Origin of the sequence: Paenibacillus radicibacter, from assembly GCF_024721995.1 — a bacterium.
GTDB classification, from domain to species: Bacteria; Bacillota; Bacilli; order Paenibacillales; family NBRC-103111; genus Paenibacillus_AM; species Paenibacillus_AM radicibacter.
In genome coordinates, this window is record NZ_JANQBC010000009.1 from 115,343 (window position 1) to 230,685 (window position 115,343).

136 protein-coding genes and 2 pseudogenes (2 of these 138 running past the window's edge) are annotated in these 115,343 nt (G+C 42.5%); 27 read left to right on the forward strand and 111 right to left on the reverse strand.

Annotated features, from left to right (window positions below; translation table 11 throughout):
* Window positions 1-1,012 carry the 5' portion of an elongation factor G gene (locus NV379_RS16885; protein ID WP_258208505.1) on the reverse strand. The gene continues 950 nt to the left of window position 1, outside the view, so only the first 1,012 of its 1,962 coding nucleotides appear in the window; its start codon is at window positions 1,010-1,012; its stop codon lies off the left edge, out of view.
* 196 nt (window positions 1,013-1,208) lie between these two features.
* Between NV379_RS16885 and NV379_RS16890 the strand changes: the two genes are divergently transcribed.
* A complete protein-coding gene (locus NV379_RS16890) occupies window positions 1,209-1,583 on the forward strand; it encodes a winged helix-turn-helix transcriptional regulator (protein ID WP_258208506.1) in 375 nt (124 codons plus the stop codon).
* An 11-nt stretch (window positions 1,584-1,594) separates the two neighbouring features.
* Here NV379_RS16890 and NV379_RS16895 read toward each other — a convergent pair whose 3' ends face one another.
* Window positions 1,595-2,515: an alpha/beta hydrolase gene (locus NV379_RS16895; protein ID WP_258208507.1), complete on the reverse strand. Its 921-nt coding sequence runs from the start codon at window positions 2,513-2,515 to the stop codon at window positions 1,595-1,597.
* A 256-nt stretch (window positions 2,516-2,771) separates the two neighbouring features.
* Here NV379_RS16895 and NV379_RS16900 point away from each other — a divergent pair, with 256 nt between their 5' ends.
* The 3 genes from NV379_RS16900 (at window position 2,772) to NV379_RS16910 (ending at window position 4,538) form a co-directional block, all read left to right on the forward strand.
* Window positions 2,772-3,254, forward strand: a complete 483-nt coding sequence (locus NV379_RS16900) for an SRPBCC family protein (RefSeq protein ID WP_258208508.1) — start codon at window positions 2,772-2,774, stop codon at window positions 3,252-3,254.
* A gap of 198 nt (window positions 3,255-3,452) precedes the next feature.
* A complete protein-coding gene (locus NV379_RS16905) occupies window positions 3,453-4,043 on the forward strand; it encodes a TetR/AcrR family transcriptional regulator (RefSeq protein ID WP_258208509.1) in 591 nt (196 codons plus the stop codon).
* Window positions 4,044-4,103: 60 nt separating this feature from the next.
* Window positions 4,104-4,538 (forward strand): DoxX family protein, encoded by a 435-nt coding sequence (locus NV379_RS16910; protein ID WP_258208510.1) that lies wholly within the window; start codon window positions 4,104-4,106, stop codon window positions 4,536-4,538.
* 93 nt (window positions 4,539-4,631) lie between these two features.
* On the opposite strand, the gene NV379_RS16915 is transcribed toward NV379_RS16910, so the two are convergent.
* The 8 genes and pseudogenes from NV379_RS16915 to NV379_RS16950 form a co-directional block, all read right to left on the reverse strand.
* Window positions 4,632-5,153: a GNAT family N-acetyltransferase gene (locus NV379_RS16915; protein ID WP_258208511.1), complete on the reverse strand. Its 522-nt coding sequence runs from the start codon at window positions 5,151-5,153 to the stop codon at window positions 4,632-4,634.
* Window positions 5,150-5,665, reverse strand: coding sequence for a GNAT family N-acetyltransferase (locus NV379_RS16920; protein WP_258208512.1), 516 nt, complete (start codon window positions 5,663-5,665; stop codon window positions 5,150-5,152). Before NV379_RS16920 ends, NV379_RS16915 begins: the two co-directional genes overlap by 4 nt.
* 63 nt (window positions 5,666-5,728) lie before the next feature.
* On the reverse strand, window positions 5,729-6,922 hold the full coding sequence (locus tag NV379_RS16925) for a YbfB/YjiJ family MFS transporter (protein WP_258208513.1): 1,194 nt from the start codon (window positions 6,920-6,922) through the stop codon (window positions 5,729-5,731).
* Between the two features lie 43 nt (window positions 6,923-6,965).
* A complete protein-coding gene (locus NV379_RS16930; protein WP_258208514.1) occupies window positions 6,966-7,946 on the reverse strand; it encodes a phosphotransferase enzyme family protein in 981 nt (326 codons plus the stop codon).
* Window positions 7,947-8,303: 357 nt separating this feature from the next.
* Window positions 8,304-9,134, reverse strand: coding sequence for a phosphoenolpyruvate hydrolase family protein (locus NV379_RS16935; protein ID WP_258208515.1), 831 nt, complete (start codon window positions 9,132-9,134; stop codon window positions 8,304-8,306).
* Between the two features lie 43 nt (window positions 9,135-9,177).
* Window positions 9,178-10,386 carry a Tm-1-like ATP-binding domain-containing protein gene (locus NV379_RS16940; RefSeq protein WP_258208516.1) on the reverse strand — a complete coding sequence of 403 codons (1,209 nt, stop codon included), beginning with the start codon at window positions 10,384-10,386 and terminating at the stop codon, window positions 9,178-9,180.
* Window positions 10,387-10,454: 68 nt separating this feature from the next.
* A complete protein-coding gene (locus NV379_RS16945) occupies window positions 10,455-10,835 on the reverse strand; it encodes a helix-turn-helix domain-containing protein (protein WP_308860304.1) in 381 nt (126 codons plus the stop codon).
* Window positions 10,836-10,877: 42 nt separating this feature from the next.
* Window positions 10,878-11,678 (reverse strand): annotated as a pseudogene (locus NV379_RS16950) (phosphoenolpyruvate hydrolase family protein); the annotation flags it as partial.
* A 185-nt stretch (window positions 11,679-11,863) separates the two neighbouring features.
* Here NV379_RS16950 and NV379_RS16955 point away from each other — a divergent pair.
* Entirely contained in the window at window positions 11,864-12,760 is an 897-nt protein-coding gene (locus NV379_RS16955) for a cupredoxin domain-containing protein (protein WP_258208517.1), read from the forward strand.
* A gap of 5 nt (window positions 12,761-12,765) precedes the next feature.
* Here NV379_RS16955 and murI read toward each other — a convergent pair whose 3' ends face one another.
* Entirely contained in the window at window positions 12,766-13,554 is a 789-nt protein-coding gene (gene murI, locus NV379_RS16960; RefSeq protein ID WP_258208518.1) for a glutamate racemase, read from the reverse strand.
* A gap of 205 nt (window positions 13,555-13,759) precedes the next feature.
* Here murI and NV379_RS16965 point away from each other — a divergent pair, with 205 nt between their 5' ends.
* The 3 genes from NV379_RS16965 to NV379_RS16975 all read left to right on the forward strand — a co-directional run bounded on the left by NV379_RS16965 (window position 13,760) and on the right by NV379_RS16975 (window position 15,286).
* A complete protein-coding gene (locus NV379_RS16965; RefSeq protein WP_258208519.1) occupies window positions 13,760-14,188 on the forward strand; it encodes a hypothetical protein in 429 nt (142 codons plus the stop codon).
* Window positions 14,189-14,224: 36 nt separating this feature from the next.
* Complete coding sequence (locus tag NV379_RS16970) at window positions 14,225-14,515, forward strand: hypothetical protein (protein ID WP_258208520.1); 291 nt, start codon at window positions 14,225-14,227, stop codon at window positions 14,513-14,515.
* Between the two features lie 132 nt (window positions 14,516-14,647).
* On the forward strand, window positions 14,648-15,286 hold the full coding sequence (locus tag NV379_RS16975; protein ID WP_258208521.1) for a stalk domain-containing protein: 639 nt from the start codon (window positions 14,648-14,650) through the stop codon (window positions 15,284-15,286).
* 13 nt (window positions 15,287-15,299) lie between these two features.
* On the opposite strand, the gene NV379_RS16980 is transcribed toward NV379_RS16975, so the two are convergent.
* The 5 genes from NV379_RS16980 to NV379_RS17000 all read right to left on the reverse strand — a co-directional run bounded on the left by NV379_RS16980 (window position 15,300) and on the right by NV379_RS17000 (window position 21,739).
* A complete protein-coding gene (locus NV379_RS16980; RefSeq protein ID WP_258208522.1) occupies window positions 15,300-15,695 on the reverse strand; it encodes a VOC family protein in 396 nt (131 codons plus the stop codon).
* Window positions 15,696-15,748: 53 nt separating this feature from the next.
* On the reverse strand, window positions 15,749-17,149 hold the full coding sequence (locus tag NV379_RS16985; protein ID WP_258208523.1) for a sensor histidine kinase: 1,401 nt from the start codon (window positions 17,147-17,149) through the stop codon (window positions 15,749-15,751).
* Window positions 17,146-17,856 (reverse strand): response regulator transcription factor, encoded by a 711-nt coding sequence (locus NV379_RS16990; RefSeq protein ID WP_258208524.1) that lies wholly within the window; start codon window positions 17,854-17,856, stop codon window positions 17,146-17,148. Before NV379_RS16990 ends, NV379_RS16985 begins: the two co-directional genes overlap by 4 nt.
* A 105-nt stretch (window positions 17,857-17,961) precedes the next feature.
* Window positions 17,962-19,656 carry a multicopper oxidase family protein gene (locus NV379_RS16995; protein WP_258208525.1) on the reverse strand — a complete coding sequence of 565 codons (1,695 nt, stop codon included), beginning with the start codon at window positions 19,654-19,656 and terminating at the stop codon, window positions 17,962-17,964.
* A 373-nt stretch (window positions 19,657-20,029) separates the two neighbouring features.
* Window positions 20,030-21,739, reverse strand: a complete 1,710-nt coding sequence (locus tag NV379_RS17000) for a proline--tRNA ligase (RefSeq protein ID WP_258208526.1) — start codon at window positions 21,737-21,739, stop codon at window positions 20,030-20,032.
* Window positions 21,740-22,357: 618 nt separating this feature from the next.
* Between NV379_RS17000 and NV379_RS17005 the strand changes: the two genes are divergently transcribed.
* From NV379_RS17005 to NV379_RS17015, 3 genes are all read left to right on the forward strand, one after another.
* A complete protein-coding gene (locus tag NV379_RS17005; protein ID WP_258208527.1) occupies window positions 22,358-23,131 on the forward strand; it encodes a helix-turn-helix domain-containing protein in 774 nt (257 codons plus the stop codon).
* Window positions 23,132-23,219: 88 nt separating this feature from the next.
* Window positions 23,220-23,513 carry a hypothetical protein gene (locus NV379_RS17010; RefSeq protein WP_258208528.1) on the forward strand — a complete coding sequence of 98 codons (294 nt, stop codon included), beginning with the start codon at window positions 23,220-23,222 and terminating at the stop codon, window positions 23,511-23,513.
* 148 nt (window positions 23,514-23,661) lie between these two features.
* A complete protein-coding gene (locus NV379_RS17015; protein ID WP_258208529.1) occupies window positions 23,662-24,012 on the forward strand; it encodes a VOC family protein in 351 nt (116 codons plus the stop codon).
* A gap of 68 nt (window positions 24,013-24,080) precedes the next feature.
* Here NV379_RS17015 and NV379_RS17020 read toward each other — a convergent pair whose 3' ends face one another.
* The 11 genes from NV379_RS17020 to NV379_RS17070 all read right to left on the reverse strand — a co-directional run bounded on the left by NV379_RS17020 (window position 24,081) and on the right by NV379_RS17070 (window position 31,597).
* On the reverse strand, window positions 24,081-24,923 hold the full coding sequence (locus tag NV379_RS17020; RefSeq protein WP_258208530.1) for an ABC transporter ATP-binding protein: 843 nt from the start codon (window positions 24,921-24,923) through the stop codon (window positions 24,081-24,083).
* A 21-nt stretch (window positions 24,924-24,944) separates the two neighbouring features.
* The gene (locus NV379_RS17025) at window positions 24,945-25,982 is read right to left on the reverse strand and encodes a FecCD family ABC transporter permease (RefSeq protein ID WP_258208531.1); all 1,038 of its coding nucleotides are present in this window, start codon (window positions 25,980-25,982) and stop codon (window positions 24,945-24,947) included.
* The gene (locus tag NV379_RS17030; protein ID WP_258208532.1) at window positions 25,982-27,034 is read right to left on the reverse strand and encodes a FecCD family ABC transporter permease; all 1,053 of its coding nucleotides are present in this window, start codon (window positions 27,032-27,034) and stop codon (window positions 25,982-25,984) included. The genes NV379_RS17025 and NV379_RS17030 overlap by 1 nt, the downstream gene beginning before the upstream one ends.
* 209 nt (window positions 27,035-27,243) lie before the next feature.
* Window positions 27,244-27,735, reverse strand: coding sequence for a DinB family protein (locus tag NV379_RS17035; protein ID WP_258208533.1), 492 nt, complete (start codon window positions 27,733-27,735; stop codon window positions 27,244-27,246).
* 20 nt (window positions 27,736-27,755) lie between these two features.
* Window positions 27,756-28,550 carry a hypothetical protein gene (locus NV379_RS17040; protein ID WP_258208534.1) on the reverse strand — a complete coding sequence of 265 codons (795 nt, stop codon included), beginning with the start codon at window positions 28,548-28,550 and terminating at the stop codon, window positions 27,756-27,758.
* Between the two features lie 31 nt (window positions 28,551-28,581).
* Window positions 28,582-29,169, reverse strand: coding sequence for a histidine phosphatase family protein (locus NV379_RS17045; protein WP_258208535.1), 588 nt, complete (start codon window positions 29,167-29,169; stop codon window positions 28,582-28,584).
* A 35-nt stretch (window positions 29,170-29,204) separates the two neighbouring features.
* Window positions 29,205-29,609: a DUF2500 domain-containing protein gene (locus tag NV379_RS17050; protein WP_258208536.1), complete on the reverse strand. Its 405-nt coding sequence runs from the start codon at window positions 29,607-29,609 to the stop codon at window positions 29,205-29,207.
* A gap of 38 nt (window positions 29,610-29,647) precedes the next feature.
* Entirely contained in the window at window positions 29,648-30,139 is a 492-nt protein-coding gene (locus NV379_RS17055) for a GNAT family N-acetyltransferase (protein WP_258208537.1), read from the reverse strand.
* A 20-nt stretch (window positions 30,140-30,159) separates the two neighbouring features.
* Window positions 30,160-30,696, reverse strand: coding sequence for a GNAT family N-acetyltransferase (locus NV379_RS17060; protein WP_258208538.1), 537 nt, complete (start codon window positions 30,694-30,696; stop codon window positions 30,160-30,162).
* A gap of 52 nt (window positions 30,697-30,748) precedes the next feature.
* The gene (locus NV379_RS17065) at window positions 30,749-30,955 is read right to left on the reverse strand and encodes a hypothetical protein (RefSeq protein ID WP_258208539.1); all 207 of its coding nucleotides are present in this window, start codon (window positions 30,953-30,955) and stop codon (window positions 30,749-30,751) included.
* Between the two features lie 93 nt (window positions 30,956-31,048).
* Entirely contained in the window at window positions 31,049-31,597 is a 549-nt protein-coding gene (locus NV379_RS17070; protein WP_258208540.1) for a nucleotidyltransferase family protein, read from the reverse strand.
* Window positions 31,598-31,732: 135 nt separating this feature from the next.
* Between NV379_RS17070 and NV379_RS17075 the strand changes: the two genes are divergently transcribed.
* The 9 genes from NV379_RS17075 to NV379_RS17115 all read left to right on the forward strand — a co-directional run bounded on the left by NV379_RS17075 (window position 31,733) and on the right by NV379_RS17115 (window position 42,063).
* Entirely contained in the window at window positions 31,733-32,407 is a 675-nt protein-coding gene (locus tag NV379_RS17075; RefSeq protein WP_258208541.1) for a response regulator transcription factor, read from the forward strand.
* A complete protein-coding gene (locus NV379_RS17080; RefSeq protein ID WP_258208542.1) occupies window positions 32,355-33,854 on the forward strand; it encodes a HAMP domain-containing sensor histidine kinase in 1,500 nt (499 codons plus the stop codon). Before NV379_RS17075 ends, NV379_RS17080 begins: the two co-directional genes overlap by 53 nt.
* A gap of 43 nt (window positions 33,855-33,897) precedes the next feature.
* Entirely contained in the window at window positions 33,898-34,716 is an 819-nt protein-coding gene (locus tag NV379_RS17085; RefSeq protein WP_258208543.1) for a DUF3919 family protein, read from the forward strand.
* Complete coding sequence (locus NV379_RS17090) at window positions 34,709-35,743, forward strand: ABC transporter substrate-binding protein (protein WP_258208544.1); 1,035 nt, start codon at window positions 34,709-34,711, stop codon at window positions 35,741-35,743. The genes NV379_RS17085 and NV379_RS17090 overlap by 8 nt, the downstream gene beginning before the upstream one ends.
* Before the next feature lie 84 nt (window positions 35,744-35,827).
* Entirely contained in the window at window positions 35,828-37,480 is a 1,653-nt protein-coding gene (locus NV379_RS17095; protein WP_258208545.1) for an ABC transporter permease, read from the forward strand.
* A gap of 21 nt (window positions 37,481-37,501) precedes the next feature.
* Complete coding sequence (locus NV379_RS17100) at window positions 37,502-38,587, forward strand: ABC transporter ATP-binding protein (protein WP_258208546.1); 1,086 nt, start codon at window positions 37,502-37,504, stop codon at window positions 38,585-38,587.
* Window positions 38,588-38,665: 78 nt separating this feature from the next.
* Complete coding sequence (locus tag NV379_RS17105; RefSeq protein ID WP_258208547.1) at window positions 38,666-39,682, forward strand: extracellular solute-binding protein; 1,017 nt, start codon at window positions 38,666-38,668, stop codon at window positions 39,680-39,682.
* Between the two features lie 114 nt (window positions 39,683-39,796).
* A complete protein-coding gene (locus tag NV379_RS17110) occupies window positions 39,797-41,299 on the forward strand; it encodes an alpha/beta hydrolase family protein (protein WP_258208706.1) in 1,503 nt (500 codons plus the stop codon).
* 164 nt (window positions 41,300-41,463) lie between these two features.
* On the forward strand, window positions 41,464-42,063 hold the full coding sequence (locus NV379_RS17115) for a DUF7010 family protein (RefSeq protein WP_258208548.1): 600 nt from the start codon (window positions 41,464-41,466) through the stop codon (window positions 42,061-42,063).
* A gap of 69 nt (window positions 42,064-42,132) precedes the next feature.
* On the opposite strand, the gene NV379_RS17120 is transcribed toward NV379_RS17115, so the two are convergent.
* The 4 genes from NV379_RS17120 to NV379_RS17135 all read right to left on the reverse strand — a co-directional run bounded on the left by NV379_RS17120 (window position 42,133) and on the right by NV379_RS17135 (window position 48,522).
* Window positions 42,133-42,645 carry a DUF6886 family protein gene (locus tag NV379_RS17120; RefSeq protein ID WP_258208549.1) on the reverse strand — a complete coding sequence of 171 codons (513 nt, stop codon included), beginning with the start codon at window positions 42,643-42,645 and terminating at the stop codon, window positions 42,133-42,135.
* Window positions 42,646-42,656: 11 nt separating this feature from the next.
* Entirely contained in the window at window positions 42,657-45,944 is a 3,288-nt protein-coding gene (locus tag NV379_RS17125; protein ID WP_258208550.1) for a glycosyl hydrolase family 95 catalytic domain-containing protein, read from the reverse strand.
* 429 nt (window positions 45,945-46,373) lie between these two features.
* On the reverse strand, window positions 46,374-47,216 hold the full coding sequence (locus NV379_RS17130; RefSeq protein WP_258208551.1) for an aldo/keto reductase: 843 nt from the start codon (window positions 47,214-47,216) through the stop codon (window positions 46,374-46,376).
* A gap of 76 nt (window positions 47,217-47,292) precedes the next feature.
* A complete protein-coding gene (locus tag NV379_RS17135) occupies window positions 47,293-48,522 on the reverse strand; it encodes an MFS transporter (RefSeq protein ID WP_258208552.1) in 1,230 nt (409 codons plus the stop codon).
* A 133-nt stretch (window positions 48,523-48,655) separates the two neighbouring features.
* Between NV379_RS17135 and NV379_RS17140 the strand changes: the two genes are divergently transcribed.
* Together NV379_RS17140 and NV379_RS17145 are read left to right on the forward strand one after the other, a co-directional pair.
* The gene (locus NV379_RS17140; RefSeq protein WP_258208553.1) at window positions 48,656-49,027 is read left to right on the forward strand and encodes a winged helix-turn-helix transcriptional regulator; all 372 of its coding nucleotides are present in this window, start codon (window positions 48,656-48,658) and stop codon (window positions 49,025-49,027) included.
* Between the two features lie 373 nt (window positions 49,028-49,400).
* On the forward strand, window positions 49,401-50,096 hold the full coding sequence (locus NV379_RS17145; protein WP_258208554.1) for a hypothetical protein: 696 nt from the start codon (window positions 49,401-49,403) through the stop codon (window positions 50,094-50,096).
* Here NV379_RS17145 and NV379_RS17150 read toward each other — a convergent pair.
* Window positions 50,065-50,955: a LysR substrate-binding domain-containing protein gene (locus tag NV379_RS17150; RefSeq protein ID WP_258208555.1), complete on the reverse strand. Its 891-nt coding sequence runs from the start codon at window positions 50,953-50,955 to the stop codon at window positions 50,065-50,067. The two genes, NV379_RS17145 and NV379_RS17150, sit on opposite strands and share 32 nt — an antisense overlap.
* A gap of 116 nt (window positions 50,956-51,071) precedes the next feature.
* Here NV379_RS17150 and NV379_RS17155 point away from each other — a divergent pair, with 116 nt between their 5' ends.
* Entirely contained in the window at window positions 51,072-52,562 is a 1,491-nt protein-coding gene (locus NV379_RS17155) for an SLC13 family permease (protein WP_258208556.1), read from the forward strand.
* 20 nt (window positions 52,563-52,582) lie between these two features.
* Window positions 52,583-53,824: a 2,3-bisphosphoglycerate-independent phosphoglycerate mutase gene (apgM, locus tag NV379_RS17160; RefSeq protein WP_258208557.1), complete on the forward strand. Its 1,242-nt coding sequence runs from the start codon at window positions 52,583-52,585 to the stop codon at window positions 53,822-53,824.
* 144 nt (window positions 53,825-53,968) lie between these two features.
* Here the strand turns inward: apgM and htpG are convergent, their stop codons facing one another.
* From htpG to NV379_RS17175, 3 genes are all read right to left on the reverse strand, one after another.
* Window positions 53,969-55,849: a molecular chaperone HtpG gene (gene htpG, locus NV379_RS17165; protein ID WP_258208558.1), complete on the reverse strand. Its 1,881-nt coding sequence runs from the start codon at window positions 55,847-55,849 to the stop codon at window positions 53,969-53,971.
* A gap of 435 nt (window positions 55,850-56,284) precedes the next feature.
* On the reverse strand, window positions 56,285-56,950 hold the full coding sequence (locus NV379_RS17170) for a hypothetical protein (RefSeq protein ID WP_258208559.1): 666 nt from the start codon (window positions 56,948-56,950) through the stop codon (window positions 56,285-56,287).
* Window positions 56,951-56,987: 37 nt separating this feature from the next.
* On the reverse strand, window positions 56,988-57,527 hold the full coding sequence (locus NV379_RS17175; RefSeq protein WP_258208560.1) for a ribonuclease FAU-1 family protein: 540 nt from the start codon (window positions 57,525-57,527) through the stop codon (window positions 56,988-56,990).
* 266 nt (window positions 57,528-57,793) lie between these two features.
* Here NV379_RS17175 and ppsA point away from each other — a divergent pair, with 266 nt between their 5' ends.
* Window positions 57,794-60,412: a phosphoenolpyruvate synthase gene (gene ppsA / locus NV379_RS17180; protein WP_258208707.1), complete on the forward strand. Its 2,619-nt coding sequence runs from the start codon at window positions 57,794-57,796 to the stop codon at window positions 60,410-60,412.
* Window positions 60,413-60,669: 257 nt separating this feature from the next.
* Here ppsA and NV379_RS17185 read toward each other — a convergent pair whose 3' ends face one another.
* From NV379_RS17185 to NV379_RS17280, 19 genes and pseudogenes are all read right to left on the reverse strand, one after another.
* Window positions 60,670-61,137: a DinB family protein gene (locus tag NV379_RS17185; RefSeq protein WP_258208561.1), complete on the reverse strand. Its 468-nt coding sequence runs from the start codon at window positions 61,135-61,137 to the stop codon at window positions 60,670-60,672.
* Between the two features lie 121 nt (window positions 61,138-61,258).
* Window positions 61,259-61,798 carry an HAD-IIIA family hydrolase gene (locus tag NV379_RS17190; protein ID WP_258208562.1) on the reverse strand — a complete coding sequence of 180 codons (540 nt, stop codon included), beginning with the start codon at window positions 61,796-61,798 and terminating at the stop codon, window positions 61,259-61,261.
* Between the two features lie 37 nt (window positions 61,799-61,835).
* Complete coding sequence (locus tag NV379_RS17195; RefSeq protein ID WP_258208708.1) at window positions 61,836-62,252, reverse strand: NUDIX domain-containing protein; 417 nt, start codon at window positions 62,250-62,252, stop codon at window positions 61,836-61,838.
* A gap of 10 nt (window positions 62,253-62,262) precedes the next feature.
* Window positions 62,263-62,796 (reverse strand): DinB family protein, encoded by a 534-nt coding sequence (locus tag NV379_RS17200; protein ID WP_258208563.1) that lies wholly within the window; start codon window positions 62,794-62,796, stop codon window positions 62,263-62,265.
* A 27-nt stretch (window positions 62,797-62,823) separates the two neighbouring features.
* Window positions 62,824-63,297, reverse strand: a complete 474-nt coding sequence (locus NV379_RS17205) for an NUDIX domain-containing protein (protein WP_258208564.1) — start codon at window positions 63,295-63,297, stop codon at window positions 62,824-62,826.
* Window positions 63,298-63,319: 22 nt separating this feature from the next.
* Window positions 63,320-63,805, reverse strand: a complete 486-nt coding sequence (locus NV379_RS17210; RefSeq protein WP_258208565.1) for a GNAT family N-acetyltransferase — start codon at window positions 63,803-63,805, stop codon at window positions 63,320-63,322.
* 31 nt (window positions 63,806-63,836) lie between these two features.
* The gene (locus NV379_RS17215; protein WP_258208566.1) at window positions 63,837-64,478 is read right to left on the reverse strand and encodes a LysE family translocator; all 642 of its coding nucleotides are present in this window, start codon (window positions 64,476-64,478) and stop codon (window positions 63,837-63,839) included.
* 121 nt (window positions 64,479-64,599) lie between these two features.
* The gene (locus tag NV379_RS17220) at window positions 64,600-66,264 is read right to left on the reverse strand and encodes an FAD-dependent oxidoreductase (RefSeq protein WP_258208567.1); all 1,665 of its coding nucleotides are present in this window, start codon (window positions 66,262-66,264) and stop codon (window positions 64,600-64,602) included.
* Between the two features lie 151 nt (window positions 66,265-66,415).
* Window positions 66,416-66,850, reverse strand: coding sequence for a MarR family winged helix-turn-helix transcriptional regulator (locus tag NV379_RS17225; protein ID WP_258208568.1), 435 nt, complete (start codon window positions 66,848-66,850; stop codon window positions 66,416-66,418).
* A gap of 248 nt (window positions 66,851-67,098) precedes the next feature.
* Entirely contained in the window at window positions 67,099-67,608 is a 510-nt protein-coding gene (locus tag NV379_RS17230) for a DUF2569 domain-containing protein (protein WP_258208569.1), read from the reverse strand.
* Between the two features lie 105 nt (window positions 67,609-67,713).
* A complete protein-coding gene (locus NV379_RS17235; RefSeq protein WP_258208570.1) occupies window positions 67,714-67,884 on the reverse strand; it encodes a hypothetical protein in 171 nt (56 codons plus the stop codon).
* Window positions 67,885-67,936: 52 nt separating this feature from the next.
* Window positions 67,937-69,628 (reverse strand): annotated as a pseudogene (cydC, locus tag NV379_RS17245) (thiol reductant ABC exporter subunit CydC).
* Window positions 69,588-70,286, reverse strand: a complete 699-nt coding sequence (locus NV379_RS17250; protein WP_258208573.1) for an ATP-binding cassette domain-containing protein — start codon at window positions 70,284-70,286, stop codon at window positions 69,588-69,590. The pseudogene cydC and the gene NV379_RS17250 overlap by 41 nt, the downstream one beginning before the upstream one ends.
* Before the next feature lie 2 nt (window positions 70,287-70,288).
* Window positions 70,289-70,858, reverse strand: coding sequence for an ABC transporter transmembrane domain-containing protein (locus tag NV379_RS17255; RefSeq protein ID WP_258208709.1), 570 nt, complete (start codon window positions 70,856-70,858; stop codon window positions 70,289-70,291).
* A complete protein-coding gene (locus NV379_RS17260; protein ID WP_258208574.1) occupies window positions 70,858-71,244 on the reverse strand; it encodes a YbaN family protein in 387 nt (128 codons plus the stop codon). Before NV379_RS17260 ends, NV379_RS17255 begins: the two co-directional genes overlap by 1 nt.
* Window positions 71,245-71,420: 176 nt before the next feature.
* Window positions 71,421-71,954 carry a GNAT family N-acetyltransferase gene (locus NV379_RS17265; protein ID WP_373426123.1) on the reverse strand — a complete coding sequence of 178 codons (534 nt, stop codon included), beginning with the start codon at window positions 71,952-71,954 and terminating at the stop codon, window positions 71,421-71,423.
* Window positions 71,955-71,959: 5 nt separating this feature from the next.
* On the reverse strand, window positions 71,960-72,313 hold the full coding sequence (locus NV379_RS17270) for a hypothetical protein (RefSeq protein WP_258208576.1): 354 nt from the start codon (window positions 72,311-72,313) through the stop codon (window positions 71,960-71,962).
* On the reverse strand, window positions 72,306-73,385 hold the full coding sequence (locus NV379_RS17275) for a Gfo/Idh/MocA family protein (RefSeq protein WP_258208577.1): 1,080 nt from the start codon (window positions 73,383-73,385) through the stop codon (window positions 72,306-72,308). Before NV379_RS17275 ends, NV379_RS17270 begins: the two co-directional genes overlap by 8 nt.
* A gap of 10 nt (window positions 73,386-73,395) precedes the next feature.
* On the reverse strand, window positions 73,396-73,797 hold the full coding sequence (locus NV379_RS17280) for a helix-turn-helix domain-containing protein (RefSeq protein WP_258208578.1): 402 nt from the start codon (window positions 73,795-73,797) through the stop codon (window positions 73,396-73,398).
* Between the two features lie 122 nt (window positions 73,798-73,919).
* Here NV379_RS17280 and def point away from each other — a divergent pair, with 122 nt between their 5' ends.
* The gene (def, locus tag NV379_RS17285; protein WP_258208579.1) at window positions 73,920-74,450 is read left to right on the forward strand and encodes a peptide deformylase; all 531 of its coding nucleotides are present in this window, start codon (window positions 73,920-73,922) and stop codon (window positions 74,448-74,450) included.
* On the opposite strand, the gene NV379_RS17290 is transcribed toward def, so the two are convergent.
* Window positions 74,440-75,246, reverse strand: coding sequence for a nucleotidyltransferase domain-containing protein (locus NV379_RS17290; RefSeq protein ID WP_258208580.1), 807 nt, complete (start codon window positions 75,244-75,246; stop codon window positions 74,440-74,442). The genes def and NV379_RS17290 overlap by 11 nt on opposite strands.
* 151 nt (window positions 75,247-75,397) lie before the next feature.
* A complete protein-coding gene (gene thyX / locus NV379_RS17295) occupies window positions 75,398-76,099 on the reverse strand; it encodes an FAD-dependent thymidylate synthase (RefSeq protein ID WP_258208581.1) in 702 nt (233 codons plus the stop codon).
* A 79-nt stretch (window positions 76,100-76,178) separates the two neighbouring features.
* Between thyX and NV379_RS17300 the strand changes: the two genes are divergently transcribed.
* On the forward strand, window positions 76,179-76,478 hold the full coding sequence (locus tag NV379_RS17300; RefSeq protein WP_258208582.1) for a DUF3889 domain-containing protein: 300 nt from the start codon (window positions 76,179-76,181) through the stop codon (window positions 76,476-76,478).
* Between the two features lie 62 nt (window positions 76,479-76,540).
* Here NV379_RS17300 and NV379_RS17305 read toward each other — a convergent pair whose 3' ends face one another.
* From NV379_RS17305 to NV379_RS17575, 55 genes are all read right to left on the reverse strand, one after another.
* Complete coding sequence (locus NV379_RS17305; RefSeq protein ID WP_258208583.1) at window positions 76,541-76,894, reverse strand: VOC family protein; 354 nt, start codon at window positions 76,892-76,894, stop codon at window positions 76,541-76,543.
* 58 nt (window positions 76,895-76,952) lie between these two features.
* On the reverse strand, window positions 76,953-77,492 hold the full coding sequence (locus tag NV379_RS17310; protein ID WP_258208584.1) for a GNAT family N-acetyltransferase: 540 nt from the start codon (window positions 77,490-77,492) through the stop codon (window positions 76,953-76,955).
* On the reverse strand, window positions 77,493-78,110 hold the full coding sequence (locus tag NV379_RS17315; RefSeq protein ID WP_258208585.1) for an FMN-binding negative transcriptional regulator: 618 nt from the start codon (window positions 78,108-78,110) through the stop codon (window positions 77,493-77,495). It lies immediately after the preceding gene.
* A gap of 12 nt (window positions 78,111-78,122) precedes the next feature.
* Window positions 78,123-78,632 carry a GNAT family N-acetyltransferase gene (locus NV379_RS17320; protein ID WP_258208586.1) on the reverse strand — a complete coding sequence of 170 codons (510 nt, stop codon included), beginning with the start codon at window positions 78,630-78,632 and terminating at the stop codon, window positions 78,123-78,125.
* Between the two features lie 14 nt (window positions 78,633-78,646).
* Window positions 78,647-79,207 carry a GNAT family N-acetyltransferase gene (locus NV379_RS17325; RefSeq protein WP_258208587.1) on the reverse strand — a complete coding sequence of 187 codons (561 nt, stop codon included), beginning with the start codon at window positions 79,205-79,207 and terminating at the stop codon, window positions 78,647-78,649.
* A 22-nt stretch (window positions 79,208-79,229) separates the two neighbouring features.
* The gene (locus NV379_RS17330) at window positions 79,230-79,730 is read right to left on the reverse strand and encodes a GrpB family protein (RefSeq protein WP_258208588.1); all 501 of its coding nucleotides are present in this window, start codon (window positions 79,728-79,730) and stop codon (window positions 79,230-79,232) included.
* A gap of 23 nt (window positions 79,731-79,753) precedes the next feature.
* Window positions 79,754-80,167, reverse strand: coding sequence for an HIT family protein (locus tag NV379_RS17335; protein WP_258208589.1), 414 nt, complete (start codon window positions 80,165-80,167; stop codon window positions 79,754-79,756).
* Between the two features lie 14 nt (window positions 80,168-80,181).
* Window positions 80,182-80,640 (reverse strand): GNAT family N-acetyltransferase, encoded by a 459-nt coding sequence (locus NV379_RS17340; RefSeq protein WP_258208590.1) that lies wholly within the window; start codon window positions 80,638-80,640, stop codon window positions 80,182-80,184.
* A complete protein-coding gene (locus NV379_RS17345) occupies window positions 80,637-81,218 on the reverse strand; it encodes an O-methyltransferase (protein WP_258208591.1) in 582 nt (193 codons plus the stop codon). The genes NV379_RS17340 and NV379_RS17345 overlap by 4 nt, the downstream gene beginning before the upstream one ends.
* Window positions 81,219-81,255: 37 nt before the next feature.
* The gene (locus NV379_RS17350) at window positions 81,256-81,831 is read right to left on the reverse strand and encodes a histidine phosphatase family protein (RefSeq protein ID WP_258208592.1); all 576 of its coding nucleotides are present in this window, start codon (window positions 81,829-81,831) and stop codon (window positions 81,256-81,258) included.
* A gap of 22 nt (window positions 81,832-81,853) precedes the next feature.
* Window positions 81,854-82,273 (reverse strand): RDD family protein, encoded by a 420-nt coding sequence (locus NV379_RS17355; RefSeq protein ID WP_258208593.1) that lies wholly within the window; start codon window positions 82,271-82,273, stop codon window positions 81,854-81,856.
* A gap of 72 nt (window positions 82,274-82,345) precedes the next feature.
* Complete coding sequence (locus tag NV379_RS17360) at window positions 82,346-82,852, reverse strand: GNAT family N-acetyltransferase (RefSeq protein ID WP_258208594.1); 507 nt, start codon at window positions 82,850-82,852, stop codon at window positions 82,346-82,348.
* 106 nt (window positions 82,853-82,958) lie between these two features.
* Window positions 82,959-83,450, reverse strand: coding sequence for a GNAT family N-acetyltransferase (locus NV379_RS17365; RefSeq protein WP_258208595.1), 492 nt, complete (start codon window positions 83,448-83,450; stop codon window positions 82,959-82,961).
* Between the two features lie 32 nt (window positions 83,451-83,482).
* Window positions 83,483-83,785, reverse strand: a complete 303-nt coding sequence (locus NV379_RS17370) for a DUF5316 domain-containing protein (protein ID WP_258208596.1) — start codon at window positions 83,783-83,785, stop codon at window positions 83,483-83,485.
* The gene (locus NV379_RS17375; RefSeq protein ID WP_258208597.1) at window positions 83,782-84,462 is read right to left on the reverse strand and encodes a class I SAM-dependent methyltransferase; all 681 of its coding nucleotides are present in this window, start codon (window positions 84,460-84,462) and stop codon (window positions 83,782-83,784) included. The genes NV379_RS17370 and NV379_RS17375 overlap by 4 nt, the downstream gene beginning before the upstream one ends.
* Before the next feature lie 31 nt (window positions 84,463-84,493).
* A complete protein-coding gene (locus NV379_RS17380) occupies window positions 84,494-85,339 on the reverse strand; it encodes an HAD-IIB family hydrolase (protein ID WP_258208598.1) in 846 nt (281 codons plus the stop codon).
* Between the two features lie 25 nt (window positions 85,340-85,364).
* Window positions 85,365-86,312 (reverse strand): MBL fold metallo-hydrolase, encoded by a 948-nt coding sequence (locus tag NV379_RS17385; protein WP_258208599.1) that lies wholly within the window; start codon window positions 86,310-86,312, stop codon window positions 85,365-85,367.
* 149 nt (window positions 86,313-86,461) lie between these two features.
* Entirely contained in the window at window positions 86,462-87,595 is a 1,134-nt protein-coding gene (gene ald / locus NV379_RS17390; protein ID WP_258208600.1) for an alanine dehydrogenase, read from the reverse strand.
* Between the two features lie 15 nt (window positions 87,596-87,610).
* The gene (locus tag NV379_RS17395; protein WP_258208601.1) at window positions 87,611-88,963 is read right to left on the reverse strand and encodes an aspartate aminotransferase family protein; all 1,353 of its coding nucleotides are present in this window, start codon (window positions 88,961-88,963) and stop codon (window positions 87,611-87,613) included.
* Window positions 88,964-88,983: 20 nt separating this feature from the next.
* On the reverse strand, window positions 88,984-90,447 hold the full coding sequence (locus NV379_RS17400; protein WP_258208602.1) for a CoA-acylating methylmalonate-semialdehyde dehydrogenase: 1,464 nt from the start codon (window positions 90,445-90,447) through the stop codon (window positions 88,984-88,986).
* A 121-nt stretch (window positions 90,448-90,568) separates the two neighbouring features.
* On the reverse strand, window positions 90,569-92,062 hold the full coding sequence (locus tag NV379_RS17405; RefSeq protein WP_373426124.1) for an aldehyde dehydrogenase family protein: 1,494 nt from the start codon (window positions 92,060-92,062) through the stop codon (window positions 90,569-90,571).
* 14 nt (window positions 92,063-92,076) lie between these two features.
* Window positions 92,077-92,652, reverse strand: coding sequence for a DUF3156 family protein (locus NV379_RS17410; protein WP_258208603.1), 576 nt, complete (start codon window positions 92,650-92,652; stop codon window positions 92,077-92,079).
* A 30-nt stretch (window positions 92,653-92,682) separates the two neighbouring features.
* Window positions 92,683-94,101, reverse strand: coding sequence for an APC family permease (locus tag NV379_RS17415; RefSeq protein WP_258208604.1), 1,419 nt, complete (start codon window positions 94,099-94,101; stop codon window positions 92,683-92,685).
* 184 nt (window positions 94,102-94,285) lie between these two features.
* On the reverse strand, window positions 94,286-95,956 hold the full coding sequence (locus tag NV379_RS17420) for a PucR family transcriptional regulator (RefSeq protein ID WP_258208605.1): 1,671 nt from the start codon (window positions 95,954-95,956) through the stop codon (window positions 94,286-94,288).
* 159 nt (window positions 95,957-96,115) lie between these two features.
* On the reverse strand, window positions 96,116-96,907 hold the full coding sequence (locus NV379_RS17425; protein ID WP_258208606.1) for a phosphotransferase: 792 nt from the start codon (window positions 96,905-96,907) through the stop codon (window positions 96,116-96,118).
* Window positions 96,908-96,922: 15 nt separating this feature from the next.
* The gene (locus NV379_RS17430; protein WP_258208607.1) at window positions 96,923-97,381 is read right to left on the reverse strand and encodes a hypothetical protein; all 459 of its coding nucleotides are present in this window, start codon (window positions 97,379-97,381) and stop codon (window positions 96,923-96,925) included.
* 344 nt (window positions 97,382-97,725) lie between these two features.
* Complete coding sequence (locus NV379_RS17435) at window positions 97,726-98,172, reverse strand: hypothetical protein (RefSeq protein ID WP_258208608.1); 447 nt, start codon at window positions 98,170-98,172, stop codon at window positions 97,726-97,728.
* 25 nt (window positions 98,173-98,197) lie between these two features.
* A complete protein-coding gene (locus NV379_RS17440) occupies window positions 98,198-98,815 on the reverse strand; it encodes an NUDIX hydrolase (protein WP_258208609.1) in 618 nt (205 codons plus the stop codon).
* 127 nt (window positions 98,816-98,942) lie between these two features.
* Window positions 98,943-99,692: an AAA family ATPase gene (locus tag NV379_RS17445; protein WP_258208610.1), complete on the reverse strand. Its 750-nt coding sequence runs from the start codon at window positions 99,690-99,692 to the stop codon at window positions 98,943-98,945.
* A gap of 63 nt (window positions 99,693-99,755) precedes the next feature.
* Window positions 99,756-100,640, reverse strand: a complete 885-nt coding sequence (locus tag NV379_RS17450; protein ID WP_258208611.1) for a prenyltransferase/squalene oxidase repeat-containing protein — start codon at window positions 100,638-100,640, stop codon at window positions 99,756-99,758.
* 92 nt (window positions 100,641-100,732) lie between these two features.
* Window positions 100,733-101,167: a hypothetical protein gene (locus NV379_RS17455; RefSeq protein WP_258208612.1), complete on the reverse strand. Its 435-nt coding sequence runs from the start codon at window positions 101,165-101,167 to the stop codon at window positions 100,733-100,735.
* A gap of 291 nt (window positions 101,168-101,458) precedes the next feature.
* Window positions 101,459-102,178: a class I SAM-dependent methyltransferase gene (locus tag NV379_RS17460; RefSeq protein WP_258208613.1), complete on the reverse strand. Its 720-nt coding sequence runs from the start codon at window positions 102,176-102,178 to the stop codon at window positions 101,459-101,461.
* 91 nt (window positions 102,179-102,269) lie between these two features.
* The gene (locus NV379_RS17465; protein ID WP_258208614.1) at window positions 102,270-102,737 is read right to left on the reverse strand and encodes a GNAT family N-acetyltransferase; all 468 of its coding nucleotides are present in this window, start codon (window positions 102,735-102,737) and stop codon (window positions 102,270-102,272) included.
* A 95-nt stretch (window positions 102,738-102,832) separates the two neighbouring features.
* A complete protein-coding gene (locus NV379_RS17470) occupies window positions 102,833-102,970 on the reverse strand; it encodes a hypothetical protein (RefSeq protein ID WP_258208615.1) in 138 nt (45 codons plus the stop codon).
* Window positions 102,971-102,974: 4 nt separating this feature from the next.
* Window positions 102,975-103,451 (reverse strand): NUDIX hydrolase, encoded by a 477-nt coding sequence (locus tag NV379_RS17475; RefSeq protein ID WP_258208616.1) that lies wholly within the window; start codon window positions 103,449-103,451, stop codon window positions 102,975-102,977.
* Between the two features lie 27 nt (window positions 103,452-103,478).
* Window positions 103,479-103,823 (reverse strand): avidin-fold protein, encoded by a 345-nt coding sequence (locus NV379_RS17480; protein WP_258208617.1) that lies wholly within the window; start codon window positions 103,821-103,823, stop codon window positions 103,479-103,481.
* Between the two features lie 18 nt (window positions 103,824-103,841).
* Window positions 103,842-104,297 (reverse strand): NUDIX domain-containing protein, encoded by a 456-nt coding sequence (locus NV379_RS17485; protein ID WP_258208618.1) that lies wholly within the window; start codon window positions 104,295-104,297, stop codon window positions 103,842-103,844.
* Between the two features lie 30 nt (window positions 104,298-104,327).
* Window positions 104,328-104,960 (reverse strand): hydrolase, encoded by a 633-nt coding sequence (locus NV379_RS17490; protein ID WP_258208619.1) that lies wholly within the window; start codon window positions 104,958-104,960, stop codon window positions 104,328-104,330.
* A gap of 47 nt (window positions 104,961-105,007) precedes the next feature.
* Window positions 105,008-105,538, reverse strand: coding sequence for a GNAT family N-acetyltransferase (locus tag NV379_RS17495; RefSeq protein ID WP_258208620.1), 531 nt, complete (start codon window positions 105,536-105,538; stop codon window positions 105,008-105,010).
* A 25-nt stretch (window positions 105,539-105,563) separates the two neighbouring features.
* A complete protein-coding gene (locus NV379_RS17500) occupies window positions 105,564-105,950 on the reverse strand; it encodes a tautomerase family protein (RefSeq protein WP_258208621.1) in 387 nt (128 codons plus the stop codon).
* 26 nt (window positions 105,951-105,976) lie between these two features.
* A complete protein-coding gene (locus NV379_RS17505) occupies window positions 105,977-106,576 on the reverse strand; it encodes a class I SAM-dependent methyltransferase (protein ID WP_258208622.1) in 600 nt (199 codons plus the stop codon).
* Complete coding sequence (locus tag NV379_RS17510; protein WP_258208623.1) at window positions 106,560-107,114, reverse strand: GNAT family N-acetyltransferase; 555 nt, start codon at window positions 107,112-107,114, stop codon at window positions 106,560-106,562. Before NV379_RS17510 ends, NV379_RS17505 begins: the two co-directional genes overlap by 17 nt.
* A complete protein-coding gene (locus tag NV379_RS17515) occupies window positions 107,111-107,560 on the reverse strand; it encodes a GNAT family N-acetyltransferase (protein WP_258208624.1) in 450 nt (149 codons plus the stop codon). The genes NV379_RS17510 and NV379_RS17515 overlap by 4 nt, the downstream gene beginning before the upstream one ends.
* Window positions 107,561-107,578: 18 nt before the next feature.
* A complete protein-coding gene (locus tag NV379_RS17520) occupies window positions 107,579-108,205 on the reverse strand; it encodes a hypothetical protein (protein WP_258208625.1) in 627 nt (208 codons plus the stop codon).
* Between the two features lie 109 nt (window positions 108,206-108,314).
* Window positions 108,315-108,863, reverse strand: coding sequence for a GNAT family N-acetyltransferase (locus NV379_RS17525; RefSeq protein WP_258208626.1), 549 nt, complete (start codon window positions 108,861-108,863; stop codon window positions 108,315-108,317).
* Window positions 108,864-108,882: 19 nt separating this feature from the next.
* Window positions 108,883-109,578: a YjjG family noncanonical pyrimidine nucleotidase gene (locus tag NV379_RS17530; RefSeq protein ID WP_258208627.1), complete on the reverse strand. Its 696-nt coding sequence runs from the start codon at window positions 109,576-109,578 to the stop codon at window positions 108,883-108,885.
* Window positions 109,575-110,021, reverse strand: a complete 447-nt coding sequence (locus NV379_RS17535) for a GNAT family N-acetyltransferase (RefSeq protein ID WP_258208628.1) — start codon at window positions 110,019-110,021, stop codon at window positions 109,575-109,577. Before NV379_RS17535 ends, NV379_RS17530 begins: the two co-directional genes overlap by 4 nt.
* A 20-nt stretch (window positions 110,022-110,041) precedes the next feature.
* Entirely contained in the window at window positions 110,042-110,776 is a 735-nt protein-coding gene (locus NV379_RS17540; protein WP_258208629.1) for a YdcF family protein, read from the reverse strand.
* Window positions 110,777-110,780: 4 nt separating this feature from the next.
* Window positions 110,781-111,134: a hypothetical protein gene (locus NV379_RS17545; RefSeq protein WP_258208630.1), complete on the reverse strand. Its 354-nt coding sequence runs from the start codon at window positions 111,132-111,134 to the stop codon at window positions 110,781-110,783.
* A gap of 109 nt (window positions 111,135-111,243) precedes the next feature.
* Window positions 111,244-111,798 (reverse strand): GNAT family N-acetyltransferase, encoded by a 555-nt coding sequence (locus NV379_RS17550; protein WP_258208631.1) that lies wholly within the window; start codon window positions 111,796-111,798, stop codon window positions 111,244-111,246.
* Between the two features lie 46 nt (window positions 111,799-111,844).
* Window positions 111,845-112,402, reverse strand: coding sequence for a pyridoxamine 5'-phosphate oxidase family protein (locus NV379_RS17555; RefSeq protein WP_258208632.1), 558 nt, complete (start codon window positions 112,400-112,402; stop codon window positions 111,845-111,847).
* Window positions 112,403-112,414: 12 nt separating this feature from the next.
* Complete coding sequence (locus NV379_RS17560) at window positions 112,415-112,915, reverse strand: hypothetical protein (protein WP_258208633.1); 501 nt, start codon at window positions 112,913-112,915, stop codon at window positions 112,415-112,417.
* 165 nt (window positions 112,916-113,080) lie between these two features.
* Entirely contained in the window at window positions 113,081-114,049 is a 969-nt protein-coding gene (locus NV379_RS17565) for an amidohydrolase family protein (protein WP_258208634.1), read from the reverse strand.
* Window positions 114,050-114,150: 101 nt separating this feature from the next.
* Window positions 114,151-114,600, reverse strand: coding sequence for a hypothetical protein (locus tag NV379_RS17570; RefSeq protein WP_258208635.1), 450 nt, complete (start codon window positions 114,598-114,600; stop codon window positions 114,151-114,153).
* Between the two features lie 42 nt (window positions 114,601-114,642).
* Window positions 114,643-115,343, reverse strand: the 3' portion of a protein-coding gene (locus NV379_RS17575; RefSeq protein ID WP_258208636.1) for a hypothetical protein. 157 nt of this gene lie beyond the right edge of the window; 701 of the gene's 858 nt are visible here — the last part of the coding sequence; its start codon lies beyond the right edge, outside the window — the gene reads right to left on this strand; it ends in the stop codon at window positions 114,643-114,645.

The following is a 115,343-nucleotide window of genomic DNA, read 5'->3' on the forward strand; positions in this document are numbered from 1 at the left end:
CGACAATATCGCCGACGTGCAGCTCCGTTCCACGCAATACGGCAATATCACCTGCATGGACAACATACGTTTCAATCATTTGTCCATCTAGAAGCATCTCTAGGTGATGGAGCTTGAATTGCCCCTCTTCTTGCTTTTCTCCACTTAGATAGGTGATCATTTTTTTAACAATGATGCGACCTTCATATATACGAACATAAGCAAGGCGCTCCCCATTCTCACTGTGCTTTACTTTGAATACAACACCGGTTAGTTGCTCCGATTGCGTAGGACTATTTTTCGGAAAATAGTGCCCGAGTGCTGTGATCACATCTTGTACACCTATGCCTTGAACAGCCGAACCAGCGAATAGTGGAAATGCCTTTCCACGAAGTGTTAATTCGCGTAACTCTTGATCCAGCCGTTCAACAGAGATGCTAGAATCACTCATGTAATCTGATAACAACGAATCATTGGATCGTGTTAATTGCTCAAGCCACGCTTCCCTATGATGGGATCCATGATGTTTTACTCGGACACAAGGTGACCCTTCTTCAAGCACCTCACACATTTCGTACACTTCTTCCGTAAGCAGTGATCGGATCTCTTCGACCACTCGGTTGTAGTTCGCACCCATACGATCAATCTTGTTGATGAAAAGAATAACCGGAGTCTGCGACTCCATAAGCGCGTTCATCAGCACCTTCGTCTGTGCTTGTACACCTTCAACCGCTGAGATCACTAGAATAACACCATCAAGTACACGCAATGCGTACTCCACTTCCGATATGAAGTCTGCGTGTCCAGGTGTATCGATTAAATTAATCTTTATGCCTTGTGTTGTAAAAGAAACTGCGGACGACTTCACCGTAATCCCACGTACTCGTTCAATGGCCAGTGAATCGGTCTGTGTCGTTCCTTGATCGACAGAGCCTACTTGTGTAATCGCTCCTGTCTCAAATAATATCCGCTCTGTTAATGTCGTCTTCCCTGCGTCAACATGTGCAAGTACCCCTATATTGATTGTTTCCATTTGTATATAACCTCATTTGTTTAGTCATTTGTTCGTACTCCTTTTGGAATTTCATATTATTTTTGCGCATAAAAACCGCCTCCATTTTTAATAAAGTTAGTTCTAGTATATCAGCTGGATTTACTTTCGATTGGGTAGAGTTTTTTTAGAAAACATCTTATACTCATTACCAAATCATTCCTAAGGAGTTGACAACATGTCTGAACAATCATTTTCCTATGAGGCTGAATCCCCGTGCCATTACCGGCGAGCGCTAGAGATAGTTGCGAGTAAGTGGACGGTTCTCGTCTTCTATGAATTAGAAAGCGGCACGAAGCGTTACAGCGATCTGAAACGAAGTATAGACTGTGTCACACAAAAAATGTTAACGCAGACACTTCGACAATTAGAACGAGATGGATTGGTACTACGTGTGGTGTACCCTACCATCCCGCCTACTGTCGAATACAGCCTAACACCGCTTGGTGTGTCGCTCATTGAACCGATGCGAACTCTCCATAAATGGACTGAAACTCATTATGACTCGGTTCTCGAAGCAAGACAGACCTTTGATCAAGCGAATGTAAATTAATTCATGGAAAATTAATGAAGTTCCCGCAACTCATCTCGGATCAGATCATACACATCATGACCTTCCTCAAACACATCCGTTAGTGCATAGAACAAATGAATCATTCCGTCATACCGTTTAGAAGACACCTTTATTCCTTGATCACTTAACAACTTCCCATAAGCCTCACCCTCATCACGAAGTGGATCAAATTCAGCTGTAATGATCAGTGCTGGAGCTACTCCGTCTACCTTCCCATATATCGGAGAAACAAGCGGATTAGCTCTATTCGTATTCAATTCAAAATAATGATCTGCGCAATAATCAAGCAATGCTTGATCGAGGAAATAACCAGATGCATACGTCTGCCTAGATTCATAAATGCCATTCCAGTCCATCAGAGGACAGATTAGGATTTGACATGCAATCGATGGAACACCATCCAAACCTGCGTGTTGAGCGACTATAGCCGCCAAATTACCACCTACACTCTCCCCTGCAACAACGATTCGATTTGGATCAATTCGAAGTTCACTTGCTTGCTCACTTACCCATTTCGTAGCGAATAATGCTTCATCCACGGGTACGGGGAACTTATACTCTGGGGCTAAGTGATAATCTACGGATGCGACTACACACCCCGTAGCTGTTGCAAGCTTGCTGCACATCGGATCGTAATGCTCGATTCGGTTAAATACGAATCCTCCTCCGTGGAAGAATACGAGTACAGGTAAGTTTGATTCTTCAGTTGGTCGATATAAGCGTACTTTAAATTCGCCATGTGGACCCTCTAGGTTATAATCTTTAACACTCGCTAGCTGGAAGTTATCCGAAATCGCATTCGCAACGACTACCTTTCTTAGCTCTTCTGGGATCATAGTGTGCAGTGGTGGAAATTTAGCGATATCCGCTAAGAATAACTTTGTACTTGCTGGCATTGTAAGCTTTGTCATATTGTTTCCCTTCTCTCTTCTTCGTTTGTTATTGGCTATGAGAAAAGCTTACTGTAAGTTTTTAATTTGCGTAAGAAGGCACTATTAAGTGGCTTACATACTCCAAAGTGGCGTGAAGAATGAGGTGCCAGTATCTAATGGGTTGCTAAAATTATTAACTTTCTAAATATTCATTGACAGGAATATTCTTTATATAGTATATTCAATTCATGAGCAAGACAAACAAATACATAATAATAAATTGGAGGAATCAATAATGGTAAATTCATTTCAAGCAAGTCATACTGCACAAATCGTAGGTCGTGAACTAATTGTAAGTCGCCTGTTCCAAGCGCCTCGCGAGTTAGTCTTCTCCACTTGGACGAATCCAGAACATCTACCGCAGTGGTGGGGACCAAGTGAGTTTACGATCACAACACAAGAGATCAATGTTCGTGAAGGCGGCGTATGGAACTATATTATGCATGGTCCAGATGGCGTTGATTATGATAACCAGATCACTTATCACCAAGTTGTCAGCCCAGAAATAATTGAATATTCACATGGAGAGAGTAACGATCCAGAACAATTCCGTGTATTCGTTACATTCGAAGATCAAGACGGTCATACTGCGCTTACGATGCGTTCAATCTTCAGATCAGCTGAAGAACTTGAATTTGTCGCACGTGAATATGGTGCTGTTGAAGCTTCGAAATCTACACTTGATCGCTTGGAGCAACATATTCAAAGTCTTGGGTAATTTTCATTATGTATGGTTGAAAGGGCATGATCGACAGGATCGTGCTCTTTTTTTTTGTAGATTGGAAGAATGGGGAGATGATATGATCGATATGGCTCCGTCTAAAATATTTTCTAAATATTCTAATTTATTTATTTACAAACCGATGGTTGGTATATATAATAAAACTAATTCAACATTCCGAATGGAGGTAACTCGATGAAACAAGAAGAACGCAGGCAACAAACAACCCAACTACTACTCGATACAACGAAATCGCTCATTCATGAAAAAGGTTGCGAAGCCATCACGATGAAAGACCTGATGGAACGATCCGGGTTGTCCAAAGGGGCTATCTTCCACTACATCAAGAGCAAAGATGAGATCTTCGCATGGGTACTGCAAGATCGATTAGAAGAGACGAATCGACAATTCATTGGCGAAGTTGCCGTTAATCCAAACTTTACTGGACCGATGCAGCGAATCGCTGATCGGTTTACAGAACTCACAAATCCGGAGGACATTACGAACAAAGTACTGATGTATCTGCTTGGTAAAGAAGAACAACCATTAGTTGCTGATGCGCTTAGGCAATACTACGAACGCTCTGTTATACTCTCCAAAGAGTGGATTACAACTGGGCAACAAGCTGGTGTCATCCCTGATTCTATCGATGCCGATCAAGTAGCGGAAATGTTCGTTCTACTAACAACAGGTTTGCGAGTTCGATCAACAATTCCCACTTCCCTTCCACCACTGAGTACACATGCCTTGACTGCCTTGATGACAGCGAGCTTAATTGGCAAATAAACGAAGGATAAATATCTAAAACATGTATCAAAAATCCATTATCCATAAGGAGTGTTATCCATGATCCCTTTTTACGCGTTAGTCGTTTCTTATGTAATATTTAGAGGACTTGGTTTAGTTGGACTATCCTACTTCGATCAGTGGCAGACTCCCTTACAAGCTGCGGTCGCCATTATGTTACTTCTTACAGCATCCGCCCACTGGGGAGCGAAGAAGACTGACCTCGTACGGATGGTTCCTCCTATTTTCAAAAAAGCAGAATGGATCGTGACCCTAACAGGTGTACTCGAAATTGCTGGTGCAATCGGCATCCTTATCCCTTCCACTTCTAAACTTGCTTCGATCTGTTTATTGGTGCTGCTTATCGCAATGTTCCCTGCCAACATCCGTGCGGCACGAGAGAATTTAACTATCGGTGGCAGACCAACCCCTAAGCTTTTCGTCCGATCTATTCTCCATCTTGTTTTCCTCACTGCAATCTTCTTCGCAGGTTAACACCAACACAGATATATTCTCTCCAGCCAAACATTTCCGAGTAAAAGGATGTCATAACAAAACCCTGAACAGAGAATTGTTCAGGGTTTTACATTATTTAATGAGATTAAGTAAATAAGAAGGATGATATAACCCAGTTGGTTCATAGAACTCGTCATGCCAGTACACAAATCCTAATTTCTCTAGTAAATTGCGCGATGCTTGGTTGTTTGGATTATGGCCAGCGAAGAGTTGTTTGGCTTGTAATGTACGGGGCGCATAGGCAATCACAGCTTCTGCTGCCTCTCTTGCATAACCCACTCCCCAATAGGTACTCTTAAGATGGAAACCAATCGCATAGATTCCTTCATCTAGATTGTAAGGACGAAAACCGCAGCAGCCAACATGAGCGAAGGATTCTTTTTCAAAAATAGGCCAGTATTGGACTTGGTGCTTTGCTTGATTATCGATCTCTAGTTGCAGACGCGCTTGGATTTGCTCAGATGTGAATATGCCTGTGCTTGATATGTATTTCGTTACAAGTGGCTCTCCCCATAGAGAATAAGCTAAATCTAGATCCGCTTCTTCCCAATTTGAGAAACCAAGCCTTGCTGTTGTTAAGAAAAAGTTTCTCACGTTGCGCTCCTTAGGTTTAATCGCCAATTATTACACTTCATCCAGTTGCCTTTTGGATACTCGAAGTCACTTTCAGCGATGAATTTAAAGTTCAGCTTGCGGCATAGCGCATTTGATCCTGGATTGTTCGTAGACGGAAAGGCATGCAAATAAATATGATTCCCCTCTGCTCTTGCACTTGCGATAGCTGCGAGTGTTGCTTCATATGCGATCCCTTGCCCCTGATATTCAGGCAGTACACCCCAACCCATTTCATAGATTGGCTCAGTATCAAACTCGCTCTCCCAATACCCAACATTCCCAACTTGGACAGATTCGGGCATGAGTTCAATACTGAACATTCTACCTGTTCCTTTAACAGAAATAGCGCTATATCGCTTGTTACGACTTACGACCTGCTCTTCAGTCTCCACACCCCCAAGGTGCTCCAGCATTTCAGGGATGTTCAATTGATGCAATAGATCAAGATTCGATTCAACCCACGGTTTGATCTGTACTTCACGTTTAAGCATATGAAGCAGCACTCCTTCGATTTCCTAAATTACCCCAATTATAACAAGAACATTCGTTCTAGTTCAACTTGTTATTTGAATAGACTGCTTTTTTTCCACAAGGTAGCCTTTAACTAATAACATAGCCCCTAAGAATACCGCACCAGCCGCACCAATTAGTACGACATTATAGTCTTCTGTAAACGAGGCGATCACCCCAGCTATAGTTGGTCCAAGCATCTGACCTGCAGCATACACTGTCGTTAAATAACCGATGATCTGACCACTACTCGATGGATACTTGAGTCTTGCCCACGTATTCGTTAGTGTCGTGATTCCCATAAAGGTCGAACCGAACAACAATGCACTCATGACGAGACCTACTGTTGTATTCCAGAAAGCAGGAATCGCAATACCAACAGCTTGAATGAGCATCGCCACAATGTACAGTTTCACGTATCCATACTTCTTACCCCATACTGACCATAAGAAACAAGAAGGAATCGCCGCCAGCCCTACGATACTCCATACCATTGATGCTTGCCCGCCGAATGCACCGGTCTTCGCTGCAATTGATACGATGAATGTACCGGTTACGATGTAACCTAGCCCCTCTAAGCCATACGCTATTATGATCCATGGGAATGCGCGATTCTTAGTTGTAAGAGTAGTTGCTGCGCTTGGCTGTGCGGCAATAGCTTTATATTCAAGTTCCGCTGAATCATCCTTCAACCACATCCATACGAAGATGACAAGAACGATTGCTATTCCTGCAAGCCCGATCCATGCCCCTTCCCATGCAAAGAGATCACTTAATTTCGGTATAATTAATCCCGTTAATAATATGCCAGCGCCTACACCACCGTAGAAAATTCCTGACAAATTCGTCTTCCCTCTTGCAGCCAATTTATCTAATACAATACTCGAAGCAACCACGAATACGAACGCACTCGCAACACCAGAAAAGAAGCGAAGCGTATACCACAAGACATAAGAATCCACGAAGCCCATGCTTGCAGTCGTTAGAATACTGCCCCCTAGACTCATACGCAGTGCCAGCGTTCTAGAATGCTTAATCGGAAAAATTCCCGTTATTATCGCTCCGAACAGGTACCCTGCATAATTACTTGTCGCAAAGTATCCTGCAATCGCATTGGAGAAGGATAGATCGTGCTGCATGAGTGGCAAGATGGGTGTGTAGGCAAATCTTCCAATCCCCATTGCAATCATAAGTGAGAATATTCCCCCAATTAGGAACGGAAAATTACTTTTCTCCAAAGCATTTCACCTCATTAAATAGTTATAATCTCATTATTATAACTTAATTCACACCGAACTGACGAGCCTTTACTTCCATTGATTGTTCCAGCCGTGCTCTCAGACCAGTTAACCATTCGGGTTCATTCGCCCACTTTTCACTCATTGCATGCAGCGTACGAACATAACCATATAAATTGTTGAATTGACGGCAAACAGAAAGTAGTTCCTCCCAATTATACGGTAACGCATACTCGGAGCGATAACCTTCTAGGAAGATCGCCTTCTTCGCCTCATACACTTCTTCTGCAACAACATCATGCAAGCTATCCAGTGACTGCTCTACATCCATCACATACCAGTGGTACATGGAATCATCGAAATCAATCGCATTACATCCACCCGTCCCCTGATCATAGAATACATTATCGAATTCAAAATCATAATGAATCAAGCCATAATTGATATTATTTTTGTTAAAAGAACTCAGCTTCGCAAGCACCAGCTCACACTCCTGCATGGCTGTTGTTTCTTGTGGGAAGTCCTTAAGCACTTCTTTCATCCACGCAATAACATCCTCATGTGTCCACCTGCGATGTTGCTCTGGCTTATATTCACCCGATAACTGATGTAGCTTACCTAGCGCTTTCCCGTAACTTAGCATCACTTCATCACTTAGATCCGTACGATTTAATTGTGTTCCACGCACTCGCTTGAATACCGATGCCACATATGTACCCCAAGGCGTCTCCACTTCAATTAACTCTTCACCTTGCTTCGTCTCTGTTGTCTCTAACACTCCATAACCACGATCACGCAAGTAAGCGATGAACGCTAGTTCTGCCTTCACGTTCTCCGACTTCTTCTCTTCAATCGGTGCAAATCGCAGCAGGTGTATCTTCCCGTCTATTCGAAATGGATAGATCGCATTCGACGAGATTCGGTAATACTGGAACATCTCCACCGACTCTTCATCGAACTCCCAGTTCCGTAGAATCATCATGGCTAACTCTTCATTATTGAACAAATATTTTAACTTTAACATGGGCATACAGCTCCTTGAAATTTGGATTGTTTATCATTCTTCGCTTTTTGAGAACGCAAAAAGACCGCAAGGTCATAACCTGCGGTCCTGTTATTAGCTATTAGAGCAGCTGGATGCATACGCAAACAAAGCCCTATTTTTACTAAAACTTAGGAAAACATGTACCTTCGCAACTGGCAGACCTCAAGCGCCTGCCTCACCTATTTAGTTCGTAATCACCATCATATTAGTAGTTGTTGTCATATTAACTCGGCGTTTCATGCCGCTCACTCCCTTCAAATGCAAGTTATTTCCATTATCAGATATATTATTTGAAAAGTCAATTATTAATCTAATGAAATTCGATATACATCCAAATTAGCATTTAATCGCTTTGAATAATTCGGTTTGCTCTTTAATCCCTTTCTCAGCTGCGAATCGTTCAATGCTGGAAGCACCGAAGAAGCCTGCGATTCCTTCTGTCTTCGACATGACATAAGCAGCATCATCTGGTTCTGCAATTGGGCCGCCGTGGCAAATCACCATGATATCCGGATTCACTTCTTTTCCAGCACGGATAATGGCTTCAATACGCTCTACACAATCATCGAGAGTCAGAGCCGTCTTCGCTCCAATCGTCCCTTTAGTTGTCAATCCCATATGTGCAACGAGGATATCCGCTCCAGCTGCTGCCATTGCTCTTGCTTGCTCTGGATCAAATACGTAAGGAGTCGTGAGCATGTCCAGCTCATGTGCGATTCGGATCATCTCAACTTCCAGATCATAGCCCATGCCTGTTTCTTCGAGATTCTGTCTGAATACCCCATCAATCAATCCAACAGTCGGGAAGTTCTGTACGCCGCTGAATCCTTGGTCTTTCAACTGCTTCAAGTACACTTCCATCACACGAAAAGGATCTGTCCCGCACACTCCTGCAAGTACTGGGGTATCCTTCACCACAGGTAAAACCTCATAACCCATCTCAACAACAATTTGATTCGCATCCCCATAGGATAACAGCCCTGCGAGTGAACCTCTCCCTGCCATTCTGTATCTGCCTGAGTTGTACACTATTAACATATCTGCTCCACCAGCTTCACTGCTCTTGGCTGTAATTCCTGTCCCTGCTCCTACTCCTAGTAAGATTTGTCCATTATGAACTTGCTCTTTAAAGGTAGCTACAATTTCTAATCTTGTCTGTTTGTTCATCTGAAATTCCTCCCTAATACAATTCATACCGACTATCTATCATTTAGTTACTCATTAAATCAATTAGCTTCTGTGCTGCGGCTTCCGCAAACTGTACATCATTTATCGCACAATCCATCTCAATGAGTTCAACCACATTACGATTAATTCCATTTCTTAATGTATCGAACAATACCTGATCTTCCTCTGGTCCATAGAAGGCTTCACCCTTCACATCAATGCCAGAAATCCCTTGGAGCGGCAGGATTAAAGCGGTCTTTTCCTTCGCTAAATTGAGCTTCTCCACTAGCTTGTTCCCAATTAATCGGTTTTCTTCAACTGTCGTTCGCATCAGCGTGACCGTCGGATTATGCTTGTAAAATGTATGTCCCGCAAATTGTGGAGGGATCGTATCATATGGCCCAAAGTTACACATGTCCAGCGCACCTACAGATACTACTTGTGGTATATGATTGCGACCGGCTGCCTCCAAGCGATGCGGCCCTGCATTTAGCACACCGCCAATAATTTCATCGGCCCATTCCGTTGTTGTAAGATCAAGTACCCCTTCGATAAATCCAGCTTCAATGAGTGCTTCCATCGTTCTGCCACCGATTCCTGTCGCATGAAACACTAGCACCTCATACCCTCTTGCTTCTAGGTAGTTGCGAGCTGCTGTTACACATGGCGTTGTTACACCGAACATTGTTGCCGCAATTAAGGGCTTCTTCTCAATCACCTGCGTATTCTCAAATTTCACCATTCCTGCAATCGCAAATGCAGCATTCGCAAAGATTTGAGTTGAAATCGAGTTAAGCCCCGCTACATCAACAATCGATGGCATCATAACAATATCACTTGTACCAACGTAAGGTGCTGTGTTCCCTGACGCAACTGTCGATACCATCACTTTAGGAACGCCAATTGGCAATGCACGCATCCCCGGTGTCACAAGTGACGTTCCGCCTGTCCCTCCGAAGGAAATAATTCCATCAAATTTGCCTTGCTTATATAATTCAGGTACGAGCTTCTCCATCCCACGAGATAAGACTTCAGTTGCTAGGGCTCTATCCTTCTTCTCAGCGAGCGTCAACATATCCACACCTGCTGCTGCGGCTACTTCATGATTGGATACATCGGGTGTAAATGAAGGTTCGAATACACCGGTATGGATCGTAAATGTACCAAGTCCCAAGCTTTTGATTAATTGTTGAATATAGAGGTACTCCTCACCTTTTGTGTCAAATGTCCCTGCTATTGCAATTGTTTTCATTGGTTTAACCTCACTTTCATAAAAAAAAGTATGATTAACTACTACTTAATCATACCGCTGCGGTCCCTCTATGAAAACGCTTTAATGTCTCCTGTTTTTGTGTTTATGTTAGATTTGTATTGCTTCGGTGTACAACCCTTGTATTTTTTAAACATTTTACTAAACTGTGCATAATCCTGATAACCAACAAGCGGCGCGAGCTCGGATAGCTGAATCGGTTCTCGATCTAAGATCTCTGCTGCCTTGTCCATTCGATATTGCACCAGGTACGTTTGGAAGCTGCAGCCCACCTTTTTCGTAAATAAGCTGCTTAAATAACTTCGAGATACATGCGCGACCTTCGCCAGATCGATAAATGAGATTTCATTGCTATAATTGTGTGCCACGTATTCTTTCACGAATTCAACGTAGTCATAATGCTTCGTCACGCCATCTAACATTTTGACCATAAGATCATCTTCATTTAGTTTTCCTGTCACTTTAAATGCCTTCGTGATGTTCGTGATCGACTTCTCCGATGGAATCCGCTCAAAAGCAGAACCCCCGATATACCCATTAAGATCCGTATTGTTGCTGTACATGTATTGCACATCGATAGGGGTTTTGACAGGTCCACCGTATACGAGTTTTATTACATGAGGATTTAGTCGATTACAGACATCGAATATCCGACTTGCTTGAACCTTGGCCGACTCTAACGATAGAACTTTTCTTGCACCCAGTAATCCCCCTTCGGTTAGACCCAGATGAACACAGATCACGTCTGCACCCGCCTCGATCATCTGAGCTGCTTGTCCTTCATGAAACACAAAGGCAACTGTTTACAAGTCTTGTTCTCGGGCAATGCGAATCGCATCAACTTCATAGGAATAGAGATTCCCATCTTCTTGCAATGCTTCACCAAATTGACCATCTATTAATCCAACTGTCGGGTAATTGTTAATACCCGCGAAACCTCGAGCTTTAATTTCACGAATGTAAGCGGCCATATCTTTCGTTGGGTCAGTTGCATTCAAGCCAAACAGAATCGGGATGTCCTTCACAAGCGGAATTATTTCTCTTGAAGCAAAGTCCATCACCATCTCATTACTATTGCAAAATGGTAAAAATCCAGCAAGCGAGCTTCTTCCCATCTGTCGAAATCTCCCTGAGTTTAGCATCAGAATAAAATCGGCCCCACCTTGCTTCGCATACTTAGCTGTGATCCCCGCACCTGTCGCTACGCCAATAATATGATTACCTGCCGAGAGCTGATCTTGTAACTGACATAGAATTTCTTCTCTTGTCTTCATTATGATCCCCCTTACCCTGCTTGTATTCGGCCGTTGTATGATTACTTCCAATGTATACTGAACAGCCAAACCTTGCAAACCTAATGAATGAACTAACTTTTTTAGAACGAAATAAAACCAAGGTCATGTCCAGTCATGTCCAAGCATATCCATAAGTAATAGTATCAGGTAGGGGGGCATGGTATATGAGTGTGATATTGCTAAATGGATTATTCACCGTTCTGACGTTATGGGTAGCAGGATTTGTCGGGACGTTTCGTAAGGACTTAACTAAAATGGCTGGGATGATGGCAGCGATGGCAATCGGTATGACCGTTGGACTAGCACTTGGTAGTCTGTTCACGATCTGGTTACCGGGGCAATTCTATCAATCGACGATTACTAGTATGCTTATAGGTGGGCTGGCTGGAGCGATTATTGGAGTGCCAATTAGTCTAATGGCTGTTCTCGATGGACTATTGTCTGGCATTATGAGCGGAATGATGGGAACGATGCTCATGGTGATGATCCCCGCTCCTTACGTGGATAGTGCAGTTAAATTCATAGCCATCTTATGCAGTGGCATCATCTTCCTGCTCTATATCATGTTGTTAGGTGAAGTCGGAGCCTATCGATTAAAACTTAAATCTACACTTCTATCCAAGCCGATCTCGATGTTTCTTGTTATAGCTGTATCGCTGGCTTTCGCCTTACAAATGCCAACTGCTAGAGGGAATTCGGAGCTCAAGGCTGAGCAGTCTCAGAATCATTCAGGGCATAGTCAGCATCAAGGCGATTCATCGCAACTTACTGATTCCAATGTTCCGAATGTGCCGGAACTGATCGTGAAGGCGCAAGAGTTTTCTTTTACACCCTCTACGATCAATATGAAAAAGAACGAAAAAATCAAAATCACGCTCGATAACACAGGTGCTGTCGAACATGATTTTGAAATCATCGGGACCAACATCCACATTCATGCAGCTCCAGGCAAAAAAAACAGCCTCATCGTCAGTTTCGATCAGACTGGTTACTACCAAGTGGTCTGTACGTTACCTGGGCATGAAGAGGCTGGTATGAGTGCCTTTATTCAAGTTAGTTAATAATATTAATTATCTTCAAGATTTACCCGATCAATCTCCGCGTAGATCTGAGTTGCTTTTTCCAATTTCGCAAGTGTAGCGGAATCGTGGCTCGAGCACATATACTTCACATCACATGTGCCATGCACACTTAACATACCTGACTTCTCCAGCTCTTGCTTCAGCTTCTTCACAGTACCGTTACTTCCATCAATAATTTGAATGTGGTCAGGCACGAGTTGCTTGATCACATTCTTGTAAAAAGGATAGTGCGTGCAACCAAGTACAATCGTTCCGTAGTTTGCGAGATCATAAATCGCAAGCTGCTCTTGCAAATATTGTGTTGCTTCTTCGATCTCTAGGCGTTCGCAATATCCAACTAAGTCCGTGAGCGGCAGCGAATCGACGATATGCTGATCATCTACTCGCGTCACGAGATCGGTATATTTGGATTGACTTAGAGTTAAGGGGGTTGCAAATACAAGTACCCGTTTGCCACTTGCACGATTCATCTCTACTGCAGGCTTTACCGCAGGCTCAAGTCCGATGATTGGCACCTGATACTCATTTCGTAAATCCGCTACCGCTATACTTGTTGCCGTATTGCATGCAATAACGACTGCTTTCACTTCTTCTTGCATAATATCGTCAATGGCTGTTTTCACATAAAATTTCACTTCATCCTTGCTCTTTGTTCCATATGGAACGTGCAGGTTATCTGCATAATAGATATAGTCTTCGCGCGGTAATTGCTTCATTGCCTCGGTCATAACCGTAATACCGCCGATTCCTGAATCAAAGAATGCTATTCTCATCTCTGTCACCTTGTTTTCTATTGAAGTCGCGCATCTATTCACTGACATCAATATACGCGTAATAGCGATTGAAGTCCAGACTCAATTTTGCAAATTTCGCATGGGAATGTTCCCATTTTTCCGATAATTAACCCCATCATTTCAACACATTTAACTTGTATACTTGATGCCACATCTTCTATTCACTTAACGAAGGGGTTGCAACGTGAAGAAAAACATCCTATGGACAAGCGTTCTACTTGGTATATCAGCTTTTCTGCTCATTTGTGTATTCGCTTTCCAAGAACCTAAAGGTGAAGCGCAAGAACAAGAACAAGTCGTACAATCCATCGAAACTCGTTATGGTATCGAAAAAGATTGGCAGCTCAACGGTGAGAACAATCTGTATTGGACGAAATTAGATGAAGGCACGTTAACCGAAAGAACAACAGGTGTAGTCCTTACGGACACCGACTGTGAACAAGATGCCAAAGGTGTAAGTGAATGCAACAACATCATCCGACTTGCGAATAACGAAGAAATTACTGTCATTAACATCCATAACATGGCGAAGCACCCTTGCTTTGCACCGGGACAGCAAGTTAACGTCATCCCAACTGAAAATGATGAGTGGATGCTGCTCAGTAAGATCTAATGCTGACTCCCCATTTTTTGAAAGGAGGTGAAACCAGTGAAATTAAAAGTCTTCTTCGTAATGTGCGTCGCTGTGTTAACACTCGGTATCGGTACTGCCGCTTATGCAATCGATGCAATGCCGCATTCTTTCAAACAAATGTTACCATTCATGAAAGAGATGCATCCAGAGATGAATGAAGCTGAACTTGAGCAGATGTACAACAGCTGCCATGATAAGCAGAATAACACGAAATCTCGTATGCACAATGATGAGAAAAGCAACAACATGAAATCCCGTATGCATCAAGATGGACAAGGTCATATGAAATCCCATATGAATATGTAACGTGAAAAAGTGACTCCTAAGGAGTCACTTTTTGTATGTGTAGCGATTCAATTGTTTAATTTATATCATAACTTTCCCAAGAAATGTGCGTATAATCTCATGTCTGTATTTACGAGTTATGGAGGTCATGTCATGAAAAAATTCATACTGGGTTTCATTTGTGGAATTGGTTTAACAGCTACAACAGCCGCATATGCTGTATCTTCCGATATCATTCAAGCCCAACTCTTTCCCGTCGATATCGAAATCAATGGAGTAAGTAAGAAACTTGGCAGTGAGTATGTTGTTCTCAATTACATGGATCATGCTTACGTCCCCGTCCGATTCTTAGCTGAAAATTTAGGGTTAGGTGTACGTTATGTAGACAGCATTCCATTAGGCAAATACATCTCCATCGAAAATGAACCCCTGCAAGCAGATGAACTGACGAAAAAAGTCTGGGACATTAAGTTCCGTTTATCCATAGGTCAAGATCAATCATACGTGAAAGAGCTTCTAGGTAATCCATCTGCTGAAAGAACCGATGATGACTTTCAACAACCCGCTTGGCGTTATGATATTGTTCCGACCAATGGTTATCAGTTTGATGCAATTGCCATCGACACCCTCGGACTAGAAACTCACAAAGTTGGCGCTCAGCTTATTATCAACTGGAACAAAGACGATAAAATTGATCGCATTCAGCTTATGTACAGTTTCCCAAAGACCAATCAAATTCTCCTGTACTTGCTGAATCCTGATGGTACAACGAATGAGGCTGCTTATGAATAAGCCTTCTACGCTTCTATGATATTTGCTCCGCTATTTCCCAAGCATGTCCTGCAGGATCAGTAAATGCAGCTGTTCGCACACCCCATGGTCGGTTAATTGGACCGTTAAGCAAGTCTACACCACGCTTTGCCAATTCTTCACACACGGTATCCACGTTGTCCACTCGAATCGTAAGTAGAAAGCGCGAGCCAACGTCACTTGTTGCCTCCGTTCTGGGTTCTACAAGCTCATGGGATTCACTTATATCCAAGAGATTCATGCTCATATTCCCGAAGTTATATACCGATGAAACTTCATCTTCATACACAGCTTGGAATCCGAATACTTCCTTATAGAACGCCTTCACATTCTGCAAATCCTCAACAAACAGTGTAATGACATCCACATTCATAGATCCTAAACTTATCATTCGATACAACTCCTTTGAAATGAACAATAATTCCAATCATTGTAACATCCATTTCAATTATTGGAAATAACAAGGAAATCTACCTCGAACTCCGTACCCACTCCAACTTCAGTACTGACTCGAATATCTCCACCAAGGAGTTCAACTAGCTTTTTCACGATAGCAAGTCCAAGTCCTGTACCTCCGAACTGTCTAGATCGCGATTTCTCCACCCGATAGAACCTCTCAAATATATACGGGAGCTCTTCCGAAGGGATACCTATACCTGTATCTTCAATCTTGAAAGTCACTTTGTCTTCATTCCCATATAACTTGACACGAATCTCACCTTCCGGCGTGTAGCGAATACTATTTTCCAACAAATTAAGGATGATTTGCTCGATGCGCACGCCGTCACCATAGACGAGTGGGATGCTGACTGATCGATCCATTTCGAAGAAAAGTTCTATCGGCTTTTCTTTGGCTTTGAGTTCAACTTTACGAACGGCTTGCTCAACGATCGGCTCCAGATCAACCTGCTCCATTACAAGATGGAAACGCCCTTCTTCCATTCTTGCAAGTTCAAATAGATCTTTGACTAGATGCTCCATTCGCACCGCTTCTTGTTCAATGATCTCCAAGTAACTGTCCTTCTCTTCTTCCGTCTCATACATCTTGTGCTTGACCACATTCGCATAGCCCTTCAAATACGTAATCGGTGTGCGCAGTTCATGGGAAATATTCGCGAAAAACTCTTGGCGTGTGTCTCGGTACCGCTGAAGATCAACCGCCAGATCGTTAATTGCCCCCGCTAGATCGCCGATTTCATCTTTACTGCGAATTTCAAGTCGTGTCTCCAGCTCACCAACCGCGATACGCTGTGTAGCTTTTTGCATTTGTAACAACGGTCGAGATAAGATTTTCGCAACGAACCATGTAATTCCAAATGCAAGTAAGAACGCCCCAATGCCCGCTACTAGTAAGATTTGTCGAATCGCAGTAAGCGACTCATCCATATGCTGCGTGGACGCCATTACGTAGATGGCAGATGTGATCACACCTTCTCGCTGAATGGGTTGACCAATAACTACATATCGATTCCCTGAAGGGTCATGATGCTCCGTACTAATGCTTTTTCCAGTAAAAATCTTCTGTACATCTTCATTCTTAATGAAACTATGATCCGTTACGAGGTGTTCACCAGAATGCATGACAATACTGCCATCCGATTTCAAATAAAACACACTCACATTCGAAAAATCCGCAAACGTCTGCATCATATCTTCCGATGTTTTGTCCGACATCTCCGCCATAGTTGCAAAGTGTGTCGTCAAATCCGTCAATTCTGTTTCCATATCTTTGGAGTAGAAATTAGTAAACAATTGATAGATCGTAATACCCAGTGACAAGATTACAACTAAGAATACCGATATGATAATAAGTCCGATCTTCATCCCTATCCGGTTATTGTTCATGCAGTGCCACCTTGCACATGAAATTTATACCCGACTCCCCATACCGTTTGAATCGGATTGTACGTGAGTCCCGCTCTCGATAATTTCTCACGAATATTCTTCACATGAGTATCGATCACTCGGGAATCCCCTTCGTAATCGAAGCCCCATAGCTGTTCCACCAATTCTTCTCGTGCATAAGCCCTTTGGGTGTTCTGAGCGAGAATGAGCATTAGATCGAATTCTTTAGGTGTGAAATCAACTGCTTTCTCACAAATATAGATATCACGTGCATCTGGCACTATTCGGATGTTTGGAAAATGTATCTTTGTCTGCGGCACCGCTGTCACTTGTCTCAAATTAGAACGACGAAGCAAGGATAACACCCGCGCTACAAGCTCTTCCGGTTCGAACGGCTTCGTCAAATAATCGTCAGCCCCAAGTCCAAGTCCCGCTACTTTATCCTTCGTCTCTGAACGTGCGGTTAGCATTAAGATCGGTATATTGCTATCGGATTTACGAATGGTCTTACATACTTCCCAACCATCCATCCCTGGCATCATCACATCTAAGATCATCATGTCAAAAGCTTGTGCCTTCATCATCGATAGCGCCTCATAACCATTGGCTGCTTCGAAGGTTGTAAAGCCTTCTTTTTTTAAATAAATACGAATTAAGTTTCGCATGTTCCATTCATCATCTACAATCAGTACACGTTGCTCGGTCATATCAACAATCACCTGCTTCTATTCTTTTCATATACACCTATTATACAAAAACTCCTGCTGACAACCTACATCAACAGGAGTTTCATGTGTTACATCTTTATTGTATTACTCAGGCTTATTAGGAACAGTTGGATCTGGTTTGTATTCCTTGGTGTAGTCACTGTAATGCACTTCGCTCATCATACCTGTCGAAGCATGGTGTAGATCGTGACAGTGGAACATCCAATCCCCTGGATTATCTGCTTTAAATGCGATGACATACGTCTCGCCTGGTTTCACATTTAAAGTATCTTTAATGACCGGCGCACCTGTTAGAGGCTGCCCATTCTTGCTGATAACTTGGAAGAAGTGACCGTGTAAATGCATCGGGTGATCATCTTTCGGCGATTTGTTCACGAATGTAACTTTCACCTTCTCCCCTTTTTTCACCTTAATCGGATCGGTATCAGGGAAGATTTTATCATTGATCGTGTAAACCATTTCATTACCCTTCATCGCCGTGTTCAAGTTCATCATCACTTCTTGATCGAACTTCTGATCAACTGAGAACTTCGTCTGCGATTGTTTACCATAGCTTGCAAGATCGAACTCTGGCAGCTTCTCCGCCATGTTGGATTGATCTGTTTGCTTCGTTGAACCTTCATATTGAATAACAGCACGCATATTCTTCATCCGGTCTTCTGTGCCATGCTCTTCTAGTAGCCAAGAACCTGGATTGTTAGCCGTAAATTCAATATCGTAACGCTCACCCGGTGCAATAGCAATAGCTTGATCTTGGATAACTGCTGGACTGTTTACTGGTTGACCGTCTAATGCGATCACCTTGAACTCATGACCGTGAAGGTGCATTTTGTGCGTAATATAACCTGCATTAATGAGGCGAATACGTACTTTATCACCTTCTTTAATTACCAATTTGTCGATAGCATCGCCAGACTTTCCATTGATCGTATACATATCGTACATACTCATATCGTGCTCTGCCATGTTCATGCCGCTGTGATCGTCGGCTTTGGCTTCTTTGCTAGCATCTTTACTTGCGTCCTTGTTACTTTCCATCTTACTGTGGTCCATGCCTGCCATGTTGCCCATATCATGACCACTTGCTGCTTTTGGAGATTCTTTCGGCGCATCAGATGCTTTCGCTTTGTCAGTACCCATGTCCATGGAACCCATACTCATCCACTCATCTAGCACTAATGTATAGTCACGGTCAAATTTCTCATTCGGATCTTCAACAATTAGGGAACCGTAAAGCCCTTTGTCTAATTGATTCACACTATCTTGATGAGAGTGATACCAGTACGTACCCGGAATTGTTGCTTTAAATTCATAAGTAAAAGATTTACCTTTCACAACAGCGTCCTGCGTCATGCCCGGAATGCCATCCATCGTGTTCGGAACAGGATAACCGTGCCAGTGAATGGAAACAGGATCATCAAGTTCATTCTTAAGTACGACTTTAATTGTATCCCCTACTTTTGCACGGATTTGAGGACCTGGTACAGAATTGTTGAACGTCCATACTGGCATCATTTTGCCATCGGCAGCTGTCATGTTGCTTGCTTGTGCAGTAATTGTGATTTCCTTGCTGGCATCCAGCACAGGTGTTGGCACGACCATTTTCATATTACCATGACCGCTACTTGCTGCAGTTGCATTCGGACTTGGACTTGCCATATCCATACCCGGCATGTTGCTATGATCCATTCCTGCCATATCCTTCTTCCCTAAGCATCCTGTTGTAACGACAGCAAGTGCACCTAATAGCACGATACTCTTTATCCATTTATTGTTCATCATTATTCCTCCATACCCCGGGGGTGTATTCATTAATCTGAATCTTACTTTAAAACAGAAATATGGAGAAATTATGTGGTTTATAAAATAAGAATTATTATCGATAATATTACATTCCAAGATGTGTACAGTATGTGATAAAGCACATAACAAACGCCGTATATATGGAGGAACTACTCATGGATAACAAATGGAACATCATTAAAGAAAACTGGGATCAGTGGGTAAATAAGTGATACCCTATATAAAATGGAATATTAATCCGGTTGCAACTCTGCCTCAATGCATCGTAATCAAAGCGATTAAAACTAAAAATGGATAGAACACTCAGAGATCATCTGAATTCTATCCATTTCTGAACTTACTATTAAAATTAACGACTCTCGCTTACACGCGCATAAGCTTCTTCAACCGTAAGTGATTCTTTCTCACCCTTGCTGCGCTCTACAAATTCAACCATACCTTCTGCAGCACCCTTACCGATAACGATACGATATGGAATTCCGATCAAATCTGCGTCCTTGAACTTCACACCAGCACGCTCGTCACGATCATCAATTAGCACTTCCACACCATTTGCAAGAAGACGCTCATAAAGATCGTTCGCGATCTGCATCTGAGTCTCGTCTTTCACAGAGATTGGGATGAGATGAACTTGGTAAGGAGCAAGCGCCTTCGGCCATACGATACCAAATTCATCATTGTGCTGCTCAATCACCGCAGACAGGATACGGGAGATTCCAATGCCGTAACAACCCATAATCATATGCTGACTTCTGCCGTTCGAATCAAGGAATGTTGCGCCAAGCGACTCACTGTACTTCGTACCAAGCTTGAACACATGCCCCATCTCAATACCTCTGTACAATTTGAAAATACCTTCGGCACAGCGCGGACACGCATCTCCTTCATTCACATTGCGGAAATCGCCAATATGTTCAAGTGCAAAGTCACGACCAGGCTGCACATGACGGATATGATGATCCACTTCTCCTGCTCCCGCAATGCCACTTACCATCTGTGCTACCGCACGATCAACTAGAACAGGGATCGTAAGTCCTGTTGGTCCAACGAATCCAGCTGCTACTCCTGCGGATTGTTCCACAGTTGCATAGTCTGCAATAGCAATATCAATCGCACCTAAGTAGTTCTTAACCTTAATTTCATTAACCTCATGATCACCGCGTACAACAACAGCAACGACTTGCTCATCCGCTTTGAAAATAAGAGTTTTCATCAATTCCGATGCTGTAACGCCAAGCGACTCTACTAGCTGATCAATCGACTTCAGATCCGGTGTGTGGAACTTTTCAATTGCAGGCACATGCACATCAGCGGCATTAGCCACGTCAAACTTCTCCGCTCTAGGCTCTGCTTTCTCCATATTCGCTGCATACTCACAGCATGTACAAGCAGCAATTGTATCTTCACCAATATCAGCAAGCGCCATGAACTCATGGGTACCGCCTTCTCCACCGATTGCACCTGGATCTGCCTCGACTGCACGGAAGTTAATGCCACAACGTTCGAAGATGCGATGGTATGCGTTGAACATTTTCATATAAGACTCGTGAAGTCCTTCTAGATCCATATCGAACGAATACGCATCCTTCATTAAGAACTCTCTGCCACGTAGTAATCCATAACGTGGACGACGCTCATCACGGAATTTCGTCTGAATCTGATACAGAGTCATCGGTAATCTGCGATAAGAACTAACTTCGTTACGGACAAGTGTTGTAATAACTTCTTCATGTGTTGGTCCAAGTGCGAACTCACGATCATGACGGTCTTTCAAGCGAATTAGCTCTGGGCCGTATACCGCATATCTGCCTGATTCCTGCCACAACTCAGCTGGCTGCATCGCTGGCATTAATAGCTCTTGCGCTCCTGCACGATCCATCTCTTGACGAACAATTTCTTCTACCTTACGCAATACGCGACGACCTAGTGGCAAATACGAGTAAATACCAGCCGCTAGTTGACGAATGAAACCTGCACGCAGCATGAGTTTATGACTGACAACATCCGCATCAGCAGGTGCTTCCCGCAGTGTGGATAACAATAATTGATTTTGACGCATATGAATCTAACCCCCTCGATTTGTTCAAAAGAAAACAAAAAGACACATCCGTCAGGGACGAATGTGTCGTGATACCACCCTAGTTCGACTGCACCGCAAGTATATGCACAGTCCTCAATCTGATAACGGCAGAAACCGGCTTCGAATAAGTCTATTACTTACCCGTCACAACTCACAAGATAGGCAACGCTCAATCGCTAACGAGAAACCTTTCAGCCGGTGGATTTCTTCTCTGGACGACGATAGTTGAACGTATGGTCTTGGTCAACGCATTTCATATAGAAACAATTTTTACTAATTTACATGAAAAAAGCTTACACGTCAAGTAACAGTTTAGTCAAAAAATCAGGTGTTCATACAAGATGAACATCTGACAGTCAATCCATTGAGCTATACCAAGACTAAATCTCTGCCCTTCGTCTTCAATCCTTTCATTGAACCCTACAGACTTTCCATACGCTTGAACTCCGATTGGCTAGATTTTGACATAAAATATTTCAATCATTTAATTAAGTTAATTCATAATAGAATTGTTATGATAGACTCGAAGTATTTGACTTTTACGAATACTATGCGAAAATATCGAGACCCCAAAAATAGAAATGGAGGTGATAACATTTGAACAAACAACACACCGAGGCAATCGAACAAGCTATTCAATACATGAAGGAACATCTAGATGAGGAAGTGACTTCAACACAGCTAGCCGACCATGTGGGATATAGCCCTTATCATTTTACAAGAATGTTCAAGCAAGTAACGGGGATCTCCCCACGCCAATATTTATCTGCCCTTCGTATTGAATTTGGGAAGCTAGCTCTTCTGAATGAATCATCCCTTCTCTTAAAGGTACTCATGTCCATTGGCTTTCGCAGTCAAGGTTCATTTAACACGCGATTTAAGCAATTTGTAGGTGTTTCTCCTAGGAAGTTTCGTACACTGTCACAAGCATTAACTCGAAATTTACATCGTTATGAAAATCAAGAGCCTATAATAAAGCCATTAAATAGCAAGAAGTTTCCGCTAGTCACGTGTCATATCGAAGTCCCTCCCCAGTTCCACGGCTTGATCTTCGCTGGTCTATTTCCAAGGCCAATTCCAGATCAGCGACCCGTTGTCGGAACAGCGATGACCCGTAAGCGAACTTGTGTGTTCGAAGGGGTACCGCCGGGAACCTATTACCTGCTCGTAGCAGGTATTCCTTGGAGCCTGAACATGAAGGATTATTTTATTCTAGGTAAGTCTTTAAGAGGTTTGTATCCAGAACCGATTGAAATAACCGAGCATTCTGAGCTATCATTCACGATTCCACTTCGCGGACCACTCCCCACTGATCCGCCTATTGTCGTGAATTTGCCTCTGTTGTTGTTTGAACATCAGAAAGACAAGTGACAAGTAGCAAACTAGAAGAATTTTTTCAAAGTCCGCTACTCTATGCTATCTTTTTAACTTTTGTCTAAACAACAAGGAGGCTTTACAGATGTCTAAGAATAGTATGATTCCGATGTATGTATCGGATATCATCCATGCTCAACAATTCTGCTGTGACAAACTGGGATTTCAAGTTTCGAATGTCCTCGATTCTCGTACCGTTTGTCTCAATCATGAATATATGACAATTGTACTAATAGAAACAGATGAGCTTGATCTACTCATGCACCCCCAACCTGCACAAGTGGAACTTGGATGGGACACGCAGTTAGATCCTTTTTCACTAGAGGAATGGAAGAACTTATGTAGTAAATTGAGTTCAAATTGTAATATTAGTGGTTAAGTTGTGTTTTTGATTATTATAACAACGAATAATCGCGCATTAAATTAATTCTATAATCTTCTATAACTTAGCAAACTAGAAGAAGCTCTCATCCAACCAAACGGGTATCATAATAGTAAATATATCCCTTAACATGGAGGTACCCCCTATGCCCAAAATAGGTGTCATTTCGATTTATGTAACAGATATTGAACTCGCCAAGCAATTTTACTGTGACAAACTTGGTTTTGAAGTACATCGTGTATTTGATCCGACTACAGTTAAATTAGCACATGATGGAATCGCTGTTGTCCTATGTCAAACAGAAGCGATTACACAAGTCCAATATCCATCGCAGGCTCAAGTCGTTTTCGGAATAGAAACTGAGGAGTTGGAACGTACCATTGAGGAGCTAACTGCTAAGGGAATATCGATGATTTATGAACAATCGCCCGTATGCCCAGGTGGACACTATAACGCATTTAGAGATCCTTTTGGCAATGTGATTGAATTGTTATAAACAACAAAAAGCCTATCATCAAGACTACTTGTTATCAAGTCTGATGATAGGTTTTTTATTTCATACTATTAACTAACAATTAACATCTTCTCTTTCTCCACGATTACGTTCTGCACAACCTCATCTTCCGTGGATAATTCGTAAGGAATACATAGCGGTACACCCGTTCGCGGATCGGGGATAATATCTGCCTTGATGCCGAATACTTCATCCAGTACTTCGGATGTCATTACCTCCACTGGTGTCCCTTCGCTTACGATACTCCCTTTCTTGATCGCAACCATATACTGCGCGTATCTTGTTGCATGGTTTAAGTCATGTACAACCATTACAATCGTACGTTTTAATTCATGGTTTAAATTCTGCAATAATTTCAGGACTTCCAGTTGATGTGCCATATCTAGGAATGTTGTTGGTTCATCGAGGAATAGCATCTCTGTGCCTTGAGCGAGTGCCATTGCGATCCATGCCCGTTGCCGTTGACCGCCAGACAATTGATCCACAGGACGATCATAGAATGCATCCATACCTGTTACTTCGAGTGCCCACTGAATAATGTCCTTGTCTTCCTTTTTCAAAGATCCGAAGCCCTGTTGATGTGGAAATCGTCCGAAGGAGATTAATTCCGATACGGTTAGACCATCTGGCGCAGTCGGATTTTGCGGCAATATAGCAAGTTGCTTGGCGACATACTTAGTAGACTGACTATGTATGGACTTTCCATCTAAGTAGATGAGTCCATCTTTAGGCTTTAATAAGCGAGCCATCGCTTTTAGGATTGTCGATTTCCCAGATCCATTCGCACCGACTAGAGCTGTAATTTGTCCTTCTGGTATATTCAAGTTTAAACTTTCAACAATTAATCGATCCCCATAGGCAATATCCAAAGCTTCCGTATACAAACGATTCATCTTATAAACTCCTCTCCTATCTCAACCTCTTGACTTCGCGAGTAAATAAAGGAAATATGGCGCACCAATGATCGCTACAATAATTCCTGTAGGAATTTCGGATGGCTGTAGAATCACGCGTCCAATCGTATCTGCTGCAATCATAAGTAAGCTCCCGACAAGTGCAGATGTTGGGATTAACAACTGATGCTTGGGACCAACAAGTCTGCTTGCCAAATGTGGTCCGATTAACCCGACAAAGCCAATAGCACCGCTGAATGCGACACAAGAACCTGCTAAGCCAACCGCAACCGCAATGAGCATCATGCGTTCTTTTTCAATAGGAGTACCGAGTCCAGAGGCCATCTGATCCCCAAGATTCAGTACGTTCATCACACGAGCTTTATATATTGCAAAAGGAATAAGAATCGCAACCCATGGTAACAGCGATAATACATACTTCCAGTTCGTTCCCCACATGCTCCCTGCAAGCCATGTTGCAACAAATTGATACTTCGTCGGATCAATCGTGAGTGTCAGAACAATCATGAGAGCGCTAATTCCTGCTGCAATCGCTATTCCATTAAATAAAAGTCGAATAGGTGAGATACCTTCATCCTTTTTATAGGCAAGCACATAAATGAGAATCGCCGTTAACAAGGCACCGACAAATGCAAGAAGCGGAATGATATATACAGGAGCACTTGCTGTACTGGGGAAGAACGCCACGAACAGCATGACCATGAGCCCCGCTCCAGCATTAATTCCTAAGATTCCTGGATCAGCTAATGCATTACGAGATATGCCTTGCAGGATGCAGCCAGATACCGCTAAACCTGCCCCAACCAGAATGGAGATGACAATTCGGGGTAAGCGAAAATCGAACAAGATCAATTCTTGCTTATCTGTCCCCATCCCGAATAAGGTTTGAATGACTTCTAGTGGACTCAATCGGATAAATCCTGTATTCATACTCATGATGAACACCGCTAAGACGAGTAGACTTAAGGCTGCCATGACCTTGATGCCCCGCCTCGTTCTTCGTTGATCAGAGGATACAATGCTAGACGTTTGTTGCATTACAGCACTCTCCTCTCTTTACGTGCTAAGTATAGGAAGAAGGGGACACCAATTAGCGCAATAATTGCACCAATAGGCACTTCAAATGGAGGATGAATGATTCTAGCGCCAAGGTCTGCGAGTACGACAAGCAGGCTGCCTAAAATCGCTGAACATGGAATGATCCATCGATAATCAACCCCGACTAGAAACCGCGTAAGGTGCGGGATTATAAGACCCACGAATCCGACAGCCCCAACAACAGCAACAGCTGAACCTGCTAGTACTAGGACGATGATTGTAGCTATTATTTTTACAAGACCCGTTCGTTGACCTAGCCCTGTAGCTACATCTTCACCTAGACTTAGCATCGTAATGGAACGGGATATTGCAAGTGCGGCAAGAATTGCCCCTACTACCCATGGGAACATGACTTTCAGTTGTAACCACTTTGCACCGCTTAAACCACCTGCATACCAGAAGGCTAAATCTTGACCAATTTGAAAATAAAGAGCAATCCCCTCACTAAGCGCTGCTAATAATGCACTGACAGCAGCTCCTGCAAGAACAAGACGTACAGGTGTCATGCTACCTCTTGCTAAAGATCCGACTCCGAACACTAGCCCCGCACCAATACCAGCGCCAAGGAAGGCAAACAAGATTAATTGATTAAAGGACAATCCTGGTAAGAAGGCAAAGCATATCGCAATGACGAGTCCTGAACCCGCATTTAATCCAAGTAAGCCTGAGTCTGCCATTGGATTTCGGGTCATACCTTGCATGAGCGCACCAGCTACTGCGAAGCTCGCTCCCACCATTGCACCAATTAATACTCGTGGTAGACGCAGCTCTTGTATAATTTGGTGCTCCGGATTATCTGGATTAAAATGAGTGATTGCACCCCATACCAGATCGAGCGGAATTCTCGCAGCCCCGAGAGACACAGCAAGCGCTATTCCAATCAAAAGCATGAACAGACCGCCGACGATAATCACACTCGCTACATAAGGTCTTGAACGTACTCGAGTCGACGACGAACGTGCCTCTGCATTTGTTTGTTTGGATACCAACATCTAAATTCTCCTTTAGCTTTCATCTGCCACTAGTTTTTAAACATTTATAGTAATCAGTTTATTAATTACGTTCATTGCATATAAGTGATAATAATTATCATTATCATTATAGGGTACACTTTTCGTTCACGCAACCTATCTTTTAACATAATTATCTAATTAAGGACAGCAAAAAAGCGAAGCTTTCACTTCGCCTTGAACATTATTCATTATTTGGTTGTTTCGTACGGAATCATAAGTCCTTTTCTAATCAAATTCGGAGAGACTGGCTTCTTATCAATCCCTCTCGCCCACACGGAGATTTGACCAAGATGATGGATCTGATGAGCGATAACGTGGCGCATGAGTACTCCCCATGTTTCTATGAACTCACCGCCATTAGGCGATTCTACATCAAATAAGCGTGTTTCATAGCTGTCATCCCAAGCTTGAACGAAAGGTTCCACATCTAGACGGAATTTGGCATCAAGCTCCATAACTTTCTCCAGTGTCATGTACTCTTCAAAGTTTTCTTGGAAGTCCGGCTTTCCTTGCATTCCTTGCAGCCAACTCCACTCCACATCAACAATATGGAACAGTGTGTGTAAGATTCCACCTATACCGCCTGTTCTCTTCTTCACTAGCTCTTCAAGCGGTACATCTTTACACCATTCATACCACTCTTCACGCAAACGTCTGTTATGCTCAAACCAAATTTTCATCGATAAACCTCCCATGATACTTATGAATTAGTCTGTAACAATTGAAAACCTCCACGACTCCATAACCAAAGTGGTGTATGAAGGTCGATTAAGGATAGTTCTGTATTTGCGAGTAGCTGCGTCCATGCTTGATTCACTTGGGCTTGGACATCACTGTTAAGAATCTGATCTTCTTGAATAAGCCCTAGACGAAGTGAAGCTTGAATGACATGCGTGTCTGGTGCAATGGATAAGGATTCTTTACCCGTAAGTGGTGCATCCGTATAACTCCCCATCACATAAAGCCAGTAGTTACATATCTTCGGACCGCTTAAGTATGGAAAAGACTTCTTATGTGTCTTCTGCATATATGAAAGAATATTCTGTATATTCCAACTACAAGTAATGAATAAATTCCTTATATCCCCGTCAAAATGATCTACAATCGTCTCGCACAGTACACGCCATGTTGCAGGATGCTTATTGGGCTGTAGCGCAATTTTATACTTCGTGAGCTTGCTTCTCAGTTCATCATCTAGCATGTGAATGACAGCTACAGGGTCATATACATCTTGGGTTGCAGGATCTTGGAAAGTTCGGAGTGCTGCTTCCCACAAAGTATAAGAGTTTCGCTGATAATTCAGTGCCATCGGTAGAGTGAAGTAGAGATAATTGAGTCGATCCCCCTTCGGAAGTGAAGGATTCGCATCTTCAGGCATCACTTCGCCGCCAAGACTTCCTTCGAGATACAACTTTCGGAGCGTTCTTGCTTGGTGAAGAATGTCTTCTTGCTTCTTTTTTTGCTCCTGTTGTTCCGTATTCGCTATGCTGTACATTGTTTCCTCCTACGTAGCAGATTAAAATCTACTATGTATTGACCGTTGATGGTTCCCATACTCTATCAAAATGAATGAGCTTTCCATTTTCAAATACTGCCTTATAAATATCCGGTTTAGAAGTTTGCATCCAGAACTCATAACCGAAACTAGCATCATAGTAATTTAGTATAATCGTCATGATATTTCCATGTGTACCAAGTACGATGCTCTTGCCTTTGTTCTCAAGAATGATTTGCTCCAGTACTGGGATGGATCTTGCTTGTGCTTCTCTCGTCGTTTCTCCACCAGCAAGCGCATAATCATGATCGGTGAATGACTTTTCAATTGCGATAAGCAATTCTTCCCAAGGTGCTTTGTAATCAAGCCCTTTAATCGGTCTTTCTCTTAACTCATCATATGTATGGATCGGAAGTGATCTACGCACAGCCACTTGCTGAACGGTCTGAATCGTTCGTTCATAAGTACTTGCAGCCACGTAATCCACATGGATACTGTCCATTTTATCCGCAACTCGTACTGCATCTGCGTGCCCTTCATCTGATAATCCACGCTCTTTCTCTTGCCCGAACACAAATGGTGATTCTGCGTGTCTGACCATATAGATTGTTGTTTGCACAAGCAAGCCCCCTCTAGTCATGAATTTATATCTAACTAACTGCTCAATCGTCTTTCGAAGTTTTTAAAGCGTGTACCTTGGTAAGTTAGCTCACCACGATCACCGACGACGATCATACCGAATCTATCCGAACGAATCGGAAGTTCTACGCGTGATCCATCCTCGAACTCAAAAGTAATATAATAGTACGTACTAGCGCTCGACTCTCTTGCTCCGCCAGATACTTTGGATCGTTTATCGACTACTTTTGTGTTTCTCGTTAGAAGTTCTGCTGCGTTGTTCGACAAGTATCTTCTGAGCCCTATAACAATCCCCGCAGTAATAATAGTAACGATACCTAGAATGACAATGATAAATACAATCTTAATAAAGATTGGTGTATCTCCAAATATATTAAAGAACCCAAAGCCTTCTTCTTCTCTGAATGGATCACTAAACAAATCGCTTCCCCATCCTCTCCGAAAGTCTCGTAAAGCCTCTATTCCTTCCACCTGCTATCACATAGCACTACCGATGTTTCTACTTGTCTCGCAGGGATATTCCAATACTTTTGTAGTAACGCAACTTTCTCTTCTGATGAAGTGAGTTTGAATCCATTTTTTATGTAAAATTGAATTGCCCATGATGCGTCTTCCCATGTTCCAATCAAGAATGGTTTGGTCGATAATTCAGTCAGATGAGCAAGCAATTTTGTTCCAATACCCGACCCACGCTGATTCGTTCTTACATAGGCGTGACGGATGAGGACAACATCCCCTTTATCTTGAATACCCATAATACCGCCTAGTACACCGTTATCTTCATAACCCCAGAACACAACACCTGCATGAATTTCATCGTTCAAATGTTCCATCGACATATACGGTTCATGAAACCGATCACTTGGAATAATTCCTTTGTACGCAACTGCAGCATCATTAATAATCTCATAGATGTCTTGACGATCCTCCGCTGTACATAAACGAATCATGGAACAACCCTCCACATATGCTATTTACTGTACTCCACTAGCCAACAATCCCGATACTCGCCTTCGTGCCACTCTTTCTTCTCCATGAGCTTCTTCTTCACAAAACCGTTCTTCTCGTACACATGAATTGCCCGCGTATTCCAGGCTTGCGGGTCCATAACGATCTTGTCAGCATCACGCTTATGTATTAAATATTCGATAGCTCCTTGAATCAGAAGTGTCCCCACCCCACGATTCCAGAAAGTCGACTCCCCAATGAACTGATCCATGCCGAATACTCTCGTACCCGCTGCATATCCATTAATCTCGCGTTCTTCATCATCAATCGTATACATCTGAATATACCCGATCGGCTGGTTATCATATTCAATGATACAAGATGTAATACCTTCTCTATCCTCATAAAAATGTTCCTGAACGAGTGCCCGATCATGCGGATTGTCTCGACCTTCATAATACTCCAGTACAACCGGATCAGATAGCCATTTTACAAGAAGATCGGCATCTTCATCCTCCAGTAACCTAACACGTAATTGTCCATTTTGAAAAAGAATCATTGAAGATGCCAACTCCCTTTTTTTTAAAAAAAGTTACTTACGAACTCAATGTTTAAAGCTGATTGCGATAATCGTTGTTCTGCGAGGAACGCTCTCTGCTTTTCTCATATAAATAGATATCTAGAGCTTCAATTCCTCTTTTTAGCAACTTAATTAAGAGTACCAATACAAAAATACCTAACACAACAAGTGCCGAATTAATTAAGAAAGATAAAATCGCCAAGAAACCAAATCCTGCCCCCATAGCTGTAACCGACATATAAACCCTCCAATGTCATACTGTTATCTATCTAGGTTCTTCCATTTCTTCCAAACTGTCAACAACATAAATCACCATAGCAAATATTGCATCTTACTCAATCTTAAGCTTCGGCCATAACTCCTGCCAATTCTTCTTGCTCACTCTTGCCCGGTAATAAGCCTCATCCTGGAACAGCGGATTTCTGCTCACTCTGAATTCAAATATATCTTCTAATCCAAACGGACATACCACGGTAATCGAATCATCCTCTTCCAATCGAACCCCAACAGCCGTAACTGTTTCTACCCAATAGTAAAGCGCATCTTCGCTGGATGTATATGGATCATTGCGGTTAATCATGTGCATTCTCGCTTGATTTTTCACCGACCAGATTGATTTCCCAGTCGCATCTTGAAGCTGTTGCTCGATCTTACACTCATATACTTCATCAATTGCACTCAAATCATAATAAACCACATCAATATCATTAAGAGGAGTACGAGCTTCATAACCATGCAGCTTGTCCCATACATAATTACGGATATATCCCGCTGCAACATACCAGTCTGGCAATTGCAAGCTTCTTAAGAGCTCTAGCTCCTTCATCATCTCTTCATTCGAATAGATCATATCAAGCAGTTGATCTTTATAGGCTGTCATATGTACCTCCAGAAGTGTTGTTTGTCATTTATTTTTTGAAAAATGAGAAAGTGAGTATACCCCAGCTGCGTGTAATAAAGGTATAATAGTCGAATTACTCACACAAATAAAGCGCTTACGAGAGGAAATCGCCACATGAACATATTAATTATTGAAGACGACTCTAGTATCCAAATGCTGCTTAAATTAAGCCTTGAAGTCGAAGGCTTTTACCCAACTGTAACAGGAACAGTGACGGAAGGGCTCGCTGAACTAAGCGCTCGAATATATGACTTGATTCTACTTGATCTGATGCTCCCCGATCAATCTGGCTTCGAACTGCTCAAGCTACTTCGTCAGACGCACAAAGAAATTCCAGTCATTGTTCTTACTGCCAAGAACGAAATGAATGACAAAATTCTAGGCTTCCAGCTCGGAGCTGACGATTACTTAACGAAGCCCTTCGAAACGCGCGAGCTTATTATGCGTATTCGTGCAGTCATGCGTCGCATGCGAATTGAACCACCTGCTCCTACTACCGAATCTATCCACATCGGCATCATTGAGATTGATCGAACAGAATGTACGTTGCGAGTAGCTGGACATTTAATCAAGACCACAAGCAAAGAATTCGATCTCATGTGGCTTTTATGTAAAAATCCGAAAAAAGTGTTCTCTCGTGAACAATTGCTGGATCAAGTCTGGGGTTACGAATATTACGGACAAACCCGTGCAGTGGACATGCTCATTAACCGTCTGCGGGATAAATTAAAACCACATGGAAACGTACTGGCTACCGTTCACGGTATGGGGTACAAGCTGGAGGTATAAGGGGATGCGTCTGCGCAATAAATTTTTCATCCAGCATATGATCACGATCATCATGTTACTTGCAGCGATGTATGTGGTTATTAATTATACCATGAGCAAAAGCATGATTGAACGCGACACTCAGACGCTTAGCCAATACTACTCCTTACACCGAATTGAAGCGCTTAGGATTGTGAGTGACAAGAAAATAACCATCGAAGAATTGTTCTCTGGTGCTTATGCACCACACATTGCCTCTCACCTAGCATCAAACAGTAACTTTCAGGTTCAGCTCTTTGATCGGGAAGGTACAATAATCGGCGATAGCAGTAGTAAAGAAGATTTAATGAAGCGTAACGATATTGATTCTGCGCTACAAGGACACATCGCAACCGTGATCACCGAAGGCGAAGGTGCGAAGGTACTCATCTACGCATCCCCTTTTTCCTATGAAGGTAAAATTGTCGGCGGTTTCCGCTACTTACTCAATCTCGACCAACATGAACACACGCTACGCGATATGCAGACCTGGTTTATTGGTGTTGCACTTGGCTGCCTATTAATCGCGCTGCTCGCCAGCTATTCGTTCTCCTTCTTCATTATGAAGCCACTTCATGCTCTACAGCATGCGCTTAAGCGTGTCGCTGTCGGTGATTTCAGTCGTAAAATCAAAGTGCGCAGTCATGACGAAGTACGTGAACTTGCTGATGACTTCAACACGATGTCCGTAGCCTTGCAGGAGCATATTGAGCTTCTCCATCTGGAACAAGGAAAACAGAAAAAGTTCTATGACAACGTGACGCATGAGCTGAAGACACCGCTGACGTCCATCATCGGTTTCTCGGAATTAATCGATAAATTAGATCGAATAGAAGATATTCACAATTGTAACGTCTATATACGTAAGGAAAGCACTCGCCTACTCCAGATGGTAGAAGAATTGCTGCGCTCTTCCCTCAAAGGCGATGAAGCGTGGCGCATGCATCTCGAAGCATCTAATCTTGCTTTCATTGTCTCTGATAGTATTCGAATCTTAGAGCCAACACTGCGTAAATCTGCAATTGAGACAACTTGTTCACTTGTCGAGTGTGAAGCGGTCATTGATTCTAAGCGTACACAGCAAGTGTTATTCAACGTGATTGACAATGCAATCAAACACAGTGAGTGCACACTGCTTAACATCTCAATTGAACAACATGACGAAACGTCAACATGCATAATTCGAATCGAAGATAACGGACAAGGTATGAGTGAGAGATGTGTCCGTCAGCTTTTCATTCCAATTGAAGATAAAGAACCTCGCTCCATCACAGCTCGCTCTCACGGACTCGGTCTTCTGCTATGTAAGCAGCTAATGGACCTACAAGGTGGACGCATTGAAATTTCTAGTCGTAAAGGTCACGGAACGGTTGTGGAACTGCATTTTAACAAACAAAAAAAGGCGATAACCGAACTGTTACAAAGTTGATACAAAGTTACGATTTTTTTGAGACAAAAGGAGAGTATTCTACATGCATGAGGAAAAGAAAGGGCTTTCATGGTTTCGTCTCATCTTGTTACAGCTTGTGATCGGTTGTACATTAATCGGTATCTTCGCTTATGTTTTTCGGATTGGTGTAGATGAAGTGAATATTGTAGCGCAGGAGCAGCAGAACCACGAATTGTTCGTCGGTGTTCCGATGCGTATGAATGTGACGTATCCCGGAATTGGGACTATTACGATTGAAGACCCTAAAGAGCTGATCGCGTGGAAAGAGTCCTTCGCACGCTTGCTCAGCTCAGGTAGTCAGGAAAATCGTCCCGATACACGCCGCTTGGTGCTGTCCGGTTCGATCTCGTATCTGGATCAAGAAGATATTCCATTCCAGATCAATACGAGTGGCTTCCGCTTTGGTTCCGAATGGGTCAATTCCCTGGATATTAGTGCAGACATACGCAAGCTGCAGAACATGCTCATCGATAAGACACTAACCGCAGATACCGTAGGTGTCGCAATCGCAAGCACACAGCACGAAGTTTATAGCTTAGTAAAGGGCAAGCTTAACCCACTTACAAGTGATAAACGAAGTATGCTAACAGCGCAAATGCGCACAGCCGTTAGGCTAATTGACTTCAATCACTTTGATTTCAATGATTCGCCGCCAAGTGCACATTATGTTGTTGAGCTGGTAGAAGAAGCTGGTGGACGTAAACATTGGTTACACATCGACCAATATGATAACGCTTACTTTGTTGTCTTCGATCTGCTGGATGAAACGAATCATAAAGCTTATTTCAAATTTAACAATGCCTCGAACATTCCTGAAGGGCAGGTTGATAGAAATGGCTAGAAAGAAAAGTAATAGTTCCTTAATGATCATTGGTATCATTATCGTGGCCTTGATCGCAGGATTCTTCCTGTACAAGTCCGGTGTATTCGGTGGTAAAGATAAAGGTAAAATTACCGTCTACTCTATTTTCCAAGAAGAAGAGGCACGTAAGATCTTGGATAAGTTCAAAGCGGAAACTGGCATTGACTATGAAGTTCTTCGTCTACCAAGTGGTGAAGCGGTAACACGTGTTCAGAACGAGAAGAACAGCCCGCAAGCTGACTTCGTAATGGGCGGTCCTGCTGATTCTCATGAGGTCATGAAAAAGGCTGGCGCACTCGAGAGCTACATTTCCCCTAACGCTAAAGATCTTGCTGACAACGTGAAAGACAAAGACGGCTTCTGGACAGGTTTCTACTTGAACCCAGTGGCAATCGGTATTAACGAAAATCGCTGGAAAGAAAAGTATGGTACTGCTCCATACCCGCAATCATTCAAAGAATTGCTAGATCCGAAGTTCAAAGGTGAGATCGGCATGTCCGACCCTGCGACTTCCGGTACAGCTTACACAGCAGTCGCTTCCCTAGCACAAGTATGGGGCAAAGACGAAATGCTGAAATATGTAGGTCAATTGCTTCCGAACTTGAAAGAAAGACCGAAATCCGGTATTGAGCCAATTCAGAAAGCCGCTAAAGGTGAATACACAATCGGGATTACATTCCTTGGCGATCAACTCAAAATGAAAAACCAAGGCAACCCAATCGTAAGTATCGTTCCTGAAGCTGCTGGCTATGAAGTAGGCGGTCTTGCGATCATCAAAGGTGGTAAGAACACTGAAGGCGCTAAGAAGCTTATGGACTTTATGCTTACAAAAGAACCCGCACAACTTTACACAGAATCTGCAATGGCTGTAGCAGTTAAGCCAGGCGTACCGATTCCAAAGAATGGTGTTGACATCAATTCTACGAAGTACAACACGAAGTACAGCTTGTGGCAAGCTGCTGAAGAGCGTAAAGAATTGCAAGATGCACTCAAAAACTTGAAATAATGCACGCCACGGGGGTGAATGGATTCTTATAGAGTCTCTTCACCCTCACACATAATCGAATATGGAAGGTGGTCGTAGGCCCCAATGATTACAGAAAAAAAAGGTATGGGTGCATCGGTCGGCCGGTTGCTCAAAGATCCTTCTTCGCTGGTTCTCGTTCTAACTTGTTTTGCCGTACTATGTTTGTTCGTGATTTATCCACTTATATTCGTTATCACGCTACCGGGTCCAACAGATTGGGCAACATTCTTCTCCAAAAGCCGTTATGGCACAGCTTTAATGAATACAATCGTTAGCTCCTCTCTATCTGCCTTAACAGCAACGGTTGTCGGATTTATTTATGCGTACTCGATTCATTATTCGAACATTAGAGGTAAGAAGTTTTTCCGCTTTATTGCGTTCCTTCCTCTTCTAGCTCCATCCGTGATGACAGGTCTTGCCTTCTTGCTCCTGTTCGGTCGCGGCGGGATGGTATCGCAGTGGATGAAAGGAATGTTCGGTGTCGAACTTGATCTCTACGGTCTTCCGGGACTATGGATTGTACAGACGATCTCCTACTTCCCTCTTGCTTATATGACCATTACAGGTGTTCTGCGCGCAATCTCGCCGAATTTAGAAGTTGCGGCTCAGAACCTAGGTGCACGTGAATTTCACTTATTTCGCACCATTACACTTAAATTAGCACTTCCAGGTATCATTAACGCCTTCTTGCTTGTTGCAATTAACTGCTTCGCCGATTTCGGGAATCCCAAGCTGATCGGGGGCAACTACTCGCTCCTAGCTGTTGAGATATATGGTGAAATTATTAATAATGAGGCGGGTCTTGCATCCGTAATGGGGATTATCCTAGTCGTCCCTGCTCTAATCGTATTCGTCATTCAGAATAAACTCTTATCCAAAGGCTCCTATTCGACGGTTACAGGTAAGCCAGTCTCTGGACTGAATCGGGTAACAACATCCCGCAAGCTCGATATTGTGCTCTTTACGTTTAACAGCATCATTACCCTATTCATTCTAGCGATGTTTACGATCACAATTCTGTTTGCCTTTACAAGAAACTTCGGACGCGACAATACCTTTACATTTGATCACATTATGAAAATGGTATTTAACCCGTCCAGTCCTGCGGTTATGAACTCGCTAGTCTTATCACTTGTCAGTTCCTTGCTTGCTGTTACACTCGCACTCATCCTTGCGTATGTCGTTGTTCGTAAGCCGTTCCCTGGTAACCGTATTCTAGATTTCACAGGCGTTTTACCTATCGCATTACCAGGTACATTCGTAGGTCTAGCCTTAATCGTGGCATTCAGCAACACACCGCTTCAAGGTTCAGCGATGCTGATCGTCATTGCGATGCTACTCAAACAAATGCCGGTCGGTTATCGAGGGCTGTCCGCTTCTTTTAAACAGATTGATAAATCGATTGAAGAAGCGGCAACGAACCTTGGTGCAGACAGTCGTAAGACTTTAACATCCATCGTATTCCCGATGCTTCAGAAGACAATCGTGGCGAACTTCGTCTACTCTTTTATGAAAAATATGAACACACTCAGTACCATCGTCTTCCTCATCACGCCGAAATGGGTTGTGGCTGCGGTATCGATCTTCAACTACGCGGAGACAGGTACGTACTACTGGGCAGCAGCCGTTGCTGTCGGGTTAATGTTCGCTACTCTTACAACGCTGGGCATTATGAAGTTAATTTTCCGAGATAAAGTTAAGATATTCGATTTCTAATACAAGTCAGGAGTGAGGAATATGAGCTCACAAGTATTACTTGATCTTAAGAATGTCAATAAAGTGTTTGGCGATAATCACGTCCTCAAACAGATCGATCTTCAAATTGAAAAAGGTAAATTCATCACTTTCCTTGGACCAAGTGGATGTGGTAAAACAACGCTCCTGCGTTCCATTGCAGGTTTCTATACAATTGATGAAGGCGAAATTCGCATTGACGGGAAAGTCGTGAATGATCTTCCTCCATACAAGCGCGGTACACCGATGGTGTTCCAAGAGTATGCCCTCTTCCCGCATATGACCGTGTTCAACAATGTAGCCTATGGACTAGATGTACAGAAGCGTCCAGAAGAAGAAGTCCAGAAGCGTGTAGCTGAAGCACTTGCGAAGGTGAAGCTGACAGGTCTTGAGGAGCGTTATCCGCACGAAATGTCCGGTGGACAACAACAGCGTGTTGCGATGGCAAGAGCACTTGTCATGAATTCCCCCATCATCTTGCTCGATGAGCCTTTGTCTAACCTGGATGCGAAGCTTCGTGAAGAGGTTCGTGTGGAACTTCGGATGATTCAGCAAGAATTAGGTCTTACCGTCATCTATGTGACGCATGATCAACTTGAAGCTTTGTCGATGTCCGACAACATCGTTGTCTTTAACAAAGGGCGTATTGACCAGTACGGTACACCGCACGACATTTATTTTAAACCGAAGACGAGTTATGTAGCGGACTTTATTGGAACAACTAACTTCGCAGATGCTGTCGTTCGTAAGGTTGATGGCAAGAAGCTCACGATTGAATATGGAATTAGCGGACACACACATACCGGCGTTGTGACGACCGATGAAACTGTATCTGTTGGTGAAAAAGTAAATCTGTGCATTCGACCTGAATCCCTTCGTATTAATGCACCGCATGGCGAGAATGATTTTGCCTTGACAGGTGTTGTGAAATCTTCCATGTTCCAAGGGGAAAAGGAGCGTTACTTCATTCAATCCGAAGATAACAAAGAATGGATCGTTGATGTGTATGACGTAGGTCAGACGCATTACGAAGGAGAAGTGACACTTAGTGCTTCTTCCGAAAAAATTCACGTCATTAAAGATATTTAGTCCCCCACTTACAAATGGGATATGAGATACTTAAGGAAACTTTGGTTTCCTTTTTTCTTATGTAAGGGAGTGTATATCATGCGGAGGAAAGAACTGTTAATTTTGCTAGCCGTTGCACTTGTAGGCGTGGCTGGATTTTTATTTTTTGGCGAAAAAATGAATAATCAGCCCTTAAAAGTTTATGTTATTTTTCAAGAAGATGAAGGACGTATCCTACTTGAAACTTTCAAGAAGAAGACCGATCAACCGTATGAGATTATTCGCATATCTAGTGGTGAAGCGAGTTATCATCTGCTAACACTTGGTAAAACAGGCATCGATGTTGTATTAGGCGGACCAGCTGATATGCATGAACAGCTCAAGAATAATAAGAAATCACTTCACTATGTCTCACCTTCTACTGGAAATGTGCCTTCGAAATATAAAGATCCGGATGGATATTGGACAGGCATGTATATGGGAGCTCTTGCGATTGGCACTAACCCGAATGTATGGGAGAACGATCCTGAACTTGCAACTCTTCCGATGCCTGAGCGATATGAAGATTTACTTCGTCCTGAGTTAGAAGGAAAGATTCAAATTCCTGATCCTGAGACATCAGGGACAGGTTATACCCTACTCGCATCTCTTGCACAAGAGCGTGGAGAACAAGAAGCGATTAAGCTCATGCAAGAGCTCAAGAAGCAGAGTACAACGACGACTTTCGCAGGAATTACAAGTGCGCAGCGATTAGCCGAAGGTGAAGTAGCCGCTGTTGTTAGCTTCCTTGGAGATCAGCTTCGATTTACGAATTCTGGATATGATATTCACTCGATCATTCCACCTCAAGCTGGTTGGGAAATTGGGGCAATCTCGATTCTCAAGAGTGGCAATAATTCAAGTGCTGCTAAGGAACTCGTTGATTTCATGCTTTCTCGTGATATCCAAACCGATTATATGAACACGGCATTCTCATTCCCCGTGAAGCCAGACATTCCAGTGAATCCGATGCTCGACTCAGCGAAGATGGAGCATTTGTTGCCGAACTATCGGTTCGATCAAGCCGCTAAAAATCGCGAGAATTTGATAAAGGCTTGGAAAGCAGCGAGGGAATAAGCAATTCGTTAGATATTACAAAATTGTAAGAGAGATGTAAGGCAAATCGATAGCTTAGAACAGCCCCATAGGATAATAATGGAAAAAATAGATTTTTCAAAAAGGAGAATCGATATGAGGCTGTTTGAACTGTTGCTTTTTTTGTCAAACATCAGCTTATTTGCGTTAACAATCTTTTTTAAAAATGAACGGCGTAGAATTCCAGTATTTGTTGCAAGCGGGATCGCCACACTTTTATTGATTATTCATTTGACGTTGGAAGGATACAGAGTTCAGCTATTCTTCCCCTATTGCATAACGATCATTTATTTAGCTATTTCATGTTATAGCTATTTCAAAAAAAACGATCAAAAAAAAATCCCACGATTCATGTTGGGTTCAGCTTATACCACTTTAGCAATAATGTTGGTCGTAACAGCAGGCCTCATGTATGCTTTTCCTGTCTTTAAACTACCTGAACTGGCAGGCGAATTTAAGGTAGGAACGCAATCTTTTCATTTCGTGGATACAAATAGGAAAGAGATTTTCGACAAAACCAGGGATGGTAAGAGAGAACTAATGGTTCAGGTGTGGTATCCGGCTCAAGCTAACAAAGGCCAGTACTCTCCCTTTATTCCAAATCCCCAGATTTTACGTTATATGGCCGAGAACTATGGCCTTCCCGGGTTTACCCTTCAACACCTGAAGTACGTATCCAGTCATACTTATTCGGAGGCCGAAGTCTCTTCGGCACAAATTTCATACCCGTTGATCCTTGCGAATCCAGGCTTCGGCTCTTCCAGGTTCCTCCACACGTCGCAAGCCGAAAATCTCGCGAGTCACGGATATATCGTGGCAGTGATTGACCACACCTATAATACTTTTGCAACCGAATTTCCGGACGGTCGAATCACGACCCTATCAACCAACGACTTATTCTCGCCTGACCATGATTACCAGACGGAAAGCGGCAATCGCAACAAGCTTGGAAAAGTGTTAACCGATGATGTATCGTTTGCGCTAGACCAATTCGAGCTCATCCAATTGGGGCAGATTCCAAGTCATCTACAAGGGAGAATTGATCTCGGTCATGTCGGGGTGTTCGGTCATTCCATCGGGGGAGCAACGGCCTATGACGCTTCTTATGATCCACGAATTGCAGCTGGAATAGACTTAGATGGAGGGCTTTATAGACTGCGTGACAAAGAAGGTCTGCGAAAACCGTTTTTGTTCATTAACTCGGAAAGCGAGTTCGAAAAATTAAAAATGGTGATGGATAAACGGGTCTACACGGATGCAGAGCTTAACCGTATGGGCTCAACAAGAGAGTGGATGGATCAAGTATCGAACGATAAAAAGTTGGAGCTAGAGCGTATGCACGAAACTGTCGCTGAAGGAGGACAATTCCTCTATATCGAAAATACGGAGCATTTGAATTTTGCAGACGTACAGTTCATTTCTCCGATTTTCAAAATGTTGGGCATTACAGGAAAGGTTGCGCCCGAAAAGGCGAACTCTGTTATCAATGCCTATATGTTGGATTTCTTCGATATGTATCTGAAAAATCAAGGAGGAACCTTAATGAAAGGACCGGATAGTCGCTTTCCGGAGGTGAAGTTCGTAACCTCGCTATTATAAATTACGGAATCTATTTTTCCATACAAATAGCCCTAGCCCCCCCATCACGGAAGTCAGTAGAGCTATACAACAGTTATGCCTTGTTGTTAAATATTGACAAAAGTGTTGAGACATGTTTTTATAAGGATGCAACATTAATTTAATGTATAGGGGGGTTACCTATTTTGAGTAATTTAGTAAAATTGCCGAAGGCTGCAGTCTTTGGAGCTGCCAATGGCGTAATGTTCATGACTTTCTTTGGAGCGCTTTGGGCTTCCATTGGTATTATTGGTTCACGGGAACTTGGAGCCCCATGGACACTAATTATTTCGGGTATTGTAACTTTAATCTTACTAATTGGTTCATTCTCGCTCTTTGGTAAAGCTCGTAACATGAACAATGCGGTTACACCGGAAGGACGGGAAGATTGGCGTAAAATTAACAGAAAATTCGGTTTAATATTCGGTCTAGAAGGTGTTGCGATCTTTATTGCAAGTATAATTTGTAACTTAATCCATCAGTTTGAACTCTTTTTCCCGATCATGGCCATCATTGTGGGTATTCACTTTTTCCCGTTAGCTCAATTGTTCCGAGAAAAGTTTTATTATGGTACGGGTATTGTGCTCTGTATATTAGGTATTATCACTTTCTTCCTACCAATGGAGATCACGATTAGCAATGTATCTCTGATTGCGACGTCTACTTTTATCGGTTTTGGGTCAGCTTTGACGCTCTGGGTGACTGGACTCAGAATCTGGATAACCATACAAAAACAATTGAAATAAATACTTTTTTCCCATAAAAATAGCTCTAGCAACTCCCCATCACGGAAGTTAGCTAGAGCTTTACAACAGTTATTTACTTGCATTTTCAAAACGATGAATCCCAAAGTGCTTGAAGGATGAACCTACTATCGCATCATAAAGTGGATGCAAATTCGGTGTAAATCGGACTTCGACATGAAGCTCGATCAATTGATCGATCAGATTCGTCATGGGTGTCATTGCAATCGGTACAATCGACGCTTCCGAAATGTGATAGCCTGCTGTTGCATCGAACACTTGGAAACTTTCTCTCGGCAATGTATACCGATAAATCGTTCCACTTGCAATCCGATTATACCAACCTGTCTCCACCGTAATGATCTTATCCGCTTTACTTAACCCGAAGAATCTCTCCTCATCTTCCGTGCTAATCCCCTCACCTCGCGTCACTACAATTCTCGGACACTGTCTTGGAAAATAGAACGTGTACGCGTGCTCCTCATCAATTGCCCACACCACAGGTGGCATGTCTTGCCGATTCGATTTCACTCTCGGATGAAACACTTCAATATTCGATTCCTCGCTGAAATGAAATAAATGCATAGTCGCTCCTCTTATAAAGGTGTGTATTCGAATGCATCAATCGCTCCGATCGTATCAACAGCTGAAGCATTCTTCGTGCCTTTGATCACTACTTTGATCGTGTGCTGCCCTTGTGTAAGTCCAGTTTTACTAAAGACGGCTACTTGTTTCGTTGTACTAGGTGCATAGCAATCAATATCGGCTTGTGCTAATACCCCATCCACATAGACGTCGATCTTCCCCATATTCGACTGCGTCATACTTATTAATTTAATCGTAGTTCCTGTAAATGTAAACTGTGCTGTGCTTCCTGCCGTGTTGCTGTATTTTTCCGTACCTCCATAATCTTGGGGTGAACTATATGTGTTCCATGTACCTGTGTAGACAACCGACGTATCATTCTCATCGATCTTAATCGGTTGTGGCGGAGGAATCGTTGGTTCGTCTCCAATTGGTGTATACTCAAAGGCATCAATCGCACCAATCGTATTGGATGAAGATGCATTCTTCGTGCCTTTGACTACAACTTTAATCGTATGTTGTCCTGGTGTTAATCCCGTCTTACTGAAGACTACTACTTGTTTCGTTGTGCTTGGCGCATAACAATCGATATCCGCTTGTGCCAACACGCCATCTACATAAACGTCAATCTTGCCCATATTCGACTGCTTCATGCTAATTAATTTAACTGCTGTACCTATAAACGTAAATTGTGCTGAACTTCCAGCAGTACTGCTGTATTTTTCCGTACCGCCATAATCTTGTGGCGAGCTATAAGTGGACCAATTTCCTGTGTACACAATGGATGGATCACTCTCATCGACTTTAATCGGTTGAACGGATGGCGTCACAGTAGAAGTAATCACGTACTTCTGGCCAGCATCAGTTGGGAACGTGATCATGTCTCCACTCACCGAATAATTAACGGAGCTACCGTCTGACTGCTTCTTCACTTCAAATTTTCCAGTATTCGTGAATGTCTTATCCTTTACCTTAGCAACATTGCCAAGGAGGGAAGTGATTGTCGCTTGCTTGAGAATTAGCGAATTCCAGCTTATGTCCACTTCAAATCCCCCTCTTGCACGAAGACCTTTCACTTCACCTTTTGCCCAATTAGACGGAAGAGCAGGCAGTAAATCCATACTTCCAACATGGCTTTGTAATAGCATCTCCGCTATTCCTGAAGTGCCGCCGAAATTTCCATCAATCTGAAAAGGAGGGTGCACATCCAGTAAATTCGGATTCGTACTACTATCTAGCTGACCTTGAAGAATTCGACCTGCATGATCACCATCTAACATTCTTGCCCATAGATTTAGTTTGTTCGCTCGGCTCCATCCTGTCGATTCGTCCCCTCTTTGCGTAAGTGTCACTCTTGCTGCTTGGAACAAATCAGGTGTTGTTACTGGATTAATTAAGTTTCCTGGATATAGACCGACTAAATGTGAGATATGCCGATGTTGATTATTCGGATCATCAATATCTTGCTTCCATTCTTGCACTTGACCGTATTTACCGATCTTAGGCATGGATAATCTGCTGCGCTTGTCGATTAACTCATTGCGGAATGTTTGATCCACTCCAAGAATCGTGCTCGCTTCAATACTATTCGTGAACAGTTGCCAGATTAACTCTTGATCATAGGATGTACCAATACTGAGTGTGCCTTGCTCAGGCGATACACCTGGAGTTGAGACAAGTGTTCCATCTGTATCTGTAACTAATGTCTTAGTCCAGAATTCCGCTGCTTCCTTCATGATCGGATATATTTTGTTGCGCAGATATTCCTTGTCACCTGTATACAAATACTTCTCCCATAGCTGTTGTGATAGAAACGCTCCTGCAGCAGGTTGCCATCCCCATGTATCGATATCCCACCCTGGAGCTGTATAACCAAACACACTTGTAAAGGTATGAATCGTCCAACCTGAACCCGTTACACCATGGTGCTTCTGCGCTGTTACTCGACCCGGTGCCCGCAAAGAATCGATAAATTCCACATAAGGGATCGCTGTTTCACTTAGATTCGTTACCTCGGACGGCCAATAATTCATCTCCAAGTTTATATTCGTATGATAATCCGAACCCCATGGCGGTGTCTTGGAGTTATTCCATACGCCTTGCAAGTTAGCAGGTAACGAGCCTGGACGTGAAGATGCGATTAGTAAATATCGACCATATTGGAAAAAGAGTGATTCCAGTGCATTCGTTCGACTTGTCTTGTAATTGTTCAACAACTGATCTGTTGGTATCGTTGCATACTGATCGTTGATATTCAGTGATACCCGCTTAAACAGAGATTGATAGTCTGCCATATGAGTAGCCCGTAAAGCATCATAACTTTTCGCTGACGCTGTTGTTATTCGACTTGTCACAGTAGGATGAGGGTCCGTGCCGATATAATCTGGATAATGATTGGCATAGTCTGTTGCTGCTGACATGAGAATCGTGACTCCACTCGCCCCTGCAACATTCACCTTTCCATTACCAGCAGTCACTGTACCATTATCACTGAGCACACGAATTTGCGATTCGTAAGCCATGTTATTATCAGCAAGCTTCCCACTTAAAGTTAAAGTGTTCCCACTTGCAACAATGGATGGTGTCGTCTGCGGACTTGTTACCCTCACATCAAAGTTGAGCTGACTTGGTTGACTACTAGTAAGTCGCATCACCATCAAGTTGTCTGGATAACTCATAAAATATTCCCTTGTATAATTCGTCCCATTAATCTTGTATGTTACACGTGCGATTCCATCTTCCAAATCCAGTTCACGCCGATAATCTGCTACTGTTACAGAGGGAGGTAACCCGAAATCCAAGTAGATGTCACCAAAATTCTGATAATACCCAAATTGGGGATAATCCACTAAAGTTCCAGTCAGATACTGCTCGGCAATCGAACTGGCTCCCGAAACATCACCGCTTGCTAGCTTTTGCCGAACCGAGCCCAAATAACTAGCCGCACCATCTCGATTACCGTCTCTACCTCCACCTGCTATGGAACGCGGACCTCCTGTCCATAATGTTTTCTCATTAAACTGAATATGCTCTTGATCGACTCCACCAAACACCATTCCACCCATAAATCCATTCCCAATTGGTAAGGCGTACTTCTCCCAATCTGTTGCAGGCTGCCGATACCACAATGCAAGTTGATGGGCAGGTGGCGGTGCGGATCCTGTGTACGTTACCGTTGTTGCCGCATGTGCAGTTGTTGCAGGAGCTACTGCCGGGATTCCGGTTACTACCATACATACAGCTAATGCAGCACTTACAATAACCTTGGATCGGAATTTACCTTTAAGAAATGTGCGCAAATGAATCACCCTTTTTCCTTGTGAAATTTTTATTGAAATCGCTTAAATATTTACGGGTAATTCTACTTGCAGTCGATCCGCGATTTCTTCTTCTCGATCGTATCAATTGATTATGAAATTTTCTATTGAAAATCTTCTTATAAAATGTTTGTTTTCTTTCTTTTCTTATCCAACACTAGCGTCGAATGTACTTGTTGAAGAAAAGGATGGAGTTGCACGGAATTTGTTCACTATTATTAATGTTATGTAAACAAATATCCCAATCCATTGCTAATTTGAACAAAAATAAACCCACCTGCTGCATGGTTAATCAGCAAATGGGTATCTCACATATCAATAAAATCCTAAATCCTACTTAAACCGCTGCACGATGCTCATTGTCCACTTGCAGTTGGTTATAGTACTTGCGATTCAAAGACGGGATCAAAATTAGAAATCAAAATTATCTGGGTCTGGTCCAACACGTAAATTCTGATTAAGCGCGTCAATGCGAGCCATTTCATCACTTGACAGTTCGAAATCAAATATAGATGCATTCTCAATAATTCGGTGCGCTTTTGTTGACTTCGGAATCGTTACAATACCATTTTGTAGATCCCAACGTAGAATAACTTGGGCAACCGACTTGCCATGACGCGCACCAATATCCTGCAATTCTGAGTTGTCCAGCAGTTGGCCCTGCATCAAAGGCGACCACGCTTCGATCTGAATATCATGCTGTGCACAGAAGTCGCGCAGCTCTTGCTGGCTAAGACGCGGATGGAGTTCAACCTGATTTATCATCGGCTTGATCTCAGCATCTTTCATCAGATCCTCCAGGTGATGAATCTGGAAGTTACTTACACCGATCGCTTTAACACGTCCTGCCTTGTAGAGTGTTTCGAGTGCACGCCATGTGTCTTTGTACTTCCCAGCTACCGGCCAGTGAATCAAATATAGATCAAGATATTCAAGCCCCAGCTTTTCTAAGCTAGACTCATAAGCAGCAAGTGTTTCTTCATAGCCAAGATCGGCATTCCATACTTTGGAAGTGATGAACAATTCTTCACGAGAGAGTCCTGTTTCTTGAAGTGCTTCTTGAATAGCTTGTCCTACGCTATTTTCATTGCCGTAGATCGCAGCTGTATCAATACTACGATAGCCATGTGCGACAGCCGCTTTCACTGCTTCCACGAGAGTTGGACCATCTTCAACTTTAAATACACCGATACCAAACCAAGGCATTGCTTTTCCATTATTGAGAGTTGTAGTTGCTTGTAAATGTGTTGTCATAGTAAAACCTCCAAGAAGTTAGTGTTTAGATTAAAACATAAATTGTAGAGTTGGAATTATTGTGAAACTGTTAAGATTAAGATTGAACTGACGCTGTTGATATTGATGTTTGTATTGTGCAAGCCTGCTTCGACTTTCTTTCAAGTGTCAGGCTCCAACCTGTAAGCAATACTGCACCTAAGACCATAATTGCTCCGATCCAAGTGGTATGAATAAGACCAATTGAATCCGTAATCACACCACCAAGATAAGCCCCAATCGCGATACCCGCATTGAACGCGGCAATGTTAACGGCAGAAGCAACATCCTTAGCTCCTGGCGCGAAGCGCTCAGCCAACATGACGACATAGATCTGAAGTCCTGGTACATTCATGAAAGCAAGTAGACCCATGAAGAAGATCGTAATAAGTCCCGCTATTTGATATGGCGCAGTCAACATCAACACCAGAAGAATGATTGCCTGTAAGATGAACATATAGAACAGAGCCTTAAGTGGACGCCGATTGGCTAACTTTCCCCCAATGACATTTCCAATGGCAATTGCAATCCCATAGATCAACAGAATAATTGCAACCGTACTTTCAGCAAATCCGGTTATCTCGTGCAGCAATGGGGATAAATAAGTAAAGACGACGAATGTGCCTCCATACCCGAGCGCTGTAATAGCGAATGCAAGGAGCAGTCTACCATTGGTTACAAGCTTCACCTGCTCACGTACTGGAGTCGGAACCCCCTTACGAAGTGAAGACGGGATCAAGATCAGGTTAGCGATCAACGCGACTATCCCGATAATCGCAATAACAATGAAAGCCACACGCCATCCCATCTGCTGACCAATCCAAGTTCCGAGAGGGACACCTGTCACCGTGGCTACCGTCAGACCTGAGAACATCATGGAGATCGCACTCGCACGTTTATGAGCGGGAACGAGATCCGCGGCAATCGTTGATGCAATCGACATAAATACCCCATGCGACAAAGCAGATATTACACGGGCTACTAATAAGAAACCCATTGTTCCCGAAGCTGCCGCCAGACTGTTGCCAGCGATAAAAATAACCATGATAGCAATCAATAGCATCTTGCGGGGTACTCTTGTGGTAAGAGAAGTTAACACAGGTGCACCGAAAGTGACTCCAAGTGCGTATAGGGTTACCGTTAGTCCTGCTGTTGTTACGGATATTTGAAGGTCTTCAGCGATCAGAGGCAGTAACCCCACGCTGATAAACTCAGTTGTTCCAATTGCATAGGCACTAATGGCAAGGGCCAAAAGCGCGAACGTACTACGTTTTTGATCCAATTGCATGTTTATTAACTCCTCTAATCATGTAATTATCGGCCGATATGTGCTATTATGAATGCTTCAATGCATTTTGGATAGTACGTACTTTTTTGTGCGGTAGGCACTAAAAAGTACCTATAGCAATGGAGGTTCCCACATGAGCACAAGAAAAAATAAGAAGTATAATATTTCGGTGGAAGCAACATTGGAAGTTATCGGTGGAAAATGGAAATGCGTGATTCTCTGTCACTTAACGCACGGAAAGAAGCGGACAAGCGATCTCAAGCGTATCATGCCTAACATTACACAAAAGATGCTAACCCAACAACTTCGAGAATTAGAAGCAGACGGCATTGTTAGCCGAATTACTTATCACCAAGTACCACCTAAAGTCGAATATGAGCTAACTGAATACGGAATGAGCCTCAAGCCGATTCTCAACGCGCTATGCACGTGGGGTGAGCTTCATATTGTGAAAGAATACGGCGATAAGTTCGCCGTGTTGGAGGATAATATATTGAATCACTAAGCTAAGGCTTTAATGATTCTCTATTTTCTAACATTCCACGTATGAAGAATGACATGTAAATGGTGCGTATGCGCATTTCTTGTTCACATACAAGAATGTTATGTAAACAATTGTATCTAGGTATTAAAAAACATCAGATCACTGATAAATAATCAGGTTTTAGATGTATCGTTGTTCCCTCTCACACACCCCAACAAACTTATTTGCCCCGAATGATAACGTCCCGTAAGTTAAATTCTCAAGCTGTTCTTCACCTTTCAATTCATTTATTTCTAAGTACCTAAAATGTGGATAACTATTGTGAGGTGAAGGGATGTATGGCTAAGTATTCAGAACTCGGATTACGAGAATCTTCTTCAACAGGGTCATACCTATGAGGAAGACTGCGGAGATTCAGCAGAACCACATCGAGACACTCCCCCTATTCTCCACTAAGGACACTGGCGGTCGGATGACTGTGTTTCGGCCAGGACAAAGCATCGGACGCGCGGCTCCATTTCTGCCATCACTACTCGCTGCTGCGGTGCTGTGGGCGCTGATTGGTTCCGTACCGTTCGGAGCGCTGCTCGGTCTAGCGCCGACATCGGAGATCAATCTATTCCTCGGTCATCCGGTCACGGTGGTCATCACGGTATTGCTACTATTCGTTGCAATCGGTGTAACTGCCCGCTTGTACTCGAGAGCGATTGAGCAGTTCGGTCAGTACAGAGTAGCAGGCTTGTTCGCAACCCTTGCGGTCACAGGAGGACTCGTTGCAGTCTCGGGCATTCTACTAGTCTGGACGCTGACAAGTGATCCCTCACGCCCCTTCAATCTTGAGGCTATCGCGACGTCAACGACGATCCCGTTAGAGCTCGGCGCAGTCGTCTCAGCTAGCATCGCCCTATGGGGAATTATCTCGCTCCTGCGATTGTCCGATGCAATCACCCACGCCCGAGGGCGTCTCCAGTTTGCTTCATTGCCGCTAGTCAATAAAAGAAGTATGTTCAATTCGCAAATACTGCGACATGAACATACTTCTTTTATTCTTACTTACTCTACACATCAAGACGATCCAACATTTGAATAAATGCAATCGCTGCTGGTGAGAGGTGCTTATTTTTATAGAAAACATAATTGATTCCTCGATGAAAGGTGACACCTTGAATGGGGACAGATGCGATTAACCCACTCTTAATCTCTTGTTCGACGGAAAATTTCGATACAATCGAAATGCCCAGCCCGTGGATGACGCCTTGCTTGATTGCCTCTAGGTTGCTAATCTCCATCTCACTTTGAAATTCGATCCCGTTTTCCTTGAACTTCCCTTCCAAGTAAACACGGGTGGCAGATTTCTTCGGTTTCAGAATGATTTTCTCTGGAAGTAAATCCTCAGGTTTACAATTTTTTTTCTTAGCGAGTGGATGATTGGCTTGAACGATGAGGACAAGCTCATCATCATAAAAGTTCGACGTCTGAAACTTCGTTTCATCGACAGGTAATTGATCGGATACGATGAGAAACTCCACTTTATTCGTCTCCAGCATGTTCATTAATTGGCGGGATGAAGTAATGTTCATATTAATCTTAATCCCCGGATACGTTCGGCTAAAATCTCCTAATACCGCTGGTAGTAAGTACACCCCGACAAAGTTACTTGCTCCGAACGATAACGTCCCGTAAGATAAATTCTCAAGCTGCCCGATATGTTCCCTCGCAGACTGCAAGACATTCACGATTTGCTCGGCGTATGGTTTGAATAGCTCGCCTTGTCTTGTCAGGTATAGCTTCTTACCGATTCTATCAAACAAGGGGACGCCTAAGTCTTGCTCTAGACTCTGAATTTGCATACTGACAGCAGGTTGTGAGCAATACAGTTGTTCCGCAGCTTCGGTAAAGTTTAAGCAATCCGATAAGGTAAGAAATGTATGTAACTTCGATATGTTCATAGCTTCAAATCTCCTATAATATTATCTTATAGTTATTCAAATATAATCAAATTGTATTATAATATTACCCCGAATATAATGAAAGCGCAACCAAATAGATGCAAGGAGGCTTTCAAATGACTGATGCAGTACCGAATATGAAACAAGCCAGCAATGAACCGCCTGTACAACCCAAAAGCCGATTTGAACAGGTTTTAAAAATGGTCGGTATCCCGCTCGCTGTACTCGTATTCTTCATTCTTTTCTTTATGCCTACGCCCGCTGGACTAGCGCCAGAGGCACAGAAATCCATTGCGATCTTTACCAGCGCACTTGTTCTATGGATTACGACACCGATTCCAATCTATCTAACCTCGATCATCTCGATCTTGCTACTTCCACTTACGGGTGCAGTTAAAGATCAAGAGACTGCATTTGGCACACTAGGCTATGACGTTATTTGGCTGATGGTCTCTGCTTTCGTTCTGACTTCTGCCATCATGAAATCCAATCTTGGCCGCAGGTTGTCACTATGGATGATTACGAAATTCGGTAAAACGCCGAAGCGAACGATGCTCGTCCTCGTACTCATTAACTTTATTCTTGCTTTCTTCGTTCCATCGACAACAGCTAGAGCAACATTAATGGTTCCAATCTGTCTAATCTTGCTCGATATTTACAAATCCATTCCCGGCAGAGGCAATCTTGGCAAGCTGATGATGCTTCAAGGGGTGCAAGCAGACGCAATTGCAACCTCTGGTGTCATGACTGCGACTGCAGGTAACATTATCGCAGTTGGATTCATTAACGAACAAGCTGGTGGTCACATTGGTTATATGGATTGGTTACTAGCGTCCATGCCAGCAGCAATCATTACGATGCTCATTACGTTCTTTATCGGCTTTAAGCTGTTCTCGATCAAAGGAGAAACTGGCTTCGACAATGCCATGTCAACCCTCAAGGACGAATTAAAGAAGCTCGGATCCTTCTCACTTAATGAGAAGAAAGCAACTATTATTTTCATCTTAACCGTTATCCTCTGGGCAACTGGTGACTACCAAAAAGGTTGGTTTGGATTCGAGATCAGCACCGAGCAAACAGCCGTACTTGCTGCCCTATTCTGTCTAATGCCTCGTATTGGTCTCTTAACTTGGAAAGAAGCGAATATCAAGTGGGAACTGATGATTTTTGCAGCAGGTGCTTATGCAGTTGGTAATGCATTAGATAAATCCAAAGGCGCAGAATGGATCATTAAGAAAGTGATCGCTGGACTTGGTATGGAAAGTATGAGCCATGTCTGGGTGTATATCATTGTTATTTTCCTTAGTATGTATAGTCATCTTATCTTTACGAGTAAAACCGTTCGTGTCACCATTCTCATTCCAGCATTCATTGCACTTGCGAAGTCACTCGGAATGGACCCTGTCGCACTCGCACTTGCATCTGCAATGACTTTAACGTATACGATCACATTACCACCGCATTCTAAGGTAAATACGATCTACTTCTCAACGGGCTATTTCACCGTACTCGATCAAGTGAAATACGCCATTGTCACTTGTTTCATCGGTGCTGTTGTCATCAGCATTTCCTTGTTTACGTGGTTTAAAGTTATTGGCATATCTTAATTCGTGGAGGACATCATGTTATGTTACATAGAAAAATCATACTCGCGATTGCAGATGGATTAGGTGATCGCCCACATCCAGATTTAAACAATCTTACACCGCTTGAATACGCAAAACGCACAAATATGGATCGCCTAGCAGCGCAAGGAATCACGGGCATGGTCGATCTGATCAGCCCGGGGATTCCTGTCGGAACCGACATGGGGCATCTGATCTTGTTCGGATACCAGCCTACAGATTATCCGGGTCGTGGCCCAATTGAAGCGCTCGGTGTAGGTATGGAAGTTGAGCCTGGAGATGTCGTATTGCGATGCAACTGGGCAACTGTAAATGATGAAGGCATTGTAGTCGATCGTCGTGCAGGTCGTATTCGTGAAGGAACAACTGAGCTTGCTGCTCTGCTTAATGGAATGAAGTTAGACGATCATGTTCAAGCATTCATTCAATCTGCAACCGAGCATCGAGCTGTACTCATTATTCGTGGCAATGGATTAAGCGACCAGATCAGTGACTCTGACCCGCATGCACCTAACGATGGTCATCCGTATCATGAAGTAAAGGCGCTTAATGATTCAGAAGAAGCTCGCAGAACCGCCTACTACCTCAACTTATTTTTACAACAATCACATGCTCTACTTAAAAATCATCCTGTGAACATCGAGCGTATGAAGCAAGGTAAGCTACCTGCTAACTTCTTAATTACAAGAGGTGCTGGACAGGCTGCACACCTAGAACCGATGACTACTCGTATGAAAATCAAAGGAAGCTGTATCGCTGGCGAAAGCACCGTGCTCGGTGTTGCGAAATTAGCAGGATTTGATGCGATTACAGATATTACGATGACGGGCAATATCGATACGAATATTGAGCTTAAAGCGAAATTAGCTTTAGAGCAAAATGTTTCGAACGACTTTGTCGTTGTCCATATGAAAGCCCCTGATCTTAAAGGGCATGACGCTGATCCACTAGGTAAGGTATACGCGATTGAACGTTTCGATGAGATGGTAGGTTTGATCGCTGATCAGCTGCCAGAAGATACGTATCTCGCACTTGCCGCTGATCACTCTACCCCATGCGAGATTGGCGAACATACGGGTGACCCTGTTCCTGTCTTAATCTATGGACCAAGCTTACGTAGAGATCGAGTTACTGAGTACACCGAAATCGAGTGCATGTATGGCGGCTTGGGACGGTTGTCCGGTTCACAATTTGTAACCACACTGCATGGTTTGATGGGCTGTGTGAAGAAACAGGGTTCGTAGCCTATTATCATAACAAACAGCCTGCTGAGATAAACTCGGCAGGCTGCTCTTTTATATATACGCACACTATATTTCCATGGAACATTTCCCAGGCAAGCGCAAAAATCGCTATTAGAAGTGTACTATCGACACAGTTTAGGACAATTAAACCATTATTTTGCAAACATCATTCGTGAATTGAACAGGATCTTGCAGCGGCAATCCTTCGATAAGAAGAGCTTGACTGTATAGTAGTGCCGTATACAGACTTAGCTTCTCTTTGTCCGTATCAAAAGCTTGCTTGAGTGACTCGAACACCTCATGATGAACGTTCACTTCAAGCACTTTCTGTGCTTTTACATCTGGATTGTTCGGCATTGCACTTAAGATTTTCTCCATCTCAATCGTTACTTCGCCTTCAGTAGAAAGGCATACCGGATGAGACTTGAGGCGCTTGGAAGCACGAACACTCGTCACTTTATCTTGAAGTTGAGCCGTCATGTATTCGAACAACTCTTGGTTATCCTTCTTCTCTTCTTCCGTCTCTTTCTGGGAGTCATCTAGATCAATACCAAGATCTCCGCTGGATACAGACTTAAATTCTTTCTCTTTGTAACTCATGATCATCTTAATTGCGAACTCGTCGATGTCATCCGTAAAGTACAGGATTTCATAGCCTTTATCCGTAACTAGCTCCGTCTGTGGAAGCTTATCAATACGCTCAATGGATTCACCAGACGCGTAATAGATATATTTCTGATCCTCTGGCATACGGGATACGTACTCGTCAAGAGTCACTTGCTTCTTCTCCTTGGAGGAGTAGAACATGATGAGGTCTTGCAATACTTCCTTATGACTGCCATAGTCGCTGTAGATGCCGTACTTCAACTGTCTACCGAATGACTTGTAGAACAACTCGTATTTCTCACGGTCATCTTTAAGCAAGCTAAGCAGCTGACTCTTGATCTTGTTACCAATGTTCTTCGCGATCAACTTCAACTGACGATCATGTTGTAGCATTTCACGTGAGATATTTAGCGACAAGCTCTCCGAATCAACCATCCCTTTCACAAAGCTAAAATAGTCTGGAAGCAGATCCGCGCATTTGTTCATGATCAGAACGCCATTGGCATACAGCTCAAGTCCCTTCTCATATTCCTTCGTGTAGTAATCAAAAGGCGTATTCTCAGGGATAAACAAGATTGCTTGGTACACGACCGCGCCGTCAGCGCTAATATGTAAATGCTTCAGCGGCTTATCGAAGCCGTAACGCTTTTCTTGGTAGAACTGCTCGTAGTCTGCGTCTGTCAGCTCATTCTTATTTTTACGCCAGATCGGAACCATGCTGTTGATGATCTTCTCTTCCGTGTAATCTTCGAATTCACTTTCGCTGCCTTCTTGTAGACGTTTACCAGAAACATCCATCTTAATCGGATAGCGGATGAAGTCCGAATACTTCTTAATAATAGATTTCAGACGATATTCTTCCAAGAACTCATCATAGCTCTCATCTTCCGTATTCGGCTTAATCGTAAGAATAATCTCTGTACCATGGGACTCTTTCTCACTCGGTTCAATTGTATAGCCTTCCGCGCCTGTCGACTCCCACTTGTAAGCCCGATCACTGCCAACCGCTTTACTGATCACCGTTACAACATCTGCAACCATGAACGCTGAGTAGAAACCAACGCCGAATTGACCAATGATGTCGTAGCCGTCTTTGGATTGATTCTCTTTCTTGAATGCTAAGGAGCCACTCTTCGCAATCACACCTAAGTTGTTCTCTAAGTCTTCTGGTGTCATCCCGATACCTGTGTCGCGGATTGTTAGCGTACGATTAGCTTGATCAGCCGTAATTTTGATGAAATAGCTATCTTGATCGAAAACCAGCGTGTCATCGGTTAATGCTTTATAGTACATTTTATCAATCGCATCACTAGCATTGGAAATTAACTCTCTTAAGAAAATCTCCTTCTGCGTGTAGATGGAATTGATCATCATCTCTAATAATCGTTTGGATTCAGCTTGAAACTGTTTTTTCTCCACGTGCGCTTTCTCCTCTCAAAAGGAAACATTAGTTTTAGCACTCTAGACCATCGAGTGCTATTAAATATTTTATCACATTAGGGGTAAATGTTGTCAATATGGGGTCATCGCTTGGGAGTTCTTAATAACTAATAAGTATTGAAAATAGTCCGTTGTTACCCCTGATGTTCATAGTCCAAATCCGTTCCTATCATGCGAATTTGTTTCGTTTTTGGGAGCGATAGGTCTCCAGCAGATTGATTTAGATAACGAAGAATTTTCCACCGAGCGTTAGTATTATATGCCGTGTTATGACTCTCACCCGTTAGAAATACATCATACTTCTCATGATCAGGCTCAAGTTGATTAAATCAAGATAGATTGTCGTCTTCACTAAGCTTTATCCAGCCTTTATTCATTTTCAAATAGTCAATCAAAGGCGTATTTAGATAACCATTACTCGTTTTTATCTGCACTATCCGGAACATATGCGATGATGAAGATCAGTGCGTATGTCACCATAAACAGATCAGAAGTAAGCCCGCTGACTATTGTACTCAAAGCTTCACTTAAGAATAGACCTGTAATGAACTCAACCACAAATTCAAGAATGACGTTCATTATGATGAGCAGCAGCGATAACCAGAAAAACTCAAGTGTCCTTCCTTTCATTAATTCATAACTCTTCTTAAAAGGATTACTTCTATTCTCACCGTCCGCAATAATGATTATGGAATAAAGTCCTAGACGAAGAGCGAAGAAAATCCCCGGAATAATAAGTAAAATAATACCTATCATTGTGATGAGCCCAGTTACTAATCCATAACCGATCAATCGAGGCAGTGACTTCAAACAATCGAGGTAAGCTTCTTTAAATGTCAGACTGCGACCTTCCGACAATCTAATATAGGTGTACTGGATAAGTGCTGCAGAACCCCATATCGAGAACGGAATGCTAACTAATATCACGATTAAGGAATGCATAAATAAGTACTCAAAAAATTCTGGACGAATCAATTTGTAAGATAAGATCTGAATTGGGATATAAGTAGCTAACATAATCAAAACAATATTTTTAAAATTGGAAAAATAGAAATTAAAAGTCTTTTTTAATAACTCCATGCCTTTCAAGTTTTCAACCATTGAATCATTCTCCTTTTCAATTAAACACTTCTATATATCTCTTTATTTCGTTAATAAGGGATTGCTTTTGCCTGGTAATCTGGGTGAGGAGTCTTTCAAGTTCAGTGCGAGCTAATATGTAATCTTCTTGAGTAATAACTCCGTCTTGCAGCGCCTTCTCTAGTTCATCTTCGTCCTTAATGTAGTATTCGCCACTTGGCAGAATGATCAAATCTAAGAACAGGTCATCGATTGCAGGTATGCCTTCGCTTGTCAGATAGGTTGATTTTACAATGTCAAAATAATATTGCAGCACTTGACCCTCTGAACCCCGCATAACCGTAAGACTGTATTTCTCTTCGTCTGGGAAGAACATTAGCCATGAATAGCCGTTATCGACAATACATATTTCATGATTCTCGTACTTGGCAGATAATGGTGCGTGTACAAGGTCGAGATACAGTAAGGTAATATAGCCTTTAAACTGATCGTCTTGGATGTACTTCTGCACATAACGCTTCTCTATTATTCGTGACCAGTTCGGGCGATTGGCGGCTTTCTGTTTCAGTTGTTGCACGTTTCACCTCCTTCCATTATTTTAATGTGTCATTGCAAGGGGATTCGTTTATTAATCGTGCAAACCGACTAGTTTGTTATGCGACAAATCTAGTAGAAATTTAACAAAAAATCCGAACTGTTCTACCAAATACCTCTTTTATTGCATATAAATGGATGTGATGGTATAATCAGAGAAATTTTTACAATTATATCAAGCAGAAGAATTAGTATCAAAGATGATTTATATCATTTAATAATTAGGAGTGATAGATAGTGAGTTCGTTGATGGTAAGTTCATTGGTTCTAAGCTTAAATGAAATCGAAAAGACACAGCTTTTGCTCGTTGGTGGAAAAGGGTTAAATCTAGGAGTATTATCAAAAATCCAAGGCATACAAGTACCAGAAGGATTCTGTGTGACAACCGAGGGATATCAAGCAGCCATCGCACAAAACGAAACGTATCCTGCTTTGCTCAAGCAGCTAACCATGCTAACCGTAGAAGATCGAGATCAGATTGGGGAAATCAGCAGGAAGATCAGACAAATCATTATTGAAGCGGAAATTCCCTCCTCCGTTGTGAAAGCGGTTACTTCCTATCTCATCAAGTTTGGCGATACACATGCTTATGCTGTACGTTCTAGTGCAACTGCTGAAGATTTACCGCATGCCTCTTTTGCAGGTCAACAAGACACCTATTTAAATATCATCGGCGTCGATGCCATCTTACAGCATATCAGCAAATGTTGGGCTTCTTTATTTACAGATCGCGCAGTCATCTATCGTATGCAAAATGGATTTGACCACAGTCAGATTTATTTATCTGTTATCGTTCAGAAGATGGTTTTCTCACAAGCTTCAGGGATATTATTTACTGCTGATCCGATTACCGGCAACCGAAAGGTGCTATCCATCGATGCCAGCTTTGGACTTGGAGAAGCTCTGGTCTCTGGATTGGTTTCCCCCGATAGTTATACAGTAAAGGAAGAGAATATCGTCAATAAGCGGATAGCAGCTAAGAAACTGGCTATCTATGGACGAGAAGAAGGCGGAACACTGACACAACAGATCGATCCCAATCAGCAACAGACTCAAACACTTCATGATGAACAAATTTTACAATTAGCACGTATCGGAAGACAGATCGAAGCTTATTTTGGATGCCCGCAAGATATCGAATGGTGTTTGGATCATGATACATTTTATATAGTCCAGAGTCGGCCAATCACAACGTTATACCCAGTCCCTGAAAGAAATGATCAAGGAAATCATGTGTACATATCTGTCGGTCACCAACAAATGATGACGGACCCTATAAAACCACTTGGACTGTCCTTTTTCTTGCTATCGACTCCTGCCCCCATGCATCAAGCGGGTGGAAGATTGTTTGTTGATGTGACACCGATGTTACTTGCACCTGCCGGCAAACAAACTGTAATTAATCCCCTGGCACAAACAGATCCACTCATCAAAGACGCACTCACTGGCTTAAAAGCTCGGGGAGATTTCATTAAACCACTGCCTGATAATCACACAGCACCTGGTCCAAGTAGTAGTCATCCAGATATGAAGCCTCTGGACATTCAAGCACCACTTCAGTGTGATCCTTCAATTGTTTCTAATTTGATCAAGAGTAGTCAAACATCGATTGAAGAGTTAAAACAAATCATCCGAGCGAAATCAGGCTTAGATTTATTTGACTTTATCTTAGAAGATATCCAGAACTTAAAGAAGTTTTTATTTAACCCACAAGGCTTGGGTTTGATTATAGCTACCATGGAAGCTTCAACATGGATTAATGAAAACATGGATAAGTGGTTAGGCGAAAAAAATGCAGCAGATACACTTTCTCAATCTGTATCAGGCAATATTACTTCGGAAATGGGACTGGCGCTACTCGATGTCGCAGATGTGATTCGTCCATATCCAGAAATTATTGACTATTTGCAACATGCCAAAGAAGATAACTTCGAGGATGAACTCATAAAGTTTGATGGTGGACAGGACGCTCTAGACGCTATCTCTCTTTATCTTGAAAAATACGGCATGAGATGTGCCGGAGAAATCGATATAACCCGAACTCGTTGGAGTGAAAAACCAATTACAATTGTACCAATGCTTCTTGCCAACATCAAAAACTCTGAAAAGAACGCTGGCAATCGGAAATTTGAGCAAGGGCTACGGGAAGCTATAGAAAAAGAACAAGAGTTATTAGATCGACTCAAGCAATTACCTGATGGTGAACAAAACGCCAAAGAAACAAAACAAAGGATCGATCTCATCCGGAATTTCACCGGTTATCGTGAATATCCAAAATACGACATGATTAATCGCTACTTCATCTACAAGCAAGCTTTACTAAAAGAAGCCGAACAGCTCGTACAAGCAGGCGTTATTCAAGAGAAAGAGGATATCTACTATCTCACTTTTGAAGAACTTCGCGAAGTCGTAAGCACTCATAAACTTGATTATCAGATTATCAATAAACGAAAAGAAGATTATGCATTTTTCGAAAAGCTAACTCCCCCACTTGTCATTACGTCTGATGGTGAAATCCTTACAGGCAAGTACAGACGGGAAAATCTGCCGGCAGAAGCGATTGTTGGCCTACCTGTTTCTTCCGGAGTGATAGAAGGAAGAGCACGCGTCATCATTAACATGGAAGATGCTAATCTAGAGGAAGGGGATATATTAGTTACCTCCTACACGGACCCTGGCTGGACACCGTTGTTTGTATCGATAAAAGGTCTAGTAACCGAAGTGGGGGGACTAATGACCCATGGAGCCGTTATCGCTCGTGAATATGGTTTACCCGCCGTTGTCGGTGTAGAAAATGCCACCAAACTGATCAAAGACGGGCAACGAATTCGCGTGCATGGTACAGAAGGGTATATTGAAATATTGTAATATTATTATACTACGTGTAAAAGGATGGATCTTTCGTCTCTTCATTTCAATGACCTTAATCCATCCTTTTCATATTCGTTTTCAGGTAAAGTTCAATCTCACCTACTTCTTCTTCCCTGTAAACCGCATAATCAATCGTACGATTCCGAATGTAATCGCTGCTACGACAACGATAACAATGATCTGCATGATTGCTACTTCTGGCTTAAAATCCATATTCGTTGACTCCTTCTGAACTCATATTTCAAGTCAATTCGTTATTCAAACAGGTTCACCTTCACCACGGCACCCTTCGCAACCAGCATCGTATGTAACTGTGCTCTATGGTGATACACATGTCCCAGAATCTGCAGTAACCACTCATAGCGTGAATACGACACTCCCCAGTAAGATCGCTTAATTTCGGACAGTTCCTCTTCTGAATAAGCCGCAAATGCTTCTTTTACAAACTCAAAGTTCAATTGAAGCTGTGTTTCCATCCCCTGCAAGTCATATACACTATGGTCCTTGTAAAATGCACTCATCTGCTCCTGCGTTGCCTCGTTCATAATCAAGAAATCTGCTCTACATAGAATCGAGATATGACTTAGAAGCTCCCTTACACTGCGTTTATCTGGTGTAAATCTATAATCCAGATCTACTTCGGACAACTGCTCCATTATCACTTGAATGGAATCTACTCCAACTCTTATCTGGTTAAATACACGGGTACACACTTGTTCCATAAGTCACTTCCTTCACTTTCTTCGCAGCCGTTTTATTACAAGGACTAACACATACAAGAAAACCACAACAAGGGCAATACTTATTAGCGAAACAATTGTATTCTCCATCGTAAAAGACATATTAATCACCACCTATATTCCTAATATAAGTGATAGTTTGAGCAGCTTCTGCAAAATCTTTCACAATATAATCAGGCTCTATCTCCGACCATTTGTGACGATACGTATGCAGCGCAGCATGCCCAGCTCCTGTCTGCACCAAGATTTTCGTGCAACCTGCACGGTGTGCTGCGAGCATATCTGACCAACGATCTCCGATCACGATACACTGAGTCAAATCCAACTCATGCTCGATTGCTGCACGCTCCAACATCCCCGTATTCGGCTTCCTACAAGAACATCCATCATCATGCTGATGCGGGCAAATATACACATCATCAAACCCAAATGCCTTCATTTCGTTGTAAAAGGCCTCTTCCGTCGCCTCCCCACTTGCAATACCCGGCTGATTCGTAAAGCCTAACAGCTTTATTCCCATTACTTTCAACTGCCCCAAAGCCTGATCCACATTGGCAAATAGCTCGAACGAATCCGGATACTCCACCTCATCCGAACCACCAATCGTACCGTCTCGATCAATAAATACAGCTTGAATGTTCATCTTACCGAAGTCCTCTTTTCACTAACTATAACTAACATTAGATGATTCCCCCTACATATACCCCAAGCTCACCAAATAGTAGAGGAAGCTCATCCATATCTACCCATTGATAACAATACACCCAACCATCATCCTCATCTGAACTTGTTACTACATGTGTAAATTCATCTAAGCAATCCGCTTGCATTTGATAATAGTGACGAGTAATCTGCGTCTGAAGTGAATCAGCATAATAGTGATGCACACCTAGATAGCTAATCTCATACGGCGTTGTGCCTGCTTCCTCTTGTACTTCCCTTACAATCGCTGCTTCGAGTTCCTCTCCATCCATAACCGTTCCACCTGGAACTTGAAACCCAAGGTGCTCGAACCCTTGCTCTTTGAAAATGAGAAGCTGCTTCTTACCTGCAACTTCTCGCGTAATATAGGCGGTTACTTTTGTAGCTGCTTTCATCTCCACTTGATTACTCCTCCTTCGGCAACCTTTTGCGAATCAGACGAATCTGCCCTCTGTGGTTAATCTCGTCTTCATACACATGGAACCACATGAAGTAATGATTCGCCTGTTTTCCATACCAAAAGTCTCTTTCTTCATGCAGCCATTCGTCGTTAACGCTCTTGAACAATTCATATGTACGCTCTCTAACGGAAACAAGCTTTTCTAGATAGTAGGTTAATTCATTACCCTTGATCTTCTCTCTTCCAACAGCACCTAGTTCCATGCCTGCTCCCCAGATCGCTTTCTCTTCTTCGTTAAAAGTGCGATTCTCAAACGTATAAATTTGATAGTAGTACTCCACCGCTGCAAAATGCTCAAGCAACATTCCAATCGTGTTCCCATCTGCATCCATGTGGTAATCAAGCTGCTGAACAGTCAGATCCTCAACCGCACGCAAAGTCGTAAATCTCGCATAGTTCATCATCGACAACATTCTACTAATGTGAGGCGAATAACCTGGCATATCTTTTACAAGCAACAAATTGTCCATATTAATCATTCTCGAAAACCTCCAATAGATATAAATTTACACGCGAACCCTATGATCTTCTATCATGACAACACTTTTCTTCTCACTTGCGAAAGTTAATATCGACTCCAACATATCCGGCATCAGATTAATCGTATGTAGCTCATCAAGTGGAACCCATTTCACAGCAGTCTGGTTGATATCCGGATTAAGTGGCAATCTCGGGACAGAGCCAGAAATAAGCTGACACTCGAACACGATAAACAATGTATGTGCCCTCGGACTATACTTGATGTTCCGCTGTTGCTGTTCACATTCACACAAGAATGCCACACTACCTACAATCACTTCCGCCATTGCTTCTTCTAATAGTTCTCTTCGTACCGTTTCCTTAACGACCTCGCCCTCTTCTGCCCCTCCACCGGGAAGAAAGTAATGCTTACCTTTTTCCAAATTATCATATTCAACGAGCAGAACTGCATCATTTTCAATAATTAGTGCCGTTGGTCTAACACGAATTGGAAACGACATTGAATCAACCTCCTAGACAAGATTATTCATTGACAAATGTTACAATAGGCCCGTCCCATTCCTCTTTACGAATCTCTTGAACTTCCCTTGATTTATATGCGTGAACCGTCTTCCGCCAAAAATGCTGCGCTGGCACATTCTCCTCCATCACTGCTGCCTCCCATCTCCCACGGAACAGATCAAAGACCGCATGCGCAGCCTGTTTGCCAACACCGTCTCGACGATATTTCTTCATTACAAAAAATTCAGCAATACTATAAATCTTACGCTCTACTTCATCCAGACCAAGTTCCCGAACGAGAGCAAACCCAGCAAGCTTTCCCTCTACTCGTATGAAAAAGGGATGTCTGCCCGCCTCTGTCCAATAATGATCCAGATACATGTACTCGTATAGACCGCTTTCGTTCATATCCTCTGGATCGAACTCAGTGAAATCATATTTATACAACTCTAGTAAATTTCTTAATACCGATTTCTGATCATAGCTGACTTTCACAATCTCTATCATGTCTTAAAACCTTCTCTCGTCATTTAACAGATTACTTCCCAAGTACCCTATCTAATCCATCCATGAATACTTTGACTGAAAAATACAAAAATATAATCGCGGAAGCAACCGATATTCCTCTTACGAACTTTTGCCCTAAAAGGTTACCAGATTTACTGCTAATCCATGCCACCGCAAACGACCACACGAGTCCCGCCACGAAAAATCCGACCACAAAAGCACCCATCGTCAATCGATCAACCATGTTAATCTGGGCAATAATCGCACCAGCTACAACTGCAAACCATAGAATCGCCGTTGGGGAGGATACCGCTACGCCAATGCCAAAGATGAAATCCTTCCAGCCTGAGCGCTGTACAGTCGTTTCATTCGAAGAGCTGATGACCTTAGGTTTAATCGCGTCTTTCGCCATTTTGTAAGTTAGCCATAGTAAGACGGCTGTTCCGACAATCCATACGATCCACTTCACCCATGCAAGTTGGAATACTGCTGTAACACCAATTAATGCAAGTGTCAGGTAGAACAAATCACCAAAGCATGTCCCAAACCCGATCAGGAACGAGCTTCGGAATCCTCTCTCAATTCCCGTCTTAATAATTGCGACATTCGCCATCCCCAAATCCAAGCACAAAGAGATGGATAGTAAAAATCCTTGAATAAATGCAAATAACATGATGCTATTACTCCTATCTGAATTACTTATAAATTCTAATCTATCACAAAAAAACCTCCTTTCCGACCATTTCTGATCAAAAAGGAGGTTTTCTTATCAATTTATGAGGATATAAGTCGAATTACTTCTTATTCGCCATGTAATCGGCTGCTACGTAACCGAATGCCATGGATGGGCCGAGTGTCGCCCCTGGGCCTGGATAAGTCTCACCCATTACCGCTGCTGCACAGTTACCGATTGCGAATAGACCATCAATGATCTGACCATCTTCACGAAGAACGCGTGCGTACTCGTCTGTGATCAAACCGCCTTTCGTACCGATATCGCCTGGTACGACTGGAACTGCATAGAATGGAACATTCTCCATCGGAGAAATGCTTGGGTTCGGCAAAGTTGGATCTCCGTAGTAGCGATCGTATACACTATCTCCACGCCCGAATTGTGTATCTTTCCCCATACGTGCATCTTGATTGAACTTTTCGAACTGAGCAACGAACTTTTCAACAGGCACGCCAATTTGCTTCGCAAGTTCTTCTGCCGTTTCTGCTTTCTTCACAAAACCATTCTCATACCAACGTTTCGGAAACGATTGACCTGGGAATAGTCCTAGGAAAATATAGCGGCTCTTCGCCGTAAGATCCATGATCATATAGGATGGCGTTGTGCGTGCTTCTGGCTTATCGTTCTCATACATCAAGTCTACGAACTCGTGATAAGGTACAGCCTCATTCAAGTAACGTTCTCCACCACTATTGACGATCATCATGTTCGGAATGCCACGATCTGCAACAAGGAAGAATGGCTTCTCACCCGGAGGGACTGCAGAAGGCGCGCCCCATACCCGATCCATCAGATCAATTGCTGCACCTTGGCGAATGGATGCGTCGATAATGTCACCTGTTTGCCCTTCAGACGCTGAAGTCCACTCTGTTTTTGTTGGAAGCGGTAAATATTTCTCACGCAGCTTCTGATTGTGAGAGAATCCACCAGAGGCAAGAATTACCCCTTTTTTCGCTTCGATATATACTTTCTTACCACCACGTTCTGCAATAATCCCCACAATACGACCATTATCCACTACGTAATCTTGGAATGCCGTAGATAGCCATAAGTCACCATTCACATCCATTAATGATTTACGAAGACGTCCGATTAGCGCTTCACCTAGAGCAGAAGGTCTGTACCCTGTAAAAATTGTCCGCATTAAGCGCATCCCGACTTTAAGTGAGGTCTTCTTGCCTTCCCAGATCCGTGTAATCATGTTCAGCTTATGGAATTCAAACGCGTTCATGACCATGCCGTAAGTCGGTAAATTCGCGCGACGCATCAGCTTACGCTCTTCACCCAACTCTTTTAAGTTGAAAATTTCAGGTTCAATCGAACGTCCTTGCGGATAACCACCTAGACGCTCTGGGTAGTAGTCGGAGTACCCGGGAATATATTTAAAGCGTACATGCTTCGTCTCTTCATGCAAATACTTCACCATCTCAGCACCGCGCATCACATAAGCTTCTTTACGTTTGCGGGACACGCGATCACCAACGGTTGCATCTAAGTAAGCTTGTGCTTTCTCCGGTGTATCGCCTAGTCTTGCTTTATCTAAGTGAAAGTTCGTCGGAACCCAGATCGCACCACCAGATAATGAGCTTGAGCCCCCATAATATTCGGTTTTCTCGATAACGAGTGCCTTTAACCCTTTCATCTGAGCAGTAAGTGCTGCTGTGAGTCCACCCGCACCAGAACCTACGACTACAACATCATAACTTGCATCCCATTTGATACCCATCACTGAACATCCCCTCTGTTTGAATTTCTGTCCATATGTATACGCTTACAACTTATTTCATCATTCGAACAAGAACCTCCTTATTCGAATGATATCTATCTTGATTAAACTCGCTGAATTCACTAACTTCATACATTTTTTCTTAAAAATATTATTGTTCAAGCTTTCGCATAAGCTTCGCATAAATCCGCGTAAGCTCCTGTTCTTCCTCTTCGGTCAGAGCATCAAACATATTGTCCATCATCTGTGTGCGCTGATCTTGTAGAACACGAAGTGCCTCTTGACCTTGCTCCGTGATTCTGAGCCTTACTACACGACGATCTCCTTCTTGTGTTACACGCTCCACATATTCGCTCTTCACCAGTTTATCTGCCATCACGGTAACACCGCCTGAGGTCAAAGCAAGTGCATTCGCAAGCTCTGTCGCGCGCTGTGGACCTTCAAGTTCCAGCATTTCCAGTGCCATAAAATGCGTATGTGGAATATTAAGCTCGTTGCTCTTATTCCAATCCGTCATCCATCGTTTCACGAGAATGCTGTACATGCTGTAAATCTGACGAATGTTCTGTTTATCGATGGGACTCACCTTCTTTCTAGCTGCACAATATATAATTCGAATGAATCATAACGAAATTATTATTATCTTATTTCTAGTTATCTTATTACTAAGATACCTATTGATAAGAATTCTACTCCTAAGATCAATTTTTGTAAACACTCGATTCACAATTTTCGAAAAATAATTAAAAAATAACCGTCTATCACGCCACACTTAGTAATCACGGCAATTAAAAAAAAGAGCAGGAAAATTCCTTCCCACTCCGCGAGTAATCGCTAGTTAACAAATGTATTTTTCACCCGTATGGACTTTTTGAAGTATAAAATCCAGACCGTACTTGCGATTGCATTTTTGATCAGATCACCTAGTTTAGGATTTGCTGCATCATAACCCAATGCTACAAGTAATACATAATCAATTAGTAGAATAACGAATCCTAACAAGTAGAATGTAATAATTGCCTTCGGCAAAATTCTTTTCTTCCCGTAGAGTTGAATCAGTAAGTAAATCGGAACGACTATCATAAATAAACACATGATCAGTTGATAAGCTAGATACACAGTCCACATCAAGCCTTCTTGTTCCACCCCACTATTCAGAACTTTGGACGAATCAAACATGATATCCAGTACTTGAAGAAGTACAAGGGAGTAGGCAAAAGGAACCATATATAGTCCAATTTGGGCAATGATTAACCAACCGCCTAAACCTACTTTTCCAGCTTTCTTGTTACTCTTCTTACTTTCAACTTGCTCTTGCTGTACTTGCTCTTGTTGCATTTCCATGATGATAAATTCCTCTTTTCAATAAAAGTACGAAGACCTATTGTAACTTAGTTCCTCGTTTTCCAAAAGAATTATCATATAGGTAATTTGTTACAAACGTTTATGTTATTTCCTCGCCATTTGATTTCTTAACTCTTCTAATTGCTGTCTTAGTTCCTTAACTTCCTTCGTTAATTCAGACTTATTGATTGCATGCTTAATTACAAGTGAAAATATGAAAAAAAATACTGCAATTAATACTAGATTGATAAACATTCCAGACCATATGAACGACATCTTTTATCCCCCTCCATTTTCAACAATTCGCTACTGTGGTGCTGAAATAAACCTACGACAATCTCCCCTGATCCACCGTATACACCTGATCCGTAATGTTCATCGTAGACTTGCGGTGTGACACCAGTACAACGGTCTTACCGCTTTCCTCCTGCTTCAATGAACGCAGAATAATCCCTTCGTTCAAGCTGTCTAGATTACTCGTCGGTTCATCGAGTAGAATAAGCGGCGCTTCACTCAGGAATGCACGCGCAATCCCAATACGCTGACGCTCACCACCAGAAAGTCGATCTCCGAGTTCCCCAACATTCGTCTCATAGCCTTCAGGCAAGCTGCTAATAAAATCATGAATCGCGGCTTTCTGCGCGGCTTGTTCGATCTGTTCCTGCGTCGCATCGATCTTTGCCACTCAAATATTGCTTGCAATCGTATCGTGGAACAGCTCCGTATCTTGCGTGACGAAACTTTGCATCTGACGCAAGTTAGTCGTTCGAATATCCTTCAAGTTAGTCCCGTCCATCTGAATCTGACCCTTATAGGGATCCCAGAACCGCATCATTAGCTTAAGAAGCGTAGACTTACCCGAACCACTCTTACCTTGAATACCTGTAATTTGCTTTGCTGGAATGTGCAAGCTAAAGTCACGCAGAATCTGCTCGTCCCCATAGGCGAAATCAATAGACTGACAGTCGATCTGCGCACTTGTGACGATTTTGCCATCGACAACATCTTCAACAACTGGTGCTTCATCTAGCAAATCCAGTACCCGCTCCCCGCTTGCCAGCGTATGCAGCAGATTATTCGCCAAATTGGACAACGCCACAACAGGACCGAATGAACTGATCAGCGCAATCGTCGCAATAATCACACCATCTAGCCCAAGCTTACCAGATTGGTACAAATGTACACTCCTAAGCAGCATAATCACTGTAAACAACAGAATCGTTGTGTCCGTCATCGCCTTGGAAACCCCTTCGGTACGAACAAGCTTCTCATGCATCTGCCCTAGCGACTTACTTCTCACATTCATATCTTCAATACGCTTCTCTCCATGTCCGAACTGAATGATCTCTCTCAGCCCACGCAGATTATCTAGGAAAGAGCTGTTCATTTCCCCGAATTGCCCCCGGTAAGCCGCACCCGTATTTCGTCCTAATCTAGACGTTATCATCGGCAGCACAATACCCACTACAATGTATGCAACGAGGGCAATCGCACCGAGTACCAAGCTATATTTTCCGATAAAAATAGTCATGAACAGCGACACGATCCCCGCTATCGCAATTGGTGAAATCGTGTGCGCGTAGAATACTTCCAGCATCTCCACATCGCTTGTAATGATTGAGATTAAGTTCCCCTTGTCCTTACCCTCCAGCTTAGCAGGTGCTAATCGGCGTAAAGCTTGGAACACTTTATTACGAATAATCGCAAGTAACTTGAATGCAATATAATGATTACTCGACTGCTCCGCATAACGCAGGACACCTCTGAGCACCGCGAACAAAATCACACTGATGAATATCGCTCTCAGCGTCAGCCCCTCATGCAAGCCAAGCACATCTAGCAGCGCATAGCCTCCGAACACCGTAATCATAATCGAGCACAGGAATCCGATCACACCCATCACAATCGCAAGCAGCATCACATGCATCAACGGCATCACGAGCACGATCAATCTACGCATAATTTGAAGTCCACTTGCTTTACGCATCGATCGCCACCTCCTTATGCTCTGCTGATCCATATTGCTCTAACTCACTCTGATGATTGAACAAATTCGCGTAAGCTCCCTGTTGCTTTAGTAACTCTGCATGTGTGCCATGCTCAACGACGGTTCCTTTTTGCATCATATAAATTCGATTTGACTTCACAACATTCGCCAGTCGATGCGAGATCAGAATAATCGTCTTCTCTTGTGCAAGTTCATGAATAACCGACATGATGTCATTCTCACTCTCCATATCAATATTGGACGTCGCTTCATCGAATATATACACCTGCGTATCATGTAATAATGCCCTTGCTATCGCGAGCCGTTGACGTTGACCGCCAGATAAGTTCGATGCCTTCTCTTCAAGCTGCGTATCTAACCCTTGTTCAGACAGAACGAAGTCCAGTAGATTCACTCTTTTCAAAACATCAAACATCGCATCCTCATTCGCATTCGGACAAGCCATCAATAAATTATCTCGAACCGTCCCTTTAAATAGATAACTCTGATGCGTCACCATCGTCATATTCGCCATCAGGCTAGATTCCGTGACCTCGGACAACTCTTGATCGCCGACTAACACGTGACCCTCGTACCCTTGATTCACACCCATTAACAGCGATGCAATCGTACTCTTCCCACAGCCAGATTGCCCTACAATAGAAGTAAAGCTACCTTTAGGGAATGTCATATTTATGTAATGCCCCAGTACTGATGCAGCAATTTCTTTGCAATCTTTTGCACCGCAATGATCGACATTGGAATAAGAGGAACGCAGATTAATAACACGAGCGCTGCCTTTATACTAATGAAGGAAAGAATCACGAACAATGTAATTGGAGCAAGCAAGCTGTATACAAGTTGTGGTAAGTAGCGTCCAAAATAAATTTCTAGCTGCTCCACACCTTCCACCGATACTTGCACCACTTCCGAAGTCGATACATGCTCGTTATAGCTGGAACCTTGACGCAGTAGTTTGCGATATATTTTCTCGCGTAAGCTTGATTTCACTTGAGCGGAGGCAAGGTATGACATCTTGGCAGCAAACAGATTACATATGAATCGAACCGCAATCGCCCCGATGATAATACTCGTTGTAAGCAGCAGATTCACTGTATTGCCTTCATATAAATCTTGCAACAGTAATCCAATTGTAAAAATCGCTGCCACGTTCGCAAGTAAACATATCCACTGGAACACGACATTATATCCGATATATTTCTTCGAATGGCTCATTTCTCGAATAAGCCTTTTGTTAATCATCACGGGAAAATCAGCTCCTTCTCGGACTCGACAATCGTCTTAATTCCGAATATGAAGTAGCTGTATTTCGCAATCATAACCAATATGATCGCGGTCCTGCCGATCCAATTTTGCATAAAAATGAAGGATAAAACCAGCATCGTCGATGCAAATGCTAGAATCGTAATCTTCGATCGCAGCTTCATCGCTCTAGACTTTACGAAGCTCTCTAAGTGATTCTTGTATATTTTCGTGCCACAGAACCAAGTATGGAATCTGCGCGAACCTTTTGAGAAACAGAATGATGCACCGAGTAGGAACGGTGTTGCCGGTACAACCGGCAGAAATACACCTAACATACCGAGTCCTAACAAAATAAATCCAAGTGTTACATACACGTATCTCATAGAATGTGTGACCTCTTTCTCTAGATGTCATATCGTGTTGTTGATGTGATATTTTTCACAATTATTGATATTGAGAATCAATATCAATTGACTTTTTTACTTTATCACGTATTTTTATACAATGTCAATGTTCATAAATGAAAAGGACCCTAGTCGAATAGGTCCTTTTCATTTATCTATGAATTGGCATCTCTTGTCTTACTCTCGAACACTTGCACTGGACCTTTCCATCGATCATTATGTATAACCTCTTCTATAAAGCAGCCATTCGTATATGCATGAATCGTCTTCATCCAGAACTTATTCGCAGGTGTATTCCCTAACGACTGACGAACCTCCCACACACCTGGGAACTGGTCGAAGAGCGTGAATGCTGCATGCTTGCCTACTCCTTGACCACGAAACTTTCGCATCACGAAGAAATCACTCACCACATGCGATTCACTTGCTGTACTTAGAGCAACAAACTCTGCCGGTACATCTCGTATAATGAGCGCGAATCCAGCAAGTTCCCCATCGACTTTAATGAAGAATGGACTCCGATAATCCTCCGTCCACTGATGGTCCAGATATTTATACATATACAGCCCATGTTGAGTCAGCTTGTGCCCGTCATACTCGCTTGAATCGTAGCGATAGAATTGAAGCAATTGATGCAACACATACTTATCCTCATAGGGGATCGGTATAACTTCAATCACAGATAACATCCTTTCTATGTAAATATCATTCGCGCTACAATAACAATAAGAGTTGAGAAGCATGTGAAATTAATTGAGAATGCACGCGTTTCTGACTTTTTACCCTTTATTAATGAACGCAGTAGCATGATCGCTGGAAGTCCCACTACCACCAATTGTAGATAGGTTAATTCCTCTTCTGAAATAAAATACAAATACACAAAAGTTGTAAGAGCTACCCACAACAATGATATTGCGAAATCTTCGGGTGCATCAAAAATCAATTTGAGAATTAGTGATTCTTTTTTCTTTTCATTCGTATTCGTTTCTTGTTGCATCATTTCCCCCCTACTTTCCACACCATATTCCCGCTTCACATAATCACTCATAAATTACCTCAATCCACGCCCTCGCTAATGACGATTGTTGTATCGCATCTAACACACACTGCACCATGTGACCATCTTGAAACGTAGGCACATCTCCCACAACCTTCTCTTCACTAATGGATCGATAGATCCTATCTACCATCTGATACATGCCGTTATAATACGGTGCAGCCGACATACTCATACTACTTGGTACTTCGATTTGTTCCACCTGAACTACCTCGAATTCACCTCCTTTACTTACTAGCACTTCTTGATCATTATTCGTCAGCAATGTGCCTTCACTTCCATACACTTCTAATTTCCATCCTGTCCCTCTAACTGCTGGATACAATAAATCTGCGTGAAAGGCTGTCCCATCTTCATAATGCCCCATTACCGTAAATGCATCATCTGAATCTCGCTCTTCCACACCAGAACAACCTTCATACTTAGGAATCATCGTCTTGAGCTCAGCATACACATCCACAATATCTTGGTTCATCCACCACATCAAGGAGTCGAACATATGAGATCCAATGGCAAATAACATCCCTCCGCCATCTTTCTTCCGACCATCCCACCCTCTGTAATTCGTTGTTAGCTGCTTGTAACCTGAGAAGCTTCCTTGATACTTGATGTAATGAACTTTACCCAAGTCACCACGCATCAGGATCTCTTTGATCTTCTGTCTTATAGGTATGAGCCTCCACTGAAAGTCGACGAATCCCATTGCATTTGACGCCTTCAACTTATCGAGCATATCCAGAGTTTGAATGGCGCTCATACCCATCGGCTTTTCACATAACACATGCATACCCTTCTCTAATAACCCTAGTGCCATTTCATAATGGTGCACAGGTGACGATGCGATGGATACGAGATCCAACTCTTCATTTGCAATCATTTCTACCCAATCTGTATACATGGATAATCCTTCAAGATTCTGACGAATCACATCCGATTTGTAACGATGTACACTCGCAAGAGCTTTTACTTCATAACACTCATGACTTTGAAAGATAGGTGCTTGTACAGATGCACCAAATCCCGTTCCGATTATACCGACTCTTATTTTTTTCGTATGTATCATGTGTCCCCTCTTACTTCGTATGCTTTGTTGGATCCGAATAATATTGTTTATTTAGGCCGGTTGCGCTTTTCACCCAGTCTTTCAGACCTTCTTTGCTCACATAGATTTCAGTGTCATACTTAATAATAGGGAATCTTTCCCCAATAAAATCAATCGATTTCTCAGCAATGTAAGCTTCATTCTGAACAATTACCTTTAACTTATACTCCGACATATTTAAATAACGAGCCGCCTCTTCCAAAGTCAATAACAATGGTTCTACGTTTGGTGTATCATACCTTTGTGGTTGCTGTTGCACACTTACCGGTACATTCTGCTCCACAAACCCTTTATAAATATTAGAACTTCCAACTACAAACCCAACTGACAGCACGACAGAACTTATGACTAAACTCCAATTCATCGGTTTCAAGCCGAGCACCCCTAACATACTTTGTAAATAACTGGACTTCATGTATTATATCATTACTGGAATGATTTGGATTGTAAATTCTTATTGATAAGAGCAACTTTTATCGTGAGGGGAGACTGTATATGTCCGTTAAAGAAATATTACCTTTTGGTGATCCGATCTTGCGGAAAATCGCAAAACCTGTGGAAGAGCTGAATGCGAAGACGTTCAAGCACCTCGTGGACTTGGCAGATACTTTATATGATGAACGAGGTCGCGCAGGGCTGGCTGCGCCTCAGATCGGCATTTTACGAAGATTGGTCGTGATGGATTGTGGAACAGGTCTGATCGAACTCATTAATCCAGAGATTATCGAGATGAACGGCGAACAGATTGGACCTGAAGCATGTCTATCCTACCCTGGCTATTATGGTGATGTAAGAAGAGCGAACCAGATTAAAGTCAGCACCTTAAATAAACGAGGTCAAACCATCATCTTAGAGGCGGAGGGCTATCTGGCTCGCTGCATGCAGCACGAAATCGATCATTTAAATGGAGTTTTATTCGTGGATCATATGAAAGACAAGTGGCTGCATCATGAGAGTAGTAAACGTAAAGTAGATGTTCTTAAAGTCCTGCAATTAACTTATGCCTATGAGAATGTTATGGAGTAGCCACCTGATGAATGTATCGCAGTAACTCGATAAGATCCGTCAATCGTTTTTCATTAGATATATAATTTCGCTCTGGTTCTTGGCGTTTAATATGTATCGCTTCTTCAATCAACCCATGCCACTGCTTAGGCATTATCGATAATCCATAGGTACCAGCTTGTGTCTTACTCTTGACTCCTTTCTCCTTAACCGTATATAACTGCCGCAGCATGCCCAGTACACACCATTCGACCGTTTCATCGAGTTGCTGTGTAACACTCTCTTGGTCAATCAAGTGCAAATTAGCCAATTGACTCTCTAATCGCTCAATCCAACCTACCCAATACGAATTCATATTATGGAGCACATAATCGACTAATACCTTCTCATCAACTTCATAATCGAAGGATTGTTCTACACCATAAACCCGAACTCCATGATGCTTCAAGATCCACCACGTAATCGGGTTCATATCCGCACCTTTACCATCTGCATGCACTTGTTTAGAGAAATATGTAACAATCGAACTCTGTTCATGAGTAGGTTTCCCCACGTCTTCTAGATGAAGATATGTCCCCATAATTTCCAAATGCGGATAGGCTTGATCTACCTCTTGATGCGCTGCAGAGATTGCGTCTATATCTGACGCCTGTGGCGCTTCTTTTAACAACACAAGAAAATCAATGTCACTTGAACCATCTTTATAATCGCCTAATGCGACAGAACCATACAAATAGATAGATTCCACACTTAAATGAGTCTTGCTTAACTCGATACTTAGCTTCTGCATCACTCGATCAACAACTTGTGGCAGCACGATATTCACTCCTTAACCCTGTGTATTAACGAATGTTCATATTCGACTTCATTTCATAAGACGCGAGAATGGTTACCAAAGTTGCTTGATTCGACCTATTATATCAATCATTTTCGTATCACTCGCCGTGTCCACAACGAATATCAATATGTTATGCCATTAATTCATCTATCGAAATTGGAAAAAGAGGCTTACTCAGCTCAAGAATTGCCTTCGCATAATCCTGAATTTCCTTCTGCGCATCATGCTCTAAACGCTGATTTAAGAAGTGACATACCGATTGCAGCGACGCGGTCCAATACCATCTCACATACATCCCATACGATGGAAGGAATAATCTAGCTTGCTCCGCACATAGTCCACTTGCGAGTGATTCTTCATATTTTTGCACACCTAGTTCAATATACTCTTTAAGATCATCTGTTAACTTGATCCCTAGTTCTGGTTCTAGCGCGTCACCACTGCCTTGCTTCGAGTTCTCTGGCTTACCTCTCCATTCATCCGACGATGGGATATAGAAAGTCGGCTCTTCTGTAATGTACCTGCGACTGGATTCATTCCATGCCTCCAAGCTCTCGCCTGTCCCCTCCATATGTGCGGAACCTATTACATACTTCCACCATTGTCTAGCGACCATCAGCGGCGCGTACACTTCATATTGGAGCATAACATGACGAAATGGCGAAGTATGCCCTTCCCTAGCTAAGAATTTGATTAGCTTCACATCGCGTTCACTCAATTCGCTAGATTCTTTCGCATATGACACTCGCGCCGCATTCACAACCGTCAAATCTGATCCCATATGATTCACCAAGCGGACGTAACCCTTATCTAGCACTTGCACGATATTCATCATCTATCTCTCCCTTGATCAATAAATTATCTGAAAATAACAAATCCTATAACATCATACAACAAGGAGGACTTTTATGGTGAGGAAAATATGGATGACAACGCTCCTATCAATAGGAATACTGCTAACTTCAACCTTTTCTGTCCAAGCCGTGCCTGCCTACGCCAAATGGGGCAATATCGCAATGCAAGAAACGCTTAACAAGTATCATACTTCAATTACAGACTACCAACATTTAGGACGAACTCAGATTGATTCAAACACAGCGGAAGAGAAGTTTAAGCTCAAGTTAAAGAAGAACCACCACGAATTCACCGTCTTTGTAACTGTTCATTTTCATCTGGATAATGAACAGTTGATCGCGGTCTATTTTCAATAAATGTAAGTGAAAAGTGCCAAAACCCCTCTCTAGTGAAGAGAGGGGTTTTGGCATCATGAGAGCTATTTGCAGATCATAAGCAAGTTCCCATCTGGATCTTTGAAGTTAAACCAATGACCATGCTCAATACCTGTCACCAGCTGTACACCTTGCTCCTGCATGTATGCATACGCCTCTTCAATATCATCTGTAGTGAACTGGAATACTGGGGTTTGGAACACACGCTCTGGTGCATAAATCTTGCTATCTAGAATAATACCTGCTGTACCTTGCATCGGAACGATGAACAAATGACCATAAATAATTTCATTCGTTGTTGAAACTTGAAGAATTCTACAATACCAATCTCTTGCTGCCTCAATGTTACTCACTGGGATAAAGATCGAACCAATCTGATTCTTAATTGGACTTGTCATCTTCACGACCTCCAGATTCATTATTTATCATGATCCTCCGCCAATAAGGCAAGAAGTTTCAAGCACTCCGATAATAAATCAACATATCGTTCCATTTCTCATTCTCGTAGGTGAACTTTTCCCTCACACATTCCAACCTAAACCCCGCGCGCTCTGCGAGCAGTATAGATGGCATATTATCTACGTTGATATGAAGTTCGATTCGATGATATTTAAGATGTTCGAAGAATGCTTCCACCGCGGCATCCACACTTTCAAGTCCATAACCATTCTTCCAATATTGATTATGGATCGAATACCCCATCATCGCCCATTGATAATCCATTCTCAGAATCGTGTGAACCTCAACTTTACCTACATTCACCCCGTCTATTTTTCGAAAAATACCAAGGTTGACCATCTCGTCCCGGTTCGCGGAATTCTCAAACCCTTGTACCCAATTCGAGAACCATTCTTCCGTTAAAGCTTCCATATTAGAAGAGCGGCCGTCGTCGTAGGCATACTGTGAAGGCAAACGGTTCTTATATTGTTCGTACCAATTATGATAATCTTCTTTTTGAAAAGGCCGTATGATCAATCTTGCTGTCTCGATGTACAATTACGCCAGCCCCTCTATATTATTCTTCATCAGCTTCGCAATCTCTCTATCATCTTCAAGTACCGACTTCTCAAGCTCCTTAATCACACGCTGCTGCCGCTCTACCGGATGGTTTTGGCTGAGCTTCCATTTCCCTTCCAGCTTCGTGATTTTCAAAGTAAACCCGACGATGCCCTTCATCATGCTTTCGACCAACTCATGATTCGATTCATCAAGTTGATACGGACTTTCAGGCTTCTCATACTTACTCACCATCTCATCGAGAGTACCGAGTAATTGTGCTGAATCTTCCATCATTTCTAACTGCCCATATACGTGAACCGTGACATAATTCCAAGTCGGTACAGACAGATTCGTCTCATACCAGGAGGAAGAGATATAGCTGTGAGGACCTTGGAAGATCGCAAGTACCTCTTGACCTTCAATGTCCTTCCACTGCATATTTCCCCTTGCAAAATGCCCGTATAAACAGCCCTTCTCCCGATCCAAGATAAGTGGCAAATGCGTTGCAAACGGCACGCCATCATAATTCGAAATCAAGATTCCAAAGCTGTTCTGGTCCATAAAATCATATAGCACAGCCTCATCTTCCACTCGGAAATGCTTCGGAATGTACATGCTTCAAACCTCCTATAACACCTTCAACATATGAATATCCATAGGTTCTTTCGCGAATAGTTCCTCATCAACCTGATCTGTCAGCTGACCCCCATTATGCTTGTAAAAGGATACCGCTGAACGGGTCTCTGTCGACGAAATATATAGATATTTCGCCCCGCGTCTCTTCGCTTCCGCACTCAAATCATTCATAATCCGTGTGCCAATACCTTGCCTTCTGTAATGGCGCGATACATACATTAAATCAATCTGCAGTTGATCAAGATTCTCACCCCTATACTGATGAGCAAGTACACCAAATCCAACTAACGTTTCTCCGTCGAATGCACCAATCGCCATTCCACCTTGATCAATCTCGTATAAGAATCTATCTTGTAATTCACGCAATAACGATTCATCCCAATTCGGACATTCATGTTGTTGTGATAATTCCGTTAACTTTCCATCTGGCATTTCATAAATAAGATCAATCATCTCCGATCGATCGATTTCACTTAAATGATGAACTTGTTCTTCTGACATGGATTCGTATCTGATCATGTTTCATCTATCCTTTTCCGCATATAGAGAGCAACTTCATCTCTGCCAATTTTACTTGCATCATAGAGGGAAGTATCTATTCCCTCAAGCTCAAATCCACACTTCATATAGAAAGCAATTGCTTGCACGTTCGTATTCTGCGTTTCCAATGCAACCGCACGAAAGTGATGTGCATTAGCCTGCTCGACAATCCTCTCAATTAGTTGCTTAGCAACAGACTGCCGGCGATAATCTTCATGAACATGAAGGTGCCAGATGAGAAGTGTATTGTTCCATTCCTCGGGCTTCGCAATCACGATCCCAGCAAGTCGGTCTCCATCAAATGCACCATAAGAGAACCCCAATCTCACCATTTCCTCGTAATCGATGTAATCTTCTTCGGGTGAAGAGTCATGTTTCATGTATGGGCTAGCGACGTCTTTCAAAGTCATGCGAATCGCATAATAATCCGGACCGGCTTCCTTCATCACCTCATACTGCTGCGTGACTTCATAACCGAATTGCCCTAATCCTTGAAGCTGTGTGAGGGTGAGCACTTCTAGTTTTTGAATGATCATTGATAGCCCGTGACCTCCTGTATTAAACAGAATTTATAATCCTTTGGATAAACGGCGCTTTAGCCGCTGTATAGTTCACCCTGTCATTGGGGTAAAGGTCTTTCAGCTCTCTTTTTAAATGACTATAAGCTTTCACTGCTTGAGGATTAGCTCTTAAATAGTCTCGAAAATATAAATTTGCTTGCCAGTGAGCTGAATTGTATGTATACATGTGCAAATGGTGTGTGCCTGCGCGCCAAGCTCCTTTTCTGAAAAATTTTCGCTCTGGGAATTCTGCTTTTTCAACATATTCATAGCCTAATGCCGCAAGGGACTGAATATGTTCCAACGAGACCACATCTAAATCCCCAACACCTATCATCATATCGATAACTGGTTTCGCATCTAAGCCAGGTACTGAGGTACTGCCAATATGTTCAATCCCGACTATAATATCGGATAATGCTGTAACAAATTTAGCCCGTTCAACTTCGTAATCTACTGCCCAGATCGGGTCATATGTTGTAATAATTACTTCTTCCATCGTTGTCTCCTCTTAAATAGATCCTAGGATACTTGCTGTAGCAACTTCTCCAATGTTTCTTTCAATCGTTCTCGATTACGCTTCTTATCTTCAGGCTCCACCCATGAAAACCCATCACCAATATACCTTGGGAATACATGCATATGATAGTGATCTAGATCGTTGAACAATCCGCTGTTCTGTATAACAGTAATTCCATCTGGTTCATACACATGCGTGAGCAGCTTTGCAAGCTTTGTGGATGCCTTCATAATTTCAATTGACGTCTTATCATCGAGCTCACTCAAATCTGCGTAATGCTTCTTAGGCATAATCAAGATATGTCCTTCGTTCAACGGCTCATGATCTAGAATACAAGTGATCCGATCATTCTCATAAACAACATGTGCAGACATTTTACCATTAGCAAGTTTACAGCCCAAACAATCTTTTTCCATTAACAATTCCCCCTTTACAACTTTAATTCATGCGTAACTTGATCCTCATCTAGAACCTCATGAAAACCAAGGGATTGATACAGCGTAATTGCTGCTGGATTGTAAGTTCGAAGCACGATTGTACGATAATGCTTCTTCGCTCTCTCTAGCACGACTTCTGTCAATCTCCTTCCAATTCCATGCCTGCGATACGCGGATAATACATAAACCCGCCTGAGCCTTCCAATCCCAACACCTTTATTGGGATCTTGATTTATTCCACCTACGCCAACAATTTTCCCATTCATTCTGCATACAAATAAGGCTTCACCCGCCTGATCGAATCGATTGGTACCGCTGTCATAATCTTCGATCAGACGCTTCATGTGGTTATGTCCTTCGGTTAAACTTTCCTCAACTAATTGTTGCAGAATGGAGGTATCCAGCACACCTGTTACTTCCATAATCTCTAACTTCACACTATCATTCTTCATATCATAATTCCGCTGGATTTTCTCGTTGCAATGATCAATCCTGTGGACCAATTTAATTCCACTATATGAAAATCATTAAGATTCCGCATCACTTGTACCAAGTTCTCTGCCTTAACTGCATGTCCTTCTTCCCATGTGTCAACAGGTGTTAAGTCATCAATAATATACAACCCACCTGGTTTCACCATTTGAAGAGTTTCTTCTAGCAATTCATATTTTCCTGGCCAAGTATCTGCAAAAATAAGATCATACTGCTGATCCCGATTCTCCTGAATAAAGATGCAACCATCTGCTAGAATAAAGTTCACCCGCTCATCCTGGATGCAAGACCTTGCAATCCCTTGAAAGGACTCATTCATCTCCACACTAGTTAACGTTGAGCTAGCATCCATACCCTCTAGTATCCATGAAGTAGAAGCACCTACTCCTGTACCTAATTCTAGTAAATTACTACTAGATTTAGAACAAGCAAGAGCACGTAACAAAATTCCGGTTTCTTGATCGCAAGACATTGTGAAATCAAGTTCCTTTGCTTTTTCCTTAATCATTTGAATAACGTGAGGCTCTTGGACTAGCATAGATTACACATCCTTTAATTTAGATCGGGATTCACTACTAACCTTTCACATGCTCCGTACAATTGTATCGCTCACAATCCCATTCGTTATTTGTACTTGTCAGAATCGTAAGAGACGTATTACCTAGATGCGCCTGTGTATTTACATGTGGAATTAACTTCTTCAATGAAAAGCCAATTAAAGCGCCATGACTGACGATGAGAACATTCTGGTTCGGATGATTCGCAGCAATATCTGTAAAAACTTTATATCCGCGAGTCGCAACCTCCTCATCTTTCTCAATGTCAAGGTCAAGACTACGCCAGTCAGCGCCCCACTTGTTAATACGATCTTCTTCTATCGTTCCTTCGATAAGACCGCAATACATCTCGCGCAAACGCTGATCTGCTGTAATCTTCATTCCTTTATGATCCGCTATCTTCTGTGCTGTTAAGTAGGCTCTGGACAAATCACTTGAATAGATCACATCCCAAGGTTCACTCATCAACCTCTTTGCAAGCTTTTCCGCTTGATTTAGCCCTTCGCTATTCAGAGGTATATCCGTATGTCCTTGCGCCCTACGCTCGATATTCCAATCTGTTATCCCATGCCGAATAAGCCCTACTCTTGTCATCACGGTTTCCCCCACTCATACATTAGTCTCTAACGACTTCTGTGCCTGCAATTAAATCATGCAAAGCACGCTTATCTTCTCTAAATATAATCATACATGCACTTACGATCGCTCCAATGCCAAACGTAATTGCATAAATTAATCCAGTCACAATATTACGCATAAGCATATTGGTAATTTTGGGCGGTGCTTGATCATTAACTCTGCGAATACGGATTTTACAAATCCGCTTACCAACCGTGTATCCACTCCAGAATATAGGAATTAACAGTAAGTACAGCATGTTAAGGAAATTTCCGGAATTACCTTGTGGCGTAGCAAAATCGAAGTTACTACTGTTTACAAAAAACATATTTGTAACTAAGGTAATTGGGAACCCTATAATAATTGCATCCAATAAATTAGCACCTAATCGAATCCAGAAACCAGCTTTTTCATTCATTTACATCACACATCCTCTGATTATTTGTTCATAGTTGAACATCATGGATATTGTTTGTAAATTGAATCGTTTTCATTCTGCAATTAGATTGATACGCACATTCATCACTTGAAAATCAACAGCTTCTCCTCGCACTATGCTTTGAAACATACAGCCTCGCATAAAACCTACTCGTTCATACACTTTCACCGCACGTTCATTAAAGGACGCGACGACAAGCTGAAATTCCCTCATCTTCTTTTCATTGATTAGAAATTGAATCCCGCTACTGAAAAACTCTACTCCTACACCTCTACCTGTAAGATTAGGTCTTAATCCAAGTCCGACATCAATTACTTGATTGTTCTCATAAATCCCAGCAGCATAGCCTCCAGGCACGCGGGCAGCATTCCCTGCACATATGTATCCAATTAGTTCATGATCTTCATTCAAGGCATAATAATAATCGCCGCATAAGAGTTCTAAGATCGTTTCTTCATCATCGTCCATGCTGTACATGCCATAAGGTTCTGGATAAGTCCATTTGGCAATTGATTGTGCATATTCAGGTGTCATTCGTTGGAATGTATACACTGTCATGGTATAAGTCCCTTTCATATTTACTTGACATTTTATGCTTCTGAACTTCCATTTTACCGTGACTTACATATATTTTTCCATAAAAAAATAGAGTTCAATTCGCACCCTATTTAACTATTGCAACCATCGTAATAGATGTACCTTCTATTCCCACTTCTTGAAACCCGAATCGCTCATATAACATCATAGCAGGTGTATTACGTGGATCAACACTTAATGAAACCCTCGCAATATGCTCATCTTTAAGCGCTCCGAAAAGGCTCTTCATCAGCGCCGTCCCGATTCCCTTCCCTCTTGCTCCATCAAGCAATGCCATACTGAGTTCAGGAACATCGTCCGATACATAACCGAAACCTTTATTCGCTCTATCAAAATAACGACTCGTGATTGCACCAAGCATCACACCATTATTGTCCATTGCAATACAGCCAAGATCACCTTTTCTTCCCCAGCCTTCTGCATATTTCATCAGCCAAGGTTCATTTAAGACTTTCCGATCAAATGGCTTCTCGCCATCAGGTACGAATAAAGATGCATACAACATCTCGAATAGGAATGACTCATCTTCCGGAACAGCTGGTCTTAATTTGTATGGCATCCTAACTCGACTCCCTTATCATCCTGAAAACTTTATTTTTGTACATATAACATCAACACCGCGACCAACATGTTTGGTAACCCGATAAGCAAGAAAAGTGTCGCCAATCTGATCCGATGTCGACGATCCTCTCTTCCCTGCTCTTCACGATACTCCGTACGTAAACGCCTACTCTCTGCGAATACACCCGTTAATACTGCCGATAACCCAATTGTGATCAAGCCCAATACACCTGCATAGTGCACAATTATCTTCGTATCCCCTACAATTAACGAAACAAGTACAATCACAAGTAGAATACCAATTCCAATTAACAAGGCAGACCTATTCTTCATGACTTGATCGCCTTCCATATGTACTTGTATTCTTGAACCCCAATACGACCATTAATCATATTCTCTTGAATTTTTAAGCGCAGCTCATCTTGTTTTTCGGGTACTGTAAAATCTGGATTTCCAGGAATATCCGATAGAAACTTCGCATATTCCTGTTCATTTGAAAAATAGTACATCGCATTGCGATACTCGTTCATCTCTATATCTCGATAACCCTTCACCTCTAACCTTTGGATGACGACATCCAAATTGCCAGAGTGTATGCCCATGATCGTACCGCCGCTCTTAAGCAAGTGGCTATGATTAATAATGGATGTAGGACCACGTCTCGAATAGATCAGATCGAACTGTTCATCTGCAAAAGGCATTTCCGTCTTCGTTGTCGTATACACAAACTCGACATTCTTAAGCTTTTCACGATTATGTAATGAATTAGCAAGTGTAATCATCTCAATAGAATTATCAAATCCAATGATGTGCACGCCGCTACGACCCATTTTCAAAGTAAAATCACCATGACCACATCCTGCATCCAGAACCGCACTATACTGCGGAAGCATGCTGACAAGCGTATTCTCGAACAAATCCTCTGCTGTACTTCCTTCAATTGTGAATTCCGCTGTACTTCTATACCCACCATTCTTCCTAGCAATCATGTTATACCAATCAACACCCATGGGATGACCTCATTTCTACTCATTTAATCTTTCATTCACTATTACCTATCCTGTCTCGCACATAATTAGCGACTCCGTCCTCATTGTTACTTAATATCACTTGATCTGCCATTTGTATGATCGACTCATGCGCATTGGCTACGGCTATCTTCGTTCCACCTACTTCGAACAATCCAAGATCGTTCAAATGATCACCGAAAATTACAGTATCTGCGAGTTCAATTCCCATGTGCTGAGCCCATAACTTGAGTCCATCTTTCTTGTTCCCATTCAAATGACTGAACTCTAGGAAATAGTGATCCTCAATATAGTAATCTTTCAGCATATGCGCATGGACAAGGTGGCCGAGCTTTGCATTTACATCTGCTAGAATCGGTTCGAGCTCATCCTTAAGCCCAATATAGGTGACTGCAAGCGTACGCTCATCATCCGGACATTGAAGCTTTGCCACTTCTACGAATCTTGGATCATCTTTACGACTTCGTACAAATTCCGTTACCCCACGTCGCACTAGCCTCTCGTGCCATACCCGCTCTCGATCATTCGCGTCTAATGTAAATAACAACGGCGTAATTCCATACTGCCTACCGACTGCAATCACTTCATTTGTCACGCGTTGATCCAACCAATAACCATCTATAACTCTATCATTCGTCCAATCCATAAGAAGTGCACCATTATACAAGATAACAGGATACTTCCAAGGAACACGGCCGACGACATTTTGCGCGCTAATTGACCCTCTTGCCGTTGCAAATGTAACAATGGTGTCCTGCTCTAGAAGACAAGTAAGTGTATCGACTGTATGATTGGAAAGTGTCTGATCCGAGCGAAGCAATGTGCCGTCCAGATCGGTTATAAATACTTGTCTACTCATCTTGTTGAACCCTCCTGCCATTCATCTAGATCAACTTTGCAATCTGATTATATTTATATAAATGTCGGAAATTCCATTCAAATACATGTGAGGAGTACCACTGACCGTATGGCTTAAGCACACCTTTTTCAAGCCAATATTCAAGAGGTTGACCACTCTCTTCAGCTTGCTTCGCATATACCTCTACGTCACGTAGATAGTTCTTCGCTTCTCTAATGCTCTGAGCATCGGTAACTGGCCCATGTCCAGGCACGATTCGCTTAATCTCAAGCTCCTGCTCCATACGCTCCAATATACCAAGCCATTCCTCTATATTGCCATGAAGCATCATCAGATGGGACTGCCCCAAAACCAGATCTCCCGCGATTAGCACTTCATTCTCTGGAATATACACAAAAGCATCACTTAACGTATGCCCACCGCCCCAAGTCATCACTTCAGCTGTACGCTGTGACCCATGAATAACAAAACGATCTGGAATAGTAACGGTGGCAACAACACGACGTATTGAAGGGACTGCACCATATAGAACTTCTTTATCTGCAATCTCAGTTGTAAGTGCAGAGATTACATGTTGATCCGTCTGTTTCGATCTTGTGTCCGATAATGAAGTTATTTGCTCACGAATCGCAATCCGCCACTTCTCATAGTCAATGTCACCTAATCCAAAGAGATAATCGCGAGTTGCATCTGTTGAGACGATAATACTGTCTGGGAAAGATTGATTCCCATAATGATGATCGCCGTGAAAATGCGTATTGATTACATATTCCACTTCTCGACCTGTTAACTGGACAGCGGCTTGTCTTAATAAGTCACCTGCTTGCGGCAGCATGAACGTATCGACGACAACCGTTACATCCCCTAAATCTAAGATAGCTGCATTACCTAGTGCACCTGATCCTGGCACCACAATAGCAGCCCAGACCCCATCTGTTATGTGTTCGAGTGTAAAATATGTGTTATTCATCATGAGTAAGCCCTCCTACTCTCAAATCCTTCCATTGATATTATTCGAGCGAAAACAAGAAATTACCTCTATATGGAATTTGAAAAACAGAAAAACGTCTCCCTGCACTCCAGTTGTTAACCAGAATTCAGGAAGACGTTCATTCAATCAAGTTATACAAGCACTTCTGCTTGATTTAGCACCGTATAAATATCTGTATACGAATAACCATGCGTATCCGCAACCGCTTTGTAAGTAACTTTTCCATCAATAACGTTAATACCTTTAGCGAGCGCCTTGTTGCCTAATGCAGCTTGCTTGTAACCCTTCGTTGCAAGTTGCACGCCGTATGGAGTCGTTACATTTGTGAGTGCCAACGTAGAAGTGCGTGCTACGGCACCTGGCATATTTGCCACTGCATAATGGACAACACCATATTTTTCATATGTCGGATTATCGTGTGTGGTAATGCGATCAATCGTCTCAATCGAGCCACCTTGGTCAATCGCGACATCGACAATCACAGAACCTGGTGACATACTCTTCACCATCTCTTCTGTAACTAAGCGAGGAGCACGTGCACCTGGAATTAGAACAGCACCTACAACTAAATCTGCTTGACGTACCGTCTCTGCAATATTGAAAGGATTAGACATCACGGTCTTCACACGACCTTGGAACAAATCATCCAATTGACGTAGACGATCTGGGCTAATGTCCATAATGCTAACCTCTGCACCAAGACCAATTGCCATCTTCGCAGCATTCGTTCCAACGATACCCCCGCCTACAACAGCCACTTTAGCAGGAGCTACACCCGGCACACCACCGAGCAGTACACCCTTACCGCCATTTGCTTTCTCCAAGAAGTGAGCACCAATCTGTATAGACATACGACCCGCTACTTCACTCATCGGTGTTAATAGCGGCAAGCTGCCGTTGTCCAGTTGGATCGTCTCGTAAGCAATAGCCGTTACTTTACTTTCAACCAATGCTCTCGTTAATTCAACTTCTGGTGCTAAATGCAAGTACGTGTATAGAATTAATCCTTCGTGAAAATAGCCATACTCGGATGGAATCGGCTCTTTCACCTTCACGACCATCTCCGCAGCCCAAGCTTCGCTTGCTGTTGCTACCATCCGAGCACCAGCGTCGATATAATTCTGATCCGTGAATCCGATCCCATGCCCAGCATTTGTCTCAACAAGTACGTCATGACCTGCATTACGATAAGTGACGACCGAGCTTGGCGTCATTCCTACGCGATTTTCATTATTTTTAATTTCTTTAGGTACGCCGATTAGCATGTATGTTGCACCGCCTTATTGATTGTACATAACCGCTTTGAAGGTTGTAATAATGAAGTCCAAGTCCTCATCTGTGCAAGAAAGTGGAGGGGAGAACGTTAATACGTTGTTGAATCCAGCAACGGTATCGCCGTTCTTTCCGATAATCAGACCCTTGGCTTTACACTCGCCGATGATCTTATTCACTTGCGCAAGTGGGAGCGGTTCTTTGGTTGCTTTATCTTGTACGACTTCAATGCCCATCAAGAATCCGAATGTACGAATGTCTCCTACGAGTGGATGTTCACGAAGCTCAGCCATGCCTGCTTCTAAACTTTCACCTAAATCACGCGCACGTTCAACAAGGTTCTCTCGCTCCATAATTTCAAGATTTTTCAGTGCAAGTGCACATGCCGCAGGCGTGCCGCCAAATGTATTTACATGACGAAGATGGCTATAATCTTCTTGGCTCTTGAATGCTTCATAGATATCCTTGCGAACCGCAGTTGCGGATAACGGCAGATAGCCGCTTGTGAGTCCTTTTGCCATCGTCACGATATCAGGTTTCACGTTGTAATTCATGTGACCGAACTTACGCCCCGAACGACCCACTCCGCAGATCACCTCATCTATGATGAGTAGTACGTTATGACGCTTGCAGATCTGCTGAACTTCATCAAGGTAAATTTGGTGGGGAACGATCATGCCACCGCCTGTAATGACAGGTTCCATAATGACTGCAGCAATCGTCTCTTTCCCTTCCCAGATGATCGTCTGTTCGATATCTCGTGCACATTGCAAGTTGAATTCCTCAACAGATATACCCTCTGGACGACGGTAGCTATCTGGTGGACGCACATGCAAGAATCCCCCACCTAGCGGTTCGTACTTGTACTTGCGCTGTGCTTGACCTGTTGCTGCAAGAGCACCCATGGAGTTACCATGATACGCACGATAGCGCGATACAAATTTATATTTGTTCGGATTTCCCGTTTGTTGGTGATATTGACGCACAATCTTGAATGCCGTCTCATTCGCATCCGATCCACTGTTCGAGAAGAAGATAACATAATCATCTTCCAACCACTCATTAAGTTTCTCTGCAAGCTTAATCGCCGGCAAGTGACTTTGGGAAAGCGGATAATAGGGCATAGTTACAAGCTGATCGTAAGCGGCTTTCGCCATTTCCTCTCTGCCGTATCCGACGTTTACACACCATAATCCAGACATCGCGTCCAAGTAACGATTGCCGTTCAAATCCGTTATCCAAGATCCTTTACCTTCCGTTACAACCATTGGTGGTACTTGCTCATTGTACGGGGACATCGCGTGCCACAAATATTTGCGGTCCTTCGCGATCACGTCCACCACTTCATTTTTCAATGACATCGATCAATCACCTCCGAGTTTTAGTAACGAGCCGTCAGCATCTTCTTACGTGTGTAGAACTCAACGCCGTCCTTACCGTTTGCATGCAAGTCACCATAGAATGATTTCTTATAACCAGAGAACGGGAAGAACGCCATTGGAGCTGGTACACCTAAGTTCACACCAAGCATCCCTGCATCCATATCTTCACGGAACTGACGAACAGCCTTCGCGCTATCTGTGTACAAGCAAGCACCATTAGCAAACTCGGACTGATTCGCAACTTCGATCGCTTCTGTCAAATCTTTCACACGAACGATGGATAACACCGGTGCAAAGATCTCATCTTTCCAAATTTGCATGCCAGGCTTCACTTGATCGAAGATCGTCGGTCCAACGAAGTAACCTTCGCCGCCTACTGCTTGATCTTGCCTGCCGTCACGTGCAAGAATTGCGCCTTCATTCTCGCCAATCTCAATGTATTTGATCGTGCGCGCTTTGTTATCTTCACGAATGACAGGTCCTAAGAACACACCTTCATCCATACCGTTGCCGATCTTAATGTCATTAGCTGCTTGCAACAAACGATCTACGAGTTCATCCGCTACATCGCCAACTGCTACAACAACTGCACAAGCCATACAACGCTCACCTGCGGAACCGAATGCTGCCCCAATAATATTCGTCACTGCATTGTCGAGATCAGCATCAGGCATTACGATTGAATGATTCTTCGCACCTGCAAGTGCTTGTACACGCTTTCCATTTGCCGCAGCATTCTTATAGATATACTCCGCTACAGGCTGTGAACCGACGAAGGAAATCGCTTTGATCTGTTCATTTTCTAGAAGTCCGTTCACCACATCATGCGCACCATGCACTACGTTCAGTACGCCAGCCGGCAATCCCGCTTCTGTGAACAACTCTGCTAGACGATTCGCCAAGATTGGCGTACGCTCAGATGGTTTCAACACGAACGTGTTACCGCAAGCAATCGCAAGTGGGAACATCCAGCAAGGCACCATCATCGGGAAGTTGAACGGTGTGATTCCACCGATTACCCCAATTGGATAACGATACATGCCAGATTCTACACCTGTTGCGATGTCTGGAAGTTGGTTGCCCATCATGAGTGTCGGTGCGCCAGCAGCGAATTCCACACACTCGATTCCACGCTGTACTTCACCGTACGCTTCTGTGTAGCTCTTTCCGTTTTCCAACGTTACGATTTTAGCTAGCTCTTCCCAATTCTCAACGAGCAACTGCTGATAACGGAACAAGATTCTCGCACGACGTGGTACAGCGACGTTCTTCCACGTTTGGAAAGTTTGATGTGCGTTACTTGCAGCTTGATTCACTTCTTCTTTGCTTGAAAAAGGAACTCGTGCGATAATCTCGCCTGTCGCTGGATTCGGTACATCCTCATATCGGCCGCTTGTGGAATCTACCCACTCACCGTTAATGTAATTTTTAATTGTGATTACTTCAGTTTGAACTTGAGTCATGGAAGGAACCTCCTGCAATCTATTTGTGATTTATCTCAAGTATAGAAGCTTCCACTTCCCAAAACATTAGACAAGATGTTAGGAAGAAGTGTATTTCTTTTTACACTTTGGCAGACATGTCTTAATTTCTAAACCAACCCGACGGCTGCGTATGCAGTGAGATGTTAATTTGCTTCGTCTCCAAGTACTCTTCAAACCCATATGTGCCAAGCTCCCGACCGATTCCGCTCTGCTTATATCCACCCCATGGCGCTTCGTTAAATGTTGGATGATACGCATTGATCCATGTAATGCCTGCACGCAGCTTGCGAATCACGCGCTGTGCCTTTGCTCCATCACTTGTAAATACTGCTCCTGCTAGTCCATATTTAGTTCCATTGGCAAGGGCGATCGCTTCCGCTTCATCACGGAACGTCTGAATAGCCAGAACAGGTCCGAAAATCTCCTCTTGCACGATTCGCATCTCTGGAGTTGTGTCTCCAAAAATCGTTGGTGCAACAAAGTTGCCATGCTCCAAACCATTGTCCATGATCCGATAGCCCCCACATAACAGTGTCGCACCTTCTGCTTTACCAATTTCTACATATTCTAATACGCGCTGCATCTGTCTCTCCGAAATAAGCGGTCCCATCTCTGACGTTTCAACAAGTCCTGGCCCTACTTCAATTAACTTCGCACGACGCACTATTTCAGGGATAAACTTCTCTACCAAAGACTCTTCGAGTAACAAGCGAGAACCTGCTGAACACACCTGACCTTGATTTGCAAAAATACCAAAGAGTGCATAGTCCACGGCTGTCTCGAAATCTGCATCTGCAAATACGATATTTGGCGACTTTCCGCCAAGTTCAAGACCCACCTTCTTGATCGTCTCTGCTGCCGTCTTCATGATCTTAATACCTGTCTCTGTTCCACCTGTAAAAGCAACCTTGTCCACGAGCGGACTACGCGCCATCTCATGACCTACTGTCGCACCAGACCCCATCACTAGATTCAGTACGCCCGGTGGACAACCAACTTCATCAATAATCTCGAACAGCCGAATCAGCGTTAGTGGTGTCGTCTCCGCAGGCTTAATCACAACCGTACAACCTGCAGCAATTGCAGGCGCAATTTTCTGTGCAGCCATCACGATCGGATAGTTCCATGGGATAATCTGACTTACAACACCAATCGGTTCACGAACGACCATCGCTTGAATTTGATCAGGCACATCATACGTAACGCCATGCGGCTTCGTCGTAAGTCCCGCATAATAGCGGAATTGGTTCACGGCATCGGTGATGTCATACTCCGCTTCACGTAGTGGCTTGCCACAGTTCAAAGTCTCAAGTCTTGCGAACTCCGCAACTCGCTCTTCAAGTCGATCTGCAATCTTATTCAATAAATTCGCACGATCTCTAGCATGCATATCCGGCCATACTCCTTGGTCGAACGCATCTCTTGCTGCTTTAATAGCTAGTGCTGCATCTTCAACATCTCCCTCTGTTACGATTGCAATCACTTCATTATTCGCTGGATTTACAACTTTACGCGTCGCTTCTCCAATTGCGGTAACCCAGCTTCCGTTAATATACATTTGTTCAACTGCTTTAATTTCAGAACGTAACATCATCATTCATCCTCTCCTTATTGGGGGCTTCCCATCGTCTGTATGTACTCGGCAATAATTCTTAATGTCTGGATTGTGTTATTCACTTCATCTGCATTCGGTTTCCTAGAATAGGATACAGGCGGAATCAGTACCCACATAAAGTCACCATAATTTGGTGCAATCTGTACATTCCACTCATTCGTTGATTTCTTATATTGAATCTCCATACGCTGAAAGTCCATCTGTGAACATAATTTCAATAGCGCTTCATCTTGATTCAGCATCTGGTCAAGTGTCGTATCTCCTGTAATTAATGAAAAAGAAGGCTTGCTTCCAGTCCGCATGGAGCCACGGTATTGCAGCTTGATTCCAATATCCGATTCATGGGAAATACCCGGGAGTGTATACTCCCAGGTATATAAATAAATGCGTCCCATCCACTTGTTCACAAGCTTATGGTATGCCTTTACATGTGGAAACCCATAACGAGAACCATCTAGTACAACAGTACGTCCCTCTTGAGATACGATCGGAAGAATAGACTCAAAGGGCTGCACAATCTGATCCAGTGCTCGGCTTGCTCGCTTATCAACTAGACTGTAAATTCCCATCGTTACAATCTCCTCTTCTCTTGATGTCTATTACGCTTTCGAGATCCCATCTGTGTGTACCGTCAAATCTTCACTTTCACTTCGTGCGTTAATCCCTTTGTACACTTGCTCAAGTGGTACAGGTGTAAACAATTTCTGACCTGTCGACTTCAAGTAAATGACGGCAAATATTAAGATAACCGCAATTGTTGCAAGTGAGATTTGCAGCACCACTGGATTCACATATAGCGTATAAATCATGTAAATACATGCAAGGATACCGACTACTTGTGGAATCGGATATAGAGGCGTCTTAAATGGACGCGGTTGGTTCGGATATTTGCGACGTAGAACAATGACATTGACTTGTGCAATGATATAAGACATCAGCCATGTTGCGCAGGCTACGTTAATCATCGTCGTTATAAAGCTAATATTCGCTTGGTTTAACCCAGCGTAGATCAAGACGATTGAGATTAGAACAGTTACGAACAGAATGCCATACCAAGGTGTTCTTGTTCGAGGGTGTAAGTAGGAGAAGAACTTTGGAAGTAAGCCTTCTTTAGACAATCCATACAGCATACGTGGAATTGCCATTAAGTACGTATCACACGTAGTTATTGCCGCTAAGATCGAGACAATTCCCATAAGCACTAGGCCGGCTTTGCCAAGCATCGCTTCTGCCCCAGCTACGTGAGGAATGGTGGATGATGCTAACTCATCGAGCTTGATGTACTTCGTTATTCCAAGACCGAAGAACAGATCGACCAGCCAGATTGTCAAACATCCGAAGATCATCGCCATTGGGATCGTTCTTCCTGGCCGTTTCACCTCTTCTGCAAGTGGAGCTACGAATTCCATCCCGATGAAGAGCCAGATTGCCGCACCTAATGTGCCAAACTGCTTGTCCCAAGTCATTGTCGTAAATGGCGGCTGAATATCAAGTTGGCTGTTAAGTCCAATCCCCGTCATTCCCCATAATCCAATGAATCCAAGCAACATCATCATGCCAAGCGCAAGAACTGTCTGTACTTTACCAAATACAGCAACTCCAGCCATATTCACAGCTACAAGTGCAATTAACAGGATGATGACTGAGATCCACCAAGGAATCCCTGTTAACGATTCAATACTTTGACCGCCGACAATCATATTCGTTCCGCCATCTGTACCAACAAGCACGATATAACCAGCCAGAACAGCAAAAAGTGCAGCAAGCTTACCTAATGCGGGTGTCGTATATTCCCCGATCATACCTGCTCCGGGAATCATTGCTGCGAGTTCTGAATAGGAAAGTGCTACACACAAAATGACGATTAATGCGAAGAATGCAATGACACTAAATGCAGGGCCGCCAACCCCATAGCCATTACCTAAGGTAACCATTGCGGTACCAGATACGACTAGTCCTACAGATGCGGAATAAGCTGCCCAAAAGCCTAACGTTCGATTTAACTTCACTCCACTCATTTATCTTCCTCCTCAAAATGACTACCAAGTATGTAAGCGATTCCAACAATATGAATACGCCATGGAAATAAGTATAAATTGTTTTGGGAGCATTACATTAGACAAAATGTTAAGTAGACTTGTTCACTTTTTTGACAAATTTGCCACCTTAATCTGACATGGTGACAAATTTGTCTTAACTACTCTATTCTTGATTCGACAATTTATCTGGATGAAGCAATTGATACGCGCGAAGTGCAACTTGAAGGGCGATCCGATTCTCCGGATTGATGTAGTCAGCGCCAAGCAGTTCAGCAATCTTTTCCAAGCGATAATAGAGGGATTGTCTAACGATAAACAGCTTCTGTGCAGCGATCTGCTTGGAACCGTCGTAATCCAAATACACTTTAAGCGTACGAATGAGCTCACTGCCTCTTGTGGCATCATGCTCCATAAGTGGGCCGAGATAACTATTCACGAACGACTCCAACATGTCCTTGTTCTCGATGTTAAATAACAGCTGGAACACACCTAGTTCCTCGAAGAATAAGACCGGCTTCTTAAAGCAGGGGTATAGCGAAATCGAACGAATCGCTTCTTGGTAGCTCAGATGTGCATGGATCAACTTCACATAAGATCGTCCAATGCCGATTAACAACTCCAAATCTCCTAGTCGTTCATCTGTACGAATCTTATGCAAGGATTCAAACACTTGCTGAAGCCTAACCTTGGAAGGACGCTTTGGATTCTGATCAATAGCGACGACGATTAAGCGATTATTTTTTAAAGTAATAAGAGGTAAGAAGGCGTGTTGTTCAAATATAGATCTTAACATCATCGACAGATGGAAACCGATCGATTCAGGACCTTCTTCTACTGCGCTGTAGGTAGATTCATCCTTTTGCTCAAATTCGATTAAACATACCCGATAACTCGCTTCATTCAATCGCTTAAAGTCCGTACCTGTCAGGGATTTGATCTGTTCCTCGTCCTTAATCCGGACATGCAAGAGATCGTCCACCCACAGATTCTCGGTGTAGAGCTTACGCTCCTCCATATAGCGCTTGCGCAGCAAATCTTGTGCAATTGAAAGTGACGCCGAGTCGAGAATCAAGTAGTGGTACTCTTGAGGCGGATGGTCAAGTACCAGTACAATATATGCCCAGGTCTTGCCTAGCGCACCAACTGCTTGCAGAATCAAGGTCTTATTCTCATATTCCCATTCAAAAGGAACGACATGCGGTTTATGATCAGGTATTTCAGGAATTTTGGCAGATAAATAGTCAATCAGGCTCTTCTGTTTATGTATGGGCAGTACCGGATGAAAAGAAGGCTGTCCCTGAGTCGGAACATAGACGATTTGTGCTTTGGTACTTGTCTGAAGCAGCTTCAGCACATTCGTCACGCCTTGTGAAGTGAGGGTTAATCGGTGGAACTCGCGAGAGATACTCTCGAGCTCTTGGAGAATTTTATGATGACGGTTAATAATCATCGAATGCAAGTCTTGTGTAATATCAACAAAACGTACTGTATGCTCAAATATAATCAGAGGCAGATTGTGACGGTTCGCAGCTTCAATCATCGCTTCTGGTACACGATCGAACGCCTTGCCAAGCTCAATGCACAGACAAGAAACATTCCCTTTAGCAAGCTGCTCCACATAAGCGATCGTAGATAACTCGCCAGACTGCAAACCCATACCCGTAGTAAGGATCATCTCTTCGCCGTGGATCAGTTGTTCAAAGTTAGGGACCTCCAATACATGTACCCAGCGTACACGTCGCATAAGTCCCTCTTGCCCTGCAACGACTTTCGCATTGTGAAAAAGAGGTCGCTGTAAAATTTCATTTACTGTCAGAATGAATTCGGTATCCATTAATATCCTCCCTTTCATCTATCTTTGTTTATGTTACTGCAATAATTGTCTGAATTCAACGACAGTTATGAATGCGGTTACAAAAATTGAATGAGAAAAGCCATTCCGATGGGGGAATGGCTTTTTAATACTGAAGAGACATGCAGAATGCACTGTTTGCTACATCCACTCTTTCCCATGATCACGAATGAATTGAATATCGCTCAGATAATGTTCGAGATGTCCTTCATCTATCATTTTCTGAAAAGCAGTGTCACCAACACTTGCTTTCCTAGTAATGGTTTTGCATAATCCTTCTAATCGCAACAATACCATGCCCAAATAATGATCTGGTATTGCCTCACCATAAGAATCAAAGAACAATCTTACCCTATGACGTATGCGGCTAGCATGCTGCAGGGAATCATAATGAACTTTCTCACCTGTCTCCGCGAAATAAAATCTACTTAAAGGAACACACGTATATAGCGTATACGCAATGTCCCACAGCCTTGGACCCGGTCCAGCAACATCATAATCAATAATACCTACTGGTCTTTCCTGATTAAATATAATGTTGTATATGGCAAAATCATTATGACACAAAACCTCAAAGAGTTGAGGCGTGTTATCTATCGATTGCCAGTCATCATCGTATGCAAAATCACTTACTGCGTCATGATACAGTCGGAGCATTTTCGCTATTTCGATTATGACATCATCTGACCATACATATTCTTTTAAGGGATAATGACCCGCTTCTCCTTCAATATAGGATAGGATCTCTCTTCCTTTATCATCAATGCCTATAAATTTAGGTGCATAACTAAAGCCTTTGTTCTCCAAATGCTTCAACAACTTATGAATTTTCGGACTGTCTGGCTTTAATTCTCGTCGCACTGTATCTCCTAATCGATAAACGTTAGAGACGTTCCCACCTGTTAGTTTTTCTTCGTTATCATGGTTTGTCATCTCAATTTCCTCTCACTAAATCCATCTCATATACTGCCCACGCTGCACTTCGACCTTATTCGCTTTTGCCCATTGTTCGAGGAGTTGTACCCCAAGCTCTTGATCCTTCTCATATCGGAATGACCACTTCATCGGCACCATAAGCTTACGGCCGGGTCTAATCCCAATGTTCGGGTTCTTTCCATAGGAAATCATAATGATCGAGATATCGTTTGCTTGCAACTCCGTTCCACCCATCATGATGCTTTTATGATTAAGCGTTAACTCCCGTTTCTTACTAATAAACGTACGGTAACCTGCAAGGACAACATAGATCGAACATAATATCGTCAGCCATGTCTTAAGATTTAATTTCTCCGTATCAAGTGTCTGATCAAATAGTAATCCGTACCCGTTATAAACAGCTACTAATAACATAATGATCATAAGTCCAAGACTGGACGGATTCTTTACTGTAAAAATAGGATTCTTCATGTAAGCTGCTCCTTTGATTATCTAAGATAGTGGTTGTAGATTTGCATATCGAGATTACAATTGTAAGGCATAGAGATTGGTTTCGTGAACCCTTACAAATGTATCAATATCTGCTGGTACTCTTTATTCACTGCATCCATTCTTTTGCATTCCCATATCCCGAAGATGCTCCTCATAATTCGCGAATACAACCCTTCTATGGTTCCCCGCAATTTTCCAAAGACTAAATCTGCTCTACCTTCGAAACGATCTTCAAGATCCGCTAATGATTGTCCATGGCGGACGATAAGTAGTTCTAGCAATTAGGCTCACACCTTTTATTGAATTATTAGAAAACAATTTACCTAGAACTTATTAATCAATGTCGTGCCCGCAGGCGATTTCTTCTTCACAAAGACTGCTTCATTAACCTTAAACTCTTTGCGAGTGACGAACGCGAAGTCACCTTGGTTCCTTGGAACCTCCGCGAAGCGCGTTAAGGTGTCTCCTTTTACAAAAATCAATAGACTGATCGAATCGCTTGTCTTTATCGAACTTTGAATCCGATCGATACCTTTAACATCGTTAAGAACACTTAAGTCACCATACGGTGGCACGATATATACCTTGTCCCATTCGAAATCCGTTAAGCTCTTGAGTTCAAATTCCTGTCCGACATTAATTTCACTCACGAACTGCGACAGCTCCGTGACTTGAAGCGAGTTGGAACCCGATTTATTACTCATAAAAAAGAATAATCCAGCAAACAAACAGCAAAGTACGATAAATGATGTAAGCAGCTTCTTCTTCATATAAACCTACCTTTGTGTCATGGTATTAATCGCAGAAACCTTCTTTATCCACATTCTTTAGATATGTAAACATCTCTCGAACTTGCTTCTCTGTATTACGCTCTGTTGATAATGCAGGCAATTCATCCTCATTGAAAAATGCAACTTCCAACGTCTCCACACCTGTTATCGCGGCACCGCCAACTATTTTACATAGAATAAAGAACTTATACACATGGAAAGCTGACGGCGGGTGATCATGAAACTTCGTATCATAGACACCTAATAGTCGAACAGCCTCTGTCAAATAACCCGACTCTTCACGAATCTCTTTCACTACAACTTCCTTCGGTGACAAACCAATATCTGCCCAACCTCCCGGTAAAGCCCAAGCTCCATCAATTCGCTCACGAACTAACAGTATCTGATTATCTTGAAAAACAACCCCTCGCACGTCCACTTTCGGAGTCGCATAACCTGTCTCACTTGCAAATAGGGTTCTAAGTTGTTCACTTTCTACATCCACATATTCATTCATAATCTCAACACTTAACGATCTTAATTGTTCAAATCGCTCAAGATCGTAGACATCTTTGGAGTATGCAAGTCCGGTTTGACTTATTGCTTGAATTTGCTTCGCCCACTCTAACCATTTTAGTTGCATGTATTTAACCCCTTTTGTCTATTGATGTAGAAAATGTTCGAAAATAAGTATTCGCCTTATACCTACCAAATTCCTTGTTTTCCCAATAAAAAAGACCGCTCTTATTGAGCAGTCTGACTTGTTTTCGCTACTCCCCATCTTCAAACAACATCCGAAAATACCGCTCTCGATTATTCAAGAAATCTTTAGTCAGCAAGTAATGGTCGGTCTGTTCATAGTCGATGGTTTCTACCCCACTATCTGTAAAATGATACAGAACTGCATTCGGATAAGCCATCAGAATCGGCGAATGTGTCGCAATAATGAACTGTGCTTGCCCGCTTCGCTCAAGCTCCTTAATAAGTTTCAGTAACACAAGCTGATTCTGGGGAGACAATGCGGATTCCGGTTCATCCAACAAATAGATGCCTTTCTTATCGAATCGATTATGGAAAAAGGTGAGGAATGCTTGTCCATGCGATCTTTCATTCAAGGATTTACCACCATACGCATTGTATGCAGATCCACCAACAAAAGGATCTTTCGCAAGCTCATCGATATAATTCGCAAATGTATCGAATGTCTCTGCTCGGAAGTAAAACCCACTTTTCACCTTCGGCAGCCAAGCTAGCTTCATAATTTCAGCGAGCGAAACATCGTCCTTCTCTTTGGTGATCATCAGATCACGTCCGCCAACCGTACTAAACCCGCAAGATTGTCCTATCGCTTCAAGCAGCGTAGATTTCCCCGATCCATTCTCACCAATAAAGAACGTAACATTATTCCTAAATACCAATTGTTTCATCGATCGGATCGTTGGAATGTTGAATGGGTATTGTTTTTTTTCCGCAGAATTTAACTGCGACCAGTCGAGTTGAACTCTTTTTAAAAAAGGCATAGTAAGAAAACTCCTTATCTGAAGCAGTTGTTACATGATGTTGGAGCTACTCATTCGCTTCGATTAAATAACGCCATAAGATTTCAAAGTGCGGAGCCTGTCCACTGTCAGCCATCCACGCCATTCATATTCTGTTGCCGCGGAAATCGCATTCCAGCTAATTGGCCAACCACCGTCCTCATGTTGTTGCTCGATTAGATAGTCCAAGTGCTTCTGCACTTCTTCTTCGGTAACGAACTTTCTTGCATAACTTGTAGCTAATGGACTCCAGTCGAGCACTTTGTGCACATATCCGTCAGCGTGCGGATCACGCTCAATTGTTCCTGCCTGCGCAAGCCACTCATCCACTTTAGACCAATGCTGGCTCGCTTTAAGCATGTCAGGTACATTCTCCAAGAACGTAATCAAGTGAATGCCGTCATGGAATCCAGATGGAGTCCCTTGGTCTAAGTACTGCCAAGTATACTGCTCATTCTTCTTGAACCAATCTTCATACACAAAGTCCTTATATGCATTCTGCTTGTACAAATACCCAACCATCGATCCTGTTGGATTAATAGAAGCTTGACGGTCATCCTCAATTGCCCACCAAGGAGTATGCGGATATTCACTTGCATCTTTAAAAATAAATGGCAAACCACCCTCAGGCAGCGTTCTGTTCTTCAAATACTCTACAATTCCTTGGACAATTTCTTGATCATAATGATTCACTTCATCCATAACCATAAACGCCATCTCGGTTGGAACAGGCTGACTATGAGGAGTTCGAATATCAGGTTCAAGCGCATTCCCGAAACCTCCATCTGCATTCTGGTATGCACGAAGCACCTTAATCACTTCTTCACTTGAGCCACCTTCAAAATGATACTCATAACGCTTGCGATCAAGCAAACGAGCATGCTTATATATAAAATCCTTCGCACGTAGCAACACTTGAGAATCGATCATCCTATTGCCTCCAATTCTAAATTTTATGGGACAAGCCACTAACTAAATTTTACCATTATATTGACGCAAAAACAACACATATGTTCTCATTTTCATTCATTCAACTTTTCCATATGCTTTAATTCCTTTAACCCATTTTTTGTTGAATAACTAATTTGATAGATGTTATTCTTACTTTCTACCCAGTAATCATAAGTAACTTCTGGTTCATTTTCAAAAACAACACCAATATAGTATTGGTTTACGTTTTTAAAACCCTCTTTCCTATGAGGAACTGTGGAGATAGTCCATTCTTCCTTTGGATAATGCTCTTCTAAGTATGATTCTAACAATTCCACTTTCTTGTCTATTTGTGCATCTATCCAAAAAGGACGAGCCACTAAAAAGATACAATAAACTACAAATGTAGTTAATGCTAATATCAAACCAATCTTTCGCCAATTACCTTTTAAAAAGATTAAGATAATAACGTTTATTACAATCACAATCACAAAAATCATAATTTCTATTATTTCTGTCGGTTGCATACTTATCCTCCTTTCATACTATTATTGAATTTTGAAAGAAGTAAACTGTCATATTTCGCGAAGGTTATGGACGTGACTCCAGCGCTTTCCAACAAGTTGTAGAACCCACTCAAGTGTACGGTGCTGTCAAAGCAGCGCCTGAACTCAAACAATTAATCTTACATAGTGCTTGATAAAAAAAGGACCATTCTGATGTATGCATAGTTGCTGCTTCAGAGTGATCCTTTTACTTTAGTATATAATTATAGGTCCTTGCTTTTAAGCAGATCGATGAATTTATAAATTCCTTCTTCAATAATCTTGTTCACATTTACTCACCCTCAACATACGATTCGCATACCGCTGGAATTCATAATCCACTTTCACTTCAGTCACCGTGCATCCTTCTTCTTGTAAGTAATGAATAATCGTATCCAAATGCTCATACCGATTGCCAGTTAGATCGACTAATGGAAAGATTCGAATCTCCTTACGTGTCACCCTTAGCAATTCTTGAATGGTTTGCTTGTGAAACTCAAAGTCTAGACGATCAGCATACGTGAATAAGAAATGTGCGGACAAGGTTAGATCGAATTGGTTATTAGCAAAAGGTAATAGCGGGAGTGTCACAGCATTGTAGCTTTGGGGTGAATTTTTCATGTCTTGCACGCTGTTCATTAGCGCGGATATACGCGCATCTTTCAATTCATTTACGTTTGAGAAATAGTCCCACACGTATTTATTTTTTACTTTAGCAATGCTCTCTATCGCATGTTCAATATCTTGAAGACCTTTGTCGTTAAGCTCCTCAACTGCATGATAGTACGCAATATCCGCCGCCGTTACCCGCCCACCGAGCCCATTCGCTATTGCCGTAAATGAACAAGCTCCTGACGGACAATCCAAGATTTCATATGCTCGAATTTCTTCCTCCGTAAGCCCAAACATCACTTTATACTCTTCAAACGTTCTTCCTATGAAAATAATCCGACTTAATTCCAACCCTTGATTCTCATCGTTCGCTCCACTCATCTTGGCTCAGCTCCTCTATTCATTCTTAACTCCACTCAGAAGTAAGTTCCTCTATGTATACGCTTCTATTATCATAACAATTAAGGCCTCTCTAATCCAGAGATAACTCCATCGGCGCTTTGCAATGTTTATATCCATTTTGCTCATAAAAATCTATACTCCACTCACTCGGCCATACGATGATAAATTCATACTTCTGGCACTTCGCCCAGTCTTCAATCTTCTTAAACAACTGGCTGGCAATCCCTCTACCTCTGTAAGCAGGAAGTGTATACACATTGGTCATGTACACAAAAGGATGTGTAACTCTTCCTGGACGCGGTACTTTATGAACCAACTCTACATACACATGCGATATGATCTGCCCATTGCGATCAGCAATCCAAATAAACCAATCTTTACTTTTCAAAGCTGCTTCTAAGAACGTTCTACACTCTCTATCAAACTCTAGAAAATCTTCATCTACTTCTTCTATCACTTCACTATATTCGAATGTAAAGTCCCATCTCATTTTGATCAGTTGATCAATATCATTCTCATCGGCTAGACGCATTAGCATGGGGGATCACCTTTCCTCTCATGTTTTATTAAATCAATGATTTGATCTAGTCGTTCATTTGTTTGTGAAGAAGAATTCCATTCCTGATGACCCTCCTAGTAAAACATCAATTCTTTCATCTCTCTCAATCTCACAAGTTCATCCTCATTAAAGTTCTCAATAACCCCCATATTCTCGAGGGCAATTAATTGTTTGTAAGTTTCACCTGTTGGTTCTTCTAGAATGTGTATCATGTAGTTACTCCTTAATTAAATTGTCATAATGCTTCTCCATAAACACCCGAATCATCTCCCGATGACTTCCTACCATCTTTAAGCTCGTAAGCTCACTTGGCTCATAATATTTCATATCCAAGGCTTCGGAATGATCAACCTTTAGCTCACCATGGACATCCGTAGTATAGAACGCGACCGCCACAACAAAGAACTCATCACCATTAGGAACTTTGACGAAGCTGCTTGCTCCAGAATGAATATGAACGAGCTCAAGCTTACCCGCTTGCAAGTTTGTCTCTTCATAAAGCTCCCTACGAGCCGTATCTTCCACAGACTCACCTAGCTCCATTAACCCGCCTGGCAATCCCCATGACCCATGAGGCACTGTCCGTTGCTGGAGCAGGATTTTACCGGCCTCATCCACCACAATTACAACAGAACCAACCAATATGACAGGGCGATGTCCTACTATCGCTCTCAAATCTTCGACGTAACCCATGATGTCACCCCACTTGTAAGTAAATAGCTAGATTTCTTCGACGATCGAACTACCCTTCGAACAATCTCTGCATGTCCATTCCCATTCTTCATGAAGACGAAGTTTTCCGCTAGGTAGCAGCTCAGGCGTTGACTCACACTTTCCTGTCATTAGCTCATTATGCTCATTAATGTGGTGGTATCGCATATCCAGCTTTCCATGATCATCGACTACCGCTACAAGACTTCCCACCACAATGCCTCCACCTGCATATTCTGCCCACACTCTGTTTCCTTCTTGCCTATATTTAAAAATCGTCTCCTGATTCACTTCGCCATTTTCTGTATTCTGAGCAATTCTAAATATTTTGCCATCATAATGAATTGGATTCATATGCAATCGTTCCCTCCATTAATTCACATCGCCGAGATAACAAACCTTACTTTCTCGACCTTGAAGTTGGCCGCTCATCTTACTGGGATACAACCTTATGTCATCGAGGCGACTCAGTTCAACCCATTCAATCCCTATCTGCATATCATCTGCATTCGTAGCTTCAATTTGTCTCACTTCATAATCGATTTCACATGTAATGTAATACTCCACTTGATGGACATCATAATCAAATTCAGCATGTTGATGATTCTTACCAATATATTCTCGGATATTAGCAATATCTCTAGGTATTACACGATATCCAATTTCTTCGAGACATTCACGGATAACAGTATCACGAAGCGCTTCCCCTTTGTCTTGCCCTCCGCCAGGGAAAAGATAGAAGATCCCTTCTTGATCTTTATTTACTGTCAAAAGAATACGGTCGTTCTCAATAATGACTGCTTTCGCAGAATTTCGAATTGGTTTCATGGTTATCTCCTTAAACAATTATTTATTGGTTTATACACTCACTTCTTGATCGAACAGCTTCCTTAAATACATCGTACCCCTATCAACTGAAGTCTCTATGTAACCCACAATCTGATCTAACGTAAACACGCGAAGTGGTTCAGCAAGTGATTGTTCCTTGAAAGTCATATCCTCCCATAACTCCGGCATAAATGAAATGAGATCTTGCTCTCTTACCTCTTGGATTTCAACCGTTCTTACTTTTTCAATCTCAGCGGCTATACTTAGCATGAGCTCTTTAGGAAATGAATAGTAATTCAACAACTTCCCATTTAACAAGGTAAAATCATGGTGATACCGCTTCAGCAAATCTGAATCTTGCTCCAACCTATTTTTCAGCCAAGGCATGTAGAAGCCCTTAAGCCATAGATCATCAGCAATCAAGTGCGTATAGTAACCCAATATGTACTTAGTATGTTTATAGGAACTATACTTGCTCAGAAAACCTTCATAGTCCACGTACCTCGTATAGTCAACATGACTGCCTGCAAAGAAATGTGACTCTTCTTTCGTAGAGACCGCGTCTGGCGCTACTCCTCCCAGTAAGAATGCACCTTTTTCATGCATACTTAATCGATCCGCGATCTGATTCACGATAATAAGATGCATCATTCTTGATCCCATCGCCATTGTCACCTCTAATAAAAATTTGAAAATTCAAATATATTAATTCACTTATACTCACTTTCCAAAATCGAATAGAAGTGTTGATCATGCCATTCCTTGTTCCAGAACAATTCCTCGCGGAATGTCCCTTCTCTTCTCATACCTACACGTTCCATAAGCTTAGCAGAGTGTACATTGTTGGAATTGCACATCCCAACAACTTTGTGTGCTTGTAATTGTTCAAATGCATAATCTAAGAGCAGCTTAATCGCCTCTGTTCCATAACCATGACCTTGATAATCTTGTAAAATGGCAAATCCAAGCTCCCAACTCTTCCTGTGCTCGTTATAACTCCACATCTGAGCTAATCCTATTGGAACTTGAACATCATCGACTAATGTCCAGATCACAAAGTCATAGGCATAGGATGAATCCATTTTCTTCAGGTATCTGTCTCTGACAGCATTCGGATCTGTTGCAATATACACCTCCTCTTCATACAACCATAGCTCCATATTGCATTCGAGCATGCTTATAAAATCTAGATCATCCTCTGTAACCCTAGTCAGACTTACTTTCTTACCATGAATCCTCATACTCTTCCCCTTTCACGAAAGCAAATTACACATCAACTTTATAGTTCAACTGCAGTTCATCTGCTGGAAGACCTCGAATCCCCCAATTGTGCTTCGGTGTCTCGAATATCGTAATCTCAATGTCATTCTTGCTGATCCCAATAGTACCTAATCGTTCGAAGAGTAGGCGATACAGGGTTTTCTTAGCTTCTATTGATCTGCCCTCAAACATACTAATCTCGATAATTAGGTATTGCTCTGTACGATCCGCTGGATAGATGAAATCTTCCTTGTCCATGCATATAAAACGATGAAACTTCTTGTCAGCTGGCAATGCCATAGCATCCACAATACAGGAATGAATGCGTTCAGAGAGTTGAGACTGAATCGGTTTAATTGCACTTGTTAACCCGAATATTTTCACTTGCGCCATGAATGATTCCTCCCATTATTGAGTGATTAACCCCTATTTCTTATCTCTATCGTCACAAAAATCGAACTCAAATACGTCTTAACCTCCACGATCTCAAACCCTTCCTCACGAATCAGCTCTATCGTGTCCCGATTCAAGTGGCAGCCATCGCAGACCTTTTTCCAAATCGGAGTCATGACATCTTGCAGAGTCGCCAACATGATGTTCTTGTGCCGTACATGCTCAAACAGTAATAGGGTTCCAGCTGGCTTACAAACCCTCTTCATCTCTCGAATGGCTTGCACAGGATCTGGAATGGTACAAAGAATGAGGGTTCCGATGACCGTATCGAATGTGTGATTTGTAAAAGGCAACTGCTCAGCATTTCCTTCTATAACATGAACCTCTGCAAGTGTAGAAGACGCGCGTTCCAGTGCTATTTTTCGAAAAATAGGGTTCGGTTCAATTGCTGTCACACGTACATTCTTGTAAAAATCGAAATTGATACCTGTTCCGCAGCCCACCTCTAATACGTTACCACTTGCTTTACCCACGAGCTCGGCTCGAATCCGTCGGAATCTCTTCTGCTCCAACGGTCCCATTAGCCGATCATAATACTGGACGAACCCCTTACTCCATCTGTTCATTGCGCAGTACCATATGGATGTGATCTTCCCACTTGCCATTGATTCTCAAGTAGTTCTTCGCTAAACCTTCCTCATAGAAGCCTAACTTCTGAACAACCTTGAGCGATGCAGCATTCTTCGGCATAATGTTCGCTTCGATGCGATGTAGTTCTAGCTCCTCAAAGGCAACTTCAATCATTCTACGGATTCCTTCCGTCATGTAACCCTTATTCTTAGCGGCATGATCGAGACGATATCCCAAGAAACAGGACAAGAACGCACCTCTTACGATGTTGCTGAGCGCGATTGAACCAATCATGACATCAGGCTGTTCCTTCGTGTACATCCACACTTTAACTACTTGCCCCTGTTCGATCTGAAGAAGATCCCCCGAAATTAATCTTCTCTGCATGTCCAATGTGTAATAATCCGCTGTTCGGGCAACTTCCCATTCTTCTAAGAAATGTTGATTGCGAAGCACATAATTGAGTAGTTGATTAGTATAGGATTCATCAATAGTCTTCAGAATCAGTCGCCCTGTCTCAATCTCAATTGTCATAAGTATAACTTCATCCCTTCATGACTGATAACAAATCCGAGTCGCTCGTAGAATCGATGGGCATCCGTGCGCGCTTTATCTGTTGTTAATTGTACAAGCCCACATCCAGCATCTTCAGCCAATTGAATCGCATACTTGAACAGCGCTTCGCCCACCCCTTTACTGCGATGGTTCCGATCTACACGCACACCCTCAATTTGAGCACGCAGCATGCCAAGTCGCACTACACCTGGTATGTAAGTAAGCTGCAAGCAGCCCATGACGTCTTCTCCCTCAACCGCAACGATAATTTGGTTCCCTTCTTGACGTTCCATTCTTTCAAAAGCATCAATGTACACCTGTGGAAGTGGATCACGATATTGCTCACGTGTTGCTCCAAGCTCATCATCCGCTAGCATGCGTACAATTGCAGGTAAATCATTAATAGTTGCTTTTCGAAAAATCATCTATCCTGCCTCCTCCAGTTACTTCCTATGTATTTTCCATAAACATAGGTTAAAGTTCTTCTTCGTCTCCCTACTTGCACCCCAAATCTCGAATGATTCAATCGCAATAAGTTCAGGTATGTATGTCCGAAGCAATCTCCCATCTGTTTGCTGAAGCACTTGTTGATTCAAGTTTTCGATATCTAGAACAATGCCTAAGTCCGATATCGCATGCTGAATGAAGTATTTATGTTCATTTGCTAAAGCTTTCATTTTGACAAAATCATTTATTAAGCTCTGGAGAGAAGCTTGGTACATAAGCCCGTTTTTCTTAAATCTAGCCCATTTAAGTTCAATTCCAATTTCACTTATATAGCTATGATCTTCCAATTTTGTATATAAGGCAAGGTCAAGTATTTTTTTATTCGAATACGCATAATCCTCAGGACGAATCTTGTACTTAGGCAGCAGTTCTACATAGACTAAAAACTTAATAATCGGTTCAGTCACCGACCATGTGCCAATACCTTTGTAATAATCTTTGTAAAAGGTGTCCTTGTACGGCGAACTTAAGTATTGAGCACGAATACGCTCGTCCCAATTCATTAGCGCTTGCTTCATATCCAGCAAGAATGTTCGCATAAACGTATCCGGTAACATCTCCATTTATCTTTGACCTCCAATCATTAAGCATTTCTACCTACCGAGTTACCAACAGCAAAAGCCCCGCAGGAAATGAATTTTCACTGTCGAGGCATCGTAAGTAATCGGGTCATTATTTATTTAATTCCAAAAATTCATGACGCAAGATACCCATGATAAGATCATCTCCATATTCTCCTTCGGTGAACCGATGGCTTCTTAGACGACCTTCGTGCTGGAAACCGCATTTTTCATAACAATGAATCGCAATGGCATTCTTCGGATTCACATGAAGCTGGATTCGATATAAGTTCATCTGTTGAAATGCAAAGTTAAGCATCAGCTTAATGGATTCCGTCCCATAGCCTTTATTCTGATCAGAAGTTACAGCGAGTACAATGCCAAGTATAGCATTTCGATTCTTCCAATCGATACTAAACAAATCAACTTGACCTAGATACTCTTCCGTTTCTTTGTCAGCGATAACAAAACCCTGCATATCGGGTTTACCTTCAAGCTTGCCATTCAAGCGCTTCTCAGTCGCTTCGATCGTCATTGGATAGAGGAACGCATCGGATAAGTTCTTCGTAATTTCATAGTTGTTCACCCACTTACGAATTGCCGGTAAATCTTCCTTGCGGTATTCCCGTAACATAATTCTTGATCCGATTATATGAGCCATCTCCTGTACCCTCCCCGAGTTAATCTATACCAACTATGGCTTTCAATTGCGCTAGTTCCAGAATCTCATAAGTTGGCTTAATACCTGATACCTGTTCTGTACCATGCGGGTTAAACCAGCACGTATCAATACCGTAATTGTTACCGCCTTGAATATCTGAACTGAGAGAGTCTCCCACCATAATCGTTCTTACTCGATCTGTCAGATTCAGCTTGTCAAATGCATAATCGAAAATTTCTTGCTGCGGCTTCTGGAAACCAGTTTCCTCCGACACAATAATCTGCTCGAACAATGTACCAATCTCTGATCGACCAATTCGGCTTAGCTGTACCTGCTTAATCCCATTCGTAATAATCGCTAGTCGGTATCCGCTTGCTGCTAGCTCATGACAGAGCTCAGCTGCACCTTCCACAAGGAAAGAACCTTCACTTAATAGTTGCAAGTATTGCTCACCGAATAGCGATGGATTGATACTGCTCAAGTTATGTTCTTCGATAAATCTTTCAAATCGAAGCGTACGCAACTGATCTAAATTCACTTGCCCTTGCTCATACTCATTCCATAATTGCTGATTAATCTTCCGATAACTCGTTACATGTTCAGCTTGAAGCTCTAATCCTTGATTGCTAAACGCATTGGTTAATGCATGTGCTTCACACTGGGTAAAGTCAAACAACGTATCGTCTGCATCGAATAATATCACATCATACTTCATGAAAAATGATACCTAGCGACAACTTCGCCACCCGACCATTCTGTAATCCCTTCTTCAATAAACCCTACTTTCGCATACAATTTTCGTGCCAGATCATTCTCAGGCCGATAACTAATAAGCAGTACATCCGTACGATCATCCTTCTGCCTTACTTCCTCCATAATTAACTCAATTGCTTTCTTCCCGTAGCCCATACCTTGAAACGCTTCATCGATCATCAACCGATGAATCCAATAGTTTCCGTCATCTTCATCCTTACCGAACATTGTAAAGCCAACTAGCGTCTCGGCATCATAGATTGCTTTTGCTTCAAAATTCTCTAAAAACTGTACTTGAGCAATAGAAAACATATTAGAAGCAACGAAATTCACTTGTTCAGGCTTTACCTCCAATTTCATGCATGCACGCCAGTTGTTCTTATCTACTTTCTGAAGACTAATCATTCAGCACCCCTCGAATCTCTTTAAATGAATTTGTATAACACCATCTTGATCATTGCAAAATATTCCCGAATCATATAGTTCATTGTCAGGAAAAATGGTCCATGACTCGTCAAACCATAAGCCGTATAACCTTGCTCCTGGGCAAGATGCTTAGCTCTGAACATATGGTAATCGCTTGTTACGATTAGAATTCTAGGGTTCTTGACACCCTTGTCTTCTAATACCGCTTTCGAGAAAAGTAAATTCTCTTCTGTACTCGTCGCTTTACTCTCAAGCGTGATTCGGCTACTATCGATTCCATGCTGTAGCAAATACCTACTCATCGCTTCCGCTTCGGTAATATCTTCACCAGGACCTTGTCCACCTGATACGATTACAGGAATGTCTTTATTCGCATTCAAATAATCTAGTGCACTATTCATACGCAGCCACAACGTCTGGGAAAGTTCTGTCCCACGAAGTCCCGCTCCGAGTACAACAACATAATCTACATCATGAACTTCATGATCATCAACGCGAAATGCGGAGAGAATAATCGCTTGAACGATGATAAAAGATAAGGCAAATACGATACCACCTGCGACAAGCAGCTTCTTCACAATCGGGATCTTACGAAAATCGACGCGCCACATGATGAGAATGAATGCACCCAACACACAGACGAACATCGCACCAAAGCTTCCCCCTGAAAACAAATAAATACCCAAACACACTAACAATATACCTATATCGAAATACACGGGTCTCTTCGTCATCGCTTCACTCCATTTGAACCTTAATTTCCACATACTCTCGTGAGAGTTTTTTTAACGTTACAATCGTTCTCTGCTGCTCTTTAGTGAAAATATAAGCAGATCCCAGTTGATCATCTAACTTCCAACCTGATCCTTCTAATAAGCCACTGAGCCTATCATGATCACTTACTCTAATATTTTTCGCCAAAAATGTATCTAGCTCCTGACCCTTGCTGGTCTGAATCAGATCAACCTGAGCCATCTCTAGTCGCGGCATCCCCCATAAGTTACGAACCCCATAATCACTCACATGCATGAAAATGAGTACCCCAAGTAAGCTTGATGCGACAAGCAATATCAATCTGTGTTTCAAGTTCATTCACCTATCCATTATCCTAGCAAATTGCTCAATCTCCTCCACTTTAGCACGATAAATAAAAATTGGAAATACATGATCTGTATCTCCAACTATATAATCGATTTCGTAATCACTTCACATAATCCCTAACCTTGCAATACCACACCATATGGTCAGAGTCTTGCCCCCAATAGTCTTCTACGATTACATACGGTGTACCAAATTTATGCTTCCATCTACCTTGCGCTTGTTGATAACCGCTATCCAAGCAGAATTCCTCAACTCCTCGCTCATGTAAATGACGAAGTAGCGCTTGAATGAGTGCCGATCCGACGCCCTGATCCTGATAAGCCGGAAGTACATACATGCTGCCCACTTCACCCACAGCATCGAGCTGATGATTCGTGCATACTTTCACATCATCACCGCATGGCGCATAAGAAATCGTCCCAACGACAACGTCATTAAGCTTAGCAACGAGGAACAATATATCCGAATCCATACCCATGGGACTTAGCGCTTGGTCGAGCAAATGCTTCTTGTGCACAATCTCTGATTGGATATCGCTAAGGAGATGACCACTACCTTCTTTATCAAAAGCATCAGCAATAGATAACTCAAATACTTGGTATGCAGTACTAGCATCTTGCGGCGTGACGCGATTAATCGTCAAATTCGGATACATGGAGCAAGCCCCTCTTTTCAAAAGAATGATATATTTATTAACGTAATTAACGCCCTTTAAGTTGCACACCAATTGGAGTTGGAAATCCGTCCATGCTCTCCATGTTCTTATTCTCCCAATATTGCTGCAAACCCTCGGCACCCTTGTTCTCAGCCCACTTTAGTAAGGTATCTCGATCTCCTTCATAAGAGAAGAGTGGCACGCTAAACCCACAGGAAGTCTTTACAATCTCGATTTCAGATACGAAAATTTGCCGGTAACCTGGATATAATTCGAATAATGGTGCAACTTGATCCCACTCTTCCGTATTCGGAAGAACTACCCGGCCATTCCCATACAATCGCAAGATTAGCGGCTTCCCAACAAATGAGATAAACATATATGTCATCCGATTACTCTCTGTCACATGTGCACTTGCTTCATTCCCGCTCCCCGTCAGATCTAAGTAAGCTACCTGATTCGGGGAAAGAATACGAAATACATCATGACCTTTAGGAGAAATGTTCACATGACCTGTTGATGCCGCAGTACCAACGAAGAACATCTTCTGTTCGTTAATAAACGCCTCGTGTTCTGGCAAAATGGAATTGTATACCGTACCCATATCCTCACCTCATTATAAGCTTCCATATAAGACTAAATTTATAAATACCGCAATACTTAACGCAATGATTGCAGATAGAAGCATGGTCTCCTTCGTTTTGTTCCATTTTGACAAGACATAGAGACCAACAGCTAAAGCTCCACAAAGCATCATATTCACCGGCACACTTAGAAAATGACTAATCAGTATCTTTATAAATGGCATTTGTTTATAAATAACGGAAGATAAGATTCCAAATAGCCCATAAAGTAAAACAGCAACATACCTGTTGTTATTTCTGAGTACATATGTGATTCCGTCGATGATGATGGAGATAAATATACCAAGTGTATATACAAAGCCTGTTGTGTATACAATTGCTAGCAAAAATATATCCATGAAGTCATAAGGGTTATTTACAAGTGCACCTATCCAGCCTAACAAGCAGAATGCTATCCAAGTCTCACCAGCTGCAGCTAACTTCCCAGTGATATATGCGAAATATTTATTTTCAAATAAATGAGATAGTTTCAATTGCAGTTGATGCCTCTCAGATAACAATTCATTCTGATGTTCAAGCCCGCATATCCAGCAGTATTCGGTGTGTTCATTATGCTGGCATTCCGTGCATAGGGGGATTTCACAATGACTACAGGATATATTTGCTGTTATGGATGGATGGTAATTACAATTCATAGCTCACCCTCGTGGATATAAGTTGTATTTAATCATTAGTTCATGTGCTTGACGTTTATTAAGTGTATGTAAGTTGATTGATTCTGGAAGTGTAGTGCTGTATTTATTAATAATTGCAAATTGGGTTTGAGTTGGAGGTTGCGATTCAATTAGCTGTAAGAAATTCGTTCGACCAATCTGTTCACCGATTCTCTCATCCTGACACAGATCAATGACTTCATACATAGCGTTAATCGCCTTCTCATAATCAAGGTTCTGTGCACAAGCAGAATCCGTGCTTAGTAGAAATTGGGTGGGGTACTTCTTAATAACGGGAATATAATCTTCAAGTGGGTATTCATTGTTAGGATCGTAAGCTGCAAACCCTGCAAAGAAGTCCATATATAAATTAGGATGTTTACTCAGTAAATGTTCAATATGACGTGGCGGGTTAAATACATTGGCATGTGCGAAAATGAAAGATGTGTCTGGATATGTATCTAAAGCAATTTCTAATTGATCAATAACTTCTCCAAATGGAGGGTCTATATGAAGCAGGATCGGAACGTGATACTCAACGCAAAGCTGGTAAATTTCTGGTAAGTTCCCATCCATCGGATGCTGAGCTTTCCATTCTAACTTCGATGTTAAGGGAGAATATGTGGAAGCTGCAACAGTCTCTCCTATTCCATAGTAACCTTTTTCAAGATTCTGCTTAATTGTATGTAGTCCCTGCTTGTCGTGCATAGGAAAACCGGAGAAGAACGGGTAGAACTTATGTGGAAACTTCTCATACGCTTCCCAAGACAAGCGGTCGCTCTGAATTGCTGAAGGCTCTGAAATAGCACCAAACAGTACCGTCTTATCGATATAATATCGTTCCCAAGTCTCAATCGAACCTTGGTGCATGTAATAATCTGCGTCATGATTATGGACATCAATAAGCCCAAGATGCTTGTACTTCTCGAATAGTTCAGGTCTGACCTGCCTCATGGTGTTTCCTCACTTTCTATCTATCATACAACAAATCTACTTACATAAAACAACAATTTTTACAAAGAATCTTGACTCAATTGAATAAAGTGTTGCTCTACTCAATTCTTATCAGAAACAAACAATCGGTTTAAGAGAGCGTTTACGATTAGTAGCACATGGTATCCGAAAATCGAAGCTACTACACCTAAGAATGTGAATGACAATAACTCAGAAAAAGGGGATCGATTACTCGAAATAATCAACATGAAAATAAACATAACGACAAACCCACCAAGTGCATATAGCAACAATGAAAATAAATACTTGTAGATGTTGCTTAATGTAAGTTTGCGAGTAAGAACATCCACCAATATGGAAATCGGTATGCCACCAATGAAATAAATAGGAGTAATAACAACCAAAAAGATAATGAAGTTGTCACTATTTCCAGAAGAAAACCAGATACTAAGTACGAGGCTCGACACAATCGCCGTTAAGATCTTACTTATTGTGTACAATCCGATACGCATCGATTTCGTGGCTGTTTCTTCTTCATTCCTATTTGTCATAAGCTGACCTCCTCTAGATTGATGGATGCTATTCAAAAGAATCTACTTCTGCTCTTCATACATTCGATTTCGAGTGTCCTTTGGATGATACTTTTTCAATACACCATGATCAAATGCAACAAAACTATATACCTTCTCATTACCGAGTTGCATTATACTTTTACCTTTATCTTCTAATAGTAAAGAATAAGAAGGTAATTGGTCAGTATGATCTTTATAATTATTTGAATTCAATTGCACCACAGTCCTTATAAAGTTATCCTTCTCAGGTACCCAATACGTGATCTCAACCATTGGCGGCACCCAGTCCGTATGATTGCCAACCCACTCTGGTACGCCATCACCATCCAAATCCATTGGCTCGGCACGATGGCCCTCGAAATCGATAATTCTCCATATGCCACTGCCGTTGTTATAGGTTAGAAGGATTGGTACTTCATAGATAGACGGATATCCCTTTGGTCTGTCGATCGTGACACCCGAACTCTTCCCTTTAACATAATCAAGTGGTGTAATTTGAATCCGATCCGCATCTGAGCTAGAATACACTCCAAGTTCAGATAATCCTGCGCTACCTTTCAAATATCCCTGCACTTCGGAAGGGGCATTTGGATTTGAATAGAATACAATTTGAGCATCTGAATGAGGCATTTGGTATGTACGTGTGAGCGTCCAATGCTTTGGAATTTGGGCACCATATTCTACAACAGGCCATAACCACTCACCTTGTGGGATCTCATCTG

Bases quoted from the DNA above. Each gene is read 5' to 3' on its own strand.
- thyX (WP_258208581.1), bottom strand. From the start codon at position 76,099: ATGAATATCGTGCAAGTGCTAGATAAGGGTTACGTCCGCTTGGTGAAT.
- NV379_RS16940 (WP_258208516.1), bottom strand. From the start codon at position 10,386: ATGAAAACAATTGCAATAGCAGGGACATTTGACACAAAAGGTGAGGAG.
- NV379_RS17525 (WP_258208626.1), bottom strand. From the start codon at position 108,863: ATGGCTCATATAATCGGATCAAGAATTATGTTACGGGAATACCGCAAG.
- NV379_RS17335 (WP_258208589.1), bottom strand. From the start codon at position 80,167: ATGGAAAAAGATTGTTTGGGCTGTAAACTTGCTAATGGTAAAATGTCT.
- NV379_RS17485 (WP_258208618.1), bottom strand. From the start codon at position 104,297: ATGAAACCAATTCGAAATTCTGCGAAAGCAGTCATTATTGAGAACGAC.
- NV379_RS17305 (WP_258208583.1), bottom strand. From the start codon at position 76,894: ATGACAAGTCCAATTAAGAATCAGATTGGTTCGATCTTTATCCCAGTG.
- NV379_RS17455 (WP_258208612.1), bottom strand. From the start codon at position 101,167: ATGCAACCGACAGAAATAATAGAAATTATGATTTTTGTGATTGTGATT.
- NV379_RS17545 (WP_258208630.1), bottom strand. From the start codon at position 111,134: ATGAACTTGAAACACAGATTGATATTGCTTGTCGCATCAAGCTTACTT.
- NV379_RS17395 (WP_258208601.1), bottom strand. From the start codon at position 88,963: ATGTCATTGAAAAATGAAGTGGTGGACGTGATCGCGAAGGACCGCAAA.
- NV379_RS17265 (WP_373426123.1), bottom strand. From the start codon at position 71,954: ATGTTATCTGTGATTGAAGTTATACCGATCCCCTATGAGGATAAGTAT.
- NV379_RS17110 (WP_258208706.1), top strand. From the start codon at position 39,797: ATGAGGCTGTTTGAACTGTTGCTTTTTTTGTCAAACATCAGCTTATTT.
- NV379_RS17085 (WP_258208543.1), top strand. From the start codon at position 33,898: ATGCATGAGGAAAAGAAAGGGCTTTCATGGTTTCGTCTCATCTTGTTA.
- NV379_RS17570 (WP_258208635.1), bottom strand. From the start codon at position 114,600: ATGACAAATAGGAATGAAGAAGAAACAGCCACGAAATCGATGCGTATC.
- NV379_RS17020 (WP_258208530.1), bottom strand. From the start codon at position 24,923: ATGAATCGTTTGTATACGGAAGCTTTGGATATTGCCTATGGGGATCGA.
- NV379_RS17535 (WP_258208628.1), bottom strand. From the start codon at position 110,021: ATGATTAGTCTTCAGAAAGTAGATAAGAACAACTGGCGTGCATGCATG.
- NV379_RS17370 (WP_258208596.1), bottom strand. From the start codon at position 83,785: ATGAAGAATAGGTCTGCCTTGTTAATTGGAATTGGTATTCTACTTGTG.
- NV379_RS17460 (WP_258208613.1), bottom strand. From the start codon at position 102,178: ATGAGTGGAGCGAACGATGAGAATCAAGGGTTGGAATTAAGTCGGATT.
- NV379_RS17415 (WP_258208604.1), bottom strand. From the start codon at position 94,101: ATGAGTGGAGTGAAGTTAAATCGAACGTTAGGCTTTTGGGCAGCTTAT.
- NV379_RS17510 (WP_258208623.1), bottom strand. From the start codon at position 107,114: ATGACAATTGAGATTGAGACAGGGCGACTGATTCTGAAGACTATTGAT.
- NV379_RS17430 (WP_258208607.1), bottom strand. From the start codon at position 97,381: ATGAAGAATCCTATTTTTACAGTAAAGAATCCGTCCAGTCTTGGACTT.
- NV379_RS17130 (WP_258208551.1), bottom strand. From the start codon at position 47,216: ATGACAACACATTTACAAGCAACTACAACTCTCAATAATGGAAAAGCA.
- NV379_RS16895 (WP_258208507.1), bottom strand. From the start codon at position 2,515: ATGACAAAGCTTACAATGCCAGCAAGTACAAAGTTATTCTTAGCGGAT.
- NV379_RS17190 (WP_258208562.1), bottom strand. From the start codon at position 61,798: ATGAACATTCAAGCTGTATTTATTGATCGAGACGGTACGATTGGTGGT.
- NV379_RS17480 (WP_258208617.1), bottom strand. From the start codon at position 103,823: ATGAATCCAATTCATTATGATGGCAAAATATTTAGAATTGCTCAGAAT.
- NV379_RS17170 (WP_258208559.1), bottom strand. From the start codon at position 56,950: ATGGAGTTATTAAAAAAGACTTTTAATTTCTATTTTTCCAATTTTAAA.
- NV379_RS17380 (WP_258208598.1), bottom strand. From the start codon at position 85,339: ATGAGTAGACAAGTATTTATAACCGATCTGGACGGCACATTGCTTCGC.
- ppsA (WP_258208707.1), top strand. From the start codon at position 57,794: ATGGTAAGTTCATTGGTTCTAAGCTTAAATGAAATCGAAAAGACACAG.
- NV379_RS17145 (WP_258208554.1), top strand. From the start codon at position 49,401: ATGAGGAAGACTGCGGAGATTCAGCAGAACCACATCGAGACACTCCCC.
- NV379_RS17065 (WP_258208539.1), bottom strand. From the start codon at position 30,955: ATGTCGGTTACAGCTATGGGGGCAGGATTTGGTTTCTTGGCGATTTTA.
- NV379_RS17205 (WP_258208564.1), bottom strand. From the start codon at position 63,297: ATGTCGTTTCCAATTCGTGTTAGACCAACGGCACTAATTATTGAAAAT.
- NV379_RS17185 (WP_258208561.1), bottom strand. From the start codon at position 61,137: ATGGAACAAGTGTGTACCCGTGTATTTAACCAGATAAGAGTTGGAGTA.
- NV379_RS16900 (WP_258208508.1), top strand. From the start codon at position 2,772: ATGGTAAATTCATTTCAAGCAAGTCATACTGCACAAATCGTAGGTCGT.
- NV379_RS17520 (WP_258208625.1), bottom strand. From the start codon at position 108,205: ATGGAGATGTTACCGGATACGTTTATGCGAACATTCTTGCTGGATATG.
- NV379_RS16930 (WP_258208514.1), bottom strand. From the start codon at position 7,946: ATGTTAAAGTTAAAATATTTGTTCAATAATGAAGAGTTAGCCATGATG.
- NV379_RS17155 (WP_258208556.1), top strand. From the start codon at position 51,072: ATGACTGATGCAGTACCGAATATGAAACAAGCCAGCAATGAACCGCCT.
- NV379_RS17325 (WP_258208587.1), bottom strand. From the start codon at position 79,207: ATGATCATTCAAAAACTAGAAGTGCTCACCCTCACACAGCTTCAAGGA.
- NV379_RS17440 (WP_258208609.1), bottom strand. From the start codon at position 98,815: ATGCAACTAAAATGGTTAGAGTGGGCGAAGCAAATTCAAGCAATAAGT.
- NV379_RS16920 (WP_258208512.1), bottom strand. From the start codon at position 5,665: ATGCTTAAACGTGAAGTACAGATCAAACCGTGGGTTGAATCGAATCTT.
- NV379_RS17350 (WP_258208592.1), bottom strand. From the start codon at position 81,831: ATGACAAGAGTAGGGCTTATTCGGCATGGGATAACAGATTGGAATATC.
- NV379_RS17550 (WP_258208631.1), bottom strand. From the start codon at position 111,798: ATGTATCCGAATTTGACGATTAATCGCGTCACGCCGCAAGATGCTAGT.
- NV379_RS17250 (WP_258208573.1), bottom strand. From the start codon at position 70,286: ATGACATTCCCTAAAGGTAGCTTTACTTCTATTGTAGGGCAATCTGGC.
- NV379_RS17055 (WP_258208537.1), bottom strand. From the start codon at position 30,139: ATGATTCGTTTATGTACAGCGGAGGATCGTCAAGACATCTATGAGATT.
- NV379_RS17260 (WP_258208574.1), bottom strand. From the start codon at position 71,244: ATGAGATACGTGTATGTAACACTTGGATTTATTTTGTTAGGACTCGGT.
- NV379_RS17400 (WP_258208602.1), bottom strand. From the start codon at position 90,447: ATGACTCAAGTTCAAACTGAAGTAATCACAATTAAAAATTACATTAAC.
- def (WP_258208579.1), top strand. From the start codon at position 73,920: ATGTCCGTTAAAGAAATATTACCTTTTGGTGATCCGATCTTGCGGAAA.
- NV379_RS16990 (WP_258208524.1), bottom strand. From the start codon at position 17,856: ATGACCGAGCAACGTGTACTGATTGTAGATGATGAATGGAACATGCGA.
- NV379_RS17555 (WP_258208632.1), bottom strand. From the start codon at position 112,402: ATGGGTACGGTATACAATTCCATTTTGCCAGAACACGAGGCGTTTATT.
- NV379_RS17090 (WP_258208544.1), top strand. From the start codon at position 34,709: ATGGCTAGAAAGAAAAGTAATAGTTCCTTAATGATCATTGGTATCATT.
- NV379_RS17220 (WP_258208567.1), bottom strand. From the start codon at position 66,264: ATGGGTATCAAATGGGATGCAAGTTATGATGTTGTAGTCGTAGGTTCT.
- NV379_RS17080 (WP_258208542.1), top strand. From the start codon at position 32,355: ATGGAAACGTACTGGCTACCGTTCACGGTATGGGGTACAAGCTGGAGG.
- NV379_RS17445 (WP_258208610.1), bottom strand. From the start codon at position 99,692: ATGCCTTTTTTAAAAAGAGTTCAACTCGACTGGTCGCAGTTAAATTCT.
- NV379_RS17375 (WP_258208597.1), bottom strand. From the start codon at position 84,462: ATGGGTGTTGATTGGTATAACATGATTGCTAGGAAGAATGGTGGGTAT.
- NV379_RS17320 (WP_258208586.1), bottom strand. From the start codon at position 78,632: ATGTCAGAAGAACAAGTTCATCATTTAAGTGAAATCGATCGATCGGAG.
- NV379_RS17330 (WP_258208588.1), bottom strand. From the start codon at position 79,730: ATGGAAGAAGTAATTATTACAACATATGACCCGATCTGGGCAGTAGAT.
- NV379_RS17255 (WP_258208709.1), bottom strand. From the start codon at position 70,858: ATGATTAACAAAAGGCTTATTCGAGAAATGAGCCATTCGAAGAAATAT.
- NV379_RS17405 (WP_373426124.1), bottom strand. From the start codon at position 92,062: ATGATGTTACGTTCTGAAATTAAAGCAGTTGAACAAATGTATATTAAC.
- NV379_RS17490 (WP_258208619.1), bottom strand. From the start codon at position 104,960: ATGGGATCAAGAATGATGCATCTTATTATCGTGAATCAGATCGCGGAT.
- NV379_RS17360 (WP_258208594.1), bottom strand. From the start codon at position 82,852: ATGACAGTGTATACATTCCAACGAATGACACCTGAATATGCACAATCA.
- NV379_RS17470 (WP_258208615.1), bottom strand. From the start codon at position 102,970: ATGATACACATTCTAGAAGAACCAACAGGTGAAACTTACAAACAATTA.
- NV379_RS17340 (WP_258208590.1), bottom strand. From the start codon at position 80,640: ATGAAGAATGATAGTGTGAAGTTAGAGATTATGGAAGTAACAGGTGTG.
- NV379_RS17270 (WP_258208576.1), bottom strand. From the start codon at position 72,313: ATGAGTGATTATGTGAAGCGGGAATATGGTGTGGAAAGTAGGGGGGAA.
- apgM (WP_258208557.1), top strand. From the start codon at position 52,583: ATGTTACATAGAAAAATCATACTCGCGATTGCAGATGGATTAGGTGAT.
- NV379_RS17035 (WP_258208533.1), bottom strand. From the start codon at position 27,735: ATGAAAATTTGGTTTGAGCATAACAGACGTTTGCGTGAAGAGTGGTAT.
- ald (WP_258208600.1), bottom strand. From the start codon at position 87,595: ATGCTAATCGGCGTACCTAAAGAAATTAAAAATAATGAAAATCGCGTA.
- NV379_RS17210 (WP_258208565.1), bottom strand. From the start codon at position 63,805: ATGATAGAGATTGTGAAAGTCAGCTATGATCAGAAATCGGTATTAAGA.
- NV379_RS17355 (WP_258208593.1), bottom strand. From the start codon at position 82,273: ATGAATGAAAAAGCTGGTTTCTGGATTCGATTAGGTGCTAATTTATTG.
- NV379_RS17070 (WP_258208540.1), bottom strand. From the start codon at position 31,597: ATGACAGCCTATAAAGATCAACTGCTTGATATGATCTATTCGAATGAA.
- NV379_RS17105 (WP_258208547.1), top strand. From the start codon at position 38,666: ATGCGGAGGAAAGAACTGTTAATTTTGCTAGCCGTTGCACTTGTAGGC.
- NV379_RS17195 (WP_258208708.1), bottom strand. From the start codon at position 62,252: ATGAAAGCAGCTACAAAAGTAACCGCCTATATTACGCGAGAAGTTGCA.
- NV379_RS17040 (WP_258208534.1), bottom strand. From the start codon at position 28,550: ATGTACAGCATAGCGAATACGGAACAACAGGAGCAAAAAAAGAAGCAA.
- NV379_RS16995 (WP_258208525.1), bottom strand. From the start codon at position 19,656: ATGAACAATAAATGGATAAAGAGTATCGTGCTATTAGGTGCACTTGCT.
- NV379_RS17135 (WP_258208552.1), bottom strand. From the start codon at position 48,522: ATGCAATTGGATCAAAAACGTAGTACGTTCGCGCTTTTGGCCCTTGCC.
- NV379_RS17425 (WP_258208606.1), bottom strand. From the start codon at position 96,907: ATGACAAACCATGATAACGAAGAAAAACTAACAGGTGGGAACGTCTCT.
- NV379_RS17515 (WP_258208624.1), bottom strand. From the start codon at position 107,560: ATGATTTTTCGAAAAGCAACTATTAATGATTTACCTGCAATTGTACGC.
- NV379_RS17095 (WP_258208545.1), top strand. From the start codon at position 35,828: ATGATTACAGAAAAAAAAGGTATGGGTGCATCGGTCGGCCGGTTGCTC.
- NV379_RS17410 (WP_258208603.1), bottom strand. From the start codon at position 92,652: ATGGGAATTTACAGTCTAGTTGATAAGCGAGCAAGCCGAGCACTGGAT.
- NV379_RS16910 (WP_258208510.1), top strand. From the start codon at position 4,104: ATGATCCCTTTTTACGCGTTAGTCGTTTCTTATGTAATATTTAGAGGA.
- NV379_RS17385 (WP_258208599.1), bottom strand. From the start codon at position 86,312: ATGATGAATAACACATATTTTACACTCGAACACATAACAGATGGGGTC.
- murI (WP_258208518.1), bottom strand. From the start codon at position 13,554: ATGAGAATAGCATTCTTTGATTCAGGAATCGGCGGTATTACGGTTATG.
- NV379_RS17540 (WP_258208629.1), bottom strand. From the start codon at position 110,776: ATGACGAAGAGACCCGTGTATTTCGATATAGGTATATTGTTAGTGTGT.
- NV379_RS17030 (WP_258208532.1), bottom strand. From the start codon at position 27,034: ATGTTGGTATCCAAACAAACAAATGCAGAGGCACGTTCGTCGTCGACT.
- NV379_RS17365 (WP_258208595.1), bottom strand. From the start codon at position 83,450: ATGCCATACAAATTAAGACCAGCTGTTCCGGAAGATGAGTCATTCCTA.
- NV379_RS16935 (WP_258208515.1), bottom strand. From the start codon at position 9,134: ATGAACAAACAGACAAGATTAGAAATTGTAGCTACCTTTAAAGAGCAA.
- NV379_RS17000 (WP_258208526.1), bottom strand. From the start codon at position 21,739: ATGCGTCAAAATCAATTATTGTTATCCACACTGCGGGAAGCACCTGCT.
- NV379_RS16980 (WP_258208522.1), bottom strand. From the start codon at position 15,695: ATGATAAGTTTAGGATCTATGAATGTGGATGTCATTACACTGTTTGTT.
- NV379_RS17235 (WP_258208570.1), bottom strand. From the start codon at position 67,884: ATGTCGTTCATATGGTCTGGAATGTTTATCAATCTAGTATTAATTGCA.
- NV379_RS16955 (WP_258208517.1), top strand. From the start codon at position 11,864: ATGAGTGTGATATTGCTAAATGGATTATTCACCGTTCTGACGTTATGG.
- NV379_RS16975 (WP_258208521.1), top strand. From the start codon at position 14,648: ATGAAAAAATTCATACTGGGTTTCATTTGTGGAATTGGTTTAACAGCT.
- NV379_RS17230 (WP_258208569.1), bottom strand. From the start codon at position 67,608: ATGGAAATGCAACAAGAGCAAGTACAGCAAGAGCAAGTTGAAAGTAAG.
- NV379_RS17475 (WP_258208616.1), bottom strand. From the start codon at position 103,451: ATGGGTTACGTCGAAGATTTGAGAGCGATAGTAGGACATCGCCCTGTC.
- NV379_RS17010 (WP_258208528.1), top strand. From the start codon at position 23,220: ATGTCTAAGAATAGTATGATTCCGATGTATGTATCGGATATCATCCAT.
- NV379_RS17200 (WP_258208563.1), bottom strand. From the start codon at position 62,796: ATGATTAATATGGACAATTTGTTGCTTGTAAAAGATATGCCAGGTTAT.
- NV379_RS17015 (WP_258208529.1), top strand. From the start codon at position 23,662: ATGCCCAAAATAGGTGTCATTTCGATTTATGTAACAGATATTGAACTC.
- NV379_RS17500 (WP_258208621.1), bottom strand. From the start codon at position 105,950: ATGGCGCAAGTGAAAATATTCGGGTTAACAAGTGCAATTAAACCGATT.
- NV379_RS17345 (WP_258208591.1), bottom strand. From the start codon at position 81,218: ATGCTAGTCCAAGAGCCTCACGTTATTCAAATGATTAAGGAAAAAGCA.
- NV379_RS17120 (WP_258208549.1), bottom strand. From the start codon at position 42,645: ATGCATTTATTTCATTTCAGCGAGGAATCGAATATTGAAGTGTTTCAT.
- NV379_RS17025 (WP_258208531.1), bottom strand. From the start codon at position 25,982: ATGCAACAAACGTCTAGCATTGTATCCTCTGATCAACGAAGAACGAGG.
- NV379_RS16985 (WP_258208523.1), bottom strand. From the start codon at position 17,149: ATGAACAATAACCGGATAGGGATGAAGATCGGACTTATTATCATATCG.
- NV379_RS17215 (WP_258208566.1), bottom strand. From the start codon at position 64,478: ATGTTATTTGCATTTATTCAAGGATTTTTACTATCCATCTCTTTGTGC.
- NV379_RS17505 (WP_258208622.1), bottom strand. From the start codon at position 106,576: ATGAACAGATGGAGTAAGGGGTTCGTCCAGTATTATGATCGGCTAATG.
- NV379_RS17140 (WP_258208553.1), top strand. From the start codon at position 48,656: ATGAGCACAAGAAAAAATAAGAAGTATAATATTTCGGTGGAAGCAACA.
- NV379_RS17495 (WP_258208620.1), bottom strand. From the start codon at position 105,538: ATGAGGATTCATGGTAAGAAAGTAAGTCTGACTAGGGTTACAGAGGAT.
- NV379_RS17150 (WP_258208555.1), bottom strand. From the start codon at position 50,955: ATGAACATATCGAAGTTACATACATTTCTTACCTTATCGGATTGCTTA.
- NV379_RS17530 (WP_258208627.1), bottom strand. From the start codon at position 109,578: ATGAAGTATGATGTGATATTATTCGATGCAGACGATACGTTGTTTGAC.
- NV379_RS16890 (WP_258208506.1), top strand. From the start codon at position 1,209: ATGTCTGAACAATCATTTTCCTATGAGGCTGAATCCCCGTGCCATTAC.
- NV379_RS17315 (WP_258208585.1), bottom strand. From the start codon at position 78,110: ATGTACATTCCGAAGCATTTCCGAGTGGAAGATGAGGCTGTGCTATAT.
- NV379_RS17100 (WP_258208546.1), top strand. From the start codon at position 37,502: ATGAGCTCACAAGTATTACTTGATCTTAAGAATGTCAATAAAGTGTTT.
- NV379_RS17435 (WP_258208608.1), bottom strand. From the start codon at position 98,172: ATGAAGAAGAAGCTGCTTACATCATTTATCGTACTTTGCTGTTTGTTT.
- NV379_RS17565 (WP_258208634.1), bottom strand. From the start codon at position 114,049: ATGAGGCAGGTCAGACCTGAACTATTCGAGAAGTACAAGCATCTTGGG.
- NV379_RS17450 (WP_258208611.1), bottom strand. From the start codon at position 100,640: ATGATCGATTCTCAAGTGTTGCTACGTGCGAAGGATTTTATATATAAG.
- NV379_RS17465 (WP_258208614.1), bottom strand. From the start codon at position 102,737: ATGCTAATGCGTCTAGCCGATGAGAATGATATTGATCAACTGATCAAA.
- NV379_RS17075 (WP_258208541.1), top strand. From the start codon at position 31,733: ATGAACATATTAATTATTGAAGACGACTCTAGTATCCAAATGCTGCTT.
- NV379_RS16945 (WP_308860304.1), bottom strand. From the start codon at position 10,835: ATGGTCAAAATGTTAGATGGCGTGACGAAGCATTATGACTACGTTGAA.
- NV379_RS17060 (WP_258208538.1), bottom strand. From the start codon at position 30,696: ATGATTCTTTTTCAAAATGGACAATTACGTGTTAGGTTACTGGAGGAT.
- NV379_RS16905 (WP_258208509.1), top strand. From the start codon at position 3,453: ATGAAACAAGAAGAACGCAGGCAACAAACAACCCAACTACTACTCGAT.
- NV379_RS17420 (WP_258208605.1), bottom strand. From the start codon at position 95,956: ATGGATACCGAATTCATTCTGACAGTAAATGAAATTTTACAGCGACCT.
- NV379_RS17275 (WP_258208577.1), bottom strand. From the start codon at position 73,385: ATGATACATACGAAAAAAATAAGAGTCGGTATAATCGGAACGGGATTT.